This is a genomic window from Pseudomonas sp. R5-89-07 (assembly GCF_003851685.1).
In the GTDB taxonomy this organism is placed as follows: domain Bacteria; phylum Pseudomonadota; class Gammaproteobacteria; order Pseudomonadales; family Pseudomonadaceae; genus Aquipseudomonas.
This window is the reverse complement of the sequence record NZ_CP027727.1, coordinates 285,174-400,516: the sequence shown is the minus strand read 5'-3', so window position 1 is coordinate 400,516 and position 115,343 is coordinate 285,174. Positions and strand designations below refer to the sequence as shown.

Here is a 115,343-nt window from a genome sequence, read left to right as displayed (position 1 = left end):
CGTAGATCGCGCGACCGGTGATGGCACCGATGATCCCAGGCGCCTTGGCGTCCAGCAGCGACTTGATGTCGCCCAGGTTGTGGATGCCACCGGAAGCGATCACCGGGATCTTCGTTGCCGCAGCCAGCGCCGCGGTGAACGGCACGTTGCAGCCCTGCATCATGCCGTCTTTGGCGATGTCGGTATAAACGATGGCAGACACGCCGTCGGCTTCGAACTGCTTGGCCAGGTCGATCACTTGGATGGTGCTGATTTCAGCCCAGCCGTCGGTGGCGACGAAGCCGTCTTTGGCGTCCAGGCCCACGATCACTTTACCTGGGAAGGCGCGGCAAGCTTCGGCGACAAAGGCTGGGTCTTTCACGGCCTTGGTGCCGATGATCACGTAGCTCACGCCGGCCTTGACGTAGTGCTCGATGGTTTCCAGGGAACGGATGCCGCCGCCGATCTGGATCGGCAGGTTCGGGTAGCGCTTGGCGATGGCGGTGACCACCTCGCCGTTGACCGGCTGGCCTTCGAAGGCGCCGTTCAGGTCCACCAGATGCAGACGACGGCAGCCCCCTTCCACCCATTTGGCAGCCATGCTCACCGGGTCATCGGAGAACACGGTGGAATCTTCCATGCGGCCTTGGCGCAGACGTACGCAGGCGCCGTCCTTGAGATCGATAGCGGGGATAATCAGCATCTGGCAAACCTTATTCGATATTCAGCAATGCTTGGGAAATCAGGGTTTCTCAAGCGACCACAAGTCGCTTTCGATGCTTTCGAACCTTTCTTTAAGGAGCGTCTGCGTATCGAAAATCGCCCTGTTGTAATAGTGCGGCGCCACTTCGGTGGTGAACAGCTCGAGAATCTCGGCGACCTCGAACGAGCCCAGCTTGAGCTCGAAGCGGTCTTCCATGAAGCGCTTGATCTTGTCGGTAGCCTCACGTTCCTGCTCGGGCGTGAGATTCAAGATGGGCGCTTTGGGCTTCTTGGCCATTTACCAGCGACCATCCCACGCGGCGAAGTTCTGCAGCAATTGCAGGCCATGGGTATGGCTCTTCTCAGGGTGGAACTGCACGGCAAACCGCGAGCCGTCGGCCAGCGCAGCAGCGAAGTCGACGCCGTAGTGCCCGCCACCCACCACTTGCTCGGGTTTACCGGCGGCAATGTAGTAGCTGTGCACAAAGTAGAAACGCGCCATGTCCGGCACTTCGTGCCACAGCGGGTGGTCGACACTCTGGCGCACTTCGTTCCAGCCCATGTGCGGGACCTTCAGGTGCGCGCCGTCTTCGTGCAGGTCCTTGCCGAAGAACTTCACTTGGCCTGGGAACAGGCCGATGCAGTCAACGCCGTCGTTCTCTTCACTGCTGTCGAGCAAGGCTTGCATGCCCACGCAGATGCCGAGGAACGGGCGGTCCTGGCTGACTTCGCGCACCAGGCTGTCAAAGCCCAGGCGGCGGATCTCGGCCATGCAGTCGCGAATCGCACCCACGCCGGGAAACACCACCCGGTCGGCTTCGCGAATCACATTGGCATCGCTGGTAATCAGCACCTTGCCGGCACCGACGTGTTCGAGGGCCTTGGCCACCGAGTGCAGGTTACCCATGCCGTAATCGATAACCGCGACCGTCTGCATTACAAAACGCCCTTGGTCGACGGCATCTGCCCGGCCATGCGGTCATCCAGCTCGACGGCCATGCGCAGCGCGCGGCCGAAGGCCTTGAATACGGTTTCGATCTGGTGGTGAGTGTTGGTGCCGCGCAGGTTGTCGATGTGCAGGCTGACGAGTGCGTGGTTGACGAAGCCCTGGAAGAATTCCTGGAACAGGTCGACATCGAAGCCGCCCACCGTGGCGCGGGTGTAGGGCACGTGCATCTGCAGGCCTGGGCGGCCGGAGAAGTCGATGACCACGCGCGACAGCGCTTCGTCCAGCGGCACATAGGCGTGGCCGTAGCGACGGATGCCTTTTTTGTCGCCGATGGCCTTGGCAAATGCCTGGCCCAGGGTGATACCTACGTCTTCCACCGTGTGGTGGTCGTCGATATGCAGGTCGCCCTTGCTGACGATATCCAGGTCGATCAGCCCATGACGGGCGATCTGGTCCAGCATGTGCTCAAGAAAAGGCACACCGATATCAAATCGGGCCTTTCCGGTGCCATCCAGGTTGATCGAGGCTTTGATCTGGGTTTCCAGAGTGTCGCGCTCGACGGACGCCATACGTTCGACCATCACCAGCTCCGCAAAATCATTGGGGCGAAAAAGGCAGCCATTATAGGGGCGCGGGCGCTAAACAGAAACATCGGAGGGGATAAGACTGACGAGTTGAAGCGGGAATGTCGGGGATAGACATGTGTATACATGTGGGACCCAGCCCACCAGAACCCTGAACAATCAATGTGGGAGGGGGCTTGCCCCCGATAGCGGTGGGTCATTCAATAATGCATTGACTGATGCGCCGCCATCGGGGGCAAGCCCCCTCCCACAGTTGATATCAGTGGAACAGTACAGCCGTCTTCTGCAGGGTCACCCACACACCCCACGCCAGCGGAATACCCACCACCAGCCATGCCGCGACCGCCAATGGCTTGCTGCCGGCGGAGGCTTTCCACTCAAGTACGGTGGAAGCATCGGCACCTTTGTCATGGCCCAGCGCCTGTTCGGCGGCAAGTTCCGCGTCGGTCATGAAGTACTTGTCGGCCACCGGACGCACCAGCAGGTTGCAGATGAAGCCCAGTACCAGAAGACCTGCGAGGATATACAAGGTGATGTCGTAGGCCGCGGCGCGCTCGACGCCGATGCTCAGCTGATATTCACGCAGGTAGTTCACCAGCACAGGGCCCAGCACGCCGGCCGCCGCCCATGCGGTCAGCAGGCGACCATGGATCGCGCCGACCATTTGCGTACCGAACAGGTCGGCCAGGTAAGCCGGGACCGTCGCAAAACCACCGCCGTACATCGACAGGATGATGCAGAACGCCGCCACGAACAGTGCCACGTTGCCCAGGTGCCCCAGGTTCGGGATCAGCGCGTACAGGGCGAAGCCCAGGGCGAAGAACACGAAGTAGGTATTTTTACGCCCCAGGTAGTCGGAGAACGACGCCCAGAAGAACCGACCACCGATGTTGAACAGGCTCAACAGCCCGGTAAAGCCTGCGGCGATGGCAGCGATAGACGCCAGTTGCCCAGCATCCAGCTGGCCGAACGGCACGTCCACACCCAGCAGCTTGCCACCGAACACTTCCTGCAACAGTGGCGACGCCATGCCGAGGATGCCGATACCGGCCGACACGTTCAGGCACAGCACCAGCCAGACCAGACGGAATTGCGGGGTTTTCCACGCTACGTTCACGTGCACATGGCGGTGGGTGATCATCGCGTTGCTGGCTTTTTTCGCCGGCGCGGTCCAGCCCTCAGGCTTCCAGCCGGTCGGTGGCACGCGATACGAGAGTGCGCCACCGATCATGAACACGAAGTAAATCGCGGCCATGACCAGGAAGCTCTGCCATACGCCCACGCTGGTTGGCGAAGCGAAGTGGCCCATCAGCGCCGCGGCCAGCGGTGCACCGACCATCGCGCCGCCACCGAAACCCATGATTGCCATGCCGGTAGCCATGCCGCGCTTGTCCGGGAACCACTTGATCAGCGTCGATACCGGCGAGATATAACCCAGGCCCAGGCCGATACCGCCAATAACGCCGGAGCCGATCCACATCAGCCAGATCTGGTGGGTATAGATACCCAACGCCGAGATCAGCAGGCCACCGCACCAGCACAGTGCCGATACAACCCCGGCCTTGCGCGGCCCGGCGTGTTCCAGCCAGCCGCCCCAGATCGCTGCCGAGCAGCCCAGGAAGATGAAGAACAGGGTGTAGATCCAGCCCAGCATGGAGATTGGCCAGTCGCACTGGGACGAAAAGACCTGGGCGATAAAGCTCATGTCCGGCGCACAAGCGACCGGTGCGGTGATACCCAGCGCCTTGGACAGCGGCAACCAGAACACCGAGAAACCGTAGGCCATGCCGATGCACAGATGGATGGCCAGGGCGGCCGGTGGAACCAGCCAGCGGTTGAAGCCGGGCTTGGCGATAATGCGTTCCTTGGACAGGAACGCAGGCTGTGCGGCGCTGATATCGGCCGCAGTGCTAGTGCTCATTGGTGTTTCCCCCAGTTATTGGTATGCGTCCGTCAGGCGCTCTCCCCCTCGGCCTTGCACGCAAAGCGTGACCGTTTTTTTGGGTGAAACTCCATTTTGGCGCGACGATACGTCGCAGAAGGCGGACGAACGCGCAGAGATTAGCACTTGCGAACGCGAGAAAAACCAAAGTGACATCACTTTTTTCAGCGAATCGGTTTTTTTTGACGCCAGAATCTTGTTTCGTCGGTCGTAGATACAATGTAACGATCCACGAACTGATGCAGGCCGTCGGGCGTTATACTCTGCGGCTAAATTTTGAAATCGACATACAAGGACTCGCCCATGAAAGCGTTCGGCAAAATCCTGGGTCTGGTATTTCTCGGGCTGTTGCTGATCATTGTGGCTCTCGGCTTTGCCCTGACCCATCTCTTCGATCCCAACGACTACAAAGAAGAAATTCGCCAGATTGCCCGCGACAAGGCCCACATCGAGCTGACGCTCAATGGCGACATCGGCTGGAGCCTGTTCCCCTGGCTGGGCCTGGAGCTGCATGAAGCCGGGGTGGCGACCCTGACCAACCCGACCCAACCGTTCGCCGACCTGCAGATGCTCGGCCTGTCGGTACGCGTGCTGCCGCTGCTGCGCCGTGAAGTGCAGATGAGCGATGTGCGCGTCGAGGGCCTGAACCTGCGCCTCAACCGCGACAAGAACGGCCACGGCAACTGGGAAGACATCGGCAAGAACCTGCCCGATGAACCCACAGGCACCCCCGCTCCCGCGCCGGTCGAGCCAGTGGCTGAAACCAAGCCGGAAAAACCGCCGCAGCCGATCCGCCTGGACATCGACAGCCTGACCATCAACAACGCCCGCGTTGAATACAACGATGAACAGACCGGCAAGCAGTTCAGCGCCGAAAGCATCCAGCTGAGCGCCGGCGCCATCCACGAAGGCGCCAGCATCCCGCTGAAGCTGACCGCGTTTCTGGGTAGCAACCAGCCGGTCATGCGGCTCAAGACCGAGCTGAACGGCAACCTGCGTATCCAGCGCGCGCTCAAGCGCTACCAGTTCGAAGACATGCGCCTGAGCGGCGAAGCTACCGGCGAGCCTCTGCAAGGCAAGACCGTGACCTTCTCCACCCAGGGACAGGTGCTGGTGGACCTGGCGGCAAACTTCGCCGAGTGGACCAACCTGAAACTCTCGGCCAACCAGCTGCGCGCCCTGGGCGAACTTCGGGTCAATGACCTGGACAAAACCCCGCAGGTCATCGGCGCGCTGTCGGTTGCCCAGTTCGATCTGGCCAAGTTCCTGGAGAGCGTCGGCCACCCTCTGCCAGCCATGGCACCGGGCAGCCTGAGCAAAGTCGAACTGGTCAGCCGCGTCCAGGGCACGCCGACCAGCGTTGCGCTGGAAGATCTGAACCTGAAACTCGACGGCAGCACCTTCACCGGTCGCGTCGCCGTGGATGATTTCGCCAAGCAGTCACTGCGCGTACAACTCAAGGGCGATACCTTCAACGCCGACAACTACCTGCCGGCCAAATCCGAGGCCGCCAAAGGCGCCACCGCCGCACGCGAGGCCCAAGTGCAGAGCAGCGAAGCCGGGGCAATGGCAGCCGGCGGCACCACCCCGCTGCCGGAAGCCCCAACCAAAGGCGCCTGGAGCACCGACAAACTGCTGCCACTGACCCGCCTGCGCAGCCTGGATGTGAACGCAGACCTCGCCTTTGGCGAGCTGACCCTGAGCCAGTTGCCGATCCAGAACGCAGTGCTGAAGGCCTCCGGCATCGACGGCCAACTCAAGCTCGACAGCCTCAGCGGCGGCCTCTACAACGGTACATTCCAGGCCAACGGCAGCCTCGACGTGCGCCAGGACATCCCGCTGCTGGCGCTGCAAAGCCATATCAAGCAGGTGCCCGTTGAACGCATCCTGCAGGCCCAGGGTAAAACCCCGCCGGTCAAGGGCCTGATCACCCTCGACAGCAACCTCAGCGGCCGAGGCAACAGCCAGAAAGCCCTGATCGACAGCCTCAACGGCACCGCCAACGTCGTCATCAACAGCGGTGTGTTGCTCAACGCCAACATCGAGCAGCAACTGTGTACCGGCATCGCCCTGCTCAACCGCAAGACCCTGAGCACCACGCCACAAGGCAAGGACACGCCCTTCCAGGAGCTGCGCGGCAACCTGACGTTGCGCAATGGCGTGGCCAGCAACCCTGACCTGAAGGTGCGCATTCCTGGGCTGACGCTCAACGGCGATGGCGATGTCGACTTGCGCGTGCTGGGCATGGATTACCGCGTGGGCATCATCGTCGAAGGCGACCAGCGCGACGTGCCCGACCCGGCCTGCGAAGTCGGCGCCAACTTCCAGGGCATCGAAGTGCCGCTGCGCTGCCGTGGCCCGCTGGAGCTGGGTGCCAAGGCCTGCCGCCTGGACAAGGACGGGCTTGGTCAGGTCGCCATCAAGGCCGCCGGCAACCGCCTTAACGAGAAGCTCGAAGAGAAGCTCGACAAAGTGAATCCAAAGCTCAAAGACGCATTGAAAGGCCTGTTCAACCGATGAGAGACGAGCAGTTTTCAACAGCGGTACTCGACTGGTACGACCGCCACGGTCGCCACGACCTGCCCTGGCAACAGGGCATCACGCCTTATCGGGTGTGGGTGTCGGAGATCATGCTGCAGCAGACCCAGGTCAGCACCGTGCTCAATTACTTCGACCGGTTCATGGCGTCCCTGCCGACGGTCGAAGCCCTGGCCGCCGCGCCGGAAGACGAAGTGCTGCACTTGTGGACCGGCCTGGGTTACTACACCCGCGCGCGTAACCTGCAAAAGACCGCAAAGATCGTGGTAGCCGACTACGGCGGCGAATTTCCCAGGGATGTGGAAAAGCTCACCGAATTGCCCGGCATCGGCCTGTCCACCGCCGGAGCGATTGCCAGCCTGAGCATGGGCCTGCGCGCGCCGATCCTCGACGGCAACGTGAAACGCGTGCTGGCACGCTTTACCGCGCAAGAGGGCTACCCGGGCGAGCCCAAGGTCGCCAAGCAGCTGTGGGCCACCGCAGAGCGCTTTACACCCCATGACCGCGTCAACGCCTACACCCAGGCGATGATGGACATGGGCGCCACCCTGTGTACCCGCAGCAAGCCCAGCTGCCTGCTGTGCCCGCTGGAAAAAGGCTGCGAAGCGCACATGCTCGGCCTGGAAACGCGCTACCCGATTCCCAAGCCACGCACGGCCGTCCCGCAGAAACGCACACTGATGCCGATGCTGGCCAATGCCGAGGGTGCGATCCTGCTTTACCGTCGCCCCTCCACGGGCCTGTGGGGCGGCTTGTGGAGCCTGCCGGAGCTCGACGACCTGAGTGACCTGGATCACCTGGCCAACCAGCACGCGCTGGCGTTGGGCAAGCATCAGGAACTGCCAGGGCTGATCCACACCTTCAGCCACTTTCAGCTGGCCATCGAACCCTGGCTTGTCCAGGTCGAGGAAAGCACCCATCACGTGGCCGAGGCCGACTGGCTCTGGTATAACCTCGCCACCCCGCCGCGCCTGGGCCTTGCCGCCCCGGTGAAGAAACTGCTGAAGCGCGCGGCTGAAGTATTGAACGCAGGAGAGTCGTCATGACCCGTACCGTAATGTGCCGCAAGTACAAAGAAGAACTCCCAGCCCTGGAACGCCCTCCGTACCCAGGCGCCAAGGGCCAGGACATCTACGACCACGTCTCCGCCAAAGCCTGGGGCGACTGGCAGAAACACCAGACCCTGCTCATCAACGAAAAACGCCTGAACATGATGAACGCCGAAGACCGCAAATACCTGCAGGGCGAAATGGACAAGTTCTTTTCCGGCGAGGAATACGCCCAGGCCGAAGGTTACGTGCCACCTGCTCAATAATTGATCAAAAACCGGGGTCGGCACGTAAGCGACGGTAATAATTAAATATTTTTTGAAAACTTGCTTGACGACCCCCTGAAAAACCCGTTTAATGCGCCCCGTTGCCCAGATAGCTCAGTCGGTAGAGCAGGGGATTGAAAATCCCCGTGTCGGCGGTTCGATTCCGTCTCTGGGCACCAAAATACCGAGAAACCCCAAGGAACAATGTGTTCCTTGGGGTTTTTTATTGCCTGCGATTTAATGGCGGCCAAGCTACTGGCGTCACGATGTCGCAGCAGGACGATTAAGGGTTATTTTCCGCTGAGCCCAATCGTTCAGCCTTTACCCAATTCCTCGCTGTAAGGTTTCTTCATGACCCGCTTCTCGCTCTGCACGCTATTACTACTGACCGCAATGCTCAGTGGATGCGCCACGCAAACGGACGTAGCGATCAACGCAACGCCGGACCCCGACTACCACTTCGATCGACAGGCCACGGTACTGGTGACATCCACCGGCGGCAGCGACGAAAACGCACTCAACGCCCGCTACTATCTGCGCGATATGGTCAGCGCCATGAAGGACCAGGGCTTTCGCAACGTCTTCACCGACACCACCCTGCCCAAAAACCACGCACCGATCAAAATGACCGTCACCCTGGACGTCGACAGCAAGCAAGTCACCTACCGCTATACCGCCACCGAATACGGCCAGGTCGCCAACAGCACCACCACCCAGTGCAAGAAGAACAAAAAGAAAACCGACCAGCTGACCTGCACCAGCACCCCAAACACCACCTACGGCCCCGTAGGCACCTCTGAGCGCACCGGCTACACCACCCTCACCACGTTCAGGGCCACCGCCCGGGATGAAGCGAGCAAGCGCGCGGTGTACCTGCTGCGGGCATCGTCCTATAACGACGACTGCCAGGCGGCGAAGGTGGAAGCCTTTTTGGTGGAGCAAGGGCTGCGCAATCTGAATTTTCAGGATCGGGTGCAGCGTAACTACACGGTTACGATGCCGGAGGGGTTTCGTTGTAAGTAAGCTTTAGGTGGCCAGGGAGCCGGGAACGCAGTATTTCTCAGACACCTTTCACTTATCTGAGTAGCGGTTTGAGATAATACAGACTCCCATGAGGCCCAAAGGACCTATAAACCGGGCACTAGGCAGCTAATTTTTCCAGACAATCGAAAGCCTACTGGAGATACTTTCGGATCAAGTTTAACGGCGGTCCCCGCCTCTCTGGCTGCGGCAATTCGAGCGTGATCTATGCTAGTCAGCCTGCCAGTAGGTATTTTATCAACGTCGACTGGATAACTTTCCAACCAATACTAGTACCTTTTGTTGTCTTTACGACTTTTCAACCATGACAACATCCAAATACCCGCACCTACTGCCCCCCCGCAGTAAAGAGCTATTTTCAGAGAAAAATTGATAATTCCCGCCTCAAGCGTCCAATGACCAAGCTTAAAATATGCAATTGTCGCCACAAGCAAATTACCGACAATACCCACCACAAAAAAAACCAGGGAAAAATACACCACTAGTGCACCCAACAGGTACCACCCTACCGTTTTTAGCTTCACTTATTACCCCCCAAAAAAATAAGGGTCAGACCACGTTTAGTGCTCCGCCAGAAGAATAGAGAGAATAGTGGTCTGACCCCATTTTTCTCCAACTCCTGAGCCTTGATAACCAACAAGCTTACCCTCAGAAACCGCCTTCATTACCACGCCCCGAAAATAGGGGTCAGACTACGTCTAGTGCTCCGCCAGGAAAATAATGGTCTGACCCCATTTTTTGGGCCTGAATCTGCATCGAAGCCATTGTCCCAAGCGCATCGAAGTGTTGTTGTTGATTGCCGCTTTGGCCAACTACCTCATCTTCTTAACGGGGCTGCAGGCACGGGAGAACCAATTGGAGCGGCGCTATCAAAGCAATAGCCTAAAAGAGAGGCGAGTCCTTTCATTGTGGCGATTAGGTTTGGAATACTGGCGCAGTTGCACCGATTTTGGTGGCCGAGAACACTTGGAAATACTGGAGCATGCTCTGCGTGATGAGGTGCATCATCAGGCACAGAGCTTGGCGTAAATTTTCGTGGGGATCCCTCAGGGTCTGACCCCTATTTCCTCAGATCAAGTTGAAGCTTTTCTACAGCTCAAAGCAACCAACTCATCTTTCAACCATTGTTCATGCTCATGAACAACGTGATCATAGTTCGATGCAGAGTGGTATTGATGCTGCGGCAAATTCGTCGCACCTGGAATCATCGACGATGGAGCATCAACGGGCCAATCCCAGGCTGACCAAAACTCGGACAACTTTATCAATCCATAGAGCGGGTCCGAGTCCAGGGTTGCTAGTAATTCTTCCAATGCAACCGCTCGCCATATTCTCTTAGCTCGTTGCATTTCTGCATTTTGAGAGTCGCTCATTTTTTTCAACTGTCGGCATAGCTCAGATAAAGGCAGATCACTATCGTTAGCCAAACTAACAATCACATCGACCAAGGGATTATTCCCAGCAACCTTTTCAAGTTCAGCGCTAGCAAAATCTTCCACACAAGACGTTGGCAATCTCCCCAAAAGGCTAGGAACACCACAGACGCCCTGAAGCAAAACGGCCCAGTCGGTCAAGCCATATTTGGTAATTCGTTCAAAGACTGCTTGAATCATGGTTTCACCGGTATACCGTTAACAGTTCCATTTGGTACAAACATTCTGTGTGTTACACCGCCCAACTTCGGATCTACTATCCATTCAAACCTACCCGACACACCGTTGTAGCTACCTGATGCTTGGTAAAGCGACGAGCCGTTGTTGAGAGGAAATTTAGTCGCACTATTTGCATAGTTATCGACAATATCGGGAAAACCATGCGCAACCGGAGTCGATGGGAACTCTTGAGTGGCGTAAGGACCACTGAGCCTCTCTGGCTCTGAGTACACAGGTATTGGTTTTCCATCAGCCCCAACAACTTGTTTATTCGGAAGTTGGTCTACTTTGTTTCCGCTACCTTGCCCCTTCGTACCATTCCCAATACGCGCTTCGACTAGAACATCATTTGATAGCGCTACTCCTCCTTTTGGACCAACTAAATTTTAAGGAAAATAGAAAAATCCGGACCGAGTTCATTTCTCAAGCTTTCAGCTAATCGCTCTCCCTCTCGCTTGAATTCTCGTTCTAATTCCTCACTCTTGAACCCAGAGTTTGGCGGGTAATCAACATCCAGTGTTTCATCGTATATAGCGGCCCACTTTGATAGACGCAGCTGAAGCTCTTCAGAGATAGGAAGCTCGCAAGGAGCTATGTCCCCATACTCATCGGGGGACATATTCCAAAGCGGATGACACTGATAATCCGCCATCAACTTTATATTTTTCACTTAACGCTACCCCTTGGATTTGCACCGACGACAAAGCCGTTGTCGCCAACAGTCACAGCAATTCGCTGTGGCTGCCCATTAATAATTAACTCATAAATTGGGCGCCCAGCTCCAGCGAAAAACAGGGGTCAGACCACGTTTAGTGCTCCGCCAGAAGAATAGTGGTCTGACCCCATTTTCCATTAGGGCCAATCATTTTAAACCAGCCATCTTTTCCGCCTTGCAGCAAGCTGTTAGCTGGAACATCAAACTCAACATAGACAGAGCCTTTGGGTGCAGCCCCTTTAAAGTCAGCGATGCCATTAGTCGAAATAAAGGTTTTTCCTCCACCGCCTTGCACCAGTTTATTTGTATTTTGCATCTGCGCCAGCTCATCAGGAGACATCCATCTTCCTACACGAGTCATGCTGACATCATTGATTGTCTTGGTTTCGCCAAGTTTTAACGGAGAACTGACTGTCGCTTTTGCACCGCTTCAACCCAGAAACAGGACGTTGCCTCTTATAAATCACACACTAGAAAGCTTCCACAGTATCGCGTAAGGCAGTTCATCATCAACAATATCATGCAAGCGAAAATAATAAACAGCCAATGAACTTTCTAAGCCCTTATGAACAAATGCACCATCAGACATAACACGATAAGACGCGTACTCCATAAACTTCTCAGAACCAAGAGAACTAAGAGCATTTTTAATCTGACTATAGGTCCCCCCCGCCCCAACCGGAAGCAACTCAGGCGGCGGCCGGCATACGGCCATGTCATCATTTTCAACATCCCTGTAGTAGGCTCTTCTAAATGCAGGCTCACTGCAAGCCCAGTAGAGGGATAGCAAACGAAGTTTTTCCTCTCCCTCATCAGAAAAAGCGTCAGCTAAAAAATACTGATCGTCTGAAACTTTGTATGCGCCGTCGTCCATAGCGATAACGCATTGCTCCCGTACATCAACGGCGTCCCCAACCTTTGACTTGCACAGCGATGACCATTCTTTCATCTTAAATACCTCAAGCCTATTGTGGCCATTTGAATATTCGGCCTTCGACCCTGCCAGCCTTAAGCGCACTCTCTGCGGCTGCTTTGGCCGATCCCTCCGGCATATTTTTAACAGAGTTTATGATCTCTGACTGCCAGGCCTGTAACTTTGAATCTGGCAAGGACGTCGGATAGCTTCCGCCAGGAGCACGATACTTGGCGTCCCAGACGATCACAGATCGCGATGATGGATCATACGTAATGTAATCTGCACCTGGGAGTGACGCTTTCCCAGGTCCGGAAATTGGTGTTTGCCCCGATTCAATAGCCTGACTCCAGCCACGAGCCTCCCCAATTGCACCGTTTAACTCAGAATATGGGCTGCGTCCCTTATTAACCTTTGCAAGAACTTCTGGCTCGGCCTGATTTATTACTTTGGGGCTCGTCTCCAAAACACTCCTTTCAACCAGAGTACCGGTTTCCGAGTCAGTTTTGTCACTCGTAGGATTATGATTTTTTATAGGAGCGCTTTTCCCAGCACTCGCAACCGCACGCTTGTAAGCCAGAACCCCTGCCGCGGTACCTAACCCTGCCGCCAACGCAACCTTCAGGTCATCCGTGATTGCTTGCGCCTGCGCATCACTAAGCCCCCATTTGGCTTTAAGCGAATCAACCATCGCGCCTACCGAATGCTCAGTGGTGGCAGTGGCTAGCATCTCTTGGAATTCATAATTCGAATTTATGAGGTTTTGTACAGCCTCTCGGGCTTTCGGCGATCCGTAGTCAACTATGTCTTTAATGGGGTCGAGGTCCGCCATGGTATTGGCGACGACTTTTGAGTGAGTGGCGCAGGACGACGGGGTTGCCCGGCAGCTTGCTATCGCATCAAGGTCCTGTTGTATGCTCAGTTCTTTGAATTTGCGCGTCGTGTCTTCAATGCAAGCGTCGTTGGTGCAAGCCGCTATCTTTTTGGCTGCTCGCTCCAGTTGGTTATGAGATAAATAATTGTATTGCGTGGAGTTCTGTGCAATCCATTTGCCCTTCTCCAGCGTAGCCGCATCCGCGTCCGTCTGCCCCGCCGCCGCCAGTACACCAACGATCTGCGAACTCATCGTCAGCAGCTCTTCGTTACCTTTGACCAGCGCATCCAAATGAGTCACCAGCGCCTCATTCGCCCCTGCCGCCAACGCGCCAGTTTTGAAATCGCCGCCTGTGGCTTCAGACAGCAAACCACCGACCATCGCGTGAATCGCGATTTTGGGTGCAGAGCCATCAGCGATTACACCTTCGGTGAAATTGCCAACTAGGTTGAAACTCGCTGCCGCCAAGGTATTAAACAGCGCGCCTTTCAACGCATCGCTAGCGCTACCGCCCTGCCCCAGCGCCTTGCTCAGCAGCATGGAGGTGCCGCTTTGTAGCGTCTGGTTGGCGGCGAATTTACCGACACCACTCCAAGTGTTCAGTAGGCCCGGCGTCGTAACTTTCCCAGTGATTGTGTTTGTTTGAGTCCCCGTCCAATCACCAAAATAAGCAGCGGTCATGCCTGCAGTAACACCAGCAATCACATACCCCTTCATCGCATCTGAAGAGGTCACATCCTTGAGCACTGCGCCCAAGTTGCCACGGTTATTAACGACGCTGACCGTAGCGTTGGTCGCCGCTCCCGCTGCCACTGCTCCAGCTCCAGCAGCTACCCCAGCGCCGGCCCCCGCCCCTGCGGCAGCGCCCGCAGCTAGCGGCCCAACCACCGCCGCCATCACAATCGCAATAATAATCTGCGACGCCGGCCCCAACCCCGAATTGCTGTACTTGAAGCTGTCATGAATCTCCTTGACCTGCCTCCAGTCCACATCTCCGCGAGCCTCCGCGTCTTTGATCCAGGCCAGTTGCGGATCGGCCTTTACCATCGCCTCAATCGATTGGCTGACGGTCTGTTGATTGACCTGATTGACGTCGATCTTCAGGCCTTCCACTGCCTTGATCGCAATGTTTCCCTCAGCCACCATTTGGGTCTGGCGCAGGGTCTCATCCGTATTTCCTTTACCTTTTGACGATGTCCAGAACGCATCTCCCTTGCTCTTCTCATGACTCTCCTGATGCAGATCCTTCACCGCCTCAAACGTCACCGCCCCACCACTGACAATCGCAATATCCCCGCCACTGTCGAGCTTCGCCGCTTGATACTTCTGATTCCCACCACTCTCCAGCGTCAGGTCCCCCCCCGTCTTGATCTCACTGCCGATGTTCTTCACATCGGTCACTTCATCACGCTGGGTCTTCTTGCTGCCCCACCCGCCTTTCTTGCTCATGTCATACAGCGAGTAGTTACTGTCCTGCGCGGCCAGCAGTTGCAACTCGTTATCGGCATGCACATAGGCTTCGTTGCCCGCGCTGATCTTGCTGGCGACCAGGGTCAGGTCGGTGCCGGCCACGGCGATCAGGTCGCCGCCGGCTTTGAGTTCGGCGCTTTGCTGGGTGACGTTGTCCAGTTGGGTGGTGGTTTTGGTGTCGCCTTTTTTGCCTTTGGAGTAATCGTGCTGTTCGTTGGCAGCGGACGACAGGGTCAGGTTTTCCCCGGCCTTGGCGCTGAGGTCTTTGGCCGCGCTGACGGTACTGGCAATAACCGCAATATCCCGCCGAGCCTCAATGGCGAGGTTACCGCCCACCTCCACGCTGGAGCCGTGTTGCAGCAGGGTTTGTTCGGTGCTCTTGACCCGACGGCGCTGGTAGGCGGCGCTGTCTTCTTCGGTTTGGCTGGCGATCACTACGTCACGGCCTGCGGTCACGCTGGCGTTGCCGCCGGCTTTCAGCGTGCTGCCTACGTTGAGCACATCCCGGCCGGCATTAAGCCTCAAGGTATCGGTTGCTTCGAAGCGGGAGGCATCGCTGACCACGTCGTCGCGCAGTTGGAATTTCTCGCCGTCGCGCTTGAAGGTGGTGACGGTGCGCTCGTTGATGATGTCGCCGGTCACGGCCGTGGCGCTGATGTCGCGGCCGGTGATGATGCCGCCACGGCTGTTGCGGATCGAATCGGTGGCGAGCATTTCCAGGCGGTTGCCGGCTTGCATCAGGCCGCTGTTGTCGATGTTGTTCGCGACCATGCTCAGGTTGTTGGTGGCGCGCAGGGTGCCGCTGTTGTGCAGGTCGCCGCCGCTGATCAGGCTCACGTCCTGGCCCTGGATCAGTGCGCCGTTGGGCGCCAGGCGGTTGTTGGCCTGGGCCAGGTATAAAACAGGCGTCAGGACTTTCTGGCCGTTGACCTCGGCCTCCTCCATCCAGACGATGTCGTGGGTCAGCGCCGCGACTTGTTCGGCGGTGAGGGACACGCCGAGTTGCAGGTTGAGCGAGTCCTTGTAGGAGATGGCGTTGTCCATCAGGTAGCGGAACAGCTGGTCGTCACTGGCGATGCCGTTGATGTAGCGCTGGCCGGTACGCGCTACCACGGCTTCGCGGATCAGGCGTTGCTCGTAGAGGCCGTCGCCCAGGCGCTTCCAGCTGGTGTCGGGGTTGTAGCCGAGTTTGCCGAGCAGGTAGTCGGAACTCATGAACTGCTTGAGGTCAGTGAGCGCCGGGTTGGTTTCGATCAGGTATTTGTGGCTGTTGTCCACCGGGGCGATGTCCGGCACACCCTGCACGCGGGTGACCGACGGTGCACGGCTGTCCAGCACCAGCGGACCCTGGCCGTTGACCGCGCCGCTGACCGGCTGACCGTCGAGGCTGAAGCCGCGCTCTTGCACGGCGTTGTAGTCGAGGGTTTTCTCGCGCTCGGCGGCGCTGACCACACGCCCACTCACGCTGAAGTCACCGCTGCCAGTGGCCGCTTTACCCGCTGCTCCGGCTTTCGCGGCCTGGCCGCTGAGGCGGAATAGGCCGTTCTGGCCGGTCGGCAGGCTGAAGCCGGGCAAGGTCACCGGGTTGACCTGACGCTGGGCCAGGTCCGGCGGCAGTTGCGCGGTGATCGCCGGCTTGACCGTGGAGGCAAACACGTCGGAGTTGGTGTTGCGGTTTTGCGCCGGGGTATTGATGTCCGTGGCGTTGGCGCGGATGACGCTGTTGTTGATTTGCTGCGTAGCGTTAACCGTGACTGATCCAGCCGCCTGAATAACGGCGGGGGCAATCACACGTCCGGCAGTGGCGACCACATAGCTGGAATCGTTGTAGAAGTTACCGATCCCGTCCCTCAGCTTGGCGATGGTCATTTCGCCGGGACGGTAGTCGGCCGAATTGGGGTTGTTGTAGAGGTTGAACTGGTCCCTGCGAGTGATAAACGTGTTGTAGACGCTGTCGTTGCGGGTATAGAACTCCGAGTCGAAGTGACGATCCTCACCGCCTGCCGCGCCTATGTTGTTCAGTACACCGGTATCGATCTGAATGTTGCCCGCCGCCGACATCGAGCTGTAGAGGTTGTCGACGGTTTGCGCGCCAACCGTCAGGCCCGCGCCCGACGAGATATACGCCGTGGGGGAACTGCCCGTGACAACATCTTCGTAGCGCTCAACCGAGCGGAAGTGCACTTCACAGCCCTTGCCATCACAAAAATCGTCGTAGTAGGTGTCGAAGCTGCCCGACACCAGTTTCATTTCGGTGCTGAACTGGTCGCGGCGGTTGCTCAGGGTGTCGGCCAGCAGACGCATATTGCCGCTGCTCTCCAAAGTGCCGGAGACGTTTTCGATCAAGGTGCTGCGCCCGCTTGCGTCGTCTCGGGCGATGTCCAGGCCGCCCAGGCTGTAGACGTCGCCATAGCGGTTGCTGAAGTCGTTGACGCGCAACGTCATGTCGTTGCCGCTGAAGATCAGGCCCTTGTCGTTGAGCAGGTGAGTGGCGTTCAGGCGAACTTTTTCAGCGCCGCCCAGGGTGCCGTAGTTGTTCAATGTGTTGGCGTTGACGGTCAGGTCGCCTACCGACGTCAGGCGGCCGCGATTGTTCAGGGTAGTGCTGTTGATCTGGGTAAGTGCACCGCCGGCAATGCGTGCGTTATCGCCCAGGTCCATGCGGGCGCTGGTGAGGGTCATGCCGCCCAGGCTGCTGACGCGACCGTTGCCGCTGTAGCCACCGGTCAGTGTCAGGTTGAGGGTGCCGTCGCTGGCCAGCAGGCCTTCGTTGGTCCAGGTGTCGCCGGTGCCGGTCAGGCTTTGTGCACCCAGCAACTGGCCGCTGGCGGTCTGGGTGAACTGGCCGATGTCGAGGTTCAGGCGCCCGGCCTGGATCACGCTGCTGTTGGTCCAGCTCGCAGCCTTGATGTCCAGCTGGCCGCTGGTGACGAAGCTGCCGCCGGCACGGGTGACCTGGTCGGAGGTCAGGTCGAATGTGCCGCTGCCGGTGTGCACGATGCGCCCGCCGTTGTTGTCCAGGCTAGCCGCTTGCAGGTTGAGCGCTTCGTTGGCGCTTTCCAGCGCACCGAGGCGGTTATCGAACAGCCCCAGCGTGCTGATGCGGGTGGAACCGGTGCGGCCCATGGCGCGCAGGGTACCGCCGACGTTGCTGATGGTTTGCGCGGAGAGGCCCAGGGTGTCGTCGCTTTCGATCAGGCCAAAGCGGTTGCTCAGGGTGCCTGTCAGGCCGAAGTCGATGGTGCGCGCGCCGACCTTGCCGCCGTTGCCGGCAGCCGTGCCCTGGTTATCGAAATCCTGGGCCGTGACCTTGAGCAAGGTGTCGGCGTACACACCGCCACCCTGGTTATTCAGGGTGCTGGTGACGATGAGGTTTTCGCCGCTCAGGGCCGAGAGGTGCCCCAGTTGATTGAGCAAACCGCCCTTGGCGGTAATGTCCAGTGACTGCGCCTGGGTGATCCCGCTGCCGTTGTCGAACAGGCCGCTGACCAGTTTGATCCAGCCCTTGCTGCTGTTGAGGATGCCGCCAGCGGTGTTGGCCACACTGGCCGTTTGCAGGTCCAGGTTGCCATTGAGGCTGTCGACCCGGCCGCCCTGGTTGTTCAGGGCGCCACTGAGGCGCAGCTGGTTGTCGGTCTGGCTTTGTAACGTGCCCTTCTGGTTATTCAGGGTACGCGCAGCCAGATCAAGCTTGCCCTTCTGGCTGAAGATCAGGCCGTCCTGCTGGTTGTTGATGTCACCGGCCAATAGCTTGATCACCAAGTCTTTCTGGCTGGCAAGAGTGCCTTTGTCGCGGTTATCCAGATCGCCGTTGGCGAGGGTCAGGTCGAGCCGATCCTGGCTGACCAGTTGGCCGCCCCGGTTATCCAGGCTCGACGCGTTCAGCAGCAAGGCGGCGCCACTGGCCAGGCGGGCGTTGTTGGCGTTGATCAGCGCACCGCTGAGGGTGCCTTCCAGGGTGCCCTGGCTGATCAGCTGACCGGCGCTGTTGTCCAGGCTTTGGCCAATCAGGGTGATGTTGGCGGCACTGATCTGGCCGCCACGGTTGAGGATTTCACTCTGGGCATGGTTGAAGCCCAGTTGCTGAGCGGCGGAGATCAAGCCGCCGTTGCTGTTGTCCAGGCGCCCGGTAACGGTGAGGCTGACATCCGCCTGGCCCGAGATGATCCCTCGATCATTGTTCAGGTTGGCCGCGTTGATGGTTTGCATGCCCTGACTGACCAGGGCACCCGCTGCGTGGTTATCCAACGTGCCGGTGAGCGTGGCTTGCAAGGTACCGCTCTTACTCGACAACGTGCCTTCGGCGCTGTTGTCCAGGCTGCCGCCGACGACGGTCAGGCCGTTCCAACCGGAGATCAAACCCTTGTCAGCGTTGACCACCGCATCCGCTTCGAGGCGCAGTTGATCGGCGCTGAGAATAACCCCGCGATCGCCGTTATCGATGCGTTTGGCGGCCACGCTGAACGCTGTCTGGCTGGAGATTTCGCCTTGTTTACGGTTGCTCAGGTTGGCCAGGCGCGCGAAGGTCAACGGCCCTTTGGCGCTGATCAAACCGCCGTTGTTGTTCAGGTCCCCGCCTTGCAGGTCGAGGGTCACGGCGCGCTCGCCGATCAAACGACCCTGGCGCTGAATCAGCTTTTGGATGGTGAGTTTCAAGTCGCCCTTGGACGAGATTTCCCCGCCCAGGCTTGAGTCCACACGCTGGCCCACCAAGGTGAGGTCGCTTTGACTGTTGATCAGGCCCGCGCCGTTGTCGAGGTTGGCGACGGTCAGGTTCAAGGCGTGCTGGCTGCCGATCACGCCGCTGCGGTTATCCACATCGGCGGCGGTCACCGTCAGGCTGCCATCGCTGACCAGTTGCCCGCCCTGGGAATTGTCCAGTGCGCCGGTGTTGAGGGTGTGGAGCGTGCCGGCAGAAAGCCGACCGTTGGCACTGTTGTTCAATGAGCCCGAGGTTGCAGTAAGCGCAGTGGCAGCGGAGATCAGCCCCTGGTTATGGTTGTCCAGAACGCCAGTGACCTTCAGGTCCAGCGCGCCACGGCTGGCGAGTGCGCCACCGGCCTGGTTGTCCAGGCTGTCTGCCTCCACCTGCAAGAGATTCTTGGCTGACAACACACCTTCGACGCTGTTATCCAGGGCCTTGGCGATACGTACCTGAAGGCTGTCGCCGCTGATGATTTTGCCGCCCTGGTTGTTCACCGCGTCGGCCGCCAGCAGGAACGATTGCGTGCTGGAAATCTCGCCGCCCTGGCTGTTGTCGACGCTGCCCAGGTTGCTCAGCAGCAATTGGCCTGGGGTCGCGATCAGGCCGTGGTCGCGGTTGATCAGTTGCCCACGGTTCATGTCCAGGTCGATGCTGGTATTGCTGACCAGCTCGCCGTGATCGTGTTGGTCCATACCGGTCAGGGTGGCCTTGACCGTAGACTTGGCAAAGATCGAACCTTGCTGGCTGTTATCCAGTTGCCCGGCATTGAGGATGATGCCGGCGTCACTGCTGATGCTGCCGCGCTGGCTGTTGTTTAGGCCGGCGCTGCGCACGTCAACCTGTTGCTTGGCGCTGATCACACCGCCCTGACTGTTGTTCAGCGCCGCGCTCACCAGCGTGGCGGTGCCATCGGCCAGCAGCTTGCCCGACTGATTGTTCAGTTGGCCGTCCGTTGTGATCGACAGCGCATTGGCGGCGGACAGAATGCCGCCCTGGCGGTTGTCCAGCGTGCCAGCCTTGACGGTTAACACGCCTTCACTGAGCAAGGTGCCCTGGCCCTGGTTGAGCAGGTCACCGGTCAGGTTGATGTTCAAGTCTTTCTGGCTGGAAACGCGGCCTCCCAGGCTGTTATCCAGTTGGCCGCCGCTCAGCACAAGGCTATCGCGCCCCGCCAGCAGGCCTTTGCTCTGGTTGAGCAGGCGTTGCACGGTCAGGGTCAAGCCGCTGTCGCCAATCACCTTGCCAGCGCTGTTGTTCAACTGGTCGGCCACCAGCAGCACCTTGGCCTGGCTGGAGATCTCGCCTTGCTGGTTGAGGACGGTCTGGCTGCGCAGGTCGACGCCGTTGGTGGCGGCGATGAAACCACCGTTGCGGTTGTCCACCGAGTTGCCGACAAGGCTCAGTGCGCCGTCGCTGACGAGTTCACCCGCCTGCTGGTTGAGTAGGCCCACAGTGGCTAACAGGTCACCCTTGGCGCTGATCCGACCAGCGCTGTTGTCGAGTTGGTTGGCATTGAGCGTCAATCGACCATCGCTGCTCAGTTGCCCGCCATTGCCGTTGTTCAGGCTGGCCAGCTCGACACGGGTATCGGCCTTGCTGCTGATAACGCCCTTCTGGCTGTTGTCGACGCTACCGCCGGTCAGGGCCAACGCCCCATCAGCGATCACCAGGCCGCCCTGGTTGGTCAGGGTATCGCCGTGTAAGGCGAGGGTCGTTTTACTCGAGACCAACCCGGCCTGGGCGTTGTTCAGTTGCCCGAAGGAGACCTGTTGGGCCCCCTGGCTGACCAGGTTGCCTTCACGCCGGTTATCGAGCAGACCGCTGATGGTCGCGGTCAAGTTGCCCTGGCTGGCGACGGAGCCTTTATCGCTGTTGTCCAGGCTTGCGGCTTGCACGGTCAGCAAACTGGTGGCGGAGAAGATCCCCAGCCGGTTATCAATCGCGCCGCTGGCGGTCACGTTGAGGTTGCTGCCCAGCAGCTTGCCGGAACGGTTATCCAGCGATGTGGCGCTAAGGGTGGTTTGCTGGGCGGAGATTTCGCCTGCGCGGTTGCTCAGAGGCCCGGCGGTTACATGGGCCTGTTCCTGGCTTGCGACCAGGCCGTTATCGTTGGTCAATTGCCCGGCGTTGAGCGTCAGGTTCTTGAGGCCTATCACTCGGCCGTTCTGGTTATCCACGGCAGCCGTCACCGTGACGTCGGCGCTGTTATCACTGTGCAGCAGGCCAGCCGCGCGGTTATCCAGGCCGGTGGCGTTGACCTTGAGCGAGTCGGTCCCCAAGACACGGCCGCCCCGGTTGTCGAGCTGGCCTGCGCTGGCGACGGTGTTCACGCCGCTCAATGTGCCGCCCTGGTTATTCAGGGCTTGCGAAGTAGTCACCTTCAGCGTGCGACTGGCGACTACGCTTTGGGTGTTTTGCAGGCTTGCCGCTTTCAGGTTGACGTCGCCGCTGGCATTGCGGCTTTCATCACCATTCACGCCCGCTTCGATGATGCCGTTGTTGGTCACTTGCCCGCTGCTGGTCAGGCTGATGCTGTCCCGCGCGGCCAGGCTTTTCTGGTTGCTCAACCCCGTGGTGGTTTGCACATCGATACGGGTACCGGCGTAGACGGCGCCCGTTGCATCCAGCTGATCGGCCTTGATCACCACCGCCTCGCTGGCCTTGGCATTGACCATGCTCAGGCGCCCGTTGGCGTCGAGCTGTATATCCCCACCACTGGCCGCCAGGGTGCCGTCGAGCTTCACCCCCACGCCCGCCTCGGTGCCCACCAGTTTGATCGCACCGGCGTACATCCCGCCCAGGGCCGACGAGTCAATCGCCAGTTCCGGTTTGGCACTGCCGTCGTCGGCGCGGACGGTGGTTTTCAGGCTTTGCGCATCGACGTCGTTGCGCCCGGCGATCACGTTGAGTTCGCGGGCATTGATTTGCGCGTTGATCTTGGCCGAGCGGGTGATGATGTCGAAACGGTCGACGTTGCTGGCGTTCAGCCCTTCGCCGTCGATGGTCACGGCGCCGCCGTCGACCTGGTAACTTTTCAGCTGGCCGGTCGAGTCGATGATGGGTTTGCCGGTGGTCAGGGTCACGTTGGGCGTGTTGATAAAGCCGCAACCGCTGCAGGTAATCCCGTAGGGGTTGGCGACGATGACCTTGGCTGACTGCCCCGCCACTTCGGTGTAGCCGCGCAACTGGCTGGCGCTGCCGCCGTTGACTTCGTTGAGGATGACGCTGGCCGCGCCGCCCTTGAGGTTGGGGTTGCCGACGATGTAGCCACCCAGTTGGGTGTTCACCAGGGTGCCGGTGGCGTTGTTGAGGATCACGCCGTTGGGGCCGACGTTGTACTGCTGGAACTGGTTATGGGACAAGCCTGCGCCGTTGGGCGTGGCAATGTTCACCACCGGCACGCCATTGCCCGCCGCACCCACGGTGGTGCCCGGCGCGCTGACCACGATGCCCTCGGCCTGGGCCAGCAGCGGCTGCCAGAACAGCGCGTTGACGAGGATCAACGCAAGGCCGCGCTTGGGCAGGCCGAGGAACGCGTCGCGGCGCTTCAGGGTGGCGGAAGGTTGGCGGGCCAGGAAGGCGAATTGGCGAACGTCCATTGTCAGGTTCTCATTGCAGCGGGGCGTTGAATTACAGGAAGAAATCCATGCGGAAGTAGATCGGCGCTTCGCGCTCGGTGATCACGCCAGGTCTTTCTAACGAGTGGGCAAAGGTCACGCTGGTGCTGACGTGTTTGCCGCGGGCGAACAGCTCCAGGGAGTTGCTGGAGACCCGCCCATGCAGGTTGTCGTTGTAGCGGTCGTTGCTGATCACGCCCTGGTCGTAGCCGACGCTGGCGCCGTATTCGGCGAAGGCCGGGCGCATCCAGTCGAGGGTCACCGGGCGCGCCCAGCGCACTTCGTTGCGCCAGTAGCCGCCGCTGTCGCCGGTGAGCTGCTGGTCCTTGAAACCGCGTACCGAGGCCGAGCCGCCCAGGCTCATGCGCTGGGGCGAAAACAAGATGTCTTCGCTGCGTTGGCCGGTGGCCAGGCTGGAAAAACTGAACGACTCGCCCCACAGGCTGAACGGTTGCAGGTAGCTGAGGGTGGCGGTGTATTTGCGATAGCGCGAGTTCGGCTGACGTCGGCCCAGGGAATCGCGCTCTTCCTGCGACTGGGCGTCGAGCAGGCCGATGCCGCTTTGCATGCCCAGGTCGAGGTTGACGAACGCACTGCCGATGCGCCGGCCGTGGTTGATGCCCAGTTGCAGTTCGCTGAGGCGATTGCTGCTGGGCGCGGTGCGCACGTCGAGGAGGTAGTTGTTGGTGCGCAGGTGCGCCAGGCCGACGTTGACCGAGGTCTTGCTCACGTCGTCGCGATGGATTACCCGCTCGGCGCGCAGTTGGTGGTTCTGGTTGTCGCCGTCCTGCTTGAACTTGGCGTTATCGGCCACGATGTAGGTGCGGTAGTCGCTTTCGTTGTAGGTGTAACTGAAGTTCCACCAACCCCACGGCACGTTGTAGTAGAGCAGGGTATTTTTCGAGGTTTTCTGATGGTCGCTGACTGCATCGTGGCCGCCGCGCAGCATCAACTGGTCGCCCAGGCCCAGCGGGCTGTCCCACTCAAGGCCGGCGCCCCATTGCTGTTCGCCGGTGCTTTTCTGGCCGTCGTTATTGCGCGACAGGCTGGCGCGCCAGGGCTTTTGCGGCGTGTTCTTGACCACCACGTCGCTGCCGCCGACCTGGCTGCCGGGGGTCAGCTCCATCTGCGCCTGTTTGGACGGCAGGCGGTTGAGCTGGTCCACCAGTTGCTCGATTTCGCGCAGGTTCAGCGCTTCGCCGACCTTGCCGGGAAAGGCCATGGCCAACTCACGCTCGGTCACCGTGCTGCCCTCGGCGCTTTTCAGGGCTTCGAGCTTGCCTTCCACCACCAGCACTTGCAGGTGGCCGCTGGAAAGGTCTTGCTGCGGCAGGTAGGCACGGCTGGTGACGCGGCCTTTGCCGAGGTAATAGTCGGTGATGGCCTTGAGCAGTTCGTTGAGCTGGGACACACCCAGGCACTGGCCGATATAAGGCTTGAGCAGGCGCTCACGGTCGGAGGCCGGCAGGCTGTCGGCGCCTTTGAGTTCGATGTTCTTGATCGGGAAGCAGCGCGTGTCGGCGGGGGCGGCCGGGGCTTCGGGTTTGGCGGCTTTGCCGGGCAGGTCCTGGAGTTCCTGCAGGCGCCGTTGCTGCTCTTCGAGCAGGCGGTTCTGACGGTCGCGGATCAGGTCCTGGTCGCCGGGCGTGGGGGCGGCAAATGCGCTGTTCAGCGCAACACAAAACAGTAGGCAAACGCCCAGCAGCAGCCGAGTCCGTGGCAGGAGAAAATGCATGTTCGATCCGTCGAATTTCAAAGGCTGGCAAATTAACATCGAAGCATGCGATAGCCAATATCCCGACTGCCTTTTCAGGCGATCCCCTAAAGACCTACTAACTCATTGATTAAAAATATAAAAATCCTTGAAAATATTTTATTGGATCGCCTATTCCGATAGACGGTAGCGATTATCTAACCGAAAAAGCGACGACATTGTGGCTGGTTGCGCCCCCCGTGCTTTTCAAAAAAACTTCTCAGTTGAGCAAAAACACCATCAGCGGATTGTCATTCAACCGCCCCTGAAAGCTCGGCGCCAACGGTTCTACGGGTGAACCCTTCAACAGCGCAGTGTCCTTGCGCGGCACAATCACCCAGGACGGCCGGGGCAATGTGGCGAGCCGCTCCAGCTCGTTACGCCCAACGAATAGCGGCTGCTCGTCGTGGTCCAGGTTCATCATGTAGCGCACCGCCCAGGTGTCTCGGGCCAGGTCGACAAATACCAAAGGCCCCGGCTGCGCATCGCGCAACGCTTCCACCTGGCTGACGAACTGCCGGGTATCGAACTGAAGGTCCTTGGCCGGCTCGATCACGGTCACCAACAACAGCCACTGCGCCGCCAGGGCGATCATGCTGAGCCACACCAGGCGTGCGGCCCGACGCCGTGCCATCATCGCAGCCATTTGCAGCAGCACCAGCACGCCGATCAACAACGGCATCGAAACCTCGGGCCAGTAACCCTGCTTGTGCCACGCATGCCGACACACAAACAGCACCACCACGCACAGCGCCGGCAGCGCCACAACCAACCCTTCGTAACAGCGGCGCACGCCAACGAGCCAGCCTTGCGCCTGAAGCAGCCCATAGGCCGCCACCGCAGCGAACATCGGCACCATGGGCAGAATGTAATAGGCCCGCTTGAAATGCGGCACTGACAGGCCGAGCAAAATCATCAGGCCGCAGGCGCCGAGCCTTATCAACAGCTGCACCTCATCATTGGCCCAGCGCTGTGCCCAGCGATGACGTAGCGCAATCAAGGTAGCCAGCGCCAAGGGCACCACCGGGAAGTAACGGTACAAACTCAGCTGGAAATAAAAGTAGAACGGCTCTCCGGACTCATCGAGGCGCCCGCCCACCTGCATCTTGAACACCTCGTCGGCGAAGGCATCGCCGCCGCTGATGCGCGCAAGTTTCATCAGCACCCACCAGCACGCCGCCAGCAACAGCAACCCGACAGCCCCGTGAATAAGTACCTGCCTGACGCGCTCCCCCGGCCGGCCCAGCGCCCAGTACACGCAGGCAACACCACACACCTCGATCAACCCCAGCGGCCCGCGTATCGCAAAGGCCAGGATGAACAAGGGGAACACCGCCAGCTGCCTGAGCCGCGAGCCCAACTGCTCGCCACTGTGCAGCAGGTAAAAAGCGCCCACGCACAACAGCGCGACCATTTGGTCCAGGCACACCGAGCGTGACTTTTCGAGCAGCTGGGTGGTGAGCAATGTCAGCAGCACCGTCAGTAATGCCCAAGGCCGGCTGGACGGCGCCAGCAGGCGATAGACCAGGGCAATCACGCCTGCCGACGCGAGCGCGGTGGGCAGCACATTCGCCAGATGGTTGGGCGCGTCAAACAACCGGGCGAAGACATAGCTGAAGAAGGTCGCGGTGCCGGGGTAATCCGCGTACGGCTGGCCATAGGTGGTAGGGAAAAGACTCGCACCGTGGCGGAACATTTCCTGCAGGAACAGCGCCCAGCGCCCGTCAAAGCCTTGGGGCTGCTGGTCCCAGATACCCAAGGTGAACAGCAATAGGGCAATCAGAAAAATGCCCAGTGGTTCCAGGCGAAAGCGGCTGCGGTGATCCATCGGTTGACCTGTCAGGTAAGAAGCGCGGGCTTATGGTGCCGACCGCCTGCCTGAATAGCGCCTGAACGAACCTGAAGATTCATCGGTTACCGACTGCCGGGCCACACCAGGGCCGGGATCACGCGGATGTAGACCAGCTGCGCAACCAGCTCGACCAGGGTTTGCAGGATGACCGCCGTCGCAGCCAACCCACGCACGCCCTCAGGCAACGCCAGCGCCAGGGGCAACACCACCAGCGAATTGCGCGTGGAGGCGCTGAACGTCACCGCACGCGCCGTTGCCGCCGGCAGCGCAAACAGCCGCGCGGCCAACATTCCCATCAGCGGCGCCAGCAGCACGAAGCCCGCATAGACTGGCAGCACTGGCAGCAGCGCGTTGATATCCCGAACCACTGAAGGGATCTGCGAGCCGATGACCACAAACAGTACGAGGGCCATCGCCGGCACCGGCAGCCAGGCCCAGGCGCTGTTCCACCGGCTGACAAGCGCTGAGCGGCGCGCAAGCAACAGGGTCAAGGCGGCCAGCACCATCGGCGCCACGATCAGCAACAGGAACGCTTCGATAAACGGCCCGGCGGCGATCACCACCTCCGATTGCGCGCCCAGCATCAACCCCAGGTACACCGGCAGCAGGGCCAGCTGCATCAACAGCAGTAACGGCGTGGCCGCCAGCACCAGCCGCGAGTCGCCTTTGCCGATGTGGGTAAACACCACCACGTAATCGATACACGGCGTCAGCAACACCAGCAACGCGCCCACCAGCAGAGCCGGGTGGGCCAACAAGCCACGGGTCAGCGCCCATACCAGCAAGGGCACCAGGACGAAGTTGGCCAGCAGCAGCGCCACCATAAAGCGTTTGTTGCCCCAGCTGCGGCGCAGATCGAGGAAAGGAATTTGCAGGAACATCGCGTACATCAACACCGCGATGGCGGGCGTGATCAATACGCTGAGGCCTTGGGCGAATGACGGCGCAACTGCACCACAAAGAGCGGCCAGCAGGATGGCGACAAAGTAGAGGGGAATCTGGTTGCGCTCTAGGGTGTCGCGGGTCATGAGACGCTCTGGCAAGTTGCAAAGGCCTAGCCTACCCGGATTCCCTTGGGATTTGTCTCAACCTGCGCTTCAATACCCCATCCCCATTCCGCCCCCCAAGGACGCCAACCCATGGCCTCGCCGAACAAACAGCAAAAACGCGCCCAGCGCGCCAAGACCAAGGCCAAGCAAAACCGTACCCAGCGCGCCGTGGCGACCAAGCCGGATGCCTTCGCCGGCGATGACAGCCGTATCGACCTTGAGTCGGTGGATTTGACCGAGCTGTTCGTGGAGATGCGTGCTGCGGGTGAGACCAGCCAGCAGGCGTTGTGTGCAGCTTTCCTGGCGCACCCGTTGCTGGCGCTGGTGCTGGAACAGGAAGGCGAAGAGGAAGCGACCGACTTTATCCTGGCCGCGCTGATTGAATATCGGCAATGGGCCACGGACAGCGATGATGAAGCGGCCGCACTGGCGTGGATCGAATCGCCGCAGTTCCAAGCGGACTATGTCGCAGCGTCCCAGTCCCTGACGAATTCAGCAGACTGACACATACAAAATGTGGGAGGGGGCTTGCCCCCGATTGCGGTATGTCAGCCACTACATGGTTGACTGAACTACTGCCATCGGGGGCAAGCCCCCTCCCACATTTTGATCTACATTTCGTCAGTTCAGTACGGCAGCGCCCATTCTCTGGGCCTTGCGACGGCTCGCAACGAACAACCCCGCCAATACCACCAGCAGGCTCAGAATGCCCGTCGCGATGATTTCAACGCGGTGCGCTTCCTGGAACAGCATGATGGTCAACGTCCCCACGATAAACACCATCACTGCGTAGGTCAGGCCAGGGAACAGCCACATCTTGAAGACAATCTTCTCGCCCGCCGCCGTACGCTTCTGACGCATGCGCAGTTGCGACACTGCAATCACCAGATACACCAGCAAGGCGATGGCGCCCGAGCTGGCCAGCAGAAATTCAAATACCGCCGCCGGCGCCACATAGTTGGCAAATACCGCCAGGAACGCAGCACCCGTGGACAGCAACACGGCCCAATAAGGCGTGCCGCTTTTATTGGTGCGTTTGGCCACGGCCGGAGCATCGCCGCGACGGCCCAGGGAGAAGAGCATGCGCGAGGCGGTGTACAGCGCGGAGTTGAGGCAACTGGTCACGGCAACCAATACCACCAGGTCGACGATCAGCTTGGCGTTCGGGATGCCCATGCGTTCGAGCACGGTCTGGTAGGAACCCACCGCAGCCAGGGTCGGATCATTCCAGGGCACCAGGGAAACGACGATGAAGATCGACAGCAGATAGAACAAGCCAATCCGCCAGATCACCGAGTTGGTGGCTTTGGTGATTTGCTGGCCGGGGTTCTTCGATTCGGCGGCGGCAATGGTCACGATCTCGGTGCCCATGAACGAGAACATGGTGGTGAGGATCGCCGCCAGCACCGCGCCCATGCCGTTGGGCATAAAGCCCTGGGTGTCGAACAGATGCGATACGCCGCTGACCTGGCTGGTGGGCAGGAAACCGAAGATTGCCGCCAGGCCGAGGATGACGAAGCCCACAATCGCCACGACCTTGATCAGCGCGAACCAGAACTCGAACTCACCGTAGTTCTTCACACTGAACAGGTTGGTTGCGGTCAGCAGCAAGGTAATGATCAGGGTGAAGGCCCAGATCGCCACGTCGGGGAACCAGGCATGCAGGATGGTCGCCGCCGCGTTGGCTTCCAACGGAATCACCAGCACCCAGAACCACCAGTACAGCCAGCCGATGGTGAACCCGGCCCAGTGGCCGATCGCCCGGTCGGCGTAGGTGGAGAACGATCCCGTGTCCGGCGACGCAACCGCCATCTCGGCCAGCATGCGCATCACCAGGACCACCAGCGTACCGGCAGCCGCATAAGCCAGCAGCACGGCCGGGCCGGCGGCGGCAATCGCGTGGCCGGAGCCGACGAACAAACCGGCACCGATAACGCCAGCAATCGACAGCATGGTCACATGCCGCGGTTTGAGCCCCTGTTCGAGGTCATTGGAGCTTTGCGTACTACTCATTGACACACCTTTGCGAGGAATTGCGAAAACGGTTCGCCTGGCCTGCGGGCTTTCTCGTGAAAAGAAACCAACAGGGCGTTCTTTATTTTTTACGCAAGTTTTGCGCCAAAATGTAACAAAGCCGCAGTTGACGCGGGCTGTAGGACGATTCAACAGTGATCGCAAGTCTTTGAGAACAATGGCATTCCGCTATAGCGTTACCGTGCGACTCAACTTTAAAACGAACACGTGCACCAAAATCACACACAAAAAGCATGTGGCGCTCCATAAAGGCGCCGATACGCGCCGTTTACCCGGTTAACCCTTCCAACACCCGCGCAAAGCTGGCACCATCGCGCCCTTTTTTACGCGAAGCCTGTGGATTCTTCAGGTTCAAACGTCTGTTCGGTTGTTGATGGCGCGACACGCCGCTGCGCTGATGCGACACCCTGCCGCAGACCACCTGTTTACCGTCCGCAGCGCTGTTGGCTGTCATCCAAACGCTATGCTAGCTTGGCGCCTCGCCAGGAAGGCGGCCCAACAGTGCAGAACGCAACGAATACAATGAGGACCGCACATGGCTCAGGCCACGCCCGCGCTTGAAATCCGCAACTTGCACAAACGCTACGGTGAGCTGGAGGTACTCAAAGGTATCTCGCTGACCGCTCGCGACGGCGATGTGATCTCGATCCTGGGTTCCTCCGGCTCCGGCAAGTCCACCTTCCTGCGCTGCATCAACCTGCTGGAAAACCCGCACCAGGGCCAGATCCTGGTGGCCGGTGAAGAACTCAAGCTCAAGGCGGCTAAAAACGGCGAGCTGATGGCTGCCGACGGTAAGCAGATCAACCGCCTGCGCAGCGAAATCGGTTTTGTGTTTCAAAACTTTAACCTGTGGCCGCACATGAGCATCCTCGACAACATCATCGAGGCGCCCCGCCGCGTGCTTGGCCAGAGCAAGGCCGAAGCTATAGAAGTGGCCGAAGCCCTGCTGGCCAAGGTCGGCATCGCCGACAAGCGCCACGCCTACCCCGCCCAGCTCTCCGGTGGCCAGCAACAGCGCGCGGCGATTGCGCGTACGCTGGCGATGCAGCCCAAGGTCATCCTGTTCGATGAACCGACCTCGGCGCTTGACCCGGAAATGGTCCAGGAAGTACTTAATGTGATCCGCGCGCTGGCCGAAGAAGGCCGCACCATGCTGCTGGTCACCCACGAAATGGGCTTCGCCCGCCAGGTGTCCAGCGAAGTGGTGTTCCTGCACCAGGGCCTGGTCGAAGAGCAAGGATCGCCACAGCAGGTGTTTGACAACCCGCTTTCGGCGCGCTGCAAACAATTCATGTCCAGCAACCGCTAACGGAGCAACATGCATGCAGACCTATAAAAAATTCCTCCTGGCCGCGGCCGTCTCGATGGCGTTCAGCGCCACGGCCATGGCAGAAACCTTGAAGATGGGGATCGAAGCGGCCTACCCGCCCTTCAACAATAAAGACGCCAGCGGCAATGTCGTCGGATTCGACAAAGACATCGGCGACGCCCTGTGCGCCAAGATGAAAGTCGAGAAGTGCGAAGTGTATGTGTCCGACTGGGACGGCATCATTCCGGCCCTGAACGCCAAGAAGTTCGACTTCCTGGTGTCCTCGCTGTCCATCACCGATGAACGCAAGCAGGCCGTCGACTTTACCGACCCGTACTACTCCAACAAGCTGCAGTTCATCGCGCCAAAAGCCACCGCAGACTTCAAGCCCGACGCCGCCTACCTCAAGGGCAAGGTGATTGGTGCACAACGTGCGACGCTGGCAGGTACCTACCTGGAAGACAAGCTGCCCGACACCGAGGCCAAGCTGTACGACACCCAGGAAAACGCCTACCTCGACCTGACTTCCGGCCGCCTGGACGGCATCCTGGCCGACAAGTACGTGCAGTACGAATGGCTCAAGAGCAAAGACGGTTCGGCCTATGAATTCAAGGGCGACCCGGTTGTAGAAAGCGACAAGATCGGTATCGCCGTACGCAAGGGCGACCCGCTGCGCGAACGCCTGAACAAAGCCCTGGCAGAGATCAAGGCAGACGGCACCTACAAGAAGATCAACGACAAGTACTTCCCGTTCAGCATCGAATGATCTGAACGGCCTGCCCGACGCGCGCCCTGGCGCGCGTCGGCTTTTAGCAATGCCTGCCGCGATATGAAAACACCATGAATTTCGATCTCTACGGATTCGGCCCGGCCCTCGCTGCTGGCGCGCTGATGACCGTCAAACTGGCACTCACGGCCTTGTGCCTGGGGCTGGTGCTGGGCCTGGCCGGAGCTTTGGCCAAGACCTCACCGTACAAGCCGTTGCAATGGCTGGGCGGTGCTTATTCGACCATCGTTCGCGGTATCCCCGAATTACTGTGGGTGCTGTTGATTTACTTCGGCACCGTCAACCTGATGCGTGCCATTGGCGAGTTTGTGGGTAACCCCGACCTGTCCCTGAGCGCCTTCGCCGCCGGCGTCATCGCCCTGGGCCTGTGCTTTGGCGCCTACGCCACGGAAGTGTTTCGCGGCGCGATCCTCGCGATTCCCAAGGGCCACCGTGAAGCCGGTGTAGCCTTGGGGCTGTCGAAGTTTCGGATCTTCACGCGGCTGATCATGCCGCAGATGTGGCGCATCGCCCTGCCGGGCCTGGGCAATCTGTTCATGATCCTGATGAAAGACACCGCGCTGGTATCGGTGATCGGCCTGGAAGAAATCATGCGCCACGCGCAAATCGGCGTGACCGTGACCAAGCAGCCGTTCACCTTCTTCATGGTCGCCGCCTTCATGTACCTGGGCCTGACCGTGCTGGCCATGACCGGCATGCACTTGCTGGAAAAACGCGCCGCCCGCGGCTTTGCAAGGAGCGCCCAATGAGCGGTGATTACAGCTGGCTGTCGCATTTTGACCTGGGCCTGAACTGGGCCGTGATCATCAAGTGGCTGCCCAAACTGGCCCAGGGCGCAACACTGACCTTGGAACTGGTGGCAATCGCCGTAATTGCCGGCCTGCTGCTGGCGATTCCTCTGGGCATCGCACGCTCTTCGCGCCGCTGGTACGTAAGCGCCCTGCCCTATGCCTACATCTTCTTCTTCCGCGGCACGCCCTTGCTGGTGCAATTGTTCCTGGTGTATTACGGCCTGGCGCAGTTCGACAGCGTACGCGGGAGCTTCATGTGGCCGTACCTGCGCGATCCGTTCTGGTGCGCCACTGCCACCATGACCCTGCACACAGCCGCCTATATCGCCGAGATCCTGCGCGGCGCGATCCAGGCCATTCCCCCGGGCGAGATCGAAGCGGCTCGCGCCCTGGGCATGTCCAGACCCAAGACGCTGTTCTACATCATCCTGCCCCGCGCCTCGCGTATCGGCCTGCCGGCCTACAGCAACGAAGTGATCCTGATGCTCAAGGCCAGCGCCCTGGCCAGCACCGTGACCTTGCTGGAACTGACCGGCATGGCCCGCACCATCATCGCGCGCACCTACCTGCCGGTGGAGATCTTCTTCGCGGCCGGGCTGTTCTACCTGCTGATGGCCTATGTGCTGGTGCGCGGGTTCAAACTGCTGGAAAAATGGCTGCGCGTCGATGCATGCCAAGGACGCTGAGGCACGCTTCCAGGCACTGGATGCGTTTCTGATCGAGTACCAAGGGCTGTGGCGACCACGGCCCTTTACCCATCTGCAATTACCCTGGGAAGCCGAGCATCCCGCGTTGGCGCACTGGTTACGCCAGCGCTCGCTCGAGGATGCCGAAACCAGTCACAACCACCCTCACGACCTGCCGGCTCCCGCGCCTTTTCCACAACTGGCCGCCCAGGCGCTTCAACTTGGCGCTGTGGATAAGTTGCCGACACACCCGCTTGCCCTCGCTCGCCATCGCCTGAACGTCGACGTTCCGGGCCGCAAATGGCAGCAGATCGAAGCCTTCGGCGCCGCCCTGAATTTCGCCACCACGCCCAGCCATTGGCTGGACTGGTGCGCCGGCAAAGGCCACCTTGGCCGCCGCGTGCTGCAACCCGGCCAGCAACTGACCTGCCTGGAATACGACCCGACCCTGATTGCCTCAGGCAACGCCTTGAGCGAACACCACGGCCTGCCCGTCACCCATCGCCTGCAAAACGTGATGGCCGATGTGGCGATCAGCCCCGACCACACACCCATCGCCCTGCATGCCTGCGGCGACTTGCACGTGCGTCTGCTGCACCTGGCCAGCGCCGCCGGCTGCAAGCAACTGGCGCTGGCGCCGTGCTGCTACAACCGCATCGGCGCCGACCGCTATCAAGCGCTGTCCGCGACCGCGCGCGCCTCCGCCCTGCAATTGTCGGTGGATGACCTGGGCCTGCCGCTGAGCGAAACCGTCACAGCCGGCACCCGCGTGCGCCAGCAGCGCGACACCTCAATGGCCCGACGCCTGGGTTTCGACCGGCTGCAAAGACAGTTACGCGGTTGCGACGAATACCTGCCCACGCCGTCCCTGCCCGCCGCGTGGCTGGACAAACCCTTCGCGGATTATTGCCGAGAGCTGGCAAGCCTCAAGGGTTTATCCACAGGCGAACAGGATTGGGGGGCGCTGGAAGCATACGGCTGGCGTCGCCTGGCCGAAGTGCGAAACCTGGAACTGGTCCGAGGCCTGTTTCGCCGCCCGCTGGAAATGTGGCTGGTGCTGGACCGGGCTTTATTCCTGATGGAACAAGGCTACGACGTCGAGCTAGGCAGCTTTTGCGAGCCGACCCTCACACCGCGCAACTTGATGGTGCTGGCCCAGCGCGATTAAGGGGCAAAATTTCCTACAGACGCCTGTGGATAACTCTGTTGATGAATTCTTTACAGAGGCTGTAGCTATAAGCGCTACAGACCAAAAGTGGTGCTGTTCATTTTTTGTTCAGAAAATAAAACGCACACAAAACAGGCAGTTGCAGCGTGTTGAGAACCGCTCCACAAAATGGCCGTTTCGTGACAACCCCCACCAACCGATTGTGCATAAGCATCAGGCATAAACCGTATAAACCGCGCTTTCACGCGGTTTTCTTAGGCGCCTTCAACAGCAGGCACAGCGCATTGATGTCGTCACTGGCAAGCCGCTTCGTGACGTTATCCAACGGGTCAGCCGCAAAAGCCAACGCCTCGTTGATCGCCATGTCACTATGCACCTCCAGCGGGTCTTGGCCAAGCCGATGCTTGAACGCCTCGACCATATCCAGGCTGAAGGCATTGCTTTCATCCACCTGATTGACCACCACCTGCACCACAGGGGGGCATGGGCATTCAAGATGCGGGGCGAGCAGCGTGTCCAGATGATCCAGCGTGCCCAGGCACGCAGCGTCCGGCTGCACAATGACCAGCACCACATCGGCGACGCTCAGCGCCTGATGAAAATAGACATTATTACCGGCGGGAGTATCGATAATTACCGTCTGCCGCTCGCTGAGGCCCAACGACCCAAGACGCTGCGCCAGCCAACCGGGCTCATGCTTGAGCCAACGCTCCAGGTTCTCCTGCTGCTGGATATCGATATCGCCGAAGGTGATCACCTGGCAACCGGCAAACCCCAACTGCTGCAGCGGCCCCCATTGCCCATGCTCCAGACTGGTGCGCCCGATACCCGGCAAGGTGGAACTGACGCCAAAGTGATGGTGCAAGGCATTTTGCGGGTCCAGATCCAGCGCCACCACCGACTCGCCATGACGCTGCAGGCCGCTGCTCAATGCTGTAACCAGCGTGCTGCGCCCGACGCCGCCATTGATAGACACCAACGCCACTATTTTTGGGCGCAACTCAGGCGTATCCAGCGGTTGGAGAAAGTGATGGGATTCTTCAGGGACACTGCCGAAAAAGTGCATTCGCGCATTGATGCCATCGGCATCATGGGTGACGTCTTTGCCAAACAACGCCAGGATTTCACTGCTAAGGCTCATAGCCTGCTCCTCACGACGCAGCTTAAAGACGTGAAGCTCGGCAAGCGCGGGTACTTACCGCAGGTCTTTTTATAGGCGCCCTTTGTTTGGGCATTCTGTGGGAAGCGGTGGAGAGTGTCATTATTTTGATGTTTTTATGGATTGATTTTTAGATGAACGGTAACAAGTCAAATAAATGGCATTTTATGAACGTATTTCTGAGAGTGTTTTCAAGCAGTGACAATGCGCAAAAACACGGTGATCGGGGAAAACCGTAGGGTTTGCAAAAATAGTCAGAATTCAGGGGTTTACAGAACCTTTTCAATCGCTATAATCGTCGCCCTAACACGCCGGTATAGCTCAGTTGGTAGAGCAACTGACTTGTAATCAGTAGGTCCCGGGTTCGACTCCTGGTGCCGGCACCACATTAGGCTCCATTGCATTCCACCGAGTGCTCTGGAAGCCCCGAAAACCCGCCCTTTGGCGGGTTTTTTCGTTCCAGGACCCTCTGTCGGGATCCAACAAAATCCCCCTTCCCCGAGGGTATGTTAGGGGTACTGCGATCTCCCGGTCAGGAGCGCGTACCCCTATGCCACGTCTAGCGATCCCCCTCAGCGACCTGCAATGCCGCACGGCCAAAACCCGCGAACGCGCCTACAAACTGTTCGACGGCGGCGGCATGTACCTTTTCGTCAAACCCAATGGCGTGAAGACCTGGCGCTTGAAGTACACCAAGCCCAGCGGCAAGGAAGGTACGCTCATCATCGGCAATTACCCCATCGTTACCCTTTCCGTCGCACGGCGTAAGCGAGACGAGGCCAAGGCATTGCTGCTCGACAATCTCGACCCAATGGAAGAAAAGAAGAAGGCCAAGATCGTAGCCCAGCGGGCGGCACTGCTTTTCGAAACCGTTGCTCTGGAGTGGCACGCCGATATGTCCCGTCGCTGGACCGAAGGCCACGCAAAAACCGTAATGAGCCGACTGCGCACCCACGTCTTCCCGCAGATCGGCCAACGGCCCATTGCCGAGCTCGATACCCACGACCTGCTAGAGATCACCCAGCGCATCAAGGAACGCGGCACTATGGATGTGGCGTTAAGGGTACAGAACTACTTATCCACCATCATGCGCGGGGCCAAAAGGGCTCGGCAGATCACCCTGAATCCTGCACTGGATCTGGCAGGCTCGATTCACGCGCCGCGCACAGTCCATCGCCCGGCCCTCTCCCTCAACCGCCTACCCGAACTGCTACACCGTATCGACAACTACAACGGCCGCGAGCTGACGCGCCTCGCCGTCCTGCTGACGTTGCATGTATTCGTCCGCTCCAGCGAACTGCGCTTCGCTCGATGGAGTGAGTTCGACCTCCAACGCGCCATGTGGGAAATCCCCGATACACGCGCACCGATTGAAGGGGTACGCAACTCCACACGCGGGACCAAGATGAACGGCGACATTCAAATGGTTCCGCTATCGCCGCAGGTCATCGAAATACTGGAGCGCCTGCGCAGCCTGAGTCGCTTTTCAGAGTTGGTGCTACCGGGCGACCACAAGTATTGGAAGCCCATGTCCGAGAACACGGTGAACACCATGCTCCGCAACGTCGGCTATGACACCAGCAAGGACGTATGCGGCCACGGCTTCAGGACCATGGCCTGTAGCGCCCTCCTGGAGTCCGGGTTATGGACCGACGCAGCCATCGAAAGACAAATGAGCCACAAGGAACGCAACCGTGTGCGCGCCGCGTATATCCACAAGGCTGAATTCCTCGAACAGCGTAGGCTAATCATGGCGTGGTGGAGCAACTACATCGACGCCAACCGCCATGGGCATGTGACGCCCCACGAATTCGCTCATCCGGTCGGCGACAACATTACCGCCCTACAAAATAGCCGTGGCGCATCCAAACGTGGGTAAGCCAATAAGATCACCGCAGTCCGCCCTTCCACGCGGGTCCATCCAAGCGGGGCTGCAAAGCCGCCCTGCTTGGATGGACCTCATTTAAAAAATCTAAAGCCCACGTAACTGTCTGTGGAAAACCACGGATTTCCACCGGTGGATAATTTTATCCACAGCCGCAGAATTCCCGAAAATTCGAGCCTTGACCCAAATTATCCACAGGCGTAGAAAAGATCGGGCAAGCGCTGTCGTTGATAGCAACCCAGGTAGCCAGAACCTTTAAGGCTACGCCACACCGTGGTGGTTCTCCCAAAGTGCGATTAGCGTCCGGCAGCTCGCACGGTCACTCACCGAGTGATGGATGCCTACTTCAGATCATTGCCATTGCGGCAAATACATCCCCCTACCCAGCTGCCCTGCAGCAACCTATCCGCTTGGTCATTCCCGTGCGCCAACCTGCGCCCGTCTCTTTCTCCCGGAAAGAGACGGGCGCTCCTACCACTGCTGCAGCCCAACTCGTACAAGGCTTTGCGGCATTCCCCCTCGTGACAATCGGCGTGACAAACACCGAAGTCACCAGCAACAGCGATGTAGATGATGGTGCCGCAGCCTACGGAATGGACTGCACCTGACTGACAGTCAGGCATGCCCCGGTCATCGCATTCCTGCCTTCACCCGACTCAAGATCTCACGGCGTTGGTCTCGTCAGCCAATGCAGCCTCCACCCGCCCACCGGCATCGGTGTTCAGGAGGCCAGATCATGAGATGCCCAAGCTCCCGGTCGTAAAGAGCCGTCAGTCCCGCGTTAGTGGACAACCCTCACAGGTCGCAGGGGCCTTGATTCCTGATAACACTCAACATCCTAGGCGGGATGACGCGGGGAAGGTTTCAAAGATTTTGGCTTCGAGAGGAGTTTGATCATGGCGTTGCTCGGTAAACGAGATGGGCGCAATTTTGGCTATGGTCGGCAGTTGAGCTATGCCGGGCCGCAGGCATTACGGGATCTGTTTGGCGATGGGCATTACCGCACGGTGAAGGCGCACAGTGATCGCTGGCAGGTGTTTGTGCGGTGGTGTCGGTCGGAGGATGGGCTAGGTTTTAACGAAGCACGACAGATTGATCGGCAGAGCTAATTGGATTACGCCGCTTACCTATATGGTTTAATCGAACACGATGCTAGGTCCTGTAGACCGGAAGACCCGGCAGCCAGCTTGATGGCCGTGAGCGCGGCTTGAGGAACGCATTAGGGCCGCCCAGTACATGCGCCCTTCTACTGCTATTGGCCATCTGAGCGACCTTATGGAGCTGAATTACTTTGGTGTTGCACGTTGCACCCAGTATCAGATCAATGGCACAGGCCTTGCGTCAGGCTAAATCTAAACGCGACCACACACCTTCTCACCATCGAGTAATACTAACGTGCCATTACTCGAAATTTCGGTAAGATGCGGGTGGATAAGGATTTCTGGAAAGGTTGCAAAATGGACTTCACCCCTATCATCGCCCAGATCTCGGGCATACCGAACTGGATTTTTCCGGGCGCATTTTTTCTCGCTCGGCTCAAGCGGCAGCTAGGCCAAGGCTATCACGGTGAACTTTCGGTGCGACTCCTCGCCCGGAAGGCGGGCAAGCACATCTATCTCCAGCTGCACAATCTCACTCTAAATACGTTAGGCGGCACGACGCAGATCCACCGATTTGTTGAAGAGGTCTGGCCATGGCAGCGTCCCCCTATTACCAAGCGAAAAAACCTGGACTATAAAAATGCTTCCAGTTGAAATAAAGCTAATATCTTCCACACACGAACTACATGTCATCAATATAGAATCGTTAGATACCAAAATAACTAAATATCTTGATGATTTTTTGGTATCGATATGTGAAGGCAGCTCTGATAGCGAGCTAGACCTTGTTAAAATAAGGCTGAGAAAATTTCTGGAAGATAAAGATACCAATACTCGAATGGGAGCAGCCGCGGAGCTTTTTGCTCATTTATACTTAAGAATGATTGGTTACAAACAGGAATTCCTATTCTTTAATCTAGAAGAAGGATCAATAAAAAAAGGGTTTGATGGTTTTTTCTCTAAAGATGCTGAAACCTATCTACTTGAAAGTAAATCCGGCTCTATATCCAGTAAAAGAATCAGCCACAAAGATAAGCTTAAACACGCCTACTCCGATTTAGAAAAGTATGTTTCTGGAAAAAGTGAAAAAGGTAAAAACAACCCATGGAAGAATGCCTACAACCATGCCTCCCATATAGATGTAGGAACGGAAAAATCAATCAGAAAGAAGATTAAAAATCTTCAGGATATGTTTGACCAAGGAACCTTTAACAAGATAACCGAATTCAATATCATCACATGTTCAACGATATTCCTAAATGGCGCGTGGGACTCAACAGCAAGTACTGAAATCTTAAATGATAACAGCTTCGTATTAAGCTTTGACGGAAAAACGATTAAAGCTATGTGCTTGACAAAATCTAGCCTAAATAGCTTTGTTGAATACCTGGAGAAGTAAAATGGCAATTAGCCTGACTTGGCTCAAAAGCAATAAATTATTTTCAGAAGTTATGAGGAAGACCTCTCTAAATATTCAGCTTGATAATAGAGAGCTGGAGTTCATCCTAAGCTGTGCAATTGTATTTTTTAACGAATACAGTGGCGACAAGAGAAGATCCCCCTACTTTGAGATTGCATACTACATAACCTTAAAGTGCGCAATCAATAACAACTATTATCAACCACTACTAGATGCAAGTTCAAATTTTGGGATCTACCCGGTAGCGCAGTACATATCAAAAAATAAATTAACCGAGAGTTCAACAAGCACAAACTTCACTTTAGAGTACCAGTTAGAAAAATTTCTAAACAAACATATAACTGAAACTTACGAGCAAAAAAAATATCGAGAGCAAATAATTAATAGCGGTAGCAAGGAGAACTGTTACATCGCGCCGACCTCTTTTGGAAAAAGCACATTAATTATAGATATAATAAAAGCAAAAAATCCCAAGAAAACCGCAATCATCGTACCAACCAAATCACTCCTTACACAAACTTACAAGTTAATCAAAGCTAATTTCCCGCTCCGCCACATTATATTTCATGATGAAATGTATGATGGGGCAGGAGATTTTATTTCCATATTCACTCAAGAGCGTGCTCTCAGGCTCTTAAAAAACAAAGATATATCTTTTGAACTTCTGATAATTGATGAAGCCCAGAACTTATTTGAAATGGATGCAAGAAGTATTCTGCTAACAAGGCTAATACGTAGGAATAGACTTAGAAATCCGGAGTCGACAAACTATTATTTATCACCTTTGGTATCTGAAACAGAAAATCTTAAAACTGATGAAAATCAGAGATTTTTTGAACGGCGCATAGCAAGCAATATTAAAGAACCAGAAATCTATGAATTTAAATCCAATGGAGAACAGCACACCTATAATAGATTCATGAATGAGTTTTATCGCTTAGGGAATGAGTCGAGTTTCGTAGACTACATAATAAAAAATAAGAAAGAGAAGAACTTCCTATACCTCAGAGCACCGAAGAAAGTTGAAGAGCTTTCCATGCTTATAAGCAAGGAGCTACCATATATTAGCTCAAGTGTGCTCGGCGATTTATCTCAGACCATTTCAAACAACGTTCACAGTGACTTCTATTGCGTAGAGCATATAAAAAAGGGGATGATTTATTTGCATGGAAAGCTCCCGGACTTAGTAAAAGAATATTTGGAACACAAGTTTGCACAAACCAAAGAACTAAAATACCTGATTGCGAACTCAGTAATTCTAGAGGGAGTTAACCTGCCGATCGACAACCTATTTATTCTAAACACTTACGATCTGGATGGAAAATCATTAACCAACTTGATTGGCAGGGTAAATAGACTTAACGATGTGTTCGATGACAGCAGAAAATCTCTCGACAAACTTCTTCCACCTATACACTTTGTAAACTCAGACCAGTTTAATCGGAAGGGTGGAAAGATGGAAAATAAAATAAGACTTCTAAAAAATGGAATATTTAAAGATAACATAGAAAACCCTCTACTTCTGAATTTCGACTTGAGCCAGGTCATTAAAAATTTAGACATAGCGCGCGAAAATATAGATCAGGATGGTATAGAGACTCTAGAGAGGAAAGTTAATCAATTTGAATACATCCAGAGCAAAGAGGATTTCTTGATACACAGTGATGGGGACGAGTCTAGCAAAGTAAAGCACACGCTTATGGAGTCAGGAATTTCTTCTGTGTACTATAATCCTGAGGGAGTCTTTGGCTTACTTGAAAGGCGCTTAGGTACAATTTCCTCAAGTGAGGAATGGATAACATCCGACGTAATTGACAAAGTGTATTTATATTTTATCAAGTCTCTTGAAAATCAGATTTCAGATGCCGCGTTTCTTCGCCTTCAGCACCAAAAAGCTAGAGATTTCTACAAACTTTTCACAAGAAACCTCCATCGCCTAAATCTTAAAGATCACTTATCAGACACAGTGAAGTATTTCCACAGCATTAAACTTACCGATAGTGGAAAAGAATTTTTCATTGGAAGTTCCTATGGCGAGATAGCCAAAAACAGGGCCGACGGCGTACATGGCAGCAATGTATACATAGATCTATCAAAAAAAACAGACAAAGAGTTAGTAAACTTGGCGCTAGTGAAAATTAAGATAGAAAGTGACTTTGTCTCTTATAGACTCAATGAATACGTGAAAGCCCTTCATGACTTGAGACTACTTACTGAGAACGAGTACAATCTACATATTTACGGAACTAACAAAAAAATAAATGCCGAATTCGTCAAGATGGGCATTAGTGGGTCTTTGGTTAATAAATTGGAGCGTGACAAGCAGACAGGCAATATTTCAATAAGTGAGCTTGGAGAGGTTAGATTCAATAGCGAATTCGCTGACTATGTAAACTCGCAAGATGACCTTGTTCAGTTTGAAATAAGAAAATACATAGACATCCAATAGGGGTTTATTTTTATTTGAATGCAATAATTCTCTCAAGTCGTCCCTGCTAATTTTTAATTGGAGGCCCAATTGCTACGGGTGACTATGATCATTTCAGGGTGTCGTACAGAGTCTCTTTATAACTCAGCTCGCCTTTTTCGACCTGATCAACGACCGATAATTTAAAGGTCAGCGTGTAGTCGCGCTGACTCCGCCTTTTTGCTGACTCCATTACGTCCTCCTGAAAAACAGATCAGAAGGTGTAAATCTTATTCAGGACGGGACAGAGAGAAAAAATAAATCAGTCCCCTTTTCGCCATGAGGAATATAAAATCGAGCTCCGATCTCGAACGCTCACAAAGATGGGGCAGCCAACGTTAATTGAGCGCTTAAAGAACTTCAACACTGACCTTTGCTTACTCACCTCATGATTAACGTTTTAATATAGACGTCAGTAAAAGGGAACGCATTCATTTTCTATCAGATCATCATGGGGTGATGGATCTAAGGAAAAATAAAACCGCCCCCTTTTGCTCAGGGTGAAAAAATCATGGCCTTAACTCAATTCCTCTTGTGCCATGTGGAAGGGATAATTGTGCAATTCGAAACCTAAGATCAATCAAATGCCATTATTATGGTGTTGTTGCCGAAAATCATGGTCAACTACTGATTAACTTGGAAGAAATTGATGTCAAGGAATTACTGGGGTTACCGCATCGACAAACGCAATATTGCGTTTTTCCGGCAAAAATTAGAGAAAGGACGGCTCCACCAAGGCTGGGGGGAAACTCCAGATCAGGAGCTGACTCACCCGGACCTTAGCGGTGGCGCTAAACGCAACCTGCCAATCTACAACAAGGTGAAAAAGGGCGACATCCTTCTGGTCCCAAGGCTGCCCAACCACCATGAGGTGGCCCTCGTGGAAGCAACGGAAGACTTCAACCTTGGCTATTCCTATGCGCCTGATCCGGTGTTCAAGGACTATGGCCACAGCTTCCCGGTCAAACAACTCAAACAGTTCACCCGCAAGAATGCCAATGTGCCTGGCAAGATCCGTGCTGCACTGGGTTCTAGATCAAGGTTCTGGAGCCTAGACGCCTGCGCCAAAGAAATTGAAGTGCTAATTGCTTTAGATGACAACGCCATGCGCAGCAGCCAAAGCTTTACCGATCGCTTTGCCGATACGGTCCAAGATAGCTTTGCAGCCGCCTTTGATGAGCAAAAATTCACCACCTCGCTATACGAAAAGATTGCCAACGGCTTCTCCAACGCGGAATGGGAGTTTGCCTTGGTTGAAGGACTCAAGCGCCTGTACCCTACCCCTTGCAAAGTGACACGTCGCGGTGGCCCTGAAGAAGTGCATCACGGTACCGATATCTCCATCACGATCCCAGGACTGACCGATTACAGTTACCTCATCGCTATTCAAGTAAAGCACTACATCGGCAAAGTCTCAGAAGCACCGCTTAAACAACTCAACAAGGCCGATGCTTACTGGAGTGACGATCCGAAAGTTCGTTTAATCGACAAGATCTTGATCGTGACCAAAGCTCATGCGGAGCAGAACCGACACCTCGCCGAAAACCAAGACGGCATCACAGTTTTATTTGGTAACGATGTCCAAGCCCTCCTGCTACGAATAGGAAAAGCTTATAAAGGTCTGCAACAATGACATTGCTAATTTGCCGACCAAGAACGTGAAGCGAAACTAGATAGTTTGAGGGATCTATTGGCTCTGCTTAACAAGCATGTGGGCTTGCTGCCATCTCTGCCTGAATCGACCGCCGGGTTCCCTGACTCAGCCGGGGCAAAGTCGGTCGGTCACGTTACCCAAAGGAACTGACGACACGGTTACCAGTTCTTTAGCTGCTGTTCAACTTGTCCGATGAGACAGCCCAAGAAGAGTACCGAAACATCAGCTATTATCTGCCACATCGGTACAACTGGATTCGACCCCATCAATTCAACGGTGTGTTGGTGCCAGTTCAGGCCAGAAAAAACCTAACGTCGTGAGCGGGATTAGTTGACCACCAACTGACTACTACATGGCCAGGCCTAATATCCTGGACATGGCATCAGGCTTTAGTCGGTTGTTCCACTGATGGGGTCTCAACAAAGGCATCGCTGTTATAAATGTATGGCTCCAGTACGGATAGGATGGCTTCAACTCTACGTTCTTTCGATTTAGGGAGGTAGTGCCGACCTTTGTCGACAAAGTCGTACCGTCCATCGCGTTCGAAAAACTTAATGTCATAGCCTGCGAACTCACACAAAAGTCTCATGAATGATCGGCAATAGCGGTAAGCGCCTATCAACTCATCGCTATTATCACCCAACGGCGTAAATGCCTTACGTCCATCTTCGGATGTTTTTATACAGTCCGGATACTTTCGCTTTAAACTCTTCTCATATAGCGGCCCAAAAATGGGCTCAAGCACCAAAAGACTGCCTAATTGATAGACTTCATCGCAGGCAACTATGTAATTCTGAACGCGCTCGACATCATCCGCAGTGGTCAGCGTTACATATATGGCATGCCGAGCAGTCCTAAGAAAATTGATTGCTTCTTCAAAACACGCAGTATTGATATCCGGAATGCCTTCATTCGGAGGTGTATTTTTGAAAAACTTCAAATGTAGCCTAGGATGCAATGCAAACACCGCTTTAATGCCACCTTCATACGTACGCGCAGGAATCCCGCCGAAATGATCAATCAGCGCCTTCTTGTGCGCGTAGTAAGTATCAATATTGTTTTTATATGAGGCAAGCTCGATTTGTTCCGCCGTCTGTAAAGTTGCGTGAAACCGCCATATCAACAGAGAAAACGGTAGCGCCAGAGATAGTAGAAGCAATGGCAAGGTACTTATTTTTATAAAATTTTCAAAGCCCTTATCACTAAGATCCAAACTGGACTGCCCCCAAACGATAGCGCCAAAGGAAAAAAAATAGGTCAAGGGTAAGCAAAGACTAAACCAGAGCAACGGCTGATGGGCAAGGCTCTTTTTCGAGTTCAATGTAACCATCGCTAGAAGCGATGGGGCTTTATCTGCCTTTATGACGATCGTCAGCATGATAATGGCGACAACAAGTAGGGGCGGCACCAAAATAGCAGACCACAAAATTTCAGCTTGCATGTAGGAGGATTCCCTTCATCTTTTTAAAATCTGCCTGATTCAAATTAACGCTGAGCCCGACTGCTCAAGCGGGCGGCCGCGAGTCTATGAGTCTTTGGTTTCCAATGCCAGTTTCACCACATATCCACTGCCTTCCATCGATGCATCATATCCCCTTCACACCACGCAGTCTCCTCGGGCTGCGAGTTCAACCGCAGCCGAACCCTGCCAATTACCTAAGCCGGCAAGTCGTCGGCAGCGTTCGAGCTCATGAGGTTTACCATGCGGAGCGCTGCTCTGGGGTGAACTACGTGCAGATCGACAACGCGCCGACACCTCGTAGATCCCGGATTCGATTCCACCGAACGCCATAAATAGCTGATTATTTATAGTTACTAGTTGGGGTACGCCAAATTTTCCACCGAATTCCAGATCCGCAGAAAACATAGCCTCGCTGCAATCTACCGTTCGTCTGGTGCCGCACCATACGCAGTAACGTAAAGGCTCACCGAAAGGTAGGCCTTGTTGTTTTTCCAGATGTCTCGCATTTTAGGCCAACACTTCTAACCGCCTGAAATTTTTGATAAAAGGTAACCCTCGCCTTGATTCGGAGTCTCGGAACAAGGAAATGACTACTTTCTACCCATCGGACAGCTACAGTTGGAGAACCAATGAGTTTCTACATGATTACCTACGGGACGGCTCAAATCGAAGAACTCTTCATTGGCGAGACTGAGGAAAGTACTGTAGCAAATGCGCGGGAGCTCATCGACCAATGGCCCGAATACGCAGAGCTTTCAGACGAAGAAATCGTTGAGCTAGCCAAGTCTGAACAAACTGAATTTGACCTGCTCGAGATTCATGCCCCTTGGCCAGTCGATGGCACAAGTCGCAGCCATCTCATTGCTCTTTATGAGCAACAATGTAGCTGAGATAGCTGCTAATACCCCTTGGAATTCCCGCTCTTTAAGTTCCGTATGGGCGACTCGGTACGGTAATAGCCGAGTATTGCGCCTTAATGATCTACCTAATCGCTTGGGGGGTGAGCCCGGCTGGATGCGTCCGCAGGATTTCGCGCACCACATCGGTAAAGCTGAGGTTGGGTCGCATCAACACCCCTTGTTTTCCGTGCCAGCTGAAAAAGGAATGTTATTTCACCATTACTCTACGGAAGGATCTTACCTTCTTTGCGGGTTGCGACCCATAGATCATCGCGTTAACCTCCTTCACGTCGCTGCTCATCAGCGACCGGGCCTGGAAACCCGTTACCGAGACGCACGCCGCGTCGTCAAACAATCAGCAGACGCTTTTTTTATGCCTGCCGTTTGTGCTTTTTGGCGGCCGTGTGTGGGAGACATTCGTGTCTGCCGAGTTGTCTCTGTCTCGGTTTCCAGCCTGCGCACGGCTGCCACCCATCGCCTGGAAACGATGTGTGGTCGTCTCAATTGGTCATCAGAGAGGTTCACACCATGCATGATTACCGTAGGGCCGTCTGTACCAGTACCTCCCCCACTTTTCTCGGGAGGCATCAATGAGCAAACCTACCTCAGTCGAAACCATCGGTTCCGTTACCTTCGCAGACTGCGGAGAGAACAAAAGCCATCTGAAGCTCTTCCGCGTCAACGCAGGGGTCCCCATTCTGGAAGCCCTTGAGCACGCCTCGCATGTCCTCTACTACGCAAAAATGCTCTCGCTCGAAGCCGCCATGGATCCTAGAGCAGAGAAGTTTGCGTTCGCCTCGCACTACCTGGGCGAAATGGGCAAGGCCATCATTGATGACCTGCTTCTGACGTTGCAGCCAGGCGGGCCACACCCGCTATAAGCAGCATGGCCGGTGCCCGATACGACCATCGGGCCTCTGCCAAGTGTGATCAGCCAACACTTCACTCCCTCCGATTACGAATCGACTGTGTTTCGGCTCTTTTCCGAGTAAACACCCGTATGTTGGAAATGAATGGTCCTGGGCCTTGTTTCAAACATGAGTGACATGACAAGTAATAACCCCGCGACTCTTCCTCTACGCCTCACCCAACAACGACTCCGTCATCCCCCCATGACACACCGCCAATATCTCATCCGCCAACGCCGAATCATCAGGACACGCACGGGACAACATAATGGCACCAACCCCCCGCGCCAGCAGGTCGATCATTTTCGCCCTCGCTTCATCCGGCGCAGCATCCGGGCCGGTCGGGTATTTTTCGCCGAGGGTTTGCAGCAGGCGCTCGATGCCTTCAGCGAAGGCCGCTTTCAAATCATCCGATTGACGCGCCGCGTCGCCACATAACGCTGCCATGGTGCAGCCCGTGGCGCGGCCGTCGCGGTGGTCTCTGGATACGTAGACGTCGATGAAGTCCTGCACGCTCAACCGTTCGGCGCCGGCCAGTGACTGCGCAAGGCTGTTGGCTGAGGCTTCGGCCATCAGGTCGGCCTTGGAGCCAAAATGTTTGTAGAAGCCGCCATGGGTGAAGCCGGCGGCGGCCATCAGGTCGGCCACGCCGACGCCGTCAAAACCACGCTCGCGAAACACCACTGAGGCTGTTTCGACGATGTGTTCCCGGTTTGCCTGGGCCTGGGCCTTGGATACGCGCATGTTCGAGCCTCTCTACCGCTGAATTCATCGCCTAATGATACATAGATGTCATTCATAATCAAAACCGTTGACAGTTTAGATTTCGATCATCATCCTAATGGCAGGCGATATGACCCTTTACCCACGGGCACGGAACAAGCACCCATGAGCGATCTGAATCTGTTTACCCCTTACACACTTGGCGCCCTGGCGCTGTCGAACCGTGTGGTTCTGGCGCCGCTGACGCGCAATCGCGCAGGCGAGGGTTTTGTGCCGAGTGAGTTTGCTGCGGCCTATTACAGCCAGCGAGCCAGCGCGGGCTTGCTGATTTCCGAAGCCTCGCAGATCTCGCAGCAGGGCCAGGGCTATCAAGACACGCCGGGCATTTACACCCAGGCGCAGATAGACGGATGGCGCAAGGTGACGGATGCGGTGCACGCCAAGGGTGGGAAAATGTTCCTGCAGCTGTGGCATGTAGGCCGCGTGTCCCACGTGGATCTGCAACCCCAAGGCGCGGCGCCGGTCGGCCCTTCGGCGCTTCGTGCCGCGACCAAGGTGTTCGTCAACAATCGCTTCGAGGACGTCTCCGAGCCGCGCGCACTGGAGGCTGACGAACTGCCGGGCATCGTTAACGATTTCCGCCAGGCGGCGGTGAACGCGATTGCGGCAGGCTTCGATGGCGTGGAAATCCACGGTGCAAACGGCTATTTGCTCGATCAGTTCATCAAGGACGGCGCCAACCAGCGCACTGATGCCTACGGCGGTTCGATCGCAAACCGTGCGCGCCTGTTGCTGGAAGTGACGGCTGCTGTGGCCGCCGAGGTGGGGGCTGATCGCACCGGCATTCGCCTGTCGCCTGTCTCGCCAGCCAATGGTGTGTCGAGCAGCGACCCACAGGCTCAGTTCGATTACATCGTCGATCAGCTCAACGCCATGGACATCGCTTATCTGCATGTCGTCGAAGGCGCGACCGGTGGCCCACGCGACGTGGCGCCGTTTGATTTCGAGGCCTTGCGCCAGCGCTTCAAGAACACCTACATCGCCAACAACGGCTATGACCTGGACCTGGCCGAGGCACGCCTGGCCCATGACAAGGCCGACCTGGTTGCCTTTGGCCGCCCATTTATCGGCAACCCTGATCTGGTGGAGCGCCTCAAGACGGGCGCGCCATTGTCCGCCTTCAACCCGGCCACGCTCTACGGCGGCGGCGCAGCGGGCTATATCGATTACCCGACCCTTGCCGAATCGAGCGCTGCTGCGAACTAGTAACGGCTGATCGAGCCTGGTTTTACTCGTGCATCAATCCCAATCGTTGTTCCTGATAAAGAGCTGACATCATGACTACTCGCCCTACCGTTCTCATCACTGGCGCTTCCACTGGCATCGGCGCGGTTTACGCCGAGCGTTTCGCCCAACGCGGGCATGACCTGGTGTTGGTCGCCCGCGACCACACGCGCCTGGAAACGCTTGCCACGGCGTTGCGTGACACCCATAACGTCGCCGTTGAAGTGCTTCAGGCCGACCTGACGCAGCTCAGCGATCTGCACACCGTTGAAGCCCGCCTGCGCGATGACGCGCACATCGGCATTCTGGTCAACAATGCCGGCGCCGCACAGTCTGGAAGCTTTATCGAGCAAAGCACTGAAAGCGTTGCGCATCTGGTGGCCCTCAACACCACCGCGCTGGTGCGGCTTGCGAGCGCTATCGCACCCCGCCTGGCCAAGGCAGGTGAAGGCGCGATCATCAACATCGGTTCGGTGGTGGGGCTGGCGCCTGAGTTCGGCATGTCGGTGTATGGGGCGACCAAGGCATTCGTGCTGTTCCTCTCCCAGGGCCTGGACCTGGAGCTTTCGCCTCAGGGTGTTTATGTACAAGCCGTGCTGCCTGCTGCCACCCGCACAGAGATTTGGGATCGCGCCGGTATCGACATCAACACCTTGAGCGAAATCATGGAAGTGGGTGATCTGGTGGATGCCGCCCTGTTGGGTTTCGACCGTCGCGAACGGGTGACCATTCCTGCGCTGCAGGAAGGCGAGCGCTGGGATGCACTGCAAGCCGCGCGTGGGGGGCTTTTGGCGCAGATCAAGCAGTCTACCGTGGCGCCACGCTATCTGACTCAAGCCTGATCCAGCTCGGCCCCGGCAGCCTGAACACCTCAAGGCTGCCGGGGCCGCGTCTCTTATTCCACCGACAAGAGCAGTCGCAACATGAAGGCATTTTTTATCGACCGCTACGGCAAACAGAACGGAAGGATTGGCGAAGTGCCTGACCCTGCGGTCGGTGTGCATGACGTTCTGGTCCAGGTGCACGCAACGAGCGTGAACCCGTTGGATTCAAAGATCAGAACCGGCGAGTTCAAACTGATTCTGCCCTATACCTTTCCGTTGATATTGGGCAATGACCTGGCCGGAGTGGTCGTTCGCACGGGTGCGGCGGTGACGCGATTCAAGCCGGGAGACGAAGTCTACGCGCGTCCTCCCGAGGCACGGATCGGAGCCTTTGCTGAACTGATCGCCGTGGACGAAAACGCGCTGGCGCACAAACCCTCGAACCTGGACATGACCGAAGCGGCGTCCATCCCCTTGGCTGCCTTGACGGCCTGGCAGGCGCTGGTTGAAACCGCCCGGCTGAAAAAAGGCCAGAAGGTGCTGATTCATGCCGGATCCGGCGGTGTCGGCACGCTTGCCATCCAACTCGCCAAACACCTCGGTGCGTTCGTTGCTACCACCACCAGCACGGCGAACGTGGATTGGGTGAAAACACTCGGGGCGGATGTGGTCATCGATTACAAGCAGCAGGATTTTGCCGACGAGTTGCGCGATTTCGACGTGGTGTTGAACAGCCTCGGCACTGATGTACTGGAGAAGTCGGTCAAGGTACTAAAGCCGGGCGGGCAGCTTATTTCTCTGTCGGGGCCACCGACCGCGCAGTTTGCCCAAGCGCAGGGCTTGCCTTGGGTGCTGGGGCAGGTCATGCGCCTGCTGAGCAGCGGTATTCGCAGAAAAGCCCGCAAACAGGGGGTGAGCTATACGTTTTTGTTCATGCATGCCGACGGGATGCAGCTGCAGAAAATCACCTCGCTGATTGAGGCTGGCGTCATCAAACCGGTTGTTGACCGTTCCTTCCCTTTTGCATCGACTGCAGAGGCGTTGCGGTACGTCGAACAGGGCAGAGCAAAAGGCAAGGTCACCATCGCACTCCGATAGGATTTTTATTGTCGGAGCGGCTCTCAAGGCCTGGCGCGGTCAACTTCAGACATAAAAAAAACCCCGAACCAGTCGGGGTTTTTTATCGCCGGGTATCAGGCGCGACCTGCGATCAATTAGAAAACGTTGATCGGGTAGTCGGCGAACAGGCGGATTTCGTTACCGCCTACGTTGTAGTTACTGGCGTTGTTGGAAACGCGCAACCACGAGGCGCGAGCACGCAGGCTCAGGTCTTTGGCCGGGCCGCTCTGTACCACGTACTTGAACTGGTTCCAGATTTCACGCTCGGTACCATCGCCACGGCCAGTGCCGTCGTCGATATTGGTACCGCGTACATAGGCGATGTTGTAGGTCAGGCCCGGTACGCCGAAGGTGGCGAAGTCGATGCCGTAGCCTGCCTGCCAGGAGCGCTCGTCCTTGCCGTTGAAGTCGGACCAGTAGGAGTTGGCCAGCAGGATGGTATTGCCGCCGTCGCCGATGCCGCCAGCGTTGCGGTAGCCGCCGTACAGGTAGCCGGTGTCACCGGTGCTGCGCTGGTGAGCGAGGGTGAAGCTGTGAGCGCCAACGGCCCAGGTAGCGCCCAAGCTCCAGATCTTGTTGTCGCGGGCGTCCGCATCACCTTGGTTTTCCAGGGCGAAACTGCGGTCCAGCTTGGTTTTGTAGCCATTGAAGTCAAAGGTCAGCGACTGTTTCTCTGGCAGCGCCAGCACGTAGTTGACGTTGACGTACTGCTTCTTCAGCACGTCCTGCATGTCGGAGGCATACAACGCAGCCGACAGGCTTTCGGTGAATTTGTAGCTACCACCGATGTAGTTGATGCTTTTCAGACGGCCGCTGTCGCTACCTTCGGCGCTCTTGCGTGCTTCCTTGGTGAAATGACCGGCGTCCAGTTGCAGACCGGCGATTTCCTTGGAAACAATCGAGGTGCCCTCGTAGGTTTCCGACAACAAACGCGAATTGTCGTACTGCAACACAGGCACGGCTGGCATCTGCTGACCGTATTTGATCACGGTGTTGGAAATACGCGCCTTGACGGCTGCGCCGCCTTTGGCCAGATCGTTGGCAGCTTCGCCGCTATCGCCTTGCTTGAAGAAGTCGATACCGCCCGCACCGCTGCGACCCTTGCCGCCGTCCAGACGAATCGCGTATTGGCCGATAACGTCCACACCCACGCCCACAGTGCCCTGGGTGAAGCCGGACTCGAACTTGCCGATAAAGCCTTGGCCCCACTCGGCCTTGTCCTGCTTGCCGTTCTTGTAGTCACGGCTGATGTAGGCGTTACGTGCTGCGATGTTCAGGTGGCTGTCTTCAACGAAACCCTTGGATTGCTCCTGGTCGTTCGCCATGGCTGTCGATGCGCTCAAAATCCCCAGAGCGATCAGACTCATCCGTTGCTTCAACATGTTCTTATATTCCTTATTACTGGTTGAGTACGCGCTATGACACCAGGCCCCGTATCGCTTTCTGATGTCGACTTTCTCCAGAAAAAACAAAGCCCGCGGACGACTGAACTGCCGCGGGCCTTTTCTTATTGGATGAGTCATGGCTGTTAGCCACAGGCGTTGGACGCAATCCTATGCGCGCGTTGAACTATGTGTCAATTTCGTGAACCACTTGGATTTAGGCTAAATAATTCTAAGCAAAGACCCATTGCGCCCCGGCGAAGGGTCTGAAAATTCCTGTTCTCCCCCTGTAAAACATATTAAGTAACAAATTAGCAGCCGGTACGTTTGGGAATAGATCACGCGAGCAAATGCAAAGCATTACCATTCGCGCACTTTTCCATTCTGACAATTCGGACACTTTTCCCCATGCTTGCGCCTCGCCTGACACCCCTTTCCCTCGGGCTTTCTGTAGTGCTGTCTGCCGGTTTCGCCTGTGCAACCACCGTCTTGCCCGCCACTTCGATCAACGCCGAAGTCGACGAAGACGACCCACGCGTCAAGCAGAGCAACACCGCCACGCGCACTGCGACTGCCGTGCGTTATGTGCCCCAGGCCATCGATTCGGTGAAAACCGAAAACCTGCGCGCCTATGGCACTAACGATCTGGGCCAGGCGTTGAGCGGTATTCCCAACGTCAGCAGCGGCGCCGACACACGTTTCGACAGCCTGCGTATCCGCGGTTTCGACGCGAGCAATGACTTCTACCTGGACGGCATTCGCGACGACAGCCAATACGTGCGCGACCTGCACAACATCGAGCGCATCGAAGTGCTCAAGGGGCCGGCGGCAGTGCTCTACGGGCGCGGCGGCCAGGGCGGGATCGTCAACCGTGTGAGCAAGCTGCCAACCCCCGGCCGCGAATCCAGCATCGAAGCCCAGGGCGGCAGCAACGATTTGCGCAGCTTGTATGCCGACCTGAGTACCGACCCCAGCGATGACATCAGCCTGCGCCTGAACATGGGCAACCAGGACAACAACAGCTTTCGCGACGGCGTCAGTGGCAACCGCCAGTTGTTCGCGCCGTCGATGAGCTGGCAGCTCACACCCGAGCTGAACTGGTTGGTGCAGTACGAATACAGCCGCTACAACCGCACGCCGGACCGTGGCATTCCTGGCGTCAACGGGCGCCCAGCCGATGTGAGTCGTAGCACCACCTACTTCTCCAGTGGCGATTACATCGATGACACCTCCCAGTCCCTGCGCTCCAGGCTCGCCTATGAGCTCAACGACAACTGGCAACTGCGCCACACCCTGGGCGTGTTCAAGCTCGACAGCGATTTCGACAACACCTACCAGACCGGCTACGACGCGAAAACCAACACCGTCAGCCGCCAGCATTGGCAACAGGACCTGACCACCCGCAATGTGTTCAACAACCTCGAAGTGGAAGGTGGTTTCGATACCTTCGGGCTAGAGCACCGCCTGCTCACCGGTATCGAACTGGGCAGCCAGCGCCGCGATCCGAAACTCTACTCCGCCACCGCAGCCAATCGGGGCGGCCAGGCCGTGCCGAGCCTGGACCTCAACCGGCCCAATCGTAATCTGCGCCATACCGGACGCATGAGCCTGTCGAGCGACAACCACACTGAAGTCGAAAGCCGCGCGTTGTACGTACAGGATCAACTGCGCCTGAACGATCAGTGGCAACTGCTGGGCGGGCTGCGTTATGACCGCTTCGAAGTGGACACCACCAACAAACTGCTCAACACCCGGCAGGACGTGAAAAGCCACAGCACCAGCCCACGTTTGGGCCTGGTGTGGACGCCGCTGGAGCATCACTCGTTCTATGCCTCGTGGAGCAAAACCTTCTCCCCGGCAGGCGGCGGCTTGATCGGCATCACGCCGAATGCGGCCGGCAGCGTCAACGACCTGAGCCCCGAGCTGACCAAGCAGAAGGAAATCGGGGTCAAAAGCGATTGGCTCGATGACCGCTTGAGCACCACCCTGGCCGTGTACGAACTCGAACTCTATAACCGTCGCACCAGCGACCCTCTGGACCGCACGATCACCCTGCTGACAGGTAAGCAGACTTCACGCGGTATCGAGCTGACGGCCACCGGTAAGGTCATCGGCAATTGGTACGTGCGTGGCGGTATCGGCTTGCAGGATGCCAAGGTCGATGAGGACAACAATGGTTTCGAAGGCAAGCGCATCAGCGACGTGGCCAAGCGCAATGCCAGTTTGTTCATCACCTGGAAACCGGAGATGGGCTGGTATGCGGAAACCGGGCTGACCCTGGTCGGTGATCGTTATGCCGACAACCTCAACACCGTGGTGTTACCGGGATATGGTCGCTGGGACGCGCTGGCCGGGTTCCGTCAGAAGGCGTGGGACGTCAGCGCGGCGCTGAACAATATCGCCGACAAACACTATTACGCCTCAGCCACTAGCGTCGCGCAAATCCAGCCAGGCGAACCACGTAGCCTGGTGGTGACTGGCACTTACAGCTTCTAGATTCCATCAGGCCAGACGCAACCAATGTGGGAGGGGGCTTGCCCCCGATTGCGGTGTGCCAGCCAACGAAATAATGACTGACCCACCACTATCGGGGGCAAGCCCACTCCCACACTTATTCTTCGGTGTTCTTCAGTTGTTTTCCAGTTCGTACAACACCTTCACCTCATCCTCCGTGAACAGCCCCGCCGGGTAGCGTTCACTCATCAGGCTGAGCAAATCAGGTTGTTGCCTGAGCTGTCGCGAGCCGTTCTCCTTCAACCAGAGCGCCAGCGCGTGGATCGCGTCGCCGTCGACCCGCACCGGGTGGAACATGCGCGCGTGTATCGAGTTGATTTCGGCGTTCATTTCAGCGCTCTCTCCTGCTGCGTGAGCGGCTAACTTACTCAAGGTTTGTGACAGAACCATGCAGTCATCACCTTGGCGCTCTGTCGTTTGTTTGCCGATACAAGAGCTATGCCAATATCCCGTACTCACAGGCATTCAGGCACAAAAAAGCCCGCGACCGTGCTGGGCCGCGGGCTTGCCTAGAGCACTGCACTCATGCAGTGCTCGCTCGCCATCAAAGCGCTGTTACAACCGCACTCAATTTCTCTGCGGGGCTGGCTGCTGTTGGGTCAGGCAATGGATATTGCCGCCCCCCAGTAACAGTTCGCGGCCTGGCACCATCACCACTTCGTGTTGTGGGAACAGGTTCTGAAGGATCTGCTTGGCCTGGTGATCCAACGGGTCGTCGAAGCTCGGCGCAATGATGCCGCCGTTGACGATCAGGAAATTGACGTAAGAACCGGCCAACCGCACGCTCGGGTTACGTTCCTGGCTGCCGTCTACCGGATCGACACCGGCACATTCTTCTTCGGTGGCATAGAGCGGCCCCGGGATGGGCATCTTATGCACCGTGAACGAGCGGCCCTGGGCGTCGGTGCTGCTTTGCAGCACGTCCATGGCAGCGTGGCAGCGCGAGTAGTTCGGGTCTTGCGGGTCATCGGTCCAGGCCAGCAACACTTCACCTGGACGCACATAGCAGCAGAAGTTATCCACATGGCCGTCGGTTTCGTCGTTGAACAGGCCATCCGGCAGCCAGATGATCTTGTCCACCGCCAGATTGGCGCTGAGCACCGCTTCGATGGCGGCACGATCCAAGTGCGGATTGCGATTGCGGTTCAGCAGGCACTCTTCGGTGGTAATCAGAGTGCCCTCGCCGTCGACGTGGATCGAACCACCCTCCAGCACAAAACCTTCGGTGCGGTAACGCGATGCACGCTCGATCTCCAGAATCTTGCCGCCCACCTGTGCGTCACGGTTCCACGGCGCATACAGGCCGCCATCAAAACCGCCCCAGGCGTTGAAGTCCCAGTTCACACCGCGTACTTCGCCACTGTCGTTGATCACGAAGGTCGGCCCGGTGTCTCGGACCCAGGCGTCGTCGCTGGACATTTCCACCACGCGGATATTCGGCACATCCAGACGGCTACGGGCATTTTCGTACTGGCCGGCAGAAACCGCGACGGTCACAGGCTCAAACCGTGCGATGGCCTTGGCCACCGCCACATGGGCCGCCTGCGCCGGCTTGCCGCCCAGGCGCCAGTTGTCCGGACGCTCGGGCCAGATCATCCAGGTTTGGGTCTGTGGCGCCCATTCGGCGGGCATATGGAAGCCATCGGCGCGTGGCGTGCTGTGCAGGGTGGTCATGAAGATCAAGGCTCCGAATAGGTGAAAACCGACTTTATAATGGATAAATATCGGCTTTAATAGAGATTAAAGATAACAGGAAATAAATATGACGAACGTTAACCGATAACAATCGATTTACTACAGCTGCTCATTCAGCACCTTCGACAGCATGTCGACGAAGAAATCCACACTGCGCCGGGTTGTGACCATCGGCGGCTTGATCTTGAGGATGTTCAGGTAGTCGCCGGTCGGCTGCATGAACACGCCCAATTCGCGTAGACGATCACATAACAGCGCAGTTTCCTGCGTCGCGGGCTCCAGGGTTTGCCGGTCACGTACCAGCTCGAGCCCCAGATAGAAGCCGGAACCGTGTACCGCACCGACTAGCGGATGGTGCTCGATCAAGGCTTGCAGGCGTGTCTTGAAGTATCCGCCCACCACCTGGGCGTTTTCCCACAGCCCTTCTTCCTCCATCACGTCCAGCACCGCTATGCCGATACGGCAACTGACAGGGCTACCGCCCGATGACGAAAAGAAATAGCCCTCGGCTTCCAGGGCTTCGGCAATTGCTCGACGGGTGATCACCGCACCCAAAGGCTGGCCGTTGCCCATACCCTTGGCCATGGTAATGATGTCCGGCACGACGCCCTGCTCTTCAAAACCCCAGAAAAAATGCCCCATGCGGCCATAACCCACCTGCACCTCATCGGCGATACACACACCGCCCTGGGCGCGGACCAGCCCATAGACCTGCTGCAGATAGCCTGGCGGCAACGAAATGCCACCGGCATTGCCATACACCGGTTCGCAGATGAATCCCGCCAGTTGACGTTGGCTAGCGGCGACTTTCGCCAGGTTATGTTCCACGCTTCTTACATAGTCTGGCGCGCTGTCTGGCCCGCGAAACTCACCTCGATAGGTATTCGGCGCCATCACCGGGTGCACCCAGTCGGGGCGGCTGCTCAACGCCTGGGGGTTATCGGCAATCGAGGTAGACACCGCGTCCGCCGCCACCGACCAGCCGTGATAGGCCTCCAGCACACTGAGCATGTCGCGCCCACCGCTGTAGGCCCAGGCCAGGCGGATCGCCAGGTCATTGGCTTCGGTGCCACTGTTGACCAGGAACACCCGGTCCATGCCCTTTGGCGCGAGCGCCAGCAGGCGTTCGGAAAATTCCGCAATCGCCGCGTAATGAAAACGTGAATTGGTGTTGAGCAGCGACCATTGCCGCGCTGCCACCGCCGCCATGCGTGGATGACCGTGGCCCAGCACCGCCACGTTGTTGAGCATGTCCAGGTAGGAGCGGCCTTGCATGTCGATCAGGTGATTGCGCCAGCCCCGCTCGATACGGGGCGGGTCGACGTAGTAATGCTTCTGCGAGCGGGCGAAGCTGGCGTCGCGCCGGGCCAGCAGGGCCTCGGGATCCAGCTCCGGCTCGGCATCGCAGGCCAGCCCGAGCAGCACAGCCGGCGACGGGCACAACGCCTGCCATGCCGGCGCCCTGGCGGGGACACAGAACAGCGGTGGCTCAAGGTCGGCACGGCACAGCTGCACGATCAACGGCCCGTGCACCTCACCCAGCATTTGCCCTTTCACAACCCCTGCTCCGGGGCTGAGCAGCGTTTTCACGCCCCATAGGCGCAGGTTCAGTCGCTCTGCGCACAAGCACAGCAAGCCGTCAGCCCCTTCGCGCAGGGTTCCCGCAAAAGGCGCTTCGAGCACTGTGCCATGGGGCAGGCGTAACTCGGCGTGAAGGGCAAAAGTATCCGGCTCGCCCCCGCTGTCCGGGCGGGTACGCGACAACCGATATTGCCCATACCGGCTGGCCGCCAGCCCATGCACCGCCGCGGCTTCGTCCAGCAGGCGCCGATCTATACCAGGCGTTTCCCAATTACCCGCCTCGAAATGCGGGCTGAGCACTCCCAGGTCAATCAGCGCGAACTCCCGCCCGACCAGCCCCGGGAGCAAGGGGGCGAACTCCTGGCTGGCCAAGGCTGGCAACGTTTCGCCGACGCAACTCAGGATCGCCGCTTCCATCAATTCGAACGGCACCGATGTCGCGACGTGGAAGATCTCCCACTCGTGCTCGGCATTTTTCAACAGGTAGGCGTTATCAGGGTCCAGGCGTTGCTGCTGTTCACTGCTCAGCACCAACACCGCCGCACGGGCGACGATCAACGGCCACAGCACCTGCAACTCTTCGCGCTGCAACGGCGTTACCGCGTGACAGGCCTGGATCGCCGGCAGGATGGCAAAAGGGTCGCCATCGGCGTGGTGCAGCAGCGCTGCGCACGTCACCGACAGATCAGCGATGCGCCAGGTGTGCACCAGGTCGCCGAAATCAATCACGCCCTGGACTTGCCAGCGTCGCTGCGCGTCGCGTTGCCAGACCACGTTGTCATCGGTGATGTCCATGTGCACGGCCTGCCAGGGCAAGTGTGCAGCCAACGGGCGCAGATGCGCTTCGACCTGTCGGGCGACCTGCTCAAGTGCCGCGCGATGAGCGAGGTCGGGCAGCGTGGTCACTAGATGGGAGATCAGCTCGAGCGCGTGGCGTGGGTCCCACTGCAGGGTGCGGTCCAGTCCGGGGTGGGTGAACGTTGCCAGCGCCAGGCTCATTCGCCCGCACAAATCGCCGAACCCTGCGATCACATCGCGGCCCAGGTGAGGCAAATGGGTCAGGGGCTGGCCGTCGATGTAATCCAATAGACGCAGGTGCAGGGTTTGCCCGTCGACGCTGACGGTCAGCAGCTCATCGCCGTTGAGGGCCTTGATGACCTTGGGCACGCGCAGCTGTGCGTGTCCCTGGAGCTGGTTGAGGGCTGCGTGTTGGGCCAGTAATTCATTTGCGGCGTAGTCACCCCGGCATATTTTCAGAACGAAGCGGCCCACGGCGCTGTCAATCCTGTAGTTGAGATCCTGTTGACTGCCCAGCGACTGCAATGTGCCACCAAGGCCATAATGTTGCTCAAGCAAATCGGCCGCCTGCCCAAGGCTCAACTGGGGGCAGGGCAAACTGGCGCGATGGATCAAGGTAGCAAGCAACATTGTGACGACCTCGGTTTTATAAGGCGTCTATATCGCCATTGTTCCGGGGTGTTAATCAACCCCTCTTGCTCGCCGTGCTTGCGCCCGCCCGATTCACAACTCAAGCTATGCTTCTTTCGCTTAATGTCCGTCTAAGGAAAAGGCCCTCGACATGCGTATTCTCATTACCGGCGGTGCCGGATTTATTGGCTCGGCCCTGATCCGGCATTTGATCCAGCACACTGAGCACGAAGTGCTCAACCTGGACAAGCTCACTTACGCCGGCAACCTTGAGTCGCTGGCCAGCATTGCGCCTAATAGCCGCTATGAGTTCGTCCAGGCCGATATCATCGACCAGGCCACCGTCAGCGCCTTACTGGCGCGCTTCCAACCCGAAGCGATCATGCATCTGGCGGCCGAGTCCCATGTGGACCGCTCCATCGACGGCCCGTCGGATTTTATCCAGACCAACATTGTCGGCACCTACAGCCTGCTGGAAGCCACCCGGGCGTATTGGCAGAAGCTGGCAGAACCGGCCAAAAGCGCGTTCCGTTTCCACCACATCTCTACCGATGAGGTGTACGGCGACCTGCACGGCGTGGACGATCTTTTCACCGAAACCACGCCATACGCTCCCAGCTCGCCTTACTCTGCAAGCAAGGCAGCTTCCGACCACTTGGTCCGCGCCTGGCAACGTACCTATGGCCTGCCGGTGCTGTTGACCAACTGTTCGAACAACTATGGGCCGTTCCATTTCCCTGAAAAGTTGATTCCACTGGTCATCCTCAACGCCCTCGCGGGCAAGCCGCTGCCGGTCTATGGCGATGGCTTGCAGGTGCGCGACTGGTTGTTCGTTGAGGATCACGCCCGTGCACTGCTCAAGGTGGTGACTACTGGGGTCGTAGGCGAGACCTATAACATCGGTGGCCACAACGAGCAGAAGAATATCGACGTAGTCCGCGGTATTTGCGCCCTGCTGGAAGAGCTGGCGCCGCAACGTCCAGCCGGCGTGGAACAATTCACCGACCTGATCACTTTCGTCAAGGACCGTCCGGGCCACGACCAGCGGTATGCGATCGACGCCAGCAAAATCGAGCGCGAACTGGGCTGGGTCCCGGAAGAAACCTTTGAAACCGGCCTGCGCAAGACCGTGCAGTGGTACCTCGATAACCTTGAATGGTGCCGCAGGGTCCAGGATGGCAGTTATCAAGGTGAACGACTTGGCAATACTGACGTAAAGGATTTGATCGCATGATGAAGGGAATTGTATTGGCCGGCGGTTCCGGCACCCGTTTGCACCCCATCACCCTGGGTGTGTCCAAACAACTGTTGCCGGTGTATGACAAGCCGATGATCTACTACCCGATCTCGGTGCTGATGCTGGCGGGGATCAAGGACATCCTGGTGATCTCCACGCCGGTGGACCTGCCGCAATACCGTAACCTGCTGGGTGATGGCAGCCAGTTCGGCGTGCGTTTCAGCTATGCGGAACAACCTTCGCCCGATGGTTTGGCACAAGCCTTCATCATTGGCGAAGAGTTCATTGGCGATGATCCTGTGTGCCTGATTCTGGGTGACAACATCTTCCACGGCCAGCATTTCGGTGATCAGTTGCGCAACGCAGCTCAACGTCCATCCGGCGCCACGGTGTTCGGCTACTGGGTAAAAGACCCGGAGCGTTTCGGCGTGATCGATTTCGACAAAGAAGGCCGCGCCCTGTCGATCGAAGAAAAACCGGCGAAGCCCAAATCCAGCTATGCCGTGACCGGCCTGTATTTCTACGACAACGACGTGATCAAGATCGCCAAGGCCGTCCAGCCTTCGCCACGCGGCGAGTTGGAGATCACCGATGTCAACAACGCCTACCTCAAGCGTGGTGACCTGCACGTTGAGCGTTTCGGCCGCGGTTTCGCCTGGCTCGACACGGGTACCCATGACAGCTTGCTGGAAGCATCGACCTATGTGCAGACCATCGAGCATCGCCAGGGCCTGAAGGTAGCTTGCCTGGAAGAGATCGCTTACGAAAACGGCTGGATTGATCGTGACTATCTGCTGGAACGCGCCAAATATTTCGGCAAAACCGGTTACGGTCAATACCTCTACTCGCTCGCCGGAGAAACCAAGTGAAGGTTGTTGAAACTTCGTTACCCGGGGTACTGATTCTCGAGCCCAAAGTATTCGGTGATGAACGCGGCTTTTTCTATGAAAGCTTCAACGCGCGCGCTTTTGAAGCCGCCACCGGACTCAAGCGTGACTTCGTGCAAGACAACCACTCACGTTCACAGAAAGGCGTGCTGCGCGGGCTGCATTATCAGCTTGAACACACTCAAGGAAAACTGGTGCGTGTGACTCACGGCGAAGTGCTGGATGTTGCCGTCGATATCCGTCGCAGCTCACCGCACTTCGGCCAGTGGGTGGGTGTCCGCTTATCGGCGCAGAATCATCGTCAACTGTGGGTGCCGGAAGGTTTCGCCCATGGGTTTGTGGTGCTGAGCGACTACGCCGAGTTTCTGTACAAAACCACCGACTACTATCAACCCAGCGCCGAACGCAGCATTCTCTGGAATGACCCGACGCTGGCTATCGACTGGGAGCTGTCCGAGCCGCCACAACTGTCCGCCAAGGACCAGGTCGGTAAATTACTGACGGAAGCCGACCTTTTCCCATGAGAATACTGATCACCGGCCAACACGGCCAAGTCTCCCAAGAGCTGCAACAGCGGCTCCACGGCCTGGGCGAACTCATCGTCCTGGGCCGTGACCAATTGGACCTTGCCAACGCACCGCTCATCCGCGAGCAGGTGCGTGCGCACTGCCCCGACCTGATCATCAACGCCGCAGCGCACACTGCAGTCGATCTGGCCGAAAGCGAGCCGGACGCAGCCTTCGCCATCAACGCCATCGCCCCCGGCATCCTCGCCGAAGAAGCCAAAGCCCTGGGCATCCCGCTGATTCACTACTCGACCGACTACGTGTTCGACGGCAGCAAAACGGCCCCGTACACCGAAAATGACACACCCGCCCCACTGGGTATCTACGGTCAAAGCAAACTGGCGGGTGAACAGGCGATCGCGGCGGTAGGCGGCCAATACCTGATTCTGCGCACCAGCTGGGTGTATTCGAGCCACGGCAAGAACTTCCTGCTGACCATGCAGCGTCTGCTGCAGGAAAAACCGCAGATGCGCATCGTTGGCGACCAGATCGGCGCGCCAACCTGGGCCGGGACCATCGCCAACAGTACGCGCGCACTGATCGAGCGCTGGCAGGCCGGCAATGCCGGGGATTGGGGTGTCTACCACCTTACTGCCCAGGGCGAAACGTCGTGGTTCGGCTTTGCCGAGGCCATTGGCGACGCGCTTCGCGACGCGGGCAAACCCTGCGCCGAACTGGAAGCGATTCCGTCCAGCGCCTATCCAACCCCCGCCAAGCGCCCGCTGAACTCGCGCCTGGATTGCAGCCGCCTGCAACAGCAATGGCAGGTCAGCCAGCCGCAATGGCAAGACGCATTGCACGAGTGTCTTGCCGAGCAGCACTAGGCATAATGCGCTTGTACCCACAGGCGCACGATTCCCATGACTCCACCCCTTCCGCGAAGACCCCGCTGGCGCAGCCTCGCCCTGCTGGCGTTGTGCCTGGCGCCACTGTTGTGGCCGCTGGAGCACTTGGCCGAGCGCTACTACCGCAGCGAGCTGGCCGGGCAGAACCGCCAGACCCTCGACCTGTATGTCGCCAACCTGTTGGGCACCCTGCACCGCTATGAGGTGCTGCCGCAGATCCTCGGTGACCTGCCGGCCCTGCGCACCGCGCTGGATGCGCCCCACGTCAGTACCAACCTGGTCAACGCCAACCTGCTGCTCAAAGACGTCGCCGCCCAGGCCGGGGTGGAGGTGATGTATTTGATGGACACCACCGGCAAGACGCTCGCCGCGTCCAACTGGGACAAACAAGACAGCTTTGTCGGGCGCAATTTTTCCTTTCGCCCCTATTTCAGCGAAGCCATGGCCGGGCGCCTGGGGCGCTTTTTCGGGCTGGGTACCACGTCGGCCAAGCGCGGCTACTTCTTCGCCGCCGCCGTGCGCGATGATGAGAAAATCATCGGCGTGCTGGTGGTCAAGGTGGACCTGGACCACACCGAAAGCCTGTGGGGCAATACTCCGGAACAACTCCTGGTCACCGACCACAACGGCGTGGTGATCCTCACTTCGCGCCCGCAATGGCGGTTCCGCGCGACTCGGCCGCTGACCGCCGAAGAGCGTCAGGCCATTATTGCCATTCAGCCTTACCCAACCCGCGACCCTCAGCCGCTGAACCTGAGCAGCAGCGCCTGGCTGCGCCAATCCACCGCCATCGCCGAGACGGGCTGGAATGTGGAAATCCTCGCTCCCCAATCGCTGATCAACCGCCCGGTGCGTACCGTGGTGGCCGTCGGCGGCGCGACGTTGCTGGTGCTGATGCTGCTGCTCGGCTTGATGATGCAGCGCCGTCGGCATTATCTGGAGCGCATCGCCTTCGAAGCCAAGGCCCGTCGCGAGCTGGAAATGCGCGTGGCCGAGCGGACCAGCGACCTGGAGGGCCTGAACCGGCGCCTGAAACAGGAAGTACTGGAGCGCGAACACGCCCAGCAGGAACTGGTGCGGGCCCAGGACGACCTGGTACAAGCCGGTAAACTCTCGGCGCTGGGCACCATGTCGGCCAGTATCAGCCATGAGCTGAACCAACCCCTGGCAGCGATCCGCAGCTACGCGGAAAACGCTGAGATCCTGCTCGACCATGAACGCACCACCGATGCGCGCGGCAACCTCAAGCTGATCAGCGAACTGACCGGACGCATGGCATCGATCATTGCCCACTTGCGCGCTTTCGCCCGCCGCGACCGCCACGCGCCGGAAAGCGTGGCGCTGCAACCGGCGCTGGACGATGCCCTGGCCTTGCTGGCCAAGCGACGACGCTCGATGGAAGTGGAGTTGATCCGCGACTTACCCGAGGCGACGTTATGGGTACAAGCCGGTGAGACCCGTCTGCGCCAGGTGCTGGGCAACCTGCTGGCCAACGCCCTTGATGCCCTCACCGAAAAAGGCCCGCCACGCAAACTCTGGCTGAGTGCCCAGACCACAGAGCAGGGCGTCAACCTGTACATTCGCGACAACGGCCCGGGCTTTTGCATGGAAGCGTTGGGCCGCGCCAGCGAGCCGTTCTACACCACCAAGACACGCACCCAGGGCCTGGGCCTGGGCTTGGCCATCTGTGACACCCTGATGCGTGCCTTCGGCGGCGAACTGCTGTTCGCCAACCACAAGGAAGGCGGCGCGCTGTTAACCTTGAAATTGCGTGCCGGCTCGCCGGGCGTCAGTGTGCAACCGTCCGAGGACCGCAGTGTATGAGTATCGATAACCAGATTCAGGTGGTGCTGATCGACGACGATCCCCACCTGCGTCAGGCGCTGTGCCAGACCCTGGACCTGGCCGGGCTGAAAGTGTTGCCCCTGGGCGAAGCCAGCGGCCTCACCGCGCGCTTGTCGCGAGACTGGCCGGGCGTGGTGGTCAGCGATATCCGCATGCCCGGCATGGACGGCCTGGAGCTGCTTGCCGAACTCCACGGCCAGGACCCGGACCTGCCCGTGTTGCTGATCACCGGCCACGGCGACGTGCCGCTGGCGGTGCAGGCCATGCGGGCCGGCGCCTATGACTTCCTCGAAAAGCCTTTCGCCAGCGACGCCTTGCTCGACAGCGTGCGCCGCGCCCTGGCCCTGCGCCGACTGGTGCTGGACAACCGCAGCCTGCGCCTGGCCCTCAGTGATCGGCAACAACTGAGCACACGCCTGGTGGGGCATTCGCCGCAGATGCTGCGCCTGCGCGAGCAAATCGGCGCATTGGCGGCGACCAGGGCCGACGTGCTGATTCTCGGCGAAACCGGAGCCGGCAAGGAGGTGGTCGCCCGCGCTTTGCACGACCTGTCGAGCCGCCGCAGCGGCCCGTTCGTGGCGATCAACGCCGGGGCGCTGGCCGAGTCGGTGGTGGAAAGCGAACTGTTCGGCCATGAACCAGGCGCGTTTACCGGCGCGCAAAAGCGCCGTATCGGCAAGTTCGAATTCGCCAATGGCGGCACGCTGTTTCTCGATGAAATCGAAAGCATGAGCCTGGATGTGCAGGTCAAGCTGTTGCGCCTGCTGCAGGAACGCGTCGTGGAACGCCTGGGTGGCAATCAGCTGATTGCGCTGGATATCCGCATCATCGCCGCCACCAAGGAAGACCTGCGCCAGTCTGCCGACCAGGGGCGCTTCCGGGCCGACTTGTATTACCGTCTCAATGTCGCGCCGCTGCGCATTCCGCCACTGCGCGAGCGCGGTGAAGATGCGCTGATGCTGTTCCAGCATTTCGCCGACGAAGCCAGCAGCCGCCACGGACTACCCCTGCATGAGCTGCAACCGGGCCAGCGCGCGCTGCTGCTACGCCACAGCTGGCCAGGCAATGTGCGCGAGTTGCAGAACGCCGCCGAACGCTTTGCCCTGGGCCTGGAACTGGCCCTGGACAGTACGCCGGACAATCCATCCGCCGGCACACTGACCTCCACGCCTGGTGGCTTGAGCGAGCAAGTCGAACAATTCGAAAAAAGCCTGATCGCCGCCGAACTGGCCCGCCCCCACAGCTCCCTGCGCAGCCTCGCCGAAGCCCTCGGCGTGCCCCGCAAGACCCTGCATGACAAACTGCGCAAGCACGGCCTGAACTTCGCCGATAGCGCCAACCACAGCGCAGATGACGAATGACCCTGCCTACCCGCCATGAGGCCGCCATGAGCCGCGACAGCCGTTACCTGGAATCCGTCCTCCACCACGACATCCCCCTCACCCGGGAAATGGGCCTCAAGGTGCTCGATTGGCAACACGGCCAACTGCAACTGCATCTCCCCTTGCAGGCCAACATCAACCACAAGAGCACCATGTTTGGCGGCAGCCTCTACTGTGGCGCCGTGCTGGCCGGTTGGGGCTGGTTGCACCTCAAACTGCGCGAAGAGGGCATCGAAGACGGGCATATCGTGATCCAGGAAGGGCAGATCAGCTATCCGTTGCCGGTGACGCAGGATGCGACGGCGATTTGCGGGGCGCCAGAGGAGAAGGTGTGGAAACGCTTTGTGGCAACGTACAAGCGCTATGGGCGGGCGCGGTTGACGCTGGAAACGTGGATTGTGAATGAAGGCAGTGACGAAAGGGCAGTAGCCTTCACCGGCCAGTACGTCCTGCACCGCTAGCGGCCATTATCCAAACCAATGTGGGAGGGGGCTTGCCCTCGATAGCAGTGTATCAGGCAACCAGCTTCTGACTGTTACACCGCAATCGGGGGCAAGCCCCCTCCCACATTTTGTTTTGCTGTGGTCTTAAGACCTGGCCAGGCTCAACAACCGTTCACGCCACGCCGCCTTCGCCGGCAATGCCAGAAAGTACGGGTTCAGCAACGATTCCCGCGCCGGGTAGCTGAACGGCTTGCCGTTCAACTCCAGCACCGCGCCTCCCGCCCCTTCCAGCACACCCTGCGCCGCCGCAGTATCCCACTGCGAGGTCGGCGCCAGGCGCGGATAGCAATCGGCACTGCCCTCGGCCAACAGGCAGAATTTCAAGGAACTGCCAATATTCGCCAGTTTCAGCTCGCCCAAGCCCTGGCTCAGCCCCTCCAGCAAACGCTCTTGCTCCGGGCTGGTATGACGGCGGCTGGCAACCACAGTAAAGGCTTCACCCGCTGCCGGGGTCTGGCGCACCTGGATCTGCCTGGGCGCGGCATTCACATCCGAACGCCAAGCCCCCAGGCCCGCTCCGCCGAAGTAGCAACGTCCACTGGTGGGCATCGACACCACGCCGAACACCACGCGACCCTGTTCGATCAAGGCAATATTGACAGTGAATTCTTCACTGCCGGCAATGAATTCCTTGGTGCCATCCAGCGGGTCCACCAGCCACCAACGCTGCCACCCGGCACGCACGCTCTGGTCGATATCGGCGTCTTCTTCAGACAGCACCGCAATGCTCGGGTCCAGCGCAGTAAGGCCAGCGAGAATCAGATGATGTGCGGCCAGATCGGCGGCCGTCACTGGCGAATCATCCGCTTTGGAGGTCACCGCTACATCGGCACGCCAGTAAGGCAGGATGACTTCACCTGCCTGGCGAGCCAACTCAATGACAGGCGCGATAAAGGGGTGGCCCAGAAACAGTTCGCTCATAAGGTAAACACTCCACGCTGGGTCAGCAGGTCCCGCACCAGATACAGCGCGGCCAGCGCCCGGCCCTCACTGAACTGTTCGTTTTGCGCCAATGCCGACAGCTCACGCAAGTTGACCCGCTCCACGCGCATGGGCTCGGGCTCATCGCCTTCCAGGCGTTCTTCATAAAGCTCGGTGGCCAGCACCACCTGGATTTTCTGGCTCATATAGCCGGGAGACAGCGAAAGCTCGGTGATGTGTTCCAACTGGCGTGCGCCATAGCCGGCTTCCTCCTTGAGTTCGCGATCGGCCGCCGCCAGCACATCCTCGCCGGGCTCGATCAAGCCTTTAGGCAAGGACAACTCATACTCGTCGGTACCACCGCAGTACTCTTCCACCAGCAACGCATGGTCTTCATCGATCATCGCGACAATCATCACTGCGCCGTAACCGGCACCACGGCCCACCAGGCGCTCGTAGGTACGTTCAACGCCATTGGAAAAGCGCAATTGCACCTCCTCCACGCGGAACAAACGGCTACTGGCGACTATTTCGCGGGCGAGGACGGTGGGTTTCTGGCGCATAAACGGCTCCTTGGCGTGATCGGGTTACTATACCGTGGCTTTTCCGATTGTCTGTGTCGGATATCTTTACTTACATGAGAACGCCCCATGCCCTCTTTGCCCTGGCACGCCATCGACACCGTCCTGCTGGACATGGACGGCACCTTGCTCGACCTGCACTACGACAACCACTTCTGGATGGAGCACCTGCCGCAACGCTACGCCGAGCTGCACGGCGTGAGCCTCGCCATGGCGCAAATGGAACTGCAGCCCCTGTTCGAGCGTAACGCCGGACAGCTGCAATGGTATTGCCTGGATTTCTGGAGCACCGAACTGAAGATCCCGGTGCGCGAACTCAAGCTGGAGACCGCCCACCTGATCGCCCTGCGCCCGGACGCCGATACTTTTCTGGCGGCGATCAAACAGGCCGGCAAGCGCGTGATCCTGATCACCAATGCACATCGTGATTCTTTGTCATTGAAATTGGAGCGCATCGAGTTGGCGCCGTACTTCGAGCAACTGATCAGCTCCCACGATTACGGTTTCCCCAAGGAAAACCGGCAGTTCTGGGAAGCGCTGCAAGCGGATATCCACTTCGACCCGGCCCGTAGCCTGTTTATCGACGACACCTTGCCGATCCTGCGCAGTGCCAGGGATTTCGGTGTGGGGCATTTGCTCGCAGTGAAAGAGCCGGACAGTAAGAAGGGCCCGAAAGACACGGCTGAATTTGCGGCAGTCGAGGATTACCGAGAGCTCATTGCCGGACTCTAAACCCACGTGGGAGGGGTCTTGCTCCCGATAGCGGTGATCAGCCAAGTATCAGCGACTGGACCAGCGCTATCGGGGGCAAGCCCCCCCACATTTCGTTCTGAGGATTACTCAGGGATACGCAGGGTCTGGCCTGGGTAGATTTTGTCCGGGTGCGACAACAGCGGCTTGTTCGCTTCGAAAATCTTGTTGTACTGGTTGGCGTTACCGTACACAGCCAGGGAAATCGCGCTGAGGGTATCGCCCTTTTTCACCACAACGAAACGCGCAGCGGTAACTGCCGGGCCGGTTACGGTGATCTGGTCATCCACGCTTGCCACACCGGCGATGTTGCCCAATGCCAGCAGAATTTTCTCTTTCTCTTCCTGCGTGGCCACTTCACCGGTCACAGTGACCTTGTCGCCATCCACCGTGGTCTGCACGTTTGGATTACCCAGGCCCACCTTGCTCACATGCTCCTTCAACTGCTCACTCGCGTTAGCGTTACCCGGCGTCAACAGGTCGACAATCTTTTCGCCGGCCTCTTTGATAAAGCTGAAAATACTCATAGTGCGCTCTCCTTGGGTTTAAGTTCCTGATGCCCAAGACTAGACCAGTCCCAGGGATTTGGGTTCCGGCACCCCCTGACTTCGTAAAACCGGACCTTGATCGACGCCATCTATCAATAGATCAATACTGGCAATTAGACGCGACCCTTTGTCGCGCCTAGTCTGAACACTGATCAATCCGCCGGTGGTAACTGCCCCATGAACGCCAAGCGCCCAACCTGCGCGGCGCCCGCCCTTGAAACGCCCGCGCCCGCCGCCAGCCACAGCTATCAATACAGCAACCTCGAACACACCGACGTCGGCAGCACTGCGCTGGCCGAAGAGGTGGCGTTGGCGATTGCCTATAACGACATCAGCCAGGCAGTCATGCTGGTGACGCCGACCGACCTGGAAGACTTCATCGTCGGCTTCAGCCTGGGCAGCGGCATTATCACCGACGTTAGCGACATCTATGATCTGAAGCTCAGCGGTTCAGGCTCCGCCCAGTATGCGCAAGTACAAATTTCCAGCCGCGCATTCTGGAACCTCAAGCAACAGCGCCGCCAATTGGCGGGCACCAGCGGCTGCGGCCTGTGCGGTGTCGAGGCTGTAGAGCAGGCGTTGCCTGACCTTCAGGTGCTGCCCGGCGCACCCTTGCCACCCGCCGAATGGCTCGATGGCCTGCGCCAGCGCATCGGTGCATTCCAGCCCTTGGGCCAACACAGCGGCGCGGTGCATGCGGCGGTGTTCATGAACGACCAGGGCGAATTAGTGATGGGCCGGGAAGACATCGGCCGGCATAACGCCCTGGATAAATTGATTGGCGCACTGATCCGCCAAAAGATTCCGACCGACGGAGGCGTGGCAATTGTCACCAGCCGCTGCAGCCTCGAATTGATCCAGAAAGTCCTGCGTGCAGGCATCCAGACCCTGGTCAGCCTGTCGTCGCCTACCGGCCTTGCCCTGCAATGGGCACGTCGGCATAACCTCAATCTCATCCACCTGCCGCAGAAAAGCGCGCCGCGGGTCTACAGCCCTGCGATGGAGTACCAGCCATGAGCCTTCACCACCAAGCCGACCAAACCCCAACCCCGCGCTACAAGCCCTACAAAGGCCCGGCAGGCGGCTGGGGTGCGTTGATCAGCGTGGCGCAAGCCTGGCTGACCAGCGACAACGCGCTGAAAAACCTGCGCATGATGCTCAAGACCAACCAGAACGGCGGCTTTGACTGCCCGGGCTGCGCCTGGGGCGACTCGCCGGAAAGCGGCATGGTCAAGTTCTGCGAAAACGGCGCCAAGGCGGTCAACTGGGAAGCCACCAAACGCCGCGTGGACGCCGCGTTCTTCGCCAAGCACAGCGTCACCGCGCTGCTGGAACAAAGCGACTACTGGTTGGAGTACCAGGGCCGCCTCACCGAGCCCATGCGCTACAACGCCGAGACCGACCGCTATCAGTCCATCAGTTGGGAAGCCGCGTTCGACCTGATCGGCAAGCACCTCAATGCCCTGCCCAGCCCGGACATGGCCGAGTTCTACACCTCGGGTCGCGCCAGCAACGAAGCTGCGTACCTGTATCAACTGTTCGTGCGCGCCTACGGCACCAACAACTTCCCGGACTGCTCGAACATGTGCCACGAAGCCAGCGGCGTGGCCCTGGCGCAGAGTGTGGGCGTGGGCAAAGGCACCGTAACCTTTGATGACTTCGAACATGCCGACGCGATTTTCGTCTGGGGCCAGAACCCCGGTACCAACCACCCGCGCATGCTCGAGCCGCTGCGCGAAGCCGTGAAGCGCGGCGCTCAGGTGGTGTGTATCAACCCTCTGAAAGAACGTGGCCTGGAACGCTTCCAGCACCCGCAACATCCGCTGGAAATGCTCACCAACGGCGACAAGCCAACCAACACCGCGTACTTTCGCCCGGCGCTGGGCGGCGACATGGCCATCCTGCGCGGCATGGCCAAGTTCCTGCTGCTGTGGGAGCGTCAGGCCCTGGCCGAAGGCAAGGAAGCAGTGTTCGATCACGACTTCCTCAACGAACACACCGTTAACGTACTGGACTATCTGGGCCAGATCGACGACACCTCGTGGGACGAAATCGTCGAGCAGTCCGGCCTGACGCTGGTGGAGATCGAACAAGCCGCGCGCATGTACGCCAAAGGCAAGAACGTGATCATGTGCTGGGCGATGGGCATCACTCAACACCGTCATTCGGTGCCGACCATCCAGGAAATCGCCAACCTGATGCTGCTGCGCGGCAATATCGGCCGCCCAGGTGCAGGCCTGTGTCCGGTGCGCGGCCACAGTAACGTGCAGGGCGACCGCACCATGGGTATCAACGAACGCCCACCGGTGGCGTTCCTCGACTCACTGGAGCGCCGCTTCCAATTCCAGGTGCCGCGTACCAATGGGCACAACGTGGTCGAAGCCATCCACGCCATGCTCGAAGGCCGCTCCAAGGTATTTATCGGCCTGGGCGGCAACTTCGCCCAAGCCACGCCGGACAGTACCCGCACCTTCGAAGCGTTGCGTAACTGCGACCTGACCGTGCAGATCAGCACCAAGCTCAACCGCAGCCACCTGATGCACGGTAAAGATGCATTGATCCTGCCGTGCCTGGGCCGTACCGACATCGATATCCAGGCCGACGGCCCGCAAGCCGTGACGGTGGAAGACTCGTTCAGCATGGTCCACGGCTCCAACGGCCAGCTGCAACCGCTGTCGTCGCTGATGAAATCCGAGCCTGCAATCCTTGCGGGCATCGCCGCGGCGACCCTGGGCAGCAAACCCGTGGATTGGAACTGGTTGATCGCCGACTACGGACGCATCCGCGACCTGATCGCCGACACCATTCCTGGCTTCAAGGACTTCAACGAGAAGATCAAACACCCCGGCGGCTTCTATCTAGGCAATTCCGCCGGTGCGCGCCGCTGGAACACCCCGTCGGGGCGCGCCAACTTCCGTCCGAACGTGTTGCCCAAAGACTTGATCCACGAACGCACACACGCCACAGGCCGTGTGCCGGACCTGATCATGCAGTCGATGCGTTCCCACGATCAGTACAACACCACGATCTATGGCCTGGACGACCGTTATCGCGGGGTCAAAGGGCAACGGGATGTGCTGTTCGTCAATGAAGCCGACATCATCCGCCTGGGCTTCAAGCCGGGGCAGAAGGCGGATATTGTGTCGCTGTGGGAAGACGGCCGTGAGCGGCGCGTCAAAGGCTTTACTCTGTTGGCGTTCGATATTCCGGCTGGACAGGCCGCTGCTTACTATCCGGAAGTGAACCCTCTGGTGCCCTTGGAAAGCACCGGCGACGGTAGCCATACGCCGACGTCGAAGTTCGTCGCGATTCGTCTGGAAGCGGCGAGTGACAATGGATTGATCATGGCGCGCTCGGCCTGACTTATGTCTGCTGAACTGCCGCGGCTCCCACATTTGAAACGCATTTAAAATGTGGGAGCGGGCTTGCCCGCGAAGAGGCCCGCATTATCACTAGACATTCTGCAGGCACAAAAAAGGCCGCTTTTACCTAAAAGCGGCCGTCCCGAAGTAGCTAAAGACCCGTAAAAACAACTTAAGTTCCCCATACAAAACAGTAACTTAGCAAATTGTATACAACCCCTGCCGCCGGTCGGATTTCGATTGTCAGCGCCTCGATACAACCTCAGGATCGCGCCGTCATCCCCTTGAGGTTTCCCTGAATGAAGTTCTCCTCGATTCTCTTGTTGTCCCTGGGCCTGGTCAGTGGCGCAGCCATGGCCGGTGGCACCACCGAAGCCGGTGTGGGCGGCGCATTGGGCGGGGTTCTAGGCTCGGTTGTCGGCCAGCAGTTGGGCGGCAACACCGGTTCGACCATCGGCGCAGCGCTGGGTGGCGCGGGCGGTAGTGCAGTCGGCGCCGACAAGCGCAGCCGTGGCGAAGCAGCCATTGGCGGCGCACTGGGCGCAGCCGGCGGCAACGTGGTTGGCCGCAGTGTCGGCGGCAGCACTGGCGCACTGATCGGCTCAGCGGCCGGCGGTGGCGCAGGTGGCGCACTGGGCAACTACATGGGCAACAAGAGCGATGACGATGACCGTCGTTATCGTGGGCGTGACCGTGATGACCGTCGCTACTACCGCGATGGCCACCCAGGCCGCGGCCATGCCTATGGGCATCGCAAGAACAAGCATCGTTACCGCGACTGATATACGCGAGCTGTTGAACACAGCAATGTGGTAGCCAGGCTGGCCATAATGCCAGTCAGCTAACGGCGAACACCGAACCTGTGGCGAGGGAGCTTGCTCCCCGTAGGGCCGCGAAGCGGCCCCAAACGATGGGACTGCTGCGCAGTCCAACGGGAGCAAGCTCCCTCGCCACAGGTTACTTTGGGCTGCTGCTTCTCGTGCGCAGTCAAATCACCAACCGCTGCAATGCTTCGCGAAGCTGTCCGGGAATCGGCACGGGCTGGTTCGACCCTCTGTCCACAAACACATGCACAAAGCGCCCTGCCGCACAGGCCTCGTCTTCCCCCGCCTTGAACACCGCCAGCTCATACTGCACCGAACTGTTGCCCAACTTGCCCACCCGCAGGCCGATTTCAATGCGTTCGGGAAAGGCAATCGACGCGAAGTAATCACAGGCCGAGCTCACTACAAACCCGACCACCGCCCCGTCATGAATATCCAACCCGCCCTGTTCGATCAGGTAGGTATTCACCGCCGTGTCGAAGAAGCTGTAGTAGGTGACGTTGTTCACATGGCCATACACATCATTGTCGTGCCAGCGCGTAATGATCGTCTGGAAGTGAGCGTATTCGGCACGTTGTGGCACTGAGTCAGGCATGAATACCTCTTATGAAAAGAATTTACAGGTCATTCAAATGGACTTCCGCCCACTCACAAACCTCGGTGTAGGGGTAATCCTCCAGCGCAGCGAAACCGGGAATACCTCGCGCCTTCAGCTTGGTGAACAGCGGCACGCTGATCCCACCCAGAAAGCGCGTGAGCCGTTCGGCCCCTGGCAATTGCCCGGTGTGCTCATAATGCCTGTGGATAAAATCACCGCACAGTCCCATGAAGTTTTTATCCACAAGCGCCGGCAAACTCGGCGGCGCCGGCAGATGCGCAACCTGCCCATGGCATACCGAGCAATGCCCGCAGCGCAAGGGGGCATTTTCATCGCCGAAATAGCGCGCCAGGCGCTGCCCCAGGCACTGCTCGGTGGCGAACAGGTCGAGCATGGCGTGAATCCGCGCCACTTCCGTCATCTCGTGCTGCTTGAAGCCTGTGTATAACTCGGCGCTCAACACCTGCGGGTCGAAATCGGTGTTCAGCAAGCTGTAGACCTCGGTCATCTGCTTGCTTTCCAGTTCGATCAGGCCCTGCTCCTGGAAGTAATCCAAAGCCTTCACCACACGACTGCGCTCGGCGTTCTGCTGCTGGTAGAGCGCATCGAAATCCACGGTCGCCCAGGTCTTGGCACGCTTGCACACCTGGATGATTGCCGCGACAAACTGTTGCCGCTCTCCGGAAAACCGTGCCAGCAGGGCATCGGGTTCGATCAGGTACTTGAAGCGGTACTCGGCATAGAACGCGTAGCGCGGCGCGATCACACCCTTGAGTTCCAGTTGCACCAGCAGCGTCTTGAGCGGCAACTCACGGATATTGCTGTGGTCCGACAGCGACCTCAGCAGGAACTCCCACTGCCCCTCGCCTCGCGCCGCCTGCAATTCTTCCAGTACGCGGCGAATGCCCTGCTGCTCTGGCGTATCGCCGTACACGAAGTTTTCCAGCACGTTGAGACTGTCGCGATTGGCCAGTACCAGACAGTCGGAGGGCTGCCCGTCACGACCGGCGCGGCCGATTTCCTGGCTATAGTTTTCGATGGATTTGGGCAGGTCGAAGTGTACGACGTTACGGATATCACTTTTGTCGATGCCCATGCCAAACGCGATAGTGGCAACGATGCAATTGGAGCGCCCACCCATGAAACGCTGCTGGATGCCCTGGCGTTTGTCGTGGGGCAAACCGGCGTGATACGCCTCAGCCTGGATGCCGTTGCGGTTCAGGTGCTCGGCGATCTGCTCGGCGGTTTTTTGCAAGGTGACGTAGACGATGCTCGGTTGGTTGGCTCGCTCACTCATCCATTGCACGAGACGCTGGCGTTTGTCAGCACCACTCACCGGTTCCACCAGCAAGTTGAGGTTGGGCCGGTAAAAGCCCGTGGTAATCACATCCTGCGGCGCAATGGCAAATTTGGCCTGCATATCGGCAATCACTTTGGGCGTGGCCGTAGCCGTCAGCAGCAGCGCTTGTGGGATCTGGAACTGACGCTGATAGTCGGGCAGCTTCAGATAGTCTGGACGGAAGTTGTGGCCCCATTCGGAAATGCAGTGCGCTTCATCCACCACCAACAGCGAGATCTGCACACTTTGTAGGAAGTTGCGAAAACGCTCGTTTTTCAAACGCTCCACGGAAATCATCAGGATTTTCAATTCGCCCGAACGTGCGCGAGCCATCACGTCATTGGCGTCCTCGCGGCTCTGAGCCGAATCGATACTGCCCGCCGAGATGCCGTGACGCTGCAAGAAACTCAGTTGGTCCTGCATCAGCGCCAACAGCGGCGACACCACCAGCGTCAGGTGCGGCAGCAGTACGGCTGACAGCTGATAACACAGAGACTTGCCCGACCCGGTGGGGAAAATAGCGGCCGCCGAACGACCGGCCAACACGGCGCTGACCGTTTCTTCCTGGCCCAAACGAAACTGTGGATAACCAAAGACCTGCTGGAGGGTGTCGTGCATAGGCTGTCACTCCATTGACCGCTGAAAGAATAAAAAACATAGATCAGCGATCGCGAATAGGTCAGGGATAAACGCTACAAACTGATACAGAGAAAACCAGCAAGCCCGCGCAAAAACGCAGACAGTAGCACGCTTGATCACCTTCCCCGACAAGGAGTCGAGAATGCCAGTATTCCACCCCACCAAGCCGCTGTTCTCACTGCACCACCTTATCTTGTTCACATTGCCCATGTGGCTGCTGGGCTGCATGTCCACTCCCGCCCCGATGCCCGCCGAACCGGACACCCGCCCCTTTGAATCCTCCGAATACCTTGCGCAAAAAGCCCTGCCTATCGTCAAGGCGTCCTCGCTCTACGCACGGGGAGGCACCGGTCAGGGAGTGAGGGTTGCGCTGATCGACTCAGGCCTCAACCTTGAATTGCCCGAGTTCTACGGGCGCGTCTACGACCCGGGTTATGACTTCGTGCGACACCAGCCTGGCGTCATCGATGTTAAAGGCCACGGCACTCAGATGGCCGGTATTCTCGCCGCAAACAAGAATGACCAGGGGATCCATGGCATTGCCTTCAACGCCCAGCTGATCCCCATGCGATTCGGTGATGACAAAGAGCCGTTCTACTTTGACAGTGAAATAGCCCAGGCCTGGGACCTCGCTTATACCAAGGGCGCACGCATTTTCAGCAACTCATGGGCTAATCCCATCGAAGCCAACACCAACGAGGTTCCCATCTATGAACGCCTGATGGGTGAGTCGTTGGGCATGGCGAAAAAACTGGTGGCCGAAGGCGCCGTGTTTGTTTTTTCAACGGGTAACGAGGTCAAGCGTGAGCCGCTGGCCGAGCCTGGCCTGCCTGCGTTGGTGCCGGAGCTGGAGAAGGGCTGGATAGCCGTCATGGCACTCAAGAACGACGGCACGGCGATCAATCTCAAATCCAACTATTGCGGTCTGGCCGCGCGCTGGTGCATCGCGGTGCCAGGGGGCGACGGTGGCGCAGGGCTACTGACCACCAACAAGGACGGCAGCTACGGACCAACCGCTGGCACGTCGCCGGCCGCCGCCTTGGTCAGTGGCGCCCTGGCGGCCTTGCAAAGCCGCTTTCCGGAAATGACGCCGCAACAAATTCGTGAGCGTCTGCTCAGTACAGCGAATCGAACAGGCATCTACGCCAACAGCGAAGCCTATGGCCGGGGGCTGATGGACCTGGATGCAGCCTCCCGCCTGTAGCCATCACCCAAACAAAAACAACGCGCCACTGGGGCGCGTTGTCGGAGGAAGGCTTGTCGCTGCTGATCAGCGATTGCGCACTCGCTCAATCGCCGTGTCATACACCGGATTGGCCTTCTGCTCCTTGGCCAACTGGTAGTGACGCAGCGCATCGGCAAACTGCCCTGCCGCTTCGTAGATCCGCGCAATGTTGTAGTAGGCACCCGCACGTACGGTTGCTGCATTGGCGCCCGTGGCCAAGGCGATAGCTTTGCGGTTGGCCCAGATCGACTCGGCCGTGCTGCCAGCCTTTTGATACGCCAGGCCGAGGTTGCCGTAAGCTTTACCGAAGCCGTTATCCAGCTCAATGGCCTGACGGAACAGCTCAATCGCCTGATCCAGATTACCAGCTTGGTAGGCCGCTTCACCCTGCAGGTTCAGACGCTTCGCATCAGCCTGTGCGGAAGAGGTGACAACCACTGCGGTGACGGCAACGCTGTCATCCAGCAACGGCTTGACTTCGTTCAGCACATTTGCGGCATTCACGGTCACGCCGCTGAAGGTGTTGATGTCCTGGAAGTCGCCACTGCCGGTCATGCGGAACACGGTCCACAGGTTACCGCTGCGGTTTTTCGGCACGTAGTAGGTGCGCACCAGCGATTGGCCCATGTACACGAACACCTTGGCTTCACTGTTGGATAACTGTCGCGAACCTGGCTTGCCGCCGTTGCTGTAGTCATGCACGGCGTAAACGTAGCTTTCGCCATAGTGCTTCTTCTGCAGGGTGATGGTTTCCGGGCCGTAGCTGTCGGTGTCATCCACGTCCAGCTCGGCGTCGGTGCCGGTCTTGTTCTCGAAGTAGATATTGTTGCCGGGGAAGATCATATGGGAGTCAAGATCGTCCGGTGTCTGGCCCCAGGTCAACACCACGCGCAGGCCGTCAAGGTTTTCCATTACCGGGCTGATAGCGTAGGTCATGCCCTTGCACGGGCACTTCACCACCAGGTTGGAATACCCCGGTTTTTTGATGATCAAAAGATTGCTGGCGTCGTCAGCCGCCTCGCTGGTCAGCGTCACCTGCCCTTGAGCGTTGGTGCGGCCCACCACGTTCTGCGCACCGTTGCGTTGCAGCAGCACCTCGGCGTCGGCGATTTTCTGGTCCTTGACCACCGCACTCAGCACCTCGATCGGCAACTGCTCGGCCTGGACAGAAAAAGCCACCGCACACAATGACATCGCCGACGCGACACGAAGCAAACCCATGCTTAACTCCCTTTAAGTAGTGGGCGGAATCGCCCTACAATATTTTGCGGTGAAACATACGCTGAATTCAGCCTGCTGGCGGAGTATTTATACAAAATGTGACGTGGTTTTTATCACGCCTACCCGAAGACGCATTGCGCTACAATCAAGCCTTGCTACCCAGGAGGACGCTGCGATGAGCGAACTGACGTTTGAGCAAAAACAGGATCACTACTACAAGATCCGCCGTTCCAACTACCTGGCCAGCCTGCACCTGGAGGGGTTCTAGACCCAACCGGCCGACGTCGACAAGCCGATGCCGACCCGCGAAGCCGTGCTTGCCAAGTACCGCAACACCTCACGCTGATGCGCAGACGCCGGAAACGGGTGTAGGAAATCGCCAAACACTACGACATCCCCATCCCAAACTGCTCCAAATACCCGCTTAACCCTCTACAGAAGTTACCCGTAGCTGAATGAAAATAGCGCGGCCTCAACTTTCTCGGTAGACACCCGTATTTTGACATTCCTACTGCCCTACTTAGCGGTGATCCTTAGCATGCCTCTTCTACCTGTCTTTGTATTCTTGATAGGCTTGGCGCTATTCATCACTCGAAAAAAATACCGCCTCCAACGCAACCAGCCCCGTCACCCACTCCAGCGCGCGCCCACCATGAACCTCGCCCACAACTTCCCCGAAGACCCGGTCATGCAGCAACTCCTGCAACTGCTGCACGAAGAAATCGGCCTGCCAAAACACAAGACCATCCGCCTGCAAACCTCACTCAATTTCGACCTGGGCTGTGACGGCAGTGAGGCCAAGCAACTCATGGAAGCGCTGGAGCAGGAGTTCGCTCTCGACCTGGGCGACTTCGACACTTATCGTTACTTCAGCCCGCCAGTGTTTGATGTGTTTCTCAAACGCAGGGCCAAGGGCCGTGGCGACAAGGTCCCGCTGACCATCGGCATGCTCTACCTGGCGATCAAGACCCACAGCTGGGACACGCAGACGCTGGAAAACCTGAGCTGACCTGAAGAACGCTGAGGTTCAAATGTGGGAGGGGGCTTGTCCCCGATAGCAGTGTGTCAGCCAGCGAATTTTTGGCCTTAAAACCGCAATCGGGGGCAAGCCCCCTCCCACATTAGCTCTGCGCAAATCCGGCGAGCTGTATAACGGGCTGTCCATGGTTTTCACCCTGAGCAAAGCCGGACACCGCACACAAAAAAGCCGCCTACTGGAGGCGGCTTTTTCACTGCAATTGAATCTTACAACTTAGGACCCGCAGCCTTGATCGCATCGCTCACTTCAAACTTCTTGAAGTTCTCGATGAACAGCCCGGCCAACGCCTTCGCCGCTTCATCGTAGGCAGCCTTGTCAGCCCAGGTGTTACGTGGGTTCAACAGGCCGGTCTCAACGCCCGGTACAGCCAATGGCACGTCGAGGTTGATGGTGTCCAGGTGTTCGGTTTCGGCACCGATCAACGCGCCGCTCTGGATCGCTGCGATCACGCCGCGAGTGGTCGGAATGTTGAAGCGTTTGCCGACGCCGTAGCCGCCGCCGGTCCAGCCGGTGTTGACCAGGTAAACCTTGGAGCCGAAGCCGCGGATGCGCTTGATCAACAGCTCAGCGTATTCACCGGCAGGGCGCGGGAAGAACGGTGCGCCGAAGCAGGTGGAGAAGGTCGACTTGATGCCGCTGCCCGAGCCCATTTCGGTCGAACCCACCAGGGCGGTGTAGCCGGACAGGAAGTGGTAGGCCGCTTGTTCTTCGCTGAGGATCGACACGGGCGGCAGTACGCCGGTCAGGTCGCAGGTCAGGAAGATCACCGCGTTGGGTTCGCCGCCCAGGTTCTTCTCGGAACGTTTGGCGACGTGCTCCAGCGGGTAGGCGGCGCGGCTGTTCTGGGTCAGGCTGACATCGGCGTAGTCGGCATGCTTGGCCTCGTCGATAACGACGTTTTCCAGCACGGCGCCGTGCTTGATGGCTTTCCAGATAACCGGCTCGTTCTTCTCGGACAGGTCGATGCACTTGGCATAGCAACCGCCTTCGATATTGAACACCACGCCTTCGCCCCAACCGTGCTCGTCGTCACCGATCAGGTAACGGCTTTCGTCGGCGGACAGGGTGGTCTTGCCGGTGCCGGACAGGCCGAAGAACAGGGTTACATCGCCTGCTTCACCAATGTTGGCGGCGCAGTGCATCGGCAACACGTCGGCGGCCGGCAGCAGGAAGTTCTGCACCGAGAACATGGCTTTCTTCATTTCACCGGCGTAACGCATGCCGGCGATCAGCACTTTTTTCTGGGCGAAGTTGAGGATCACGCAACCGTCGGAGTTGGTGCCGTCACGCTCTGGCACGCACTCGAAGTTGGCCACGTTGAGCACTTGCCACTCTTCACGACCGGCCGGGTTGTACTGGGCCGGGTTGATGAACAGGCAACGACCGAACAGGTTCTGCCAGGCAGTCTGGGTGGTCATTTTCACGGCCAGGTAGTGGTCTTCGGCAGCCCCTACGTGAACGTGGGAAACGAAGTGTTCCTGCGCGTTGTTGAAAGCCTCGACGCGAGCCCAGAGGGCATCGAACTTGTCGGCCGGGAACTTGCGGTTGATCGGGCCCCAGGCGATTGCGGCCTGGGTGGTCGGCTCTTCAACGATGAAACGATCGACCGGCGAACGACCGGTGCGGTGACCGGTTTCTACGACCAGCGCGCCAGTATCGGCAAGCACGCCTTCACCGCGCTGCAGGGCTTCTTTGACCAGATCGTCAACACTCAGATCGGTGTATACGGCGTTATTGGCTTGCGTCATGAGGTTCCCCGTCGGCCTATGGCCGAGTGCTCCAAACGTTTTGTAGTAGAAAGTTGCGCACTACTACCGCGAAAAAAGTGGCCCGGATTATGCCAGAAAAGCCCAAAAAGAGTAGGGCCCTCCCGTCAGAACAGCGCTATCTCGGCATTTGTCAGGTGATTTACCTGTGCTTAAACGTTTTAGTGGCGGGTGTCGGAAGGGGTGTCAATGCCTGCGCCGGCGAATAATTGAGCGACATCGGCAGCATCGAACAGATAACGCTCGTTACAGAACTGGCAATCGATCTCGATATGACCGCCGTGTTCCACCACCAGATTTTGCGCATCCTCCAGGCCCAGGCTCACCAGGGCGTTAGCTGAGCGCTCGCGGGAGCAGCTGCAATTGAAGCGCAGGGACTGTTCGTCGAACAGGCGCACGGCTTCTTCGTGGTACAAGCGGTGCAAAATGGTCTCGTTGTTCAGGGCCAGCAATTCTTCAGCGGTCAAGGTGCCAGCCAGGGCGGTCAGCTTGCGCCAGCTATCAGTGCGTTCATCCTCATCCTTGATTCGGTCGGCCGGCAATTGCTGCAACAACAGGCCGCGCGCGCGCTTGCCGTCAGCATTGAGCCAGAACTTGGTGCCGACTTGCTGGGACATTACGAAATAGTTGGTAAAGCAGTCCGCCAAGGTCTCACCGTCGAGGTCAACGATACCCTGGTAGCGCTGGCCCTCAGTGGGGTCAACGGTAATCGCCAACACGCCATCGGCCATCAGCTCGGAAAATGTGGCGTCCGGTGTAATCCGCTCGACGTCATAACGGGCCAGGCCACGAATTTCACGCTCGCTGGAACACTCGATCATCAGCATCGGGATCGGACCTTCGGAACGCGCCTGCAGGATCAGCAAGCCATCGAATTTCATCGTGCCCACCAGCAGCGCAGCCGCCGCCATCAACTCACCGAGCAATTGCGCGACCGGCTCTGGATACGCGTGTTTGGCCAGGACTTCGGCATAGCTGAGCTCCAACGAAACCAGTTCGCCGCGGGCGTCGTTCTCGTCAAAGATAAAGCGTTGGGTGAAGTCGGTATCCGGTAGATCAGTCATAGGTCTGGGTATCTGAAGTGATGACAAAATGATTACAACGTTTATAAAATTAAACGCTTTAGCACCATATTGGTGCGGTTTCTCCTGAAACAAGGAGTTAATAGAGCGATGAGGAACAGTTTATGAACAATCCGGGTTTGTTCCAAGCGAACTGGAACCTCCGGCGATGGGCTCTTTGCAATCTACTCGCCATCGGGCTGCTGTGTTTTTGGCTGTGGCCCACGGGCCAGATGCTGTGTGTGATTTTCGACGAGTGGCTGTTCCATCTGCTCAATGACCCGCTGGCGAGCAGCTCCACCTGGTTGCATGTATGGGCCGTGGCGAGCCTGCGGCCGTTTGATGCCGTTGTCGGGATAATTCTGCTGGCACTGTTGATACGCGGCGACTGGGTCTTCAAGGCCGTGCAGGTGCGCCAGGCGTTTTTTGGCTTCCTCGGCATTCTCCTGTTGCTGCTGTTTATCCGCATGCTGTTTTCCAAGCTCGCGGCGCAGATGGGTTGGCAGCACAGCAGCCCGTCCATGGTGATCGGTGGCGCGGTTCAGATGAGTGATTTTTTCCCTGGGCTGGAGAAAACCTGGGAATTGAAAGACCGTTCGAGCCAGAGCTTCCCTGGTGATCATGCTTCGGTTTTGTTGATCTGGGCGATGTTCATGACCGTCTTCACCAAGCGCATCGGCCAGGCGCTGGTGATTTGGGGCCTGGCGCTGCTGTTCATGATGCCGCGCCTGGTAGCAGGCGCGCATTGGGGGCAGGACGATTACATCGGCGGGGTCTTGCTGGCGCTGTTGGCATTGGGCTGGGGTTATTACACACCGTTTGCGGCGAAGGTGTCGGGGTTGCTGTTGCGAGTAACAGCGCCGGTCTTCGGGTTGCTCGGCAGATTGCCGGTAATCGGGCGACTGAGTGTGATGCGCACAAACCCTTAACACCGCAGGCTAAATGTGGGGGGGGGCTTGCTCCCGATTGCGGTAAGTCAGCTACATATAAGCTGACTGATCCAGCGCTATCGGGGGCAAACCCCCTCCCACATTTTGATCTTCTTTGTACTGGAGACTGGCGTAATCAATCGTCATTGCCACTGCCGCGAAACTTGAACAAATCACGCCGCTGCTTCTTGCTCGGCTTGCCGTCGGTGGTCAAACCCGAAGCCCCCGCCTTGCGCATCGCCGCCGCGTTCTCGCGCTTGGCAATGCTGGCTTCGGTCTCCGCATACAGCGTCTGCGCTTCAGGCGCACCACGGCGTACGGCAGAAAGCGCTTGAACCACGACGGTCTTTTCATCGAACCCTGTACGAATCTGAAACTCGTCGCCGACACGCGGCTCCTTCCCCGGCTTGCAGCGCTCACCGCGATGGTGCACTTTGCCGCTCTCAATGGCGGCTTTGGCCAGGGCACGGGTTTTGTAGAACCGCGCGGCCCACAACCACTTGTCCAAACGGACCTTTTCTTCCTCTTCGTGTTTTTGAGCCACTTGAATTCCTCGCTCTGAAAAATGTCGCAACCTTACTGTTGATGCGCTTCGACGCATAAACCCCAAGGCTCACCTAAGATACGCCAGGTAGCACTCTGTTTTCGCGAGGATACGCCGTGACCGACTTTCCCCTTTCACTCACCTCGCCCAACCAGCGTTGCGTGGGTTGCCAGCAAAGCGAGCCTCTTGGGTTCGATTTTGCTTTCGCCTACCAGCCTATCGTAGACCTGCGCGACCAATCGATATTCGCCAACGAAGCCTTGGTGCGCGGCACCCAGGGTGAAGGCGCGTTGTCAGTGCTGGCCAACGTCAACGCAACCAATCGCTACCGCTTCGACCAGCGCTGCCGCACCCAGGCAATTGCCGGCGCTGCCGCCCTGGGCATGCAGACTCACCTGTCCATCAACTTCATGCCCAACGCGGTATACCGTCCGGAACTGTGTATCCGCAGCACCCTGGAAGCGGCCCGCGCGCACAACTTTCCGCTGGATCGCCTGATTTTCGAGACCCTGGAAAGCGAGCACGTAGATAACTATCGCCATTTGACGAATATTCTGCGTGAATACCGCGACTTCGGCTTCAAGACCGCCATCGACGATTTCGGCGCGGGCTATTCGGGGCTGAATCTGCTGGCCGATTTCCAACCTGATCTGATCAAACTCGACATGGCGCTGATTCGCGATGTCGATCAAGACCGTGTCCGACAGGTGATCGTCCGGGGGGTTGTCACAATCTGTGAGCAGTTGGGGGTTACTGTCATCGCCGAGGGCATCGAAAGTGCCGGCGAGCGGGATTTCCTCTCCGACTGTGGAATATTTCTGATGCAGGGTTACTGGTTCGCCAAGCCTGCATTCAATGCCCTGGCCAAGGTTTCCCCTCACGCCTGGGCACATTGACCGGTACCCATATTGAAGACATTTGACCATTTGACCGTTGTGGGTCTGCGTGAATGGGTGGCGCTTCCCGACTTGGGAGTGGCTGGCCTGCGCGCCAAGATCGACACCGGTGCCAGCACCTCGAGCTTGCACGCCACCGACATCGAGCCGTTCGAGCGTGATGGCGAGAAGTGGGTGCGGTTTACCGCGCACCTGGGCAGCGTGGTGCAACTGCGCCACCGCCGCTGCGAAGCGCCCCTGGTAACGATGAAAACCATCAAGAGCTCCAACGGCCATGCGCAGGTGCGCTATGTGATCAGCACCACCCTGGCGCTGGGTGATCGGGTATGGCGGGTGGAATTCACCCTCGCTTGCCGCAAAGCCATGCGCTATCGCCTGCTGCTGGGCTCCAAGGCGCTGGTTGACGGCCAGTTGGTGGTCAGCCCAGGCGTCAAGTACGTTCAAGACAAGCCGGTGTTCCCGGTCTCCACTATTTCTGCCCCAGGTGCTGCATGAAGATTGCTGTGCTGTCGCGAAACCCGCGTCTGTATTCCACCCGTCGCCTGGTCGAGGCCGGCACTGAGCGTGGCCATGAAATGGTGGTGATCGATACGTTGCGGGCCTATATGAATATTGCCAGCCACAAGCCGCAGATCCACTACCGTGGCAAGCCGTTGGAAGGTTTTGATGCGGTGATCCCGCGCATCGGCGCCTCGGTGACGTTCTACGGCTGCGCGGTGCTGCGCCAGTTCGAGATGATGGGGGTCTTCCCGCTGAACGAATCCGTGGCCATCGCACGCTCGCGAGACAAGCTGCGCTCCCTGCAGCTGCTGTCGCGCCGGGGTATTGGCCTGCCAGTCACCGGCTTTGCCCACTCCCCGGATGACATCCCCGACCTGATCGAAATGGTCAATGGCGCGCCGCTGGTGATCAAGGTGCTGGAAGGCACCCAGGGCATCGGCGTGGTGTTGTGCGAAACCGCAACGGCAGCGGAGTCGGTGATCGAGGCGTTCATGGGCCTCAAGCAGAACATCATGGTGCAGGAGTACATCAAGGAAGCGGGCGGTGCGGATATCCGCTGCTTCGTGGTGGGCGACAAGGTCATTGCCGCGATGAAGCGCCAGGCCAAGCCGGGTGAGTTCCGCTCCAACCTGCACCGTGGCGGCAGCGCCAGCCTGATCAAGATCACCCCGGAGGAGCGCATGACCGCACTGCGTGCGGCCAAGGTCATGGGGCTGGCCGTGGCCGGCGTGGATATTCTGCGCTCCAACCATGGGCCGTTGGTGATGGAGGTGAACTCATCGCCGGGCCTGGAGGGGATCGAGACCACCACCGGCAAGGATGTGGCGGGAATCATCATTCAGCATCTGGAAAAGAATGGCGGGCCGAACATGACTCGCACCAAGGGCAAGGGCTAGGGGCGCAGCTGTCAGCTTCAAGCTATAAGCTGCAAGAAAGAGCAAAAGCTGCCTGCCTTTCTCTTGCGGCTTCAAGCTTGAAGCTTGCCGCTGTTCCTATACCGCATCCCTGGGCAACATCAACCCGAGCGGCAAGCGCACCCGTGCTTCCAGGCCGCCCTCTTCACGGTTGCGCAGCTCAACATTGCCGCCATGCATCGACGCAATCCGCCGCACGATCGCCAGCCCCAAACCGGTACCTTTACCGCCCCGGGCGCGGTCGCCACGGGTGAACGGGTTGAAAATGGCTTCCAGTTCAGCCGGGTCGATACCAGTACCACGGTCCATCACGCTCAGCACCACATAGGGCGCAGCGCTGTCGCCGGACACGTAGGCCGCCACTTCCACATCCGAACCGGCATGATGCAAAGCATTGCCGATCAGGTTGTTGAGCAGGCGCTTCATCGACACCCTGCGTAAAGCAAACGGCTGGATCGGTTCCAGGCGCATGCGCACCTGCTCGCCGCTCTGGTTATAGGGCGCGACCACTTCACGGACCAGATCAGTCAGGTCTACCTCCTCCACGACTTCATCACGCCCGTCACGGATGAACGCCAGGAACTGGTCGAGAATCGCGTCCATATCCTCGATGTCGCGCACCATGTCATCGGTGAGGTCGGTATGGTCGCCCATCAACTCCAGGGACAAGCGCAAGCGCGTCAACGGCGTGCGCAGGTCATGGGACACCCCCGCCAGCATCAGCTCGCGCTCGCGCCCGGCCTGCTCGACATCCTCCGCCATCTGGTTGAATGCGCCGTACACCTCGGTCATCTCACTGGGCGTATCGCTGACCGGCAGGCGCACACTGCGGCCCTGGCCCAACTGGCGGGCTGCGAACACCAGGCGTTTGAGCGGCTGATTGAGCTGGCGCACGAAGATCCACGCCGACGCCGTCGAAAGCAGGCCGATGGCAAGGAACCAGCCCAATACGTTCCAGATTTTCTGCCCGCGCAACGGGTGCGGATACAGCGGAACCTTGATCCAGGCATCGCCCAGACTTGGCGCCCTCACCCACAGCGCAGGCGAAACATGCATGCGCAGCCGCACTTCGGTGTCCTCGCCCAGCTCCGCCTGCATCTGGCGCTGGTAGATCTCACTGTAGGGCCAATGCTGCTCGCCCTCAGGCACGCCGGCACCATCAACCCGGATCAGCGTTGAGGCCTTGGCTACCTTTTCACGGTTCTCGGGATCTACGGCCCAGTAGGCACGCAACGTCAAGGCGACACCATGGCTGTACTGCCGATCCACCAGCACGTCCTCGTTCATCAACAGATAAACCAGCGTGAGGGCTTTCGAAAACAGAACGACGATCAGCACCAGCCAAAGGGTGCGGGAGAAGAAACTTTGCGGGAACCACAGCGGGGTTTTCATAGGAGACAGCTAGACACCTTGCAGGAACGAGCGGCGCTCGCAGAATTGCAGACGCCGGACACCCCGTCGATCCCCATGGAATCAAACGCCGGATGCCCGCCCCTGCAAATCATCGGTCACTTGGTTGCGGTGCCATCCGGCACAAACACATAACCCACACCCCACACCGTCTGGATATACCGCGGCTTGGACGGGTCCGGCTCGATCATCCGGCGCAATCGGGAGATCTGCACGTCGATGGAGCGCTCCAGGGCGTCCCATTCTCGGCCACGGGCCAGGTTCATCAGCTTGTCGCGGGTCAGCGGCTGGCGAGCATTCATCACCAGGGCCTTGAGCACTGCGAATTCGCCGGTGGTGAGCATGTGCACTTCGTCGCCACGCTTGAGCTCGCGGGTTGCCAGGGACAACTCGTAGTCGCCAAAGGTCACGCTTTCGTCTTCGCTGCCCGGCGCGCCCGGTACCGAAGGTGCCTGGCGACGCAGTACGGCCTTGACCCGCGCCATCAATTCGTCAGGGTTGAACGGCTTGGCCAGGTAGTCATCAGCGCCCAGTTCGAGGCCCTTGATGCGACTCAGCTCATCGCCCTTGGCGGTGAGCATGATGATCGGGATCTGGTTGTTCGCGCCGCGCAGACGCTTGCAGGCGGTCAGGCCGTCTTCGCCGGGCAGCATCAGGTCAAGCACGACCAGATTGAACACTTCACGGCCCAGCAGGCGGTCCATCTGCTCGGTGTTCGGCACCGCGCGCGCCCGATAGCCTTTGGAGTTGAAGAAGCGCTCCAGCAGGCTGCTCAGCCCCGGATCGTCATCAACGATGAGAATTTTTTCGCCTTCAGCAGTTTGTGCAGTGCTGCTCATTAGATGCTCCTCTTATCTCGGCGCGCATTATGGCCTAGCTGCCGTTATACGCACCGTGTGCATTGTTAGCAGATTTTTCGTCTACCGCCAGCCAAGCCCCGCCCAACAACCTCTGGCGCAGTAGCCCCCAAGGGCAGAACGCTGGTTATAATGCGGCGCCTTCGTGCAGGGCAACGTCAGATCGTTACTGTTTACTGCCGGGCTTTTTTTTACCGGCTTATCGTGTTTTTTCGATTTCGAGGGTCAATAGGCTGCCTCTTGACCCAGGCAGCGGCGCCAGTCGGGCCGCTCAACCAGCCTCGCAAGGCCTTGTTTTCCGGGCGTGCGAGCTGCTTTTCAGAATTTCAGGTGGTTTTATGGACAGCATCAACAGCCGCATCGCCGAGGAACTCGGTGTACGCCCACAACAGGTCGAAGCGGCCGTCGCGCTACTGGATGAAGGCTCCACGGTGCCTTTCATCGCCCGTTACCGAAAAGAAGTAACAGGCAGCCTTGACGATATCCAGCTGCGACACCTGGAAGAACGCCTGCGCTACCTGCGAGAACTCGACGAGCGGCGTATCAGCATCCTTGCCAGCATCGAAGAACAGGGCAAGTTGACCCCGCAATTGGAACGCGACATCAAGCTCGCCGACACCAAGACCCGCCTCGAAGACCTTTATCTGCCGTATAAACAGAAACGTCGTACAAAGGGCCAGATCGCCCTGGAAGCTGGCCTGGGCGACTTGGCCGACGGCCTGTTCAATGACCCGTCGCTGAACCCGGAAACCGAAGCCGCGCGTTTTGTCGACGCAGAAAAAGGCGTCGCCGATATCAAGGCCGCCCTTGAAGGCGCCAAGTACATCCTGATGGAGCGCTTCGCGGAAAACGCCAGCCTGCTCGAAAAGCTGCGTACCTACTTGAAACAGGAAGCCATCCTCAGCGCCCGCGTGATCGCCGGCAAAGAGGAAGAAGGCGCCAAGTTCCGCGATTACTTCGAACACGACGAACCGCTCAAAAGCATGCCATCCCACCGCGCCCTGGCGATTTTCCGCGGCCGCAACGAGGGCATTCTCAGCTCCGCGCTGAAAGTCGGTGACGAGCTGCCAGGCACCATGCACCCGTGCGAGGGCATGATCGGTCAACAATTCGGCATCCAGAATCAGAATCGTCCTGCGGACAAGTGGCTCGGTGAAGTCGTGCGCTGGACCTGGAAGGTCAAGCTCTACACCCACCTGGAAACCGACCTGCTCGGCGAGCTGCGTGATGGCGCCGAAACCGAAGCGATCAACGTGTTCGCCCACAACCTGCATGACCTGTTGCTGGCTGCACCGGCCGGCCCACGGGCGACCCTGGGCCTGGACCCGGGCCTGCGCACCGGTTGCAAGGTCGCGGTGGTCGACGCCACCGGCAAGCTGCTGGACCACGCCACCGTCTACCCGCACGTACCGCATAACAAGTGGGACCAGACCCTCGCGATCCTGGCCGCCCTGTGCGCCAAGCACGCCGTGGACCTGATCGCCATCGGCAACGGCACCGCCAGCCGCGAAACCGACAAGCTGGCCGCCGAGCTGATCAAAAAGTACCCAGCCATGAAGATGACCAAGGTGATGGTCTCCGAGGCGGGGGCTTCGGTGTACTCGGCCTCGGAACTGGCGTCCAAGGAATTCCCGGACCTCGATGTGTCGATCCGCGGCGCCGTGTCGATTGCCCGTCGCCTGCAGGACCCGCTGGCCGAACTGGTGAAAATCGACCCCAAATCCATCGGCGTCGGCCAATACCAGCATGACGTGTCGCAGCTCAAGCTGGCGCGGGGCCTGGATGCGGTCGTGGAAGACTGCGTGAACGCCGTGGGTGTGGACGTAAATACCGCGTCCGTGGCGCTGCTTGCACGCATCTCCGGCCTCAACGCTACCCTCGCGCAGAATATCGTCACCCACCGCGACGAGAACGGCGCGTTCAAAACCCGCGCCGCGCTGAAAAAAGTCGCGCGCCTGGGTGAGAAAACCTTCGAGCAAGCCGCCGGTTTCCTACGCGTAATGAACGGTGATAACCCGCTGGATGCCTCTGCGGTTCACCCGGAAGCCTATCCGCTGGTACAGCGCATTGCCGCCGAAACCGATCGCGACATCCGCTCGCTGATCGGCGACGCCGCGTTCCTCAAGCGCCTGGACCCGAAGAAGTACACCGACGAAACCTTCGGCGTGCCGACCATCACCGACATTCTGCAAGAACTGGAAAAGCCCGGCCGCGACCCACGCCCCGAGTTCAAGACCGCCGAGTTCCAGGACGGTGTCGAAGACCTCAAGGACCTGCAACCGGGCATGATCCTCGAAGGCGTGGTGACCAACGTGACCAACTTCGGCGCGTTCGTCGATATCGGCGTGCATCAGGACGGCTTGGTGCATATCTCCGCGCTTTCGGAGAAGTTCATCAAGGATCCTCGCGAAGCGGTAAAGGCCGGTGACGTGGTCAAGGTCAAGGTGATGGAAGTCGACATCCCGCGCAAACGCGTTGGCCTGTCGATGCGCATGAGCGACACCCCCGGCGAGAAAATCGACGGAGCCCGTGGCGCCCGCCCTGGCTCGGCACCGCGCTCATCGCAGAACACCGCGCCGCGCAAGGAAACCGCGACAGCCGCACCGAGCAACAATGCCATGGCTTCGCTGTTCGCCAAAGCCAAGCAGTTGAAGAAGCGCTGATGGATATTCCGGCCGGTTTGACCCAGAGCGCATTCAGCGAACTGATCGGCTGCCGCCTGCAACGCCTGGATGAGGGCGTTGCCGAGGTGGCCCTGAGCCTGGCGCCGCAGTTGCGCAATCGCGGCGGCAAGCTGCATGGCGGCGCGATCTTCAGCCTGGTGGATATCACCATGGGGCTGGCCTGCTCCAGCTCCCATGGGTTCGACCAGCAGAGCGCGACCATCGAGTGCAAGATCAACTATATCCGCGCCGTTGAAGACGGAGATGTGCTGTGCACCAGCCGGGTGATCCACGCCGGCAGGCGCACATTGGTGGTCGAAGCCGACGTGTACCAGGGCGAAAGACTTGTCGCAAAAGCACAGGGCACGTTCGCTGTCCTATAGCTCCCTACCCCTGATTTGAGTTAATTTCGGCGCTGCGACAACAGCGTCGGAATTTTCTCGCTGCGCTGTAGCCCAATTCATGGAGTGAAGTCGGCATATTCAGAGCGGGTCAAATCGACTCAGAACCAGGCGATCACGCCAGTTTCAACTTCACCCTTGTAGACCGTCTTGCCCACCCCCATATTGGGGCGACTGACGCGTGAAGGAATCCAACTTGAGCGAACTTCTCAACCGCCGCCTGGCCCTGCTCGGCAAGCGCGAACACCTCTCCCTGCTAGAGCACTGCCTGCATGGCATCGAGCGTGAATGCCTGCGCGTCACCAGCGAGGGTCGCCTGGCCCAGACGCCGCATCCGGAAGCCCTGGGCGCCGCGTTGACCCACGAGCAGATCACCACCGACTACTCGGAATCGCTGCTGGAGTTCATCACCCCCGCGCTGCCCAACCCGGCCGATACCCTGAGCAGCCTGGACAAGATCCATCGCTTTGCCTACAGCAAGCTGGGCAGCGAATACCTGTGGAGCCCCTCGATGCCGTGTCCGTTGCCGGCTGAGGAAGACATTCCGATTGCCTACTACGGCACGTCCAATATCGGCCAGCTCAAGTACGTGTATCGCAAGGGCCTGGCCCTGCGCTACGGCAAGACCATGCAATGCATCGCCGGCATCCACTACAACTTTTCGCTGCCCGAACAGCTGTGGCCGTTGCTCAAGGAAGCCGAAGGGTTTGTCGGCACCGACCGCGACTACCAATCCACCGCCTACATCGCGCTGATTCGTAACTTCCGTCGCTACAGCTGGCTGTTGATGTACCTCTTTGGCGCCTCGCCGGCCCTGGATGCGGGTTTCCTGCGCGGTCGCTCGCACCAGCTGGAAGTGCTCGACGCCGAAACACTGTACTTGCCGTACGCCACCAGCCTGCGCATGAGCGACCTGGGTTACCAGAGCAACGCTCAGGCCGGCCTCACGCCGTGTTACAACGACCTGGCCAGCTACACCGACAGCCTGCGCGAAGCGGTGGCAACGCCCTACGCGCCGTATGTCGAAGTCGGCACGCACAAGGATGGCGAGTGGGTGCAGCTCAACACCAACATTCTGCAGATCGAAAACGAGTACTACTCCAACATCCGCCCCAAGCGCGTGACCTATACCGGCGAGCGGCCGATCCAGGCGCTGATGGCCCGTGGTATCCAGTACATCGAAGTGCGCTGCCTGGACATCAACCCGTTTCTGCCGATGGGCATCGACCTTCCCGAGTCGCGCTTTCTTGACGCGTTCCTGTTGTATTGCGCACTGAATGACAGCCCACTGTTCGCCAGTAATGAATGCGGGAATGCCACCTCAAACTTCCTCAGCGTGGTCAAGGAAGGCCGCCGGCCGGGCCTGCAATTGCAGCGCGAGGGTCAAGCGGTGGATATGAAAGAGTGGGCCACCGAGCTTTTGGAGCAAATCGCCCCGCTGGCCGCCCTGCTCGACGAGAGCCATGGCATCACTGAACATAGCCAGGCACTGGACGCTCAACTGGCCAAGATCAACGACCCGTCTCTGACGCCGTCGGCTCAGGTGCTGGCAGCAATGGCCGAGCGCAAGGAAAGCTTTGCGCAGTTCTCGCTGCACCAGAGCGAGCTGCACGCCGAGTACTTCCGCAAGGAGCCGCTTCCCGCCGAGGAACAGGCGCGCTTTGAAGAACTGGCGCGTACGTCGCTGGCTCAACAGGCTGAGCTTGAGCAGAACGAAGTGGGCGATTTCGATGTGTTCGTCGGCTCGTACCAGGCGAGCATTCTGGCGATCAGCAACTAAGGACGAACTCAGTCCATTGTGGGAGGGGGCTTGTTCTGGTCAAGTTTTTCCGGACACCGATTACGGTGATTAAGCCGCCTCCTGCTCCATGGCTATTGGCGACAGGTAGTTGTTGTAGCTGTGGAGCCTGATTCGGTTGTATCGCATGAAGAAGCGGGTCATATCCTGCTTGGCTTCTTCAACTGTCGTATAGCCTTTGGTGGGCACCCACTCTGATTTGAGCGTCCCGAAGAAACGCTCTGTTGGCGCGTTGTCCCAGCACTGCCCCCTGCGGCTCATGCTTTGCGTTATTCCATGCTCCAGCAGCTCGGACTGAAAGAGCTGGCTGGTGTATTGGCAGCCTTGATCCGAATGAAACATCAAGCCTGCATGTTTGCCTCGAACCTCTACCGCCATTCTCAGCGCCTTGCTTACCAGGTTGGCGTCATTGATCAGAGAAAATGCCCAGCCAACGATTCGGCGGGCGAACAGATCAATCACCGCTGCCAAGTGATACCAGCGTTTCCCAACCATCAGGCTGGTAACGTCGCCGCACCAGACCTGATTAATTGCGGTTGGCTCGAAGTTACGCTCGAGCAGGTTCTTGGCCACAAATGCTTCGACGCCTCTAGAACGATACTGATGGCGGCGGCGCTGTTTGCTGGCCAGATTTGCCTCCGCCATGAGCTTTGCAACTAAATACCTTCCCACCTTGATCTGCTGGGCCTTCAGGCGCTGAGAGATCATCCGCGCGCCTGCACTTTCCCGGCTTTCGACATGCAATTGCACGACTTTTGCTCTAAGCGCGTCACGCTCGGCATTCGGCGCTGAGCGACGCTTAATCCAGTCATAAAACGCGCTGCGAGAAACGCCTAGCGCACTGCAAAGCAGGCTGGTCGGATATGAACTCGACTCCCTCAGTTCCTCGATCAGGAAAAACGATCGGGATCCGACATCAAGAGAGCCGTAGCCTTTTTTAAGATTTCAGCCTCAGTCTCCAGGCGCTTGACCTTGGCTCGTAGCTGTTGAAGCTCTCGCTGTTCGTCGCTGATAGCTTTGGTACCTGCCACTGGCTGCCCTTTGTGACGCTCTTTACGAACCTGATCAACCCAGCGGCGCAGAGCCGTAGGGCCAACGTCCATCGATGCACAGACGTCGGGAACTGAGCAGTTATCATCAAGAACCATGCTTGCAGCACGTTGCTTGAACTCGCGGGTATAGGTCTTTCGCTGTTGCATTTGGAACCTCCTGATTGGGCGAATCATATCGCCCTTAAGAGGTGTCCGGGATCATTAGGCCAGTTCAGCTTGCCCCCGATAGCAGAGTGTCAGTCTACCTATGAGTGACTGATTCACCGCTATCGGGGGCAAGCCCCCTCCCACATTTGCCCTCATATGGCGCAGATTAGCTTCAATCTTCTCTGACTAAGCTAATTCGAAAATGTTATTTATTTTCTGATTCTTAGATCATTTAGTCTCCTCACACGCCGACCCCCGGCCGCCTGACTGAGGAGCTCCCCCTTGAAACTGCTGACCCCCCTGCGCTTGCTGGCGGCGTTGTCCCTGGCCGGTGCCAGCCTGTTTGTCCAGGCGGCGGATGTGACCGTCGCTTACCAGACCACCGTAGACCCGGCGAAAGTTGCCCAGGCCGACGGCGCCTATGAAAAGGCCACCCACGCCAAGATCGACTGGCGCAAATTCGACAATGGCGCCGATATCATCGCCGCCATCGCCTCGGGCGACGTGCAGATCGGTTACCTCGGTTCCAGCCCGTTGACCGCTGCGATCACTCGCAAGGTACCGGTGCAAACCTTTCTCGTCGCCACCCAGATCGGCGGCGCCGAAGCGCTGGTGGCGCGGGATGGCTCGGGCATCAACAGCCCTCAGGACCTGATCGGTAAAAAGATCGCCGTGCCGTTCGTGTCCACCGGTCACTACAGCCTGCTGGCCGCGCTGAAGCACTGGAACATCGACCCTTCGAAAGTGACCATCCTCAATCTCGCACCACCGGCCATCATCGCCGCCTGGAAGCGCGGTGATATCGACGCCACCTACGTGTGGGACCCGGCACTGGGCGTCGCCAAGGAAAACGGCAAGGTGTTGATCACCTCCGGCGAGCTGGCCAAGTTCGGCGCGCCGACCTTCGACGCCTGGATCGTGCGCAAGGACTTCGCCGAGAAGCATCCGGAAATCGTCACTGCCTTTGCCAAGGTCACCCTGGATGCCTACGCCGCGTATCGCAAAGACCCACAAGCGTGGCTCGCCGACAAAACCAACGTCGACAAGCTGGTGAAACTCTCCGGTGCCAAGGCCAGCGACATCCCGCTGCTGCTGCAAGGCAACGTCTACCCGTTGGCCGCCGACCAGGTCACCCTGCTGGGCGCCCCGACCACCAAGGCCGTCACCGATACCGCGGCGTTCCTCAAGGAACAAGGCAAGGTCGACGCCGTGCTGCCGGACTACGCCCCATACATCAGCGCCAAATTCATCACTAACTGAGGAGTTCATCGCGATGGCCTTGCTACAACTGGAGCGCATCAGCGCACAGTACCCAGGCGCTCCGGAACCGGTACTGGCGGATATTTCACTTGAACTTGGGCCCCAGCAATTGCTGGTGGCCCTCGGCCCTTCCGGCAGTGGCAAGACTTCGCTGTTGAACCTGATTGCCGGCTTCGTCGAGCCCTCGGCCGGGCGCATTACCCTCGATGGTGTGCCGGTCAAAGGCCCCAGTGCCGAGCGCGGCGTGGTGTTCCAGGACGACGCCCTGCTGCCCTGGCAGGACGTGCTGGCCAACGTCGGCTTCGGCCTGGAACTGGCCGGCGTGCCCAAGGCGCAACGTGAAGTGCGCGCTCGGGAAATGCTCGCGCTGGTGGACCTGAGCGGTTTCGACAGCCGCCGCATCTGGCAACTCTCCGGTGGCCAGAAGCAACGCGTCGGCCTCGCTCGCGCCCTCGCCGCCGACCCTCGCGTGTTACTGATGGACGAGCCCTTCGGCGCCCTCGATGCCTTTACCCGCGAACAGATGCAGGAACTGCTGCTGCAAGTCTGGCGCCGCACGGCCAAACCGGTGTTCCTGATCACCCACGACATCGAAGAAGCGGTGTTCCTCGCCACGGACCTGATCCTGTTGGCACCCAATCCCGGCCAAATCGTCGAACGCCTGCACCTGGACTTCGGCCAACGCTACGCGGCGGGCGAATCGGCACGGGCGATCAAGTCCGACCCACGCTTTATCGAAACCCGTGAACATGTGCTGGGCAAAGTGTTCTCGCAACGGCAGGTGTACGCATGAGCAGCTACGAACTTTCCACGACGGCGGCCAAGCCCGTCGCACCCCAGCCGGTCGCGCTACGGCGCAGCCTGAGTACGCGCTGGATCAGTGTGTTGACTCTGCTTGCCCTGCTCGCGCTGTGGTGGGCAGTGACCGCCACCGGGCTGATCGAGCCGCTGTTCCTGCCGCCACCCTCGGCTGTGCTGCAAAAAGGCTGGTTGCTGGCCACTACCGGCTATATGGATTCCACCTTGTGGCAGCACTTGGGCGCCAGCCTCAGCCGCATCGGCCTGGGCTTGGGCTTTGCGGTACTGACGGCTGTGCCGGTGGGGATCGCCATCGGTGCCAACCGTATTGCCCGCGGCATTCTCGACCCGCTGATCGAGTTCTACCGGCCGATTCCGCCGCTGGCCTATCTGCCGCTGATCGTGATTTGGTGCGGCATCGGCGAGCTGTCCAAGGTGCTGCTGATTTACCTGGCGATCTTTGCGCCGATTGCCATCGCCACCGCGACCGGCGTGCGCACTGTGGACCCGGCCAAGTTGCGCGCCGCGCAGTCCCTCGGCGCGACTCGGGCCCAGTTGATTCGTCATGTGATCCTGCCCAGCGCCCTGCCCGACATCCTCACCGGTGTGCGCATCGGCCTGGGCGTGGGGTGGTCGACCCTGGTGGCCGCCGAGCTGATCGCCGCCACCAGCGGCCTGGGCTTCATGGTGCAGTCGGCTGCGCAGTTTCTGGTCACCGACGTCGTGGTATTGGGCATCCTGGTGATCGCGCTGATCGCCTTCGCCATGGAAATGGGCCTGCGCGCCCTGCAGCGTAAATTAGTGCCGTGGCATGGCCAGGCACACTGAGTGATGAACGATAAATGAGCAGCCTGACCGTTACCCCGTTAAGCACCGCACTGGGCGCACAGATCAGTGGCGTCGATATTACCCAAACGCTGAGCAGCGAACAGCGCGACGCCATTGAACAAGCACTGCTCGCGCATTCAGTGCTGTTCTTTCGCAATCAGCCGATCACCCCGCAGCAACAGGCACGGTTCGCGGCGCATTTTGGTGACCTGCATATTCATCCGATCTACCCCAACGTGCCGGAACAGCCCGAAGTGCTGATCCTCGACACGGCCGTCACCGATGTGCGTGACAATGCGATCTGGCACACCGACGTGACCTTCCTGCCCACCCCGGCCCTCGGCGCGGTACTCAGCGCCAAGCTGCTGCCGGCCTACGGTGGCGACACTTTGTGGGCCAGTGGGATTGCGGCCTATGAAGCGCTGTCCGAACCCTTCAAGGCATTGCTCGATGGGCTGACTGCCACCCACGACTTCGTCAAATCCTTCCCACTGGAGCGCTATGGCAACACCGCCGCCGACCTGGCGCGCTGGGAAGAAGCCCGCAAAAAGAACCCGCCACTGTCGCACCCGGTGATACGCACACACCCTGTGAGTGGCCGTAAATCGCTGTTCGTCAGCGACGGCTTCACCACCAGGATCAATGAGCTGGAGCCGGCGGAAAGCGAAGCGGTCCTGAAGTTTTTGTTCGCGCATGCCACCCGCCCGGAATTCACCATTCGCTGGCGCTGGCAGGAAAACGACGTGGCGTTCTGGGACAACCGCGTCACCCAGCACTACGCAGTGGACGACTACCGGCCGCAGCGGCGGGTGATGCACCGGGCAACCATCCTGGGCGACGTGCCGTTTTAAATGTGGGAGGGGGCTTGCCCCCGATGGCGGTAGGTCAGTCACTGATTAGTTGGCTGAAAAATTGCTATCGGGGGCAAGCCCCCTCCCACATTTTGACCGAGTTGCGTCAGTTATTCAGCGGTGGATGGTTTTTCCCACAGGTTGATTCCGCCTTCCTGGGCAAACCGGTCGATTTCCGCCAGTTCTTCAGCGCTGAAGTTCAGGTTCTGCAGCGCCCCGACGTTCTCGATGATCTGCTCCGGCCGGCTCGCACCGATCAGCGCACTGGTCACCCGTGGATCGCGCAGGGTCCAGGCCAACGCCAGTTGCGCCAGGCTCTGGCCACGACGCTGAGCGATTTCGTTCAAGGCACGCACGTGGGCAATGTTGGCTTCGGACAGATGCTTGGCCTGCAGCGAGCCACCACCGGGGCGATTCACCCGCGCATCGGCCGGTACGCCGTTGAGGTATTTATCGGTGAGCAAACCCTGGGCCAGCGGCGTGAAGGCAATCACCCCGGTGCCGAGTTCTTCGGTAGTGTCGAGCAGGTCTTTTTCCACCCAGCGGTTGAGCAGGTTGTAGGCCGGTTGGTGAATCAACAGCGGCACTTTCCACTCTTTGAGCAGGGCTGCCATCTCGCGGGTCTTTACCCCGGAGTAGGACGAGATACCGATGTACAGCGCCTTGCCCTGTTGCACGGCGGTCGCCAGCGCACTGGCGGTTTCTTCCAGCGGCGTGTCAGCATCGAAACGGTGGGAATAGAAAATATCCACGTAGTCGACGCCCAGGCGTTGCAGGCTCTGGTCCAGGCTCGCCAGCACGTACTTACGCGAGCCGCCGCCCTGGCCGTAAGGACCGGGCCACATGTCCCAGCCGGCCTTGCTCGAGATGATCAGCTCGTCGCGGTAGTGCTTGAAGTCTTCGCGCAGCAAACGGCCGAAGTTGATCTCGGCGCTGCCGTAAGGCGGGCCGTAGTTATTGGCCAGGTCGAAGTGGTTGATACCCAGGTCGAACGCAGTGCGCAGCAGGGCGCGCTGGGTGGCGATGGGCGTGCTGTCGCCAAAGTTGTGCCACAACCCCAGGGACAGTGCCGGCAGCACCAATCCACTGCGGCCTACGCGGCGATAAGGAATAGATTCATAGCGGTTTTCGGCAGCAATGTACGTCATCGAATCCTCTCTGGGCTTGGGGCCAATAAGGCCTGGGAATAAGGTTATTCCCAGGCCTTTCAACCCGCTGAATCGCTTAAGTATGCCTTCCTCTTTTACAGCAATTTGCTACTCGTGTGGAACGGCAGGTGCCAAGTTGCGCTACAACGATCTCATGCGCCTATGCGCTTTTGATGCCCAGCCCGGTGCGAATGTCATCGATTCAAGCAGAGGAAATCAGCGCACATTTTCGAAAATTTCGGCGAGCCAGTCGACGAATACGCGCACCCGCGGCGAGAGCTGTCGATTGTGTGGGTAAAGCACGGAAACCGGCATCGAGGGTGGCGGCGTATCTTTCAGAATTTCACACATTACGCCCTGCTTGATCAGCTCGGCCATGCGGTAATGCGGACATTGGATAATGCCCAACCCGGCCACCGCACTGGCCGAATAGATTTCGGCGCCAAATACCGAGAGCGCACTTTCGATGGTGACTTCCCGCAGCACACCTTCGACCATGAACTCGAACGGAAACAACTTAGCCGTCGTGCGCGAAACGTAGTTCACCGCACGATGCCGACTCAGGTCAGCCAGGCTCTGCGGCTCGCCGTATGTACGCAAGTAGGCGGGACTGGCGCAGGTGACCTGGCGCAAGGTCGCCACCCGCCGACCGATCAACGAGGAGTCGCCCAGGGTTCCTGCGCGCAGCACGCAATCAACCCCTTCGCTGATCAGGTCGACAAAGCGATCCGCCTCGCTGATGGACAGCTCGATGTGCGGGTAACGCGCCATAAATTGCGGTAACGCCGGTATCACAAAGTACTTGGCCAGGGTGCCGTGCAGATCCACACGCAACCGGCCCTTGGGCGCCACGCTGCGAAAGGCCAGCTCTGCCTCTTCGAGTTCGGCCAGAAGGTGCACGCAGCGTTGGTAATAAGCCTCGCCGTCCAGGGTCGGGCGCACGCGCCTAGTGCTGCGCTCCAGAAGGCGCGTGCCAAGCCAGGCTTCGAATTGGTTGAGGGTGTGGGTAAGGGTTGCACGCGGCAGATTCAGGTCATCGGCCGCCAGCGTGAAGCTTGAACGTTCGTAGATGCGTACGAACACCTTCATCGCTTTGACCTGGTCCATGTTGCCTCTCCATTGTTGGCGATAATTGAACAGTGAGGGCAACTCTGGCGCATTTATCGGCTTGGGTAAACATGTGAATCTGCTTCCACACCCCCCACTTCAAGGAAACCGGATCATGACAACTCAAGTCGCAATCATCACTGGCGCTTCTCGCGGTATCGGTGCGGTAGTCGCCAGACAGCTCGCCGCCGACGGTTACGCCGTCGCCATCAACTACGCCAACAGCGCTACCGAAGCATCCGCGCTGGTGGTGGAACTGCGTCAGGCCGGCCACCAAGCCATAGCGATTCAAGGCGACGTGGCCAAGCCTGCCGACATCAAGCGGCTGTTCGATGAGACCGAGGCGCAACTGGGCAAGGTTGATGTGCTGGTCAACAACGCCGGCATTCTAAAGGCACTGCCTCTGGCCCAACACAGTGATGAACTCTACGACCAGAATTTCGATATCCACACACGGGGCACTTTCAACGCCTTGCGTGAAGCCGCCACGCGCCTGAATGACGGCGGGCGAATCGTCAATTTTTCCAGCAGCACCGTCGGCCTTAATTTCCCAGGTTACGCGGTGTACATCGCCAGCAAGGCGGCGGTGGAATCCTTGACCCAGGTATTTGCCAAGGAAATGCGCGGGCGGGGCATCACCGTCAACGCCGTCGCCCCCGGCCCGGTTGCCACCGAGTTGTTCCTGCACGGCAAGAGCGAAGAACAGATACAGGGCCTGGCCAAGATGGCGCCGCTGGAACGCCTCGGCCAACCGGAAGATATCGCTCGCACAGTGGCGTTTCTGGTGAGCCCGGCCGCCGGCTGGGTCAACGGGCAAATCCTGCGCGCCAATGGCGGCCTTGTTTGATTCGCTGATCCTATCGGAGGAGTTGCATTCATGAGTCACGCAAACAGCGCTGCCCAACCCAGCAGTCAATCAAAATGGGCGTTTACCCTGGCCACTGTCATTGCGGCCAGCATTGCTGCCATGGCCGCAGGCACCAGCGGAATGTTGACCTTGCCGGTCTGGGCGATGTTCGTCGGATGGGTCGCGTTTTTCAGCCGCGGGCTGACCCTGCGCGATGGCTTGACCAACCTGGGATGTGTATGGGTGGGCATTGCCATCGGCCTGTTGGCGGCAATGGGCATTGCAGCGCTGAGCCCCGCGCTCGGTGCGTGGGCACTGCCGACGGTGGTGTTTACCGTGGCAATGGTCGTGGTATCGCTGCGCGCCGTGCCGGTGATGAACAACATTCTCAGCTATTTCCTCGGCCTGATCGCGTACTTCGCCTCTCATCTGGAGCCATCACTGGAAAGTGTCGCTGAGTTGGGCGGCGCCAGCAGCCTTGGCGCCTTCGCCGGCTGGCTCTCCCACACCGTGCAGCAGCGCCTTGCGCGCCAAGCCTGAATCGCCATTTAAAAGGACAATGCTATGAAATCCGTAATCCTGATTACCGGTGCATCCAGCGGTTTTGGCGCCCTCACCGCCCGCGCCCTGGCCGATGCCGGCCACACCGTCTACGCCAGCATGCGCGAAACCCAGGGGCGCAACGCGCCGCAAGTGGCCGACGTACAGCGCTACGCCGCCGAACACCGTGTGGATCTGCGCAGTGTTGAGCTGGACGTAGCATCCAGTGAGTCCGTGGAGGCAGGCGTCGCCAGGATCGTCGCGGACTGCGGCCGCCTGGATGTGATCATCCACAACGCCGGGCACATGTCGTTCGGCCCGGCCGAGGCCTTCAGCCCCGAACAGTTCGCCCAGCTCTACGACATCAACGTGCTGAGCACCCAACGGGTCAACCGCACCGCACTGCCGCAACTGCGCAAACAAGGCAAAGGCCTGGTGATGTGGATATCGTCCAGCAGCGCACGCGGCGGCACCCCACCTTTTCTTGCCCCGTACTTCGCGGCCAAGGCGGCGATGGATTCCCTGGCGGTTTCTTATGCCAGCGAACTAAGCCTATGGGGGATTGAAACGTCGATCATCGTGCCAGGCGCTTTCACCAAGGGCACCAATCACTTCGTGCACTCCGGTAAGCCCGCTGACCAAGCCCGCGCGAGCGAGTACGAAGACGGCCCCTATGCAGGCGTGGCGAATGCCGCCCTCCAAGGCCTGGCGGCGCTGGAACCGGAGGATGCCGATGTGCGCGAGGTTGCCAGGGCGATAGTCGAGGTTGTCGGCCTGCCCTTCGGCACGCGCCCATTGCGTCGACATATCGACCCTTCCGAAGACGGCTGTGAAGTGGTCAACGGCGTGGCCGACCGAGTGCGCGCAGAGATGTTTCGCCGTATCGGCCTGCAGGATCTGCTGAAACCTGCCGCACACTGAAAAAATGGCAGGCGGGACGCCCTCAGCAGCGCCGGGCTTGCTTGCGAAAACTCCGGGATACTGCGGGCATCAGCATGCCCGCCGTATCGTTAAAGCCCTTCGCAAGCAAACCCGTTCCTGCTAGCGCACCAGATGCAGGAACTGCAAGTGCCGCTCGTACTGATCAAGAATGTCATTGATGATCTGTTCCTTGGTGTAGCCGACCAGGTCATAGTCCTGGCTGCCCTCACTCAAGTGCACTTCCGCCCGGTAGTAGCGGCGGTTGTTGATCTCTTTCTTGCCGATGCCGCCCAGGGCGAACGAAGGCGTGAAGTAGCCGCGCATCTGCACCTGGTAGATGAACGGACGCTCCTCGCCATGGCCGATTTCCAGGCTGACGCTGTCGTTGGACGGGTCGGGCTGGGTGACCACGCTCAGGCCCTTTTCGACAAAGACCGCCGTCACTTCTTCGATGGCCGGGCGCACCGTGGTGTCGAGGAAGCGGTACACCTCATCGCGCGACGGGAAATGCACCGCCTGGCTCAAGCGCTGGCGCCAGCCGCCTCGGCCTTTGCGGGAGGCCGATATCGGCGCCAGGGAATGCAACTGCGCGATCTGCTTCTGCGATTCGAGGTAGAACGCCTTGTGCAGCCCCCACATCATCAGCAACAGGATCAGCGAGAACGGCAACGAGGTCAGCACCACCGCTGATTTCAACGAATCAATACTGCCGGCAAACAGCAAGGCGCTGGTGACCAGGGCGGTCATCGCGCCCCAGAACACGCGCAGCCATTTCGGTCCGTCTTCATCGGCGTTGCCGCCTTTGGACGACAGGGTCGACAGCACCACGGTGCCGGAATCGGCTGAGGTCACGAAGAACACAAAACTGATGAACACCGTGACCGCGATTACGGTTTTGCTCCACGGGTAGGTTTCCAGCAGCAGGTACAGGCTCATCGACGGCTCATCGATGGCTGACTGGCCCAACGCGGTCATGCCATGGTTGAGCACCTGGTCAATGGCGCTGTTGCCGAAGATCGACATCCACGCCAGGGTGAAACCCAACGGGATCAGCAGCACGCCAAACACGAATTCGCGGATGGTGCGGCCACGGGAAATGCGCGCGATGAATAGGCCCACGAACGGCGACCATGCGATCCACCAAGCCCAGTAGAACACCGTCCAGCCGCCCAACCAGTCGCTGGGTTTGTCGTAGGCGTACACATCGAAACTCTTGGTCGGCAGGGCCCCCAGGTAGTCACCGATGTTCTGGATCAGGGTGTTGAGCAAATGCTGGGTGGGCCCGGCAAACAACACAAACAGCAGCAGCGCGCAGGCCAGCAGCATGTTGATGTCGGACATCACCCGCACGCCCTTGTCCACACCCGCCACGGCGACGATGATCGCCGCGCCCATCATCAAGGTGATCAAGCCCACCTGAATCCATTGGGTATGGGCAATACCGAACAGGTAGTCCAGGCCAGAGTTGAGGTGCAGCACGCCGAAGCCCATGTCGGCGCCCAGGCCGAACACCGTGGCGATGATGCCGAAGCCATCCACCGCGTAACCGATCGGGCCATTGATACGCTTGCCGATCAGCGGGTACAGCGCCGAGCGCAACGCCAGCGGCAGGTTATGCCGGTAGGCGAAGTACGCCAGCGCCATGCCGACAAACGCGAACACGCCCCAGCCGTGCAGGCCCCAGTGCAGGAACAGGATCTGCATGGCCTGGCGCGCCGCATCCGCATTCAGCGCCTGGCCCTGGGGCGGTTGCACCAGGTGAGTCAGGGGTTCGGATACGCAAAAGAAGAACAGCGTGATGCTGATCCCGGCGGCGAACAGCATGCCGGCCCAGGACAGGTAGCTGAATTCGGGCTCGTCGTGGTCGGCACCGAGTTTTATCTTGCCGTAGCCCGATAGCGCGGTGACCACCACGAAGACCAGATACAGCGTCATCGCCAGCATGTAATACCAGCCGACCGTATTGGCCGCCCAGTTTTGCGCCGCCAGCAGCCAGGCACCAGCCTGTTGCGGGATAGCGATGACCGTGAGGCCGAACAGCAAAATGGCTGTGGCGGCAAAGTAGAAGACGGGCGCATTCATGCGCACCTGACCGCTGGACGGGGTGGACGATGCACTCATGAACCCTGCACCCCCGAGGTGTGAAATGTGGCTGTAAATAACGGACTCAGCAAAGGTAAGCCTCCTGTTGTGAGCGGGCAGCGAACCACCGGTTTAACTTGAACGAACGTTCAAGTTAAACATGAATGGGTGGTTTGGGACTAATTTCGGGGCTGAGTGGTAGATGATTCCTACACAAGCTCAGGGACTGGTATGACGGGTGGAGATGACAAAACGTTCAGCAACCCGAATTTGAAATGCAGATAAATGTGGGAGGGGGCTTGCCCCCGATAGCAGTGGGTCAGCCAGCATATGTATTGACTGGTGCACCGCTATCGGGGGCAAGCCCCCTCACACATTGGATTAAGCGCAGCTTGGGTTACTTTTGGGCGCCATCGTCATGCTGCAGATTGGCCTGGGTGATATTCGCCCCAGCCGGCACGCTGCGGGTCAGCCACACATTGCCGCCAATGGTCGAGCCTTTGCCGATGGTAATCCGCCCCAGGATGGTGGCGCCCGCGTAAATCACCACATCATCCTCAACGATAGGATGGCGCGGATGGCCTTTCTGCAACTGGCCGTCCTCGTCCGCCGGGAAGCGCTTGGCGCCCAAGGTCACCGCCTGGTAGATGCGCACCCGCTCGCCGATGATCGCCGTCTCGCCAATCACCACACCGGTCCCGTGGTCGATAAAGAAACTTTGGCCGATTTGCGCGCCGGGGTGAATATCGATCCCCGTGGCCGAGTGAGCGATTTCCGCGCTGATCCGCGCCAGCAATGGCAGACCGGCGCGGTACAGGTGATGGGCGAGGCGGTGGTGAATCACCGCCAGGATGCCGGGGTAGCACAGCAGCACTTCATCCACGCTGCGTGCGGCCGGGTCCCCGTGGTAGGCGGCCAGTACGTCGGTGTCCAGCAGGCTGCGCAACGCCGGCAATGCCAGGGCGAAATCCTGGATCAGGCGAATGGCATGGGCGTTGACTTCACTGTCATCCTGGCCGCCCTGGCGCGCGGCGTAGCGCAGTTCCAGGCGGGCCTGGGCGAGCAAGGCGTTAAGGGCGACGTCGAGGGTATGCCCGACGTAGAAGTCTTCACTTTCTTCACGCAGGTCCACTGGGCCCAGGCGCATCGGGAACAATGCGCCGCACAACGCCTCGAGAATCTGCGCCACGGCCTCGCGCGACGGTAATTCGCGGCCACCGTGTTCGCCACTCAGGCGGCCATTGCGCGTTCGCCACTGGTCGCGGGCGCTGCGCAGTTGGCTGACGATGGTCGGTAATTGCCAATGACTGGAACGCTCACTCACGGTCTTCACTCCTGACGAAATGGCCTCACTCTACGATATGCACCCTGGCAGCTCTTAAGAACCAATGGTGTGAGGCTAAGAACCATCCGACATAAGCGATTGGCGGTTGCCCGATGAAAAGTGCCTGCCTATAGTCGCCTCATCACTTAGCCACCGTGCGTAGCCATGATCAAACAACACCTCGACCGCTTTAACCGTTTGGAACTGCTGGGCGGCGCCACAGCCCTGGAAAAACTCGAGCGGCTGTCGGCCTGGCTGGGCAGGGATATCTACGTCAAACGCGACGACACCACCCCGCTGGCCATGGGTGGCAACAAACTGCGCAAACTTGAATACCTCGCCGCCGACGCCATCGCCCAGGGCGCCGACACCCTGATCACCGCAGGCGCCATCCAGTCCAACCACGTGCGCCAGACCGCCGCGCTGGCCGCCAAGCTCGGACTGGGGTGCGTCGCCCTGCTGGAAAACCCCACCGGCACCGAAGACCCCAACTACCTCGGCAACGGCAACCGCCTATTGCTGGAGCTGTTCGACGCCAAAGTGGAGCGAGTAGAAAACCTCGATAACGCCGACGACCAACTCAACGCCCTGGCCGACCGCCTGCGCAGCAACGGCAAGAAGCCCTACCTGGTGCCTATCGGCGGCTCCAATGCCCTCGGCGCGCTGGGTTATGTACGCGCGGGCCTGGAGCTGGCGGCGCAGATCGAACACAGCGGCCTCGACTTCGCGGCGGTGGTACTCGCCTCGGGCAGTGCCGGCACCCACAGCGGCCTGGCATTGGCGTTGAGCGAAGCGCTGCCGGACCTGCCAGTGATTGGCGTCACCGTGTCGCGTACCGACGAAGCACAACGCCCGAAGGTCCAAGGCCTGGCCGAGCGCACGGCCGAGCTGCTTGGCGTCGATGTACCCGAGGCATTCAAGGTGATCCTGTGGGACGAATACTTCGGCCCGCGGTATGGCGAGCCGAATGCGGGCACGTTGTCGGCGATCAAACTTTTGGCCAGCCAGGAAGGTCTGTTGCTGGACCCGGTCTACACCGGCAAGGCGATGGCGGGTTTGCTCGATGGCATCGGGCGTCAGCGGTTCGCGGACGGGCCGATCATTTTCCTGCATACCGGCGGAGCGCCCGCGCTGTTTGCCTACGATTCAGTGTTTAACTGACTGAACGCTGTAAGTGTGGGAGGGGGCTTGCCCCCGATAGCCGTGGGTCAGCCAGCACATGTGTTAGCTGGTGCCCCGCTATCGGGGGCAAGCCCCCTCCTACACTGATTATTCGCATATTCGATAAAGAAATATAAATAACGATTTATATTATTTTCAAGTCTTAAAAACCCGCACTATCATCGCGCCGAAGGCGAAGACGCGCACCGCGCTTTAAGGCAGGATACGGCTACTGCGTCACCGGCTTCGCTCATCATAAAAAACCATAGGGGCTCTTCATGACTATTTCTGTATTGCGTCGCACATTGCTGGTCGGCACATTGGGCCTGGCCCTCGGCGCAGGCGTGCTCGGCCAGGCGGTTGCCGGTGAGCAGTTGAACACCATCAAGAAAGCCGGTGAGATCAAGATCGGCCTGGAAGGCACCTACCCACCGTTCAGCTTTGTCGATGAAAGCGGCAAGCTCAGCGGCTTCGAAGTCGAGCTGTCTGAAGCGCTGGCCAAGGAGCTGGGCGTCAAGGTCAAGCTGCAAGCCACACCATGGGACGGCATCCTCGCTGCCCTGGAATCCAAGCGCCTGGACGCCGTGGTCAACCAGGTGACGATCTCCGAAGAGCGCAAGAAGAAGTATGACTTCTCCAAGCCCTACACCATCTCCGGTATCCAGGCGCTGACCCTGGCCAAGAACGTCGACAGCATCAAGACCGCCGACGACCTGGCCGGCAAGAAAGTCGGTGTGGGCCTGGGCACCAATTACGAACAATGGCTCAAGGACAACCAACCCAAAGCCATCATCAAGACCTACAACGACGACCCGACCAAATTCCAGGACCTGCGTATCGGCCGCATCGACGCGATCCTGATCGACCGTCTGGCCGCCCTGGAATACGCCAAGAAAGCCAAGGACACCGCCGCTGCCGGCGACGCCTTCTCCCGCCAGGAAGCCGGCATTGCCCTGCGCAAGGGCGAGCCTGAGCTGCTTGATGCGGTGAACAAGGCCCTCGACAAGCTGCGCGCCGACGGCACCTTGAAGAAACTGTCCGAGAAGTACTTCAACGCTGACGTCACTCAATAATGGAAGCAGGTTTCCAACTCGCGCTGGACTCGGCGCCCTTTCTCCTCAAGGGCGCGTATTACACGGTGATCCTCAGCCTGGGCGGGATGTTTTTCGGTTTGGTGCTGGGCTTCGGCCTGGCGCTGATGCGCTTGTCGCGCTTCATGCTGCTGCGCTGGGTCGCACGCGTCTACGTGTCGTTCTTTCGCGGCACGCCCTTGCTGGTGCAACTGTTCCTGATCTACTACGGCTTGCCGCAAGTGGGCATCGAGCTGGACCCGATCCCGGCTGCCATGATCGGCTTTTCGCTGAACATGGCCGCCTATGCCTGTGAAATCCTGCGGGCCGCCATCGCCTCCATCGAGCGTGGCCAGTGGGAAGCCGCCGCAAGTATCGGCATGACCCGTGCGCAAACGTTGCGCCGGGCCATCCTGCCGCAGGCGATGCGCACGGCCCTGCCGCCGCTGGGCAATAGTTTTATTTCGCTGGTCAAAGACACGGCGCTGGCCGCCACCATCCAGGTGCCCGAGCTGTTCCGCCAGGCGCAACTGGTGTCTGCACGCACCTTCGAAATTTTCACCATGTATCTGTCCGCAGCCCTGATCTACTGGATCCTGGCGAGCATCCTGGCGCATCTGCAAAATCGTCTGGAAGACCGGGTCAACCGGCACGACCTGGAGTCTTGAAGCATGATCGTGGTTGAAAAACTGACCAAACAATTCAACGGTCAGGTGGTGCTCAACGGCATCGACCTTGAGGTCAAGGCCGGCGAAGTCGTGGCCATCATCGGCCCCAGCGGTTCCGGCAAGACCACCTTCCTGCGCTGCCTGAATTTTCTTGAAGAACCCACCAGCGGCCGTATCAAGGTGGGCGACATCCAGATCGACGGCAGCAAGCCGCTCAACCAGCAGCAGGGCCTGGTGCGACGCCTGCGCCAGCACGTCGGGTTTGTCTTCCAGAACTTCAACCTGTTCCCCCACCGCACCGCGCTGGAAAACGTCATCGAAGGCCCGATCGTGGTCAAGAAGATGCCACGCGAAGCGGCGACCGAACTGGGCCGCAAGCTCTTGGCCAGGGTCGGCCTGGCGGGCAAGGAAGGGGCTTATCCGCGGCGCTTGTCCGGCGGTCAGCAGCAGCGTGTGGCGATCGCTCGCGCGCTGGCCATGGAGCCCGAGGTCATTCTGTTCGATGAACCCACGTCGGCCCTCGACCCGGAACTGGTGGGTGAAGTACTGGCGACCATCCGCAGCCTCGCCGAAGAGAACCGCACCATGGTGATCGTCACCCACGAGATGAGCTTTGCCCGTGATGTGGCCAACCGCGTGATCTTTTTCGACAAGGGCGTGATCGTTGAACAGGGCGAAGCCAAGGCGCTGTTCGCCAACCCGAAAGAAGAGCGCACGCGGCAGTTTCTGAGCAAGTTTCTCGCGCATTGAGCTGATCTGTTGTGGCCAGAAAGTTTGCTTGCGCTGAGGTGTGAAGCGGCCCTGAAAAGCTTGGGGCCGCTGCGCAGCCCAGCGGGAGCAAGCTCCCTCGCCACGAAGAGCCGCTCCTACACGCAATTGCCATTTCTGCCGATAAAATACCCCGCTACGCCCTTCTTGGAATACCCCTTCCAGTCAGACCCTTCTGAATATCCTCCAACCCGCCGTTTAGCCTTTTGCCGCCATTGACGCCTGCCGCTCAACCCTCTTATCTAGCGTCCAGAGGATTGGATCCTATCCCGGCTACTCACTGAATCGTTCTTTCGGCCCCCTTTGCGCACCCGCGCCCAAGGCCCGGAACGATTGCTGCTGGCTGCATCAAGGAGAACACTTATGACGCGCACCACAACCCCGGCCATGCTGACCGCACCCACCCTGCCCCAAGCCGTTCGAAACGGGATCGGCGCCCACGCGGCGGCCCAATTGCAGGTCCACATTGCGCCTTACCCCGGCATGGAGGAAGGCGACCTGATCGAGCTGTTCTGGAACAACTGCTTTGCCGCCTCGCGCCGGGTGACGGCCGGCAAGATCGGCACGCCTACCCACCTGCGAGTGCCGGAAAGCTTTGTACAGGACGGCCCGGCACGGGTTCACTACCAGATCATGCAGATCGGCCACGGCCCGGCGCGCTCGGCCACCACCCAGGTACGGGTCAAGACCAATTACCCAGGCGGTACGCCGTCGAACCTGTACAGCGACGAAAACCAGAACCTGGCGCCCGTCAACCTGCCCGAGACCATCCGCCGCCAGGGTGTCAACAGTCGCCAGGTGCAACGCGGTATTCCGCTGACCATCGAGCCTTACGCGAACATGGCCCGTGGCGATGCGATCACCCTGCGCTGGGGTGACGTGCGCATGGACCTGCCGACCATCCAGGCCAGGGGCGTCGGCCTGGCGGTGCAGGTCTGGGTGCCGTCGACGGTGATTATCGAGGGCGGTGACGACTGCCGCCTGGAGGTGACGTACTGCATTCTCGATCGGGTCGGCAACAATTCGCGCTGGGCGCCAGCCCGTACCTTGCGCATTGCCACCTGGGTTCCGGTACGCCCCGACGCAGCCGGGCACCTGTATCAACCCCGCCCTTTCGGCTCCCCCTGCGAACCGGGGTGATGCCCCTTCTATGCATATTCCTAAAAGTTAGTTTATTAAAAAAATAAACGCGCTTAGGGTATATACACCGGACCACCGGACATTCCTGATTTTTCTGTTTTTATTTCATTGAATGCGAGGTCGGTATGGTCAGAATTACCCCGGTGCATAACGCCAGGGCATTACGTGCAGCCAAGGAGCGGCGCTGATGTCTAACTTGGCTCTTACACCCCCCCAGAGCGATCTGGACGCAGCCCCCCTGTTGTTGCCGGCCGCTGTGCTGCGCAACGACGCCGAGGCGCTGAGCGCCGCCCATGCGCTGGCCGACGCCGCGCGCCTGCAAGCCGCCAAGCGCGACCAGCAGCGCCAATTGCCATGGGCGCAGATCGAACAGTTCACCCGTAGCGGGTTGGGCAGTATTTCCATTCCCCGCGAATACGGCGGCCCACAGGTTTCGTTCGTTACCCTGGCCGAAGTCTTCGCGATCATCAGCGCGGCCGACCCGGCCCTCGGGCAGATCCCGCAGAACCATTTCGGCATCCTGCACCTGCTGCAGAACACCGCCAGCGAGCGCCAGAAAAAACAGCTGTTCCAGAGCGTGCTCGACGGCTGGCGCATCGGCAATGGCGGCCCGGAACGCGGCACCAAAAACACCCTGGAGCTCAAGGCGCGCATCACCGCCGAAGGTGACGGCTATGTGGTCAGTGGCCAGAAGTTTTACTCCACCGGCGCACTGTTTGCGCACTGGGTGGCCATCAAAGCCCTCAACGATGACGGCAAGCAGGTCATGGCGTTTGTGCGCCGTGGCAGCGAGGGGCTGCGCATCGTGGATGACTGGTCGGGCTTCGGCCAACGCACCACCGCCAGCGGCACCGTGCTGCTTGACCGGGTGTCGGTGGACGCAGAGCTGGTGGTGGACAATTGGCGCCTGGGCGAAAGCCCGAATATCCAGGGCGCCGTATCGCAGCTGATCCAGGCGGCCATTGACGCCGGCATTGCCCGTGGCGCACTGGATGACACCATCGCCTTCGTACGTGAGCGCTCGCGCCCGTGGATCGACGCCAAGGTCGAGCGGGCCAGCGACGACCTGTATGTGATCGCAGACATCGGCAAGCTGAAGATCGAGCTGCATGCCGCGCTAGCGCTGCTGCGCAAGGCCGGCCAGGTGCTGGACGAGGTCAGCGCAGCGCCGATCACCGCGCAGTCGGCAGCACGCGCGTCGATTGCCGTCGCCGAAGCCAAGGTGCTGACGACCGAGGTGTCACTGCTGGTCAGCGAAAAACTCTTCGAGCTGGCCGGCAGCCGCGCCACCCTCGCCGAATTCAACCTTGACCGGCACTGGCGCAATGCGCGGGTGCACACGCTGCATGACCCGGTGCGCTGGAAGTATCACGCCATCGGCGCGTATCGCTTGAACGGCACGTTGCCGGCTCGACATTCCTGGATTTGACCGACCAGAACACTTTTTCCACGAGCTTCTGGAGCAAACATGACTTTCTCTGCAAACGTCGCGGTTATTACCAGCGACGAACAAGCCCTTATTGTCGCCAGCGACCTGGCTGAAGATTTCCGCCGCGACAGTGCTCAACGCGACCGCGAGCGGCGCCTGCCCCTGCCCGAACTGGACGTGTTCTCGCGCTCCGGCCTGTGGGGCATCAGCGTGCCCAAGCAATACGGCGGCGCCGGTGTGTCCAATGTCACCCTGGCCAAGGTCATTGCGCTGATCGCCCAGGCTGACGCATCGCTGGGCCAGATCCCGCAAAACCATTTCTACGCCCTTGAAGTGCTGCGTGTGAACGGCAGCCCTGCACAGCAGCAACGCCTGTATGCCGAAGTACTCGCCGGCCAGCGTTTCGGCAATGCCCTCGCGGAACTGGGCACAAAGACCGCCCATGACCGCGTCACCCAACTCACCCGTGACGGTGAGGGTTTTCGCATCAATGGCCGCAAGTTCTACGCCACCGGCGCGATCTATGCCCAGCGCATCCCCACTTCCGTGGTGGATGAAAACGGCGTCCAGCAACTGGCCTTCGTGCCTCGCGACAGCGCGGGCCTGACCGTGATCGACGACTGGAGCGGCTTCGGCCAGCGCACCACCGGCAGCGGCTCGGTGGTGTTCGACAACGTGTGGGTGGCGGCGCAGGACGTGGTCCCGTTCCAGAGCGCCTTCGAGCGCCCGACCACCGTCGGCCCGCTGGCGCAGATCCTTCACGCGGCTATCGACACCGGTATCGCCCGCGCCGCCTTCGAAGACGCGCTGCATTTTGTGCGCACCAAGACTCGCCCGTGGATCGACTCGGGCAGCGACAAGGCCACCGAAGACCCGCTGACCTTGAAGAGTTTCGGCCACCTGAGTATTCGCCTGCACGCCGCCGAAGCATTGCTTGAGCGCTCGGGCGAATTCCTCGACCGCGCCCAGGCCGACAGCAATGCCCAGACGGTCGCGGCCGCCTCCATCGCCGTCGCTGAAGTGCGCGCCTTGAGCACCGAAATCTCCCTGGCCGGCGGCAGCACGCTATTCGAACTGGCCGGTAGCCAGGCGACCCTCGCCGAGCATGGCCTGGACCGCCACTGGCGCAACGCACGGGTTCACACTCTGCACGACCCGGTGCGCTGGAAGTACCACGCGGTGGGCAATTACTACCTCAACGATGAAAACCCACCGCTGCGGGGGACCATCTGATGAGCCAGAAAAAAATCCTGCTCAATGCCTTCAACATGAACTGCATCGGGCATATCAACCACGGCCTGTGGACTCATCCCCGCGACACGTCCACGCAATACAAGACCCTCGAGTACTGGACCGACCTGGCCAAAACCCTGGAACGCGGGCTGTTCGACGGTTTGTTTATCGCCGATATCGTCGGCGTGTATGACGTGTACCAGCAGTCCATCGATGTGCCGCTCAAAGAGTCGATCCAGCTACCAGTCAACGACCCGCTCCTGCTGGTCTCGGCCATGGCGGCGGTCACCCGCAACCTCGGCTTCGGCCTTACCGCCAACCTGACCTACGAACCGCCGTATCTGTTCGCCCGGCGCATGTCCACTCTGGACCATCTGAGCCGCGGCCGGGTGGGCTGGAACATTGTGACCGGCTACCTCGACAGCGCCGCCAAGGCCATGGGCCTGACCGAGCAAGTCGAGCATGACCGCCGCTATGACCAGGCCGATGAATACCTGCAGGTGCTGTACAAACTCTGGGAAGGCAGCTGGGAAGATGACGCAGTCATCAACGACCCGCAGGCGCGGGTGTATGCGCAGCCGGGCAAGGTGCACAAGGTCGGACACCACGGCGAGTTCTACCAGGTGGAGGGCTATCACCTGTGCGAGCCATCGCCGCAGCGTACGCCGGTGCTGTTCCAGGCCGGCAGTTCGGAGCGCGGCCTGCAGTTCGCCGGGCGCCACGCCGAGTGTGTATTCATCAGCGGGCAGAACAAGGCCGCCACCAAGATCCAGGTGGACAAGGTACGCGCCAGCGCGGTCGAGGCCGGGCGTAACCCGGATGACATCAAGGTGTTCATGGGCCTGAACGTGATCGTCGGCGCGACCGAGGCACTGGCCTGGGCCAAGCACGCCGAATACCTCAGCTACGCCAGCGCGGAAGCCGGCGTGGCGCACTTTTCGGCGTCCACCGCAATCGACTTTTCCGCGTACGAGCTGGATGAACCGAT

Annotated in this window: 94 protein-coding genes, 2 tRNA genes and 4 pseudogenes (2 of these 100 cut by a window edge); 62 read left to right on the top strand and 38 right to left on the bottom strand. The window is 59.0% G+C overall.

Translation table 11 applies throughout. The features are described from left to right. From hisA to C4J94_RS01700, 5 genes are all read right to left on the bottom strand, one after another. Positions 1-682, bottom strand: the 5' portion of a protein-coding gene (hisA, locus tag C4J94_RS01720) for a 1-(5-phosphoribosyl)-5-[(5-phosphoribosylamino)methylideneamino]imidazole-4-carboxamide isomerase (RefSeq protein ID WP_029295899.1). The gene continues 56 nt to the left of window position 1, outside the view; only the first 682 of its 738 coding nucleotides appear in the window; its start codon is at positions 680-682; its stop codon lies off the left edge, out of view. A gap of 39 nt (positions 683-721) precedes the next feature. Then, positions 722-979, bottom strand: a complete 258-nt coding sequence (locus C4J94_RS01715; RefSeq protein ID WP_124384711.1) for a DUF2164 domain-containing protein — start codon at positions 977-979, stop codon at positions 722-724. Further along, positions 980-1,618: an imidazole glycerol phosphate synthase subunit HisH gene (gene hisH / locus C4J94_RS01710; RefSeq protein WP_124384710.1), complete on the bottom strand. Its 639-nt coding sequence runs from the start codon at positions 1,616-1,618 to the stop codon at positions 980-982. Continuing rightward, positions 1,618-2,211: an imidazoleglycerol-phosphate dehydratase HisB gene (gene hisB, locus C4J94_RS01705; protein WP_003237513.1), complete on the bottom strand. Its 594-nt coding sequence runs from the start codon at positions 2,209-2,211 to the stop codon at positions 1,618-1,620. The genes hisH and hisB overlap by 1 nt, the downstream gene beginning before the upstream one ends. A 262-nt stretch (positions 2,212-2,473) precedes the next feature. Next, complete coding sequence (locus C4J94_RS01700; RefSeq protein ID WP_124384709.1) at positions 2,474-4,135, bottom strand: OFA family MFS transporter; 1,662 nt, start codon at positions 4,133-4,135, stop codon at positions 2,474-2,476. A gap of 324 nt (positions 4,136-4,459) precedes the next feature. Between C4J94_RS01700 and C4J94_RS01695 the strand changes: the two genes are divergently transcribed. The 6 genes and pseudogenes from C4J94_RS01695 to C4J94_RS01670 all read left to right on the top strand — a co-directional run. Then, positions 4,460-6,676, top strand: a complete 2,217-nt coding sequence (locus C4J94_RS01695) for an AsmA family protein (RefSeq protein ID WP_124384708.1) — start codon at positions 4,460-4,462, stop codon at positions 6,674-6,676. Further along, entirely contained in the window at positions 6,673-7,740 is a 1,068-nt protein-coding gene (gene mutY / locus C4J94_RS01690) for an A/G-specific adenine glycosylase (protein WP_124384707.1), read from the top strand. The genes C4J94_RS01695 and mutY overlap by 4 nt, the downstream gene beginning before the upstream one ends. Continuing rightward, positions 7,737-8,009 (top strand): oxidative damage protection protein, encoded by a 273-nt coding sequence (locus C4J94_RS01685; protein ID WP_032894036.1) that lies wholly within the window; start codon positions 7,737-7,739, stop codon positions 8,007-8,009. The genes mutY and C4J94_RS01685 overlap by 4 nt, the downstream gene beginning before the upstream one ends. 103 nt (positions 8,010-8,112) lie before the next feature. Then, positions 8,113-8,188, top strand: a tRNA-Phe gene (locus C4J94_RS01680). Positions 8,189-8,360: 172 nt separating this feature from the next. After that, a complete protein-coding gene (locus C4J94_RS01675) occupies positions 8,361-9,032 on the top strand; it encodes a hypothetical protein (RefSeq protein WP_124384706.1) in 672 nt (223 codons plus the stop codon). Between the two features lie 756 nt (positions 9,033-9,788). Next, a pseudogene (locus C4J94_RS01670) lies at positions 9,789-10,079 on the top strand (IS4 family transposase); the annotation flags it as partial. Positions 10,080-10,123: 44 nt separating this feature from the next. On the opposite strand, the gene C4J94_RS01665 reads toward C4J94_RS01670, so the two are convergent. From C4J94_RS01665 to C4J94_RS01625, 7 genes are all read right to left on the bottom strand, one after another. Next, a complete protein-coding gene (locus C4J94_RS01665) occupies positions 10,124-10,663 on the bottom strand; it encodes a DUF2247 family protein (protein WP_124384704.1) in 540 nt (179 codons plus the stop codon). Between the two features lie 848 nt (positions 10,664-11,511). Continuing rightward, on the bottom strand, positions 11,512-11,778 hold the full coding sequence (locus C4J94_RS01650; protein ID WP_124384703.1) for a hypothetical protein: 267 nt from the start codon (positions 11,776-11,778) through the stop codon (positions 11,512-11,514). 102 nt (positions 11,779-11,880) lie between these two features. Further along, a complete protein-coding gene (locus tag C4J94_RS01645) occupies positions 11,881-12,366 on the bottom strand; it encodes a hypothetical protein (RefSeq protein ID WP_124384702.1) in 486 nt (161 codons plus the stop codon). Positions 12,367-12,382: 16 nt separating this feature from the next. Then, on the bottom strand, positions 12,383-22,978 hold the full coding sequence (locus C4J94_RS27975; protein WP_305955303.1) for a filamentous hemagglutinin N-terminal domain-containing protein: 10,596 nt from the start codon (positions 22,976-22,978) through the stop codon (positions 12,383-12,385). A gap of 31 nt (positions 22,979-23,009) precedes the next feature. Then, on the bottom strand, positions 23,010-24,731 hold the full coding sequence (locus C4J94_RS01635; RefSeq protein WP_124384701.1) for a ShlB/FhaC/HecB family hemolysin secretion/activation protein: 1,722 nt from the start codon (positions 24,729-24,731) through the stop codon (positions 23,010-23,012). 238 nt (positions 24,732-24,969) lie between these two features. Further along, positions 24,970-26,577 (bottom strand): glycosyltransferase family 39 protein, encoded by a 1,608-nt coding sequence (locus tag C4J94_RS01630; protein ID WP_124384700.1) that lies wholly within the window; start codon positions 26,575-26,577, stop codon positions 24,970-24,972. Positions 26,578-26,663: 86 nt separating this feature from the next. Then, positions 26,664-27,629, bottom strand: coding sequence for an arsenic resistance protein (locus C4J94_RS01625; protein WP_124384699.1), 966 nt, complete (start codon positions 27,627-27,629; stop codon positions 26,664-26,666). A gap of 111 nt (positions 27,630-27,740) precedes the next feature. On the opposite strand from C4J94_RS01625, the gene C4J94_RS01620 reads away from it, so the two are divergent. Beyond that, entirely contained in the window at positions 27,741-28,154 is a 414-nt protein-coding gene (locus tag C4J94_RS01620) for a hypothetical protein (protein WP_124384698.1), read from the top strand. 117 nt (positions 28,155-28,271) lie between these two features. Here C4J94_RS01620 and gabP read toward each other — a convergent pair whose 3' ends face one another. After that, entirely contained in the window at positions 28,272-29,663 is a 1,392-nt protein-coding gene (gene gabP / locus C4J94_RS01615) for a GABA permease (protein ID WP_124384697.1), read from the bottom strand. A gap of 556 nt (positions 29,664-30,219) precedes the next feature. Here gabP and C4J94_RS01610 point away from each other — a divergent pair. From C4J94_RS01610 to C4J94_RS01590, 5 genes are all read left to right on the top strand, one after another. Next, positions 30,220-30,993: an ABC transporter ATP-binding protein gene (locus tag C4J94_RS01610; protein WP_124384696.1), complete on the top strand. Its 774-nt coding sequence runs from the start codon at positions 30,220-30,222 to the stop codon at positions 30,991-30,993. Between the two features lie 13 nt (positions 30,994-31,006). After that, entirely contained in the window at positions 31,007-31,759 is a 753-nt protein-coding gene (locus C4J94_RS01605) for an ABC transporter substrate-binding protein (protein ID WP_057725474.1), read from the top strand. Between the two features lie 74 nt (positions 31,760-31,833). Beyond that, positions 31,834-32,529, top strand: a complete 696-nt coding sequence (locus C4J94_RS01600; protein WP_124384695.1) for an ABC transporter permease — start codon at positions 31,834-31,836, stop codon at positions 32,527-32,529. A gap of 38 nt (positions 32,530-32,567) precedes the next feature. After that, positions 32,568-33,257, top strand: coding sequence for an ABC transporter permease (locus C4J94_RS01595; protein ID WP_124388905.1), 690 nt, complete (start codon positions 32,568-32,570; stop codon positions 33,255-33,257). Further along, entirely contained in the window at positions 33,238-34,425 is a 1,188-nt protein-coding gene (locus C4J94_RS01590; RefSeq protein WP_124384694.1) for a methyltransferase, read from the top strand. Before C4J94_RS01595 ends, C4J94_RS01590 begins: the two co-directional genes overlap by 20 nt. Before the next feature lie 241 nt (positions 34,426-34,666). Here the strand turns inward: C4J94_RS01590 and bcsQ are convergent, their stop codons facing one another. Then, positions 34,667-35,566, bottom strand: a complete 900-nt coding sequence (bcsQ, locus tag C4J94_RS01585; RefSeq protein ID WP_124384693.1) for a cellulose biosynthesis protein BcsQ — start codon at positions 35,564-35,566, stop codon at positions 34,667-34,669. A 328-nt stretch (positions 35,567-35,894) separates the two neighbouring features. Here bcsQ and C4J94_RS01580 point away from each other — a divergent pair. The 6 genes and pseudogenes from C4J94_RS01580 to C4J94_RS01550 all read left to right on the top strand — a co-directional run bounded on the left by C4J94_RS01580 (position 35,895) and on the right by C4J94_RS01550 (position 42,438). Then, positions 35,895-35,970, top strand: a tRNA-Thr gene (locus C4J94_RS01580). 164 nt (positions 35,971-36,134) lie between these two features. Beyond that, positions 36,135-37,463 carry an integrase arm-type DNA-binding domain-containing protein gene (locus tag C4J94_RS01575; RefSeq protein WP_124384692.1) on the top strand — a complete coding sequence of 443 codons (1,329 nt, stop codon included), beginning with the start codon at positions 36,135-36,137 and terminating at the stop codon, positions 37,461-37,463. Between the two features lie 902 nt (positions 37,464-38,365). Next, positions 38,366-38,575, top strand: a pseudogene (locus tag C4J94_RS01565) (integrase); the annotation flags it as partial. A gap of 351 nt (positions 38,576-38,926) precedes the next feature. After that, positions 38,927-39,223 carry an NERD domain-containing protein gene (locus tag C4J94_RS01560; protein WP_124384691.1) on the top strand — a complete coding sequence of 99 codons (297 nt, stop codon included), beginning with the start codon at positions 38,927-38,929 and terminating at the stop codon, positions 39,221-39,223. Continuing rightward, a complete protein-coding gene (locus C4J94_RS01555) occupies positions 39,210-39,968 on the top strand; it encodes a hypothetical protein (RefSeq protein ID WP_124384690.1) in 759 nt (252 codons plus the stop codon). The genes C4J94_RS01560 and C4J94_RS01555 overlap by 14 nt, the downstream gene beginning before the upstream one ends. Before the next feature lies 1 nt (position 39,969). Further along, positions 39,970-42,438: a DEAD/DEAH box helicase gene (locus C4J94_RS01550; RefSeq protein WP_124384689.1), complete on the top strand. Its 2,469-nt coding sequence runs from the start codon at positions 39,970-39,972 to the stop codon at positions 42,436-42,438. Between the two features lie 88 nt (positions 42,439-42,526). Here C4J94_RS01550 and C4J94_RS27720 read toward each other — a convergent pair whose 3' ends face one another. Next, positions 42,527-42,649 carry a hypothetical protein gene (locus C4J94_RS27720; RefSeq protein ID WP_256657741.1) on the bottom strand — a complete coding sequence of 41 codons (123 nt, stop codon included), beginning with the start codon at positions 42,647-42,649 and terminating at the stop codon, positions 42,527-42,529. Positions 42,650-43,105: 456 nt separating this feature from the next. Between C4J94_RS27720 and C4J94_RS01545 the strand changes: the two genes are divergently transcribed. Continuing rightward, the gene (locus tag C4J94_RS01545) at positions 43,106-44,089 is read left to right on the top strand and encodes a hypothetical protein (RefSeq protein WP_124384688.1); all 984 of its coding nucleotides are present in this window, start codon (positions 43,106-43,108) and stop codon (positions 44,087-44,089) included. 218 nt (positions 44,090-44,307) lie between these two features. Beyond that, a pseudogene (locus C4J94_RS01540) lies at positions 44,308-44,444 on the top strand (IS3 family transposase); the annotation flags it as partial. A 48-nt stretch (positions 44,445-44,492) separates the two neighbouring features. Here the strand turns inward: C4J94_RS01540 and C4J94_RS01535 are convergent. Beyond that, the gene (locus C4J94_RS01535; RefSeq protein WP_124384687.1) at positions 44,493-45,551 is read right to left on the bottom strand and encodes a hypothetical protein; all 1,059 of its coding nucleotides are present in this window, start codon (positions 45,549-45,551) and stop codon (positions 44,493-44,495) included. Positions 45,552-46,201: 650 nt separating this feature from the next. Between C4J94_RS01535 and C4J94_RS01530 the strand changes: the two genes are divergently transcribed. Then, the gene (locus C4J94_RS01530; RefSeq protein ID WP_124384686.1) at positions 46,202-46,462 is read left to right on the top strand and encodes a hypothetical protein; all 261 of its coding nucleotides are present in this window, start codon (positions 46,202-46,204) and stop codon (positions 46,460-46,462) included. Positions 46,463-47,061: 599 nt separating this feature from the next. Then, entirely contained in the window at positions 47,062-47,352 is a 291-nt protein-coding gene (locus C4J94_RS01525; RefSeq protein WP_124384685.1) for a DUF3077 domain-containing protein, read from the top strand. Between the two features lie 195 nt (positions 47,353-47,547). On the opposite strand, the gene C4J94_RS01520 is transcribed toward C4J94_RS01525, so the two are convergent. After that, the gene (locus tag C4J94_RS01520; RefSeq protein ID WP_124384684.1) at positions 47,548-48,123 is read right to left on the bottom strand and encodes a TetR/AcrR family transcriptional regulator; all 576 of its coding nucleotides are present in this window, start codon (positions 48,121-48,123) and stop codon (positions 47,548-47,550) included. 144 nt (positions 48,124-48,267) lie between these two features. Between C4J94_RS01520 and C4J94_RS01515 the strand changes: the two genes are divergently transcribed. The 3 genes from C4J94_RS01515 (at position 48,268) to C4J94_RS01505 (ending at position 51,308) form a co-directional block, all read left to right on the top strand. Further along, positions 48,268-49,368 carry an alkene reductase gene (locus C4J94_RS01515; protein WP_124384683.1) on the top strand — a complete coding sequence of 367 codons (1,101 nt, stop codon included), beginning with the start codon at positions 48,268-48,270 and terminating at the stop codon, positions 49,366-49,368. Positions 49,369-49,439: 71 nt separating this feature from the next. Then, on the top strand, positions 49,440-50,228 hold the full coding sequence (locus C4J94_RS01510; RefSeq protein WP_124384682.1) for an SDR family oxidoreductase: 789 nt from the start codon (positions 49,440-49,442) through the stop codon (positions 50,226-50,228). A gap of 81 nt (positions 50,229-50,309) precedes the next feature. Beyond that, positions 50,310-51,308 carry an NADP-dependent oxidoreductase gene (locus tag C4J94_RS01505; RefSeq protein ID WP_124384681.1) on the top strand — a complete coding sequence of 333 codons (999 nt, stop codon included), beginning with the start codon at positions 50,310-50,312 and terminating at the stop codon, positions 51,306-51,308. Between the two features lie 116 nt (positions 51,309-51,424). Here C4J94_RS01505 and C4J94_RS01500 read toward each other — a convergent pair whose 3' ends face one another. Then, a complete protein-coding gene (locus C4J94_RS01500; protein WP_032878384.1) occupies positions 51,425-52,711 on the bottom strand; it encodes an OprD family porin in 1,287 nt (428 codons plus the stop codon). Positions 52,712-53,119: 408 nt separating this feature from the next. On the opposite strand from C4J94_RS01500, the gene C4J94_RS01495 reads away from it, so the two are divergent. Continuing rightward, positions 53,120-55,207: a TonB-dependent siderophore receptor gene (locus tag C4J94_RS01495; RefSeq protein WP_124384680.1), complete on the top strand. Its 2,088-nt coding sequence runs from the start codon at positions 53,120-53,122 to the stop codon at positions 55,205-55,207. A gap of 132 nt (positions 55,208-55,339) precedes the next feature. Here C4J94_RS01495 and C4J94_RS01490 read toward each other — a convergent pair whose 3' ends face one another. The 3 genes from C4J94_RS01490 to C4J94_RS01480 form a co-directional block, all read right to left on the bottom strand. Next, positions 55,340-55,555, bottom strand: a complete 216-nt coding sequence (locus C4J94_RS01490; RefSeq protein ID WP_124384679.1) for a hypothetical protein — start codon at positions 55,553-55,555, stop codon at positions 55,340-55,342. A gap of 237 nt (positions 55,556-55,792) precedes the next feature. Continuing rightward, positions 55,793-56,899, bottom strand: coding sequence for an agmatine deiminase (gene aguA, locus C4J94_RS01485; RefSeq protein WP_124384678.1), 1,107 nt, complete (start codon positions 56,897-56,899; stop codon positions 55,793-55,795). Between the two features lie 120 nt (positions 56,900-57,019). Beyond that, a complete protein-coding gene (locus C4J94_RS01480; RefSeq protein ID WP_124384677.1) occupies positions 57,020-59,929 on the bottom strand; it encodes an aminotransferase in 2,910 nt (969 codons plus the stop codon). A 151-nt stretch (positions 59,930-60,080) separates the two neighbouring features. Between C4J94_RS01480 and rfbB the strand changes: the two genes are divergently transcribed. From rfbB to C4J94_RS01445, 7 genes are read left to right on the top strand one after another with little or no spacing between them, the layout of a single operon-like run. After that, on the top strand, positions 60,081-61,163 hold the full coding sequence (gene rfbB / locus C4J94_RS01475) for a dTDP-glucose 4,6-dehydratase (protein ID WP_124384676.1): 1,083 nt from the start codon (positions 60,081-60,083) through the stop codon (positions 61,161-61,163). Continuing rightward, positions 61,160-62,035, top strand: a complete 876-nt coding sequence (gene rfbA, locus C4J94_RS01470; protein WP_124384675.1) for a glucose-1-phosphate thymidylyltransferase RfbA — start codon at positions 61,160-61,162, stop codon at positions 62,033-62,035. Before rfbB ends, rfbA begins: the two co-directional genes overlap by 4 nt. Then, positions 62,032-62,577: a dTDP-4-dehydrorhamnose 3,5-epimerase gene (gene rfbC, locus C4J94_RS01465; protein WP_124384674.1), complete on the top strand. Its 546-nt coding sequence runs from the start codon at positions 62,032-62,034 to the stop codon at positions 62,575-62,577. The genes rfbA and rfbC overlap by 4 nt, the downstream gene beginning before the upstream one ends. After that, entirely contained in the window at positions 62,574-63,443 is an 870-nt protein-coding gene (gene rfbD, locus C4J94_RS01460; protein ID WP_124384673.1) for a dTDP-4-dehydrorhamnose reductase, read from the top strand. The genes rfbC and rfbD overlap by 4 nt, the downstream gene beginning before the upstream one ends. A gap of 36 nt (positions 63,444-63,479) precedes the next feature. Continuing rightward, the gene (locus C4J94_RS01455) at positions 63,480-65,288 is read left to right on the top strand and encodes an ATP-binding protein (protein WP_124384672.1); all 1,809 of its coding nucleotides are present in this window, start codon (positions 63,480-63,482) and stop codon (positions 65,286-65,288) included. Beyond that, positions 65,285-66,670, top strand: coding sequence for a sigma-54 dependent transcriptional regulator (locus C4J94_RS01450; RefSeq protein ID WP_124384671.1), 1,386 nt, complete (start codon positions 65,285-65,287; stop codon positions 66,668-66,670). The genes C4J94_RS01455 and C4J94_RS01450 overlap by 4 nt, the downstream gene beginning before the upstream one ends. A gap of 26 nt (positions 66,671-66,696) precedes the next feature. Continuing rightward, on the top strand, positions 66,697-67,152 hold the full coding sequence (locus tag C4J94_RS01445) for a YiiD C-terminal domain-containing protein (protein WP_124388904.1): 456 nt from the start codon (positions 66,697-66,699) through the stop codon (positions 67,150-67,152). Positions 67,153-67,278: 126 nt separating this feature from the next. On the opposite strand, the gene cysQ is transcribed toward C4J94_RS01445, so the two are convergent. Further along, complete coding sequence (cysQ, locus tag C4J94_RS01440; protein ID WP_124384670.1) at positions 67,279-68,115, bottom strand: 3'(2'),5'-bisphosphate nucleotidase CysQ; 837 nt, start codon at positions 68,113-68,115, stop codon at positions 67,279-67,281. Beyond that, the gene (gene nudE / locus C4J94_RS01435; RefSeq protein ID WP_124360813.1) at positions 68,112-68,678 is read right to left on the bottom strand and encodes an ADP compounds hydrolase NudE; all 567 of its coding nucleotides are present in this window, start codon (positions 68,676-68,678) and stop codon (positions 68,112-68,114) included. The genes cysQ and nudE overlap by 4 nt, the downstream gene beginning before the upstream one ends. Positions 68,679-68,765: 87 nt before the next feature. On the opposite strand from nudE, the gene yrfG reads away from it, so the two are divergent. Continuing rightward, the gene (gene yrfG / locus C4J94_RS01430) at positions 68,766-69,428 is read left to right on the top strand and encodes a GMP/IMP nucleotidase (protein WP_124384669.1); all 663 of its coding nucleotides are present in this window, start codon (positions 68,766-68,768) and stop codon (positions 69,426-69,428) included. A 104-nt stretch (positions 69,429-69,532) separates the two neighbouring features. Here the strand turns inward: yrfG and lysM are convergent, their stop codons facing one another. Further along, positions 69,533-69,973 carry a peptidoglycan-binding protein LysM gene (gene lysM / locus C4J94_RS01425; RefSeq protein WP_003187704.1) on the bottom strand — a complete coding sequence of 147 codons (441 nt, stop codon included), beginning with the start codon at positions 69,971-69,973 and terminating at the stop codon, positions 69,533-69,535. Between the two features lie 198 nt (positions 69,974-70,171). Between lysM and fdhD the strand changes: the two genes are divergently transcribed. The 3 genes from fdhD to C4J94_RS01410 all read left to right on the top strand — a co-directional run bounded on the left by fdhD (position 70,172) and on the right by C4J94_RS01410 (position 74,138). Further along, on the top strand, positions 70,172-71,011 hold the full coding sequence (gene fdhD / locus C4J94_RS01420; RefSeq protein ID WP_124384668.1) for a formate dehydrogenase accessory sulfurtransferase FdhD: 840 nt from the start codon (positions 70,172-70,174) through the stop codon (positions 71,009-71,011). Next, positions 71,008-73,356, top strand: coding sequence for an FdhF/YdeP family oxidoreductase (locus C4J94_RS01415; protein WP_124384667.1), 2,349 nt, complete (start codon positions 71,008-71,010; stop codon positions 73,354-73,356). Before fdhD ends, C4J94_RS01415 begins: the two co-directional genes overlap by 4 nt. A gap of 299 nt (positions 73,357-73,655) precedes the next feature. After that, positions 73,656-74,138 (top strand): glycine zipper domain-containing protein, encoded by a 483-nt coding sequence (locus tag C4J94_RS01410; protein ID WP_124384666.1) that lies wholly within the window; start codon positions 73,656-73,658, stop codon positions 74,136-74,138. Positions 74,139-74,343: 205 nt separating this feature from the next. On the opposite strand, the gene C4J94_RS01405 is transcribed toward C4J94_RS01410, so the two are convergent. Together C4J94_RS01405 and C4J94_RS01400 are read right to left on the bottom strand one after the other, a co-directional pair. Further along, the gene (locus C4J94_RS01405) at positions 74,344-74,775 is read right to left on the bottom strand and encodes a thioesterase family protein (protein ID WP_124384665.1); all 432 of its coding nucleotides are present in this window, start codon (positions 74,773-74,775) and stop codon (positions 74,344-74,346) included. A gap of 22 nt (positions 74,776-74,797) precedes the next feature. Then, positions 74,798-76,735, bottom strand: coding sequence for an ATP-dependent DNA helicase RecQ (locus C4J94_RS01400; protein WP_124384664.1), 1,938 nt, complete (start codon positions 76,733-76,735; stop codon positions 74,798-74,800). Between the two features lie 163 nt (positions 76,736-76,898). Here C4J94_RS01400 and C4J94_RS01395 point away from each other — a divergent pair, with 163 nt between their 5' ends. Further along, positions 76,899-77,960, top strand: a complete 1,062-nt coding sequence (locus C4J94_RS01395; protein WP_124384663.1) for a S8 family peptidase — start codon at positions 76,899-76,901, stop codon at positions 77,958-77,960. Positions 77,961-78,026: 66 nt separating this feature from the next. Here the strand turns inward: C4J94_RS01395 and C4J94_RS01390 are convergent, their stop codons facing one another. Next, positions 78,027-79,202, bottom strand: a complete 1,176-nt coding sequence (locus tag C4J94_RS01390) for a tetratricopeptide repeat protein (RefSeq protein ID WP_124384662.1) — start codon at positions 79,200-79,202, stop codon at positions 78,027-78,029. 175 nt (positions 79,203-79,377) lie between these two features. Between C4J94_RS01390 and C4J94_RS01385 the strand changes: the two are divergent. Continuing rightward, positions 79,378-79,548: pseudogene (locus tag C4J94_RS01385) on the top strand (YhfG family protein). A 306-nt stretch (positions 79,549-79,854) separates the two neighbouring features. Next, positions 79,855-80,211, top strand: coding sequence for a DUF1493 family protein (locus tag C4J94_RS01380; protein WP_124384661.1), 357 nt, complete (start codon positions 79,855-79,857; stop codon positions 80,209-80,211). A 236-nt stretch (positions 80,212-80,447) separates the two neighbouring features. Here the strand turns inward: C4J94_RS01380 and C4J94_RS01375 are convergent, their stop codons facing one another. Then, positions 80,448-81,989 carry a phosphoenolpyruvate carboxykinase gene (locus tag C4J94_RS01375; protein WP_124384660.1) on the bottom strand — a complete coding sequence of 514 codons (1,542 nt, stop codon included), beginning with the start codon at positions 81,987-81,989 and terminating at the stop codon, positions 80,448-80,450. A 179-nt stretch (positions 81,990-82,168) separates the two neighbouring features. Next, positions 82,169-83,071, bottom strand: a complete 903-nt coding sequence (gene hslO / locus C4J94_RS01370) for an Hsp33 family molecular chaperone HslO (RefSeq protein WP_124384659.1) — start codon at positions 83,069-83,071, stop codon at positions 82,169-82,171. 122 nt (positions 83,072-83,193) lie between these two features. Here hslO and C4J94_RS01365 point away from each other — a divergent pair, with 122 nt between their 5' ends. After that, positions 83,194-83,997, top strand: a complete 804-nt coding sequence (locus C4J94_RS01365) for a phosphatase PAP2 family protein (RefSeq protein WP_124384658.1) — start codon at positions 83,194-83,196, stop codon at positions 83,995-83,997. Between the two features lie 136 nt (positions 83,998-84,133). On the opposite strand, the gene C4J94_RS01360 is transcribed toward C4J94_RS01365, so the two are convergent. Continuing rightward, positions 84,134-84,541, bottom strand: a complete 408-nt coding sequence (locus C4J94_RS01360) for an RNA-binding S4 domain-containing protein (RefSeq protein ID WP_124384657.1) — start codon at positions 84,539-84,541, stop codon at positions 84,134-84,136. Between the two features lie 116 nt (positions 84,542-84,657). Here C4J94_RS01360 and C4J94_RS01355 point away from each other — a divergent pair, with 116 nt between their 5' ends. The 3 genes from C4J94_RS01355 to rimK are packed head-to-tail and all read left to right on the top strand — an operon-like array spanning position 84,658 to position 86,834. Then, a complete protein-coding gene (locus tag C4J94_RS01355; RefSeq protein ID WP_124384656.1) occupies positions 84,658-85,437 on the top strand; it encodes an EAL domain-containing protein in 780 nt (259 codons plus the stop codon). A gap of 30 nt (positions 85,438-85,467) precedes the next feature. Continuing rightward, entirely contained in the window at positions 85,468-85,932 is a 465-nt protein-coding gene (locus C4J94_RS01350; RefSeq protein ID WP_372240885.1) for an ATP-dependent zinc protease, read from the top strand. Continuing rightward, complete coding sequence (gene rimK, locus C4J94_RS01345) at positions 85,929-86,834, top strand: 30S ribosomal protein S6--L-glutamate ligase (protein WP_003171022.1); 906 nt, start codon at positions 85,929-85,931, stop codon at positions 86,832-86,834. The genes C4J94_RS01350 and rimK overlap by 4 nt, the downstream gene beginning before the upstream one ends. A gap of 96 nt (positions 86,835-86,930) precedes the next feature. Here rimK and C4J94_RS01340 read toward each other — a convergent pair whose 3' ends face one another. Beyond that, positions 86,931-88,244 carry an ATP-binding protein gene (locus C4J94_RS01340; RefSeq protein ID WP_124384654.1) on the bottom strand — a complete coding sequence of 438 codons (1,314 nt, stop codon included), beginning with the start codon at positions 88,242-88,244 and terminating at the stop codon, positions 86,931-86,933. Between the two features lie 116 nt (positions 88,245-88,360). Next, positions 88,361-89,101, bottom strand: coding sequence for a two-component system response regulator OmpR (gene ompR, locus C4J94_RS01335; protein WP_003236035.1), 741 nt, complete (start codon positions 89,099-89,101; stop codon positions 88,361-88,363). Positions 89,102-89,457: 356 nt separating this feature from the next. Between ompR and C4J94_RS01330 the strand changes: the two genes are divergently transcribed. The 3 genes from C4J94_RS01330 (at position 89,458) to gshA (ending at position 93,963) form a co-directional block, all read left to right on the top strand. Continuing rightward, entirely contained in the window at positions 89,458-91,782 is a 2,325-nt protein-coding gene (locus C4J94_RS01330; protein WP_124384653.1) for a Tex family protein, read from the top strand. Further along, a complete protein-coding gene (locus C4J94_RS01325) occupies positions 91,782-92,165 on the top strand; it encodes a PaaI family thioesterase (protein ID WP_124384652.1) in 384 nt (127 codons plus the stop codon). Before C4J94_RS01330 ends, C4J94_RS01325 begins: the two co-directional genes overlap by 1 nt. Before the next feature lie 214 nt (positions 92,166-92,379). Further along, positions 92,380-93,963 carry a glutamate--cysteine ligase gene (gene gshA, locus C4J94_RS01320; protein WP_124384651.1) on the top strand — a complete coding sequence of 528 codons (1,584 nt, stop codon included), beginning with the start codon at positions 92,380-92,382 and terminating at the stop codon, positions 93,961-93,963. A gap of 69 nt (positions 93,964-94,032) precedes the next feature. Here the strand turns inward: gshA and C4J94_RS01315 are convergent, their stop codons facing one another. Further along, entirely contained in the window at positions 94,033-94,863 is an 831-nt protein-coding gene (locus C4J94_RS01315; RefSeq protein ID WP_256657709.1) for an IS3 family transposase, read from the bottom strand. An 8-nt stretch (positions 94,864-94,871) separates the two neighbouring features. Next, the gene (locus tag C4J94_RS27715; RefSeq protein WP_256657553.1) at positions 94,872-95,180 is read right to left on the bottom strand and encodes a transposase; all 309 of its coding nucleotides are present in this window, start codon (positions 95,178-95,180) and stop codon (positions 94,872-94,874) included. Between the two features lie 282 nt (positions 95,181-95,462). Between C4J94_RS27715 and tauA the strand changes: the two genes are divergently transcribed. The 4 genes from tauA to tauD are packed head-to-tail and all read left to right on the top strand — an operon-like array spanning position 95,463 to position 98,917. Beyond that, positions 95,463-96,440: a taurine ABC transporter substrate-binding protein gene (gene tauA, locus C4J94_RS01310; protein ID WP_124384650.1), complete on the top strand. Its 978-nt coding sequence runs from the start codon at positions 95,463-95,465 to the stop codon at positions 96,438-96,440. Between the two features lie 13 nt (positions 96,441-96,453). Continuing rightward, positions 96,454-97,233 (top strand): taurine ABC transporter ATP-binding subunit, encoded by a 780-nt coding sequence (gene tauB, locus C4J94_RS01305; RefSeq protein ID WP_124384649.1) that lies wholly within the window; start codon positions 96,454-96,456, stop codon positions 97,231-97,233. Next, positions 97,230-98,066, top strand: coding sequence for a taurine ABC transporter permease TauC (tauC, locus tag C4J94_RS01300; RefSeq protein WP_124384648.1), 837 nt, complete (start codon positions 97,230-97,232; stop codon positions 98,064-98,066). Before tauB ends, tauC begins: the two co-directional genes overlap by 4 nt. Before the next feature lie 14 nt (positions 98,067-98,080). Next, positions 98,081-98,917 carry a taurine dioxygenase gene (tauD, locus tag C4J94_RS01295; protein ID WP_124384647.1) on the top strand — a complete coding sequence of 279 codons (837 nt, stop codon included), beginning with the start codon at positions 98,081-98,083 and terminating at the stop codon, positions 98,915-98,917. A 110-nt stretch (positions 98,918-99,027) separates the two neighbouring features. Here the strand turns inward: tauD and mgrA are convergent, their stop codons facing one another. Next, on the bottom strand, positions 99,028-100,065 hold the full coding sequence (gene mgrA / locus C4J94_RS01290; protein ID WP_124384646.1) for an L-glyceraldehyde 3-phosphate reductase: 1,038 nt from the start codon (positions 100,063-100,065) through the stop codon (positions 99,028-99,030). Between the two features lie 216 nt (positions 100,066-100,281). Beyond that, positions 100,282-101,172, bottom strand: coding sequence for a LysR family transcriptional regulator (locus C4J94_RS01285; protein ID WP_124384645.1), 891 nt, complete (start codon positions 101,170-101,172; stop codon positions 100,282-100,284). 115 nt (positions 101,173-101,287) lie between these two features. Between C4J94_RS01285 and C4J94_RS01280 the strand changes: the two genes are divergently transcribed. From C4J94_RS01280 to C4J94_RS01270, 3 genes are read left to right on the top strand one after another with little or no spacing between them, the layout of a single operon-like run. Next, positions 101,288-102,019 (top strand): SDR family oxidoreductase, encoded by a 732-nt coding sequence (locus tag C4J94_RS01280; protein ID WP_124384644.1) that lies wholly within the window; start codon positions 101,288-101,290, stop codon positions 102,017-102,019. 30 nt (positions 102,020-102,049) lie between these two features. Beyond that, on the top strand, positions 102,050-102,559 hold the full coding sequence (locus C4J94_RS01275) for a DUF1097 domain-containing protein (protein WP_124384643.1): 510 nt from the start codon (positions 102,050-102,052) through the stop codon (positions 102,557-102,559). Positions 102,560-102,583: 24 nt separating this feature from the next. Continuing rightward, on the top strand, positions 102,584-103,480 hold the full coding sequence (locus C4J94_RS01270) for an SDR family oxidoreductase (protein WP_124384642.1): 897 nt from the start codon (positions 102,584-102,586) through the stop codon (positions 103,478-103,480). A gap of 120 nt (positions 103,481-103,600) precedes the next feature. On the opposite strand, the gene betT is transcribed toward C4J94_RS01270, so the two are convergent. Together betT and epsC are read right to left on the bottom strand one after the other, a co-directional pair. Further along, positions 103,601-105,562: a choline transporter BetT gene (gene betT, locus C4J94_RS01265; RefSeq protein WP_218566821.1), complete on the bottom strand. Its 1,962-nt coding sequence runs from the start codon at positions 105,560-105,562 to the stop codon at positions 103,601-103,603. Between the two features lie 397 nt (positions 105,563-105,959). Next, the gene (gene epsC, locus C4J94_RS01260; RefSeq protein ID WP_124384640.1) at positions 105,960-106,886 is read right to left on the bottom strand and encodes a serine O-acetyltransferase EpsC; all 927 of its coding nucleotides are present in this window, start codon (positions 106,884-106,886) and stop codon (positions 105,960-105,962) included. A gap of 165 nt (positions 106,887-107,051) precedes the next feature. On the opposite strand from epsC, the gene C4J94_RS01255 reads away from it, so the two are divergent. The 8 genes from C4J94_RS01255 to C4J94_RS01220 all read left to right on the top strand — a co-directional run. Then, positions 107,052-108,047: a D-cysteine desulfhydrase gene (locus C4J94_RS01255; protein ID WP_124384639.1), complete on the top strand. Its 996-nt coding sequence runs from the start codon at positions 107,052-107,054 to the stop codon at positions 108,045-108,047. Positions 108,048-108,325: 278 nt separating this feature from the next. Beyond that, positions 108,326-109,120: a cystine ABC transporter substrate-binding protein gene (gene tcyJ, locus C4J94_RS01250; protein ID WP_124384638.1), complete on the top strand. Its 795-nt coding sequence runs from the start codon at positions 108,326-108,328 to the stop codon at positions 109,118-109,120. Then, the gene (gene tcyL / locus C4J94_RS01245; protein ID WP_124384637.1) at positions 109,120-109,785 is read left to right on the top strand and encodes a cystine ABC transporter permease; all 666 of its coding nucleotides are present in this window, start codon (positions 109,120-109,122) and stop codon (positions 109,783-109,785) included. Before tcyJ ends, tcyL begins: the two co-directional genes overlap by 1 nt. Positions 109,786-109,788: 3 nt before the next feature. Beyond that, the gene (gene tcyN, locus C4J94_RS01240; protein ID WP_124384636.1) at positions 109,789-110,535 is read left to right on the top strand and encodes an L-cystine ABC transporter ATP-binding protein TcyN; all 747 of its coding nucleotides are present in this window, start codon (positions 109,789-109,791) and stop codon (positions 110,533-110,535) included. Positions 110,536-110,916: 381 nt separating this feature from the next. Continuing rightward, positions 110,917-111,693: a hypothetical protein gene (locus tag C4J94_RS01235; protein WP_124384635.1), complete on the top strand. Its 777-nt coding sequence runs from the start codon at positions 110,917-110,919 to the stop codon at positions 111,691-111,693. A gap of 187 nt (positions 111,694-111,880) precedes the next feature. Continuing rightward, positions 111,881-113,122 carry an SfnB family sulfur acquisition oxidoreductase gene (locus C4J94_RS01230; RefSeq protein WP_124384634.1) on the top strand — a complete coding sequence of 414 codons (1,242 nt, stop codon included), beginning with the start codon at positions 111,881-111,883 and terminating at the stop codon, positions 113,120-113,122. 39 nt (positions 113,123-113,161) lie between these two features. Beyond that, entirely contained in the window at positions 113,162-114,355 is a 1,194-nt protein-coding gene (locus C4J94_RS01225) for an SfnB family sulfur acquisition oxidoreductase (protein ID WP_124384633.1), read from the top strand. Continuing rightward, positions 114,355-115,343: the 5' portion of an LLM class flavin-dependent oxidoreductase gene (locus tag C4J94_RS01220; protein WP_124384632.1), read on the top strand. It continues 364 nt past the right edge of the window; the window shows 989 of its 1,353 coding nt (coding positions 1-989); its start codon is at positions 114,355-114,357; the stop codon falls past the right edge of the window. The genes C4J94_RS01225 and C4J94_RS01220 overlap by 1 nt, the downstream gene beginning before the upstream one ends.

Excerpts from the sequence above, each read along its gene's own strand:
- C4J94_RS01715 (WP_124384711.1), bottom strand. The coding sequence starts at position 979 with ATGGCCAAGAAGCCCAAAGCGCCCATCTTGAATCTCACGCCCGAGCAG.
- tcyN (WP_124384636.1), top strand. The coding sequence starts at position 109,789 with ATGATCGTGGTTGAAAAACTGACCAAACAATTCAACGGTCAGGTGGTG.
- C4J94_RS01620 (WP_124384698.1), top strand. The coding sequence starts at position 27,741 with ATGGCCTCGCCGAACAAACAGCAAAAACGCGCCCAGCGCGCCAAGACC.
- tcyJ (WP_124384638.1), top strand. The coding sequence starts at position 108,326 with ATGACTATTTCTGTATTGCGTCGCACATTGCTGGTCGGCACATTGGGC.
- C4J94_RS01365 (WP_124384658.1), top strand. The coding sequence starts at position 83,194 with ATGAACAATCCGGGTTTGTTCCAAGCGAACTGGAACCTCCGGCGATGG.
- C4J94_RS01405 (WP_124384665.1), bottom strand. The coding sequence starts at position 74,775 with ATGCCTGACTCAGTGCCACAACGTGCCGAATACGCTCACTTCCAGACG.
- C4J94_RS01600 (WP_124384695.1), top strand. The coding sequence starts at position 31,834 with ATGAATTTCGATCTCTACGGATTCGGCCCGGCCCTCGCTGCTGGCGCG.
- C4J94_RS01380 (WP_124384661.1), top strand. The coding sequence starts at position 79,855 with ATGAACCTCGCCCACAACTTCCCCGAAGACCCGGTCATGCAGCAACTC.
- C4J94_RS01590 (WP_124384694.1), top strand. The coding sequence starts at position 33,238 with ATGCATGCCAAGGACGCTGAGGCACGCTTCCAGGCACTGGATGCGTTT.
- rfbD (WP_124384673.1), top strand. The coding sequence starts at position 62,574 with ATGAGAATACTGATCACCGGCCAACACGGCCAAGTCTCCCAAGAGCTG.
- C4J94_RS01490 (WP_124384679.1), bottom strand. The coding sequence starts at position 55,555 with ATGAACGCCGAAATCAACTCGATACACGCGCGCATGTTCCACCCGGTG.
- C4J94_RS01395 (WP_124384663.1), top strand. The coding sequence starts at position 76,899 with ATGCCAGTATTCCACCCCACCAAGCCGCTGTTCTCACTGCACCACCTT.
- hisB (WP_003237513.1), bottom strand. The coding sequence starts at position 2,211 with ATGGTCGAACGTATGGCGTCCGTCGAGCGCGACACTCTGGAAACCCAG.
- mgrA (WP_124384646.1), bottom strand. The coding sequence starts at position 100,065 with ATGACGTACATTGCTGCCGAAAACCGCTATGAATCTATTCCTTATCGC.
- betT (WP_218566821.1), bottom strand. The coding sequence starts at position 105,562 with ATGAATGCGCCCGTCTTCTACTTTGCCGCCACAGCCATTTTGCTGTTC.
- C4J94_RS01530 (WP_124384686.1), top strand. The coding sequence starts at position 46,202 with ATGAGTTTCTACATGATTACCTACGGGACGGCTCAAATCGAAGAACTC.
- C4J94_RS01340 (WP_124384654.1), bottom strand. The coding sequence starts at position 88,244 with ATGAAAACCCCGCTGTGGTTCCCGCAAAGTTTCTTCTCCCGCACCCTT.
- C4J94_RS01400 (WP_124384664.1), bottom strand. The coding sequence starts at position 76,735 with ATGCACGACACCCTCCAGCAGGTCTTTGGTTATCCACAGTTTCGTTTG.
- yrfG (WP_124384669.1), top strand. The coding sequence starts at position 68,766 with ATGCCCTCTTTGCCCTGGCACGCCATCGACACCGTCCTGCTGGACATG.
- hslO (WP_124384659.1), bottom strand. The coding sequence starts at position 83,071 with ATGACTGATCTACCGGATACCGACTTCACCCAACGCTTTATCTTTGAC.
- C4J94_RS01390 (WP_124384662.1), bottom strand. The coding sequence starts at position 79,202 with ATGGGTTTGCTTCGTGTCGCGTCGGCGATGTCATTGTGTGCGGTGGCT.
- C4J94_RS01255 (WP_124384639.1), top strand. The coding sequence starts at position 107,052 with ATGATCAAACAACACCTCGACCGCTTTAACCGTTTGGAACTGCTGGGC.
- C4J94_RS01550 (WP_124384689.1), top strand. The coding sequence starts at position 39,970 with ATGGCAATTAGCCTGACTTGGCTCAAAAGCAATAAATTATTTTCAGAA.
- mutY (WP_124384707.1), top strand. The coding sequence starts at position 6,673 with ATGAGAGACGAGCAGTTTTCAACAGCGGTACTCGACTGGTACGACCGC.
- C4J94_RS01700 (WP_124384709.1), bottom strand. The coding sequence starts at position 4,135 with ATGAGCACTAGCACTGCGGCCGATATCAGCGCCGCACAGCCTGCGTTC.
- C4J94_RS01495 (WP_124384680.1), top strand. The coding sequence starts at position 53,120 with ATGCTTGCGCCTCGCCTGACACCCCTTTCCCTCGGGCTTTCTGTAGTG.
- nudE (WP_124360813.1), bottom strand. The coding sequence starts at position 68,678 with ATGCGCCAGAAACCCACCGTCCTCGCCCGCGAAATAGTCGCCAGTAGC.
- C4J94_RS01525 (WP_124384685.1), top strand. The coding sequence starts at position 47,062 with ATGAGCAAACCTACCTCAGTCGAAACCATCGGTTCCGTTACCTTCGCA.
- rfbA (WP_124384675.1), top strand. The coding sequence starts at position 61,160 with ATGATGAAGGGAATTGTATTGGCCGGCGGTTCCGGCACCCGTTTGCAC.
- C4J94_RS01575 (WP_124384692.1), top strand. The coding sequence starts at position 36,135 with ATGCCACGTCTAGCGATCCCCCTCAGCGACCTGCAATGCCGCACGGCC.
- C4J94_RS01270 (WP_124384642.1), top strand. The coding sequence starts at position 102,584 with ATGAAATCCGTAATCCTGATTACCGGTGCATCCAGCGGTTTTGGCGCC.
- C4J94_RS01610 (WP_124384696.1), top strand. The coding sequence starts at position 30,220 with ATGGCTCAGGCCACGCCCGCGCTTGAAATCCGCAACTTGCACAAACGC.
- C4J94_RS01280 (WP_124384644.1), top strand. The coding sequence starts at position 101,288 with ATGACAACTCAAGTCGCAATCATCACTGGCGCTTCTCGCGGTATCGGT.
- C4J94_RS01445 (WP_124388904.1), top strand. The coding sequence starts at position 66,697 with ATGAGCCGCGACAGCCGTTACCTGGAATCCGTCCTCCACCACGACATC.
- C4J94_RS01675 (WP_124384706.1), top strand. The coding sequence starts at position 8,361 with ATGACCCGCTTCTCGCTCTGCACGCTATTACTACTGACCGCAATGCTC.
- C4J94_RS27715 (WP_256657553.1), bottom strand. The coding sequence starts at position 95,180 with ATGCAACAGCGAAAGACCTATACCCGCGAGTTCAAGCAACGTGCTGCA.
- C4J94_RS01235 (WP_124384635.1), top strand. The coding sequence starts at position 110,917 with ATGACGCGCACCACAACCCCGGCCATGCTGACCGCACCCACCCTGCCC.
- C4J94_RS01605 (WP_057725474.1), top strand. The coding sequence starts at position 31,007 with ATGCAGACCTATAAAAAATTCCTCCTGGCCGCGGCCGTCTCGATGGCG.
- C4J94_RS01515 (WP_124384683.1), top strand. The coding sequence starts at position 48,268 with ATGAGCGATCTGAATCTGTTTACCCCTTACACACTTGGCGCCCTGGCG.
- C4J94_RS27975 (WP_305955303.1), bottom strand. The coding sequence starts at position 22,978 with ATGGACGTTCGCCAATTCGCCTTCCTGGCCCGCCAACCTTCCGCCACC.
- tauD (WP_124384647.1), top strand. The coding sequence starts at position 98,081 with ATGAGCAGCCTGACCGTTACCCCGTTAAGCACCGCACTGGGCGCACAG.
- C4J94_RS01500 (WP_032878384.1), bottom strand. The coding sequence starts at position 52,711 with ATGTTGAAGCAACGGATGAGTCTGATCGCTCTGGGGATTTTGAGCGCA.
- hisH (WP_124384710.1), bottom strand. The coding sequence starts at position 1,618 with ATGCAGACGGTCGCGGTTATCGATTACGGCATGGGTAACCTGCACTCG.
- C4J94_RS01625 (WP_124384699.1), bottom strand. The coding sequence starts at position 27,629 with ATGACCCGCGACACCCTAGAGCGCAACCAGATTCCCCTCTACTTTGTC.
- C4J94_RS01555 (WP_124384690.1), top strand. The coding sequence starts at position 39,210 with ATGCTTCCAGTTGAAATAAAGCTAATATCTTCCACACACGAACTACAT.
- C4J94_RS01230 (WP_124384634.1), top strand. The coding sequence starts at position 111,881 with ATGTCTAACTTGGCTCTTACACCCCCCCAGAGCGATCTGGACGCAGCC.
- gabP (WP_124384697.1), bottom strand. The coding sequence starts at position 29,663 with ATGAGTAGTACGCAAAGCTCCAATGACCTCGAACAGGGGCTCAAACCG.
- C4J94_RS01665 (WP_124384704.1), bottom strand. The coding sequence starts at position 10,663 with ATGATTCAAGCAGTCTTTGAACGAATTACCAAATATGGCTTGACCGAC.
- C4J94_RS01410 (WP_124384666.1), top strand. The coding sequence starts at position 73,656 with ATGAAGTTCTCCTCGATTCTCTTGTTGTCCCTGGGCCTGGTCAGTGGC.
- C4J94_RS01275 (WP_124384643.1), top strand. The coding sequence starts at position 102,050 with ATGAGTCACGCAAACAGCGCTGCCCAACCCAGCAGTCAATCAAAATGG.
- C4J94_RS01630 (WP_124384700.1), bottom strand. The coding sequence starts at position 26,577 with ATGGATCACCGCAGCCGCTTTCGCCTGGAACCACTGGGCATTTTTCTG.
- C4J94_RS01520 (WP_124384684.1), bottom strand. The coding sequence starts at position 48,123 with ATGCGCGTATCCAAGGCCCAGGCCCAGGCAAACCGGGAACACATCGTC.
- tauB (WP_124384649.1), top strand. The coding sequence starts at position 96,454 with ATGGCCTTGCTACAACTGGAGCGCATCAGCGCACAGTACCCAGGCGCT.
- C4J94_RS01415 (WP_124384667.1), top strand. The coding sequence starts at position 71,008 with ATGAGCCTTCACCACCAAGCCGACCAAACCCCAACCCCGCGCTACAAG.
- cysQ (WP_124384670.1), bottom strand. The coding sequence starts at position 68,115 with ATGAGCGAACTGTTTCTGGGCCACCCCTTTATCGCGCCTGTCATTGAG.
- tcyL (WP_124384637.1), top strand. The coding sequence starts at position 109,120 with ATGGAAGCAGGTTTCCAACTCGCGCTGGACTCGGCGCCCTTTCTCCTC.
- C4J94_RS01225 (WP_124384633.1), top strand. The coding sequence starts at position 113,162 with ATGACTTTCTCTGCAAACGTCGCGGTTATTACCAGCGACGAACAAGCC.
- C4J94_RS01650 (WP_124384703.1), bottom strand. The coding sequence starts at position 11,778 with ATGACTCGTGTAGGAAGATGGATGTCTCCTGATGAGCTGGCGCAGATG.
- C4J94_RS01535 (WP_124384687.1), bottom strand. The coding sequence starts at position 45,551 with ATGCAAGCTGAAATTTTGTGGTCTGCTATTTTGGTGCCGCCCCTACTT.
- C4J94_RS01325 (WP_124384652.1), top strand. The coding sequence starts at position 91,782 with ATGGATATTCCGGCCGGTTTGACCCAGAGCGCATTCAGCGAACTGATC.
- C4J94_RS01510 (WP_124384682.1), top strand. The coding sequence starts at position 49,440 with ATGACTACTCGCCCTACCGTTCTCATCACTGGCGCTTCCACTGGCATC.
- C4J94_RS01285 (WP_124384645.1), bottom strand. The coding sequence starts at position 101,172 with ATGGACCAGGTCAAAGCGATGAAGGTGTTCGTACGCATCTACGAACGT.
- ompR (WP_003236035.1), bottom strand. The coding sequence starts at position 89,101 with ATGAGCAGCACTGCACAAACTGCTGAAGGCGAAAAAATTCTCATCGTT.
- lysM (WP_003187704.1), bottom strand. The coding sequence starts at position 69,973 with ATGAGTATTTTCAGCTTTATCAAAGAGGCCGGCGAAAAGATTGTCGAC.
- aguA (WP_124384678.1), bottom strand. The coding sequence starts at position 56,899 with ATGACCACCCTGCACAGCACGCCACGCGCCGATGGCTTCCATATGCCC.
- C4J94_RS01635 (WP_124384701.1), bottom strand. The coding sequence starts at position 24,731 with ATGCATTTTCTCCTGCCACGGACTCGGCTGCTGCTGGGCGTTTGCCTA.
- rfbB (WP_124384676.1), top strand. The coding sequence starts at position 60,081 with ATGCGTATTCTCATTACCGGCGGTGCCGGATTTATTGGCTCGGCCCTG.
- C4J94_RS01545 (WP_124384688.1), top strand. The coding sequence starts at position 43,106 with ATGTCAAGGAATTACTGGGGTTACCGCATCGACAAACGCAATATTGCG.
- bcsQ (WP_124384693.1), bottom strand. The coding sequence starts at position 35,566 with ATGAGCCTTAGCAGTGAAATCCTGGCGTTGTTTGGCAAAGACGTCACC.
- tauC (WP_124384648.1), top strand. The coding sequence starts at position 97,230 with ATGAGCAGCTACGAACTTTCCACGACGGCGGCCAAGCCCGTCGCACCC.
- fdhD (WP_124384668.1), top strand. The coding sequence starts at position 70,172 with ATGAACGCCAAGCGCCCAACCTGCGCGGCGCCCGCCCTTGAAACGCCC.
- C4J94_RS01450 (WP_124384671.1), top strand. The coding sequence starts at position 65,285 with ATGAGTATCGATAACCAGATTCAGGTGGTGCTGATCGACGACGATCCC.
- C4J94_RS01375 (WP_124384660.1), bottom strand. The coding sequence starts at position 81,989 with ATGACGCAAGCCAATAACGCCGTATACACCGATCTGAGTGTTGACGAT.
- C4J94_RS01685 (WP_032894036.1), top strand. The coding sequence starts at position 7,737 with ATGACCCGTACCGTAATGTGCCGCAAGTACAAAGAAGAACTCCCAGCC.
- C4J94_RS01695 (WP_124384708.1), top strand. The coding sequence starts at position 4,460 with ATGAAAGCGTTCGGCAAAATCCTGGGTCTGGTATTTCTCGGGCTGTTG.
- C4J94_RS01505 (WP_124384681.1), top strand. The coding sequence starts at position 50,310 with ATGAAGGCATTTTTTATCGACCGCTACGGCAAACAGAACGGAAGGATT.
- C4J94_RS01645 (WP_124384702.1), bottom strand. The coding sequence starts at position 12,366 with ATGAAAGAATGGTCATCGCTGTGCAAGTCAAAGGTTGGGGACGCCGTT.
- C4J94_RS01330 (WP_124384653.1), top strand. The coding sequence starts at position 89,458 with ATGGACAGCATCAACAGCCGCATCGCCGAGGAACTCGGTGTACGCCCA.
- C4J94_RS27720 (WP_256657741.1), bottom strand. The coding sequence starts at position 42,649 with ATGGAGTCAGCAAAAAGGCGGAGTCAGCGCGACTACACGCTGACCTTT.
- rimK (WP_003171022.1), top strand. The coding sequence starts at position 85,929 with ATGAAGATTGCTGTGCTGTCGCGAAACCCGCGTCTGTATTCCACCCGT.
- C4J94_RS01480 (WP_124384677.1), bottom strand. The coding sequence starts at position 59,929 with ATGTTGCTTGCTACCTTGATCCATCGCGCCAGTTTGCCCTGCCCCCAG.
- C4J94_RS01560 (WP_124384691.1), top strand. The coding sequence starts at position 38,927 with ATGGACTTCACCCCTATCATCGCCCAGATCTCGGGCATACCGAACTGG.
- C4J94_RS01455 (WP_124384672.1), top strand. The coding sequence starts at position 63,480 with ATGACTCCACCCCTTCCGCGAAGACCCCGCTGGCGCAGCCTCGCCCTG.